Source organism: Sphingobium sp. SG1 (genome assembly GCF_057063145.1).
This window is the reverse complement of the sequence record NZ_JBVVOJ010000001.1, coordinates 489,174-584,925: the sequence shown is the minus strand read 5'-3', so window position 1 is coordinate 584,925 and position 95,752 is coordinate 489,174. Positions and strand designations below refer to the sequence as shown.

Here is a 95,752-nt window from a genome sequence, read left to right as displayed (position 1 = left end):
GGCAACAGCGGCGCTGGTGGCGCGTCAACCGGCGCTGAACCGGCTCCCCAGAGTGGTGATGAGGCCCCGGCTGCCGCATCTGCGCCAAAAGGGGAACAGGGGCAGGATCAGGACCAGTCGCTCCACGGCGTTCAGAGCCTGATGATCAATCACGCCAAATATGAGCAGGACCTGCGGCAGGCCGGTATCCATGACATCGATCGTGAGAACCTGCGTGAATTCATGACCAAGCATGGTGATCTCGACTCCGTGAAGGGCGGCACCGAATTGCACCAATCGAGCGTTCTGAAGACCGATCAGGCATATCGCATGCTGTTCGTGCTTCTGAAGATCATGAACAACCGGGGCAATCAGTGAAGCTGATTGGTGACCTTTGCGAGAGCGCGCTGTTTCCTACGCGCTTGCGGCTGTCGACGTTCACGGCCCGGCAACTGGCAGATTTGCTGCACCTCTATATCAGCGCGTTCGCAATTTTGCGGCGCTGTGACGTCTCTGAAAAATGGGCTGTGAAATACGCCAAGCATACGGCGCGTCATGGTGTGCCAACAAAATGGCGCAATGATGCGACCGATCTGGAACTGCTGGTCATTGCGCTCACCAGTGATGACATTGAATTGCGCGGGTCAGGGAGTGAGGTGCTCAGGAAAAAGATAACGCTGGATGAAAAGCTGCTCATCCAGTGGTTGCGCAGCGCCGGTTCATCGCACTTCGATAACAATTTGACCCGCCGCCTGTTCGCCAAGCTGGATATCGCTTTGAAGGTTGAGGATAGCAGCCTGCGTTCGATCCGCCGTTTGGCGCAAGATTGGGATCGCATTTCGGTGACCGAGGCGCAGTTGCTGGTGACCCGCATTCTCCAGAAACTGAGACATCTTGGACGTCGCGCTGAAATCCTGATCCCTTTGGAAACGCTTTCGGACCAATATGGCCTCGAACTGAGCGATGTCCGAAATAAGGAAGAAGAAGCAGTTGAAGAGAAGCCGAAGAGAAAAAGTATCCTTGCTTCGCTCACGGGTTTGGACATCAGCGAAACCAATCAGTATAATGATGCGGTAAATGAAGAGGCGACCGCTGGTGCTACTGCATCGACTGCGATCGCTCCGGTGGTCGGTTCGTTCCTGCCCATGCAGCGCAGGCCAGTCCCGTCCACCATTGTCAGTCAGAAATCGAAGAAGAAGCCTAAATAAGGCATATCTTCGGAGATTTTCTATGCGGTTAACTGACATTTTCGAGGGAACTGTTCCCGTGGCGACGATCTGGCGAAAGCGCGGAGATCGGCTGGAGCGCGGGCGCGTGTCAAAATTCCTGCCCAATCCGCAGGCGCTGACGACAATTGAAGTGACCGACAATGAGCAAGAAAAAGAAGAGAGTGAAGGCTCGTAATCCATTCGCCGACGCTATTCGCATGAACCCGATCTTTCGCGAGAAGAAGTGCAAGTCGGATGAGCAGAAAGCGGAGCATCGCGATGTTTGGAGCCGCAAGAGTAAATACAAAGGTGCAGTCATCGAAGTAGATGGCGATTGATTTTAGGAGCATATTTGATGGCTGATTACATGAACAACGACGGTTTCGATCTTGGTCGCCTGCGCAAGCTGGCTGGCTTCGGCGATGCGCCCGTCGACTCTGATCTGGCGCTGGATGCGCCGATGGTTGATTTTGATGAACCGACCGCTGACGCGTCGTTTGATGACGCGCCCGTCGCTGTTGATCCTGCGCTTGACGTCCACCACATGGATGGCGCGCTGGATGCCCCGGTCGCTGACCCTATCAGCATTGGTGAGCCGGAACTGGCTGGCCCGGTTGAGCAGGGCTCGCCGTGGGAAGATACGCTGCACCAGTTGGAGCAGCAGTTGAACGACATCCCGGTTGGTGATTTCAAGGCTGTGATCGACAGCCTGCGCCGTGTTGCCAATTATGCGGAAGATATCCGTCGTTCGCTGGTTACCGAGGGCAAGAAGAGCTTTCGCGACTATCTCAATGAAGTCGAGACCATCAAGCCGCAGGGTGCAAACGCTGGCTCGATGACGCTGGGTAACAACATGAATGACGCGGTCAAGGCGATTCATACTCGTATGGGCGGCAAGCCGCAGGATGCCCAGAAGGCACGTCAGACGTTCGATGCCCTTCGCAAGAATGGCGTCATCAAGCCCAAGGGCGCATCGTTCGAAATGGACGTGATGGATGATGATCAGTTCAATGACGAGATCAGCGCGCCGACCGTGCCCTGATCGTTGATTTGTGAGCAAAAACGAGAAGGCCCTTGGTAGTAATGCCGGGGGCCTTTAATTTTTCTAAGTAAGAAGAAAACAACCGATATAAATAACGGCGGGTAGATGAAATGAGATATTTTGAGATCAGCAGCGGCTTTCGTGTTCCGGTTTCGGAAGAAGAGCAAGGTCTTATCGACCTAGTTTCAGAAAATCCGGTGAACGCCTCAGATTTGGACCTCAGGGCGGGGCATATTGCCGAGCAGATGGTCAAGAAGGGGTTGTTCGTGAAAGTCGATCGCGATGGAGAAATCTATTTTGACGCCGATCGCATGGACCTTTGGAGATATTGATGAGCGTTTCGAGTAGTGACCACAATGCAATGAAGAATGTGCTTGAGACGCTTAACGGCATCTCTGGTATTGATCCGTTTGCGCTCGGTGCCGGGCAGGGTGGCGGAATGCCCATGGGCAATGACATGCCTTTGATGGGGAATTATGGTGGAAATGACATGTATGGCGGGTTCAACCCCGGCAGCTACGTCGATCCTACCACTGGTGAACCCATGATTATCGAAGCGGGGACCGAGGAGTTCTTCTCTTCCGGTGGCGGCTTTGGTGGCGGTGGCTTTGATGGTGGTTATAGCAGTGGCTACGGCGACACCCCTTATATGCCGCCAGTTACGGTCAGCGGAGAGTCTGCTGATGCCATGGCTGATATTCTGCGCAAATTCCGTTCAGCCGGTGGCACAGACGTGGTCAACGCTCTCACGAATGGCATGAACAATGTCGCTCATAGCCTCTACGATGACAGCCGGTCGATGCCGGAACTGCGCAATGCGATGCGGGTATCTCGCACACCGAATGGCACCCGGATGGGCAACTGGGAGATCACGGCTCTTTCGGAAGATGCCAAGCGGTTTGACATCAGCCATGTCCATAGCGGCGAGGTTATCGCCAAGGACCTGTACCTGTATGAGGCGGCAACGGCGATCGTTGAGCACCTCAATGAGGGACGCATGATCAATCACCCGGATGTTCAGCGCGTGCTGGCACTTGAAGTGGAATATGCCCGGAACGTCAACGACGCCGTTCACTTTAAGGCGGCGTGTGACAAGGCAATCATTCGGGGTGACGACTTCAAGCTCGACGTTGCCAAGGCTCGTTTCAGCGAGGCGAGAAATCGCGCTCTTTCGGCAAAGAAAACACTGAAGGAGCACCTCAGTCGTAACCGCTGAAATCTGTGCCAATCGTTTGGTCGCGCGTCATAAATAGTAAAAACTGCGCGGGACCAATGATGGAAACTCCAAAGGCAAATTATCTGAATAAAGCTCTCAAGGATCGGTTTGATCTTGAGTTGGATTTTACTTCGGATGTCGAGGCCCTGCGTGGGATCATGGAGCATTATGCCGACAAGCGTAATGCTCTTTTGGCTGAGGGTGGCGAGTGGGTCGTTCAGACCTGCCCGGAATACACCAAGGCCCTTCTCATCACAGAGGCGGTCCGCATGTTCCTTCGTGAAATTGCGCCCCGTCGGATGTCCAAACGGAAGAAAACCCAAGGGGAGAGCAAATGAAGAATATCAATGAAGGCGCGACCATCGAGGGTCTGGCCATGCTGATCGAATCCAGCATGGAGCGCGCAGAACTGGTGATGGCTTCGAAGTCCATCACTGACAAGCTTCAGGACATGGCGGAAACGCTGGCGAAGATCGAAGCATCAGATGTCATGCCGATGATGGATTCGATGAAGGAGAATTTCGGCCCGCAGGTTGCCCAGAATTTCGAAAGCGTCGTCACGCAGAAGCTGCGTGAACTGACGGAATCGCTGCGTCAGGCAAAGGATGCGATCGGCAACGAAATCCTGCGTATGGAAACGTCAGTGAATGGCGGTGATGCGTGCGATATGGGTATGGCTGACGTCATACCGCCTGCTGAACCTGCTGCGGATGCTCCGGCCGCCGATGCCGCTCCGGCTGATGCTGCTCCTGCGGCCAATGCCGGTGAAGCTGCTGACGATATTGAAGGCATGCCCACCGATGCCGAGATCGACGACATGTTTGCCGATGCTGATGGCCCGCCCGTTGGCCGTGTCCGCAAGGAAAGCGTTGAGCATGTAGGCTCGAATGCTCTGCGTGAAAGCGCCGATCCGGACCATCTGGTCCTTCGTTCGTTCGCTCGCGTTCTGCGCGAAGGTCATAGCGCCACCAAGGCCGCGAATGCGGTTGCGGCATTCTATGGCATTGACGTGGGTGACGTCGTCGACATCGTCCGCGACAGCCGCAAGGCTTGATAGGGAGGGTGAGAAATGTTGCTTTGTGAGCTTTTTGATAACAGCGGCGGATCGTTGATGCGAGACCTGCGCAAAACCGTTCTCGACTTTCTCACCCCCAAAGCGGCCCACAAGGTTGACTATGTGACGGTCTCATCGCTGTTGGATTACCTCAAGGACCAGAACTCGGGCGTGACCATGGACCGTGCCATGATCATGGACCTGTGTGACCCCAATCGTCTCCCGATGGTCAAGAAAATCGAGGGGAATCTGATCTATCTTACCGATCCGATTGCCGATGGCGAAGATCGCGCGGTCGATGCGGAAGAGGCCGAAGCTGATGCCGAACATGTTACCGGCATGGCATCAAAGCATGCAAAAGATGCTTTGAAGAAAAAGTAAATTGCTGTTCGTGGTCCGGTCTCATTATCTGAATGTCAGATTTGAGACCGGACATGATTTTAAACAAGAAATTTGAATATCCAGACGTCGAACAAGTGACGCTCGAAAGCGGCTTCCGTTACTATGTCTGTCCCGAGACGTCTGCGCATATGGCCAGCGTCACAACTATTCTCGATGCCACCGCCGACAAGACTGCGCTTCTGGAATGGAAGGAGCGGGTAGGGGAGGCACGCGCCAAGCGCGAAAGCGAATTCGCCACCGATCTGGGCTCCCTCATGCATACCCATGTCGAGTGTTTTATCGAGGGTTTGCCGCGCCCGACCGCCTTCACGCCACCACGCAAGACCGCAAAGGAAATGGCCGATCTCATCATCGAAAACGGACTGCCGTTCGTTGATGAAGTGTGGGGAATTGAGACGCGCCTCTTCGTCCCCGGTCTATTTGCCGGAACGACCGACCTTGTGGGTGTTTATAAAGGCAAGCCCGCCGTCATCGATCACAAAAGCTCCAAGAAGCCCAAGCCGAGGGCGCAGATCGTCGACTATCGCGATCAGCTTGCCGCCTACATTATCGCTCATAATGAACGCTATGGAACGGATATCCAGACCGGCGTCATTTTCATGGGTTGCCGCAATGGTGAGTTCAAGGCCTACGAGTTCGATGAAGAAGAAATTCGCATTGGTCGAAAATCATTTATTGATCGCGTTGAGCTATATTACGCAAAATGTGCCTGAAGAGTCTTTTGATACTTTAAGCTGAGCCTCGTTGGGGCATCTAAATACACGACAATTTCAGGCAGTAACATGGTCACCAATCAGTATAGCATCATCATCCTGCGGGATGACAATGAGGCCGATCTCCCCGGCGCTCCGATTACGCTTTCCCCCCTCACATATGAGCCCGGTCTCGATCCGGGCGAGCCTGTGTTCACCAAGGACACCGGGCGCATGTTTGTCGGGCATACCCCGACGGTGGGACAGAAGAATTTCCGGCGCACGTCGTTCCCCTTCCAGAATATTGAAGTGTTGACTGAAAACAGCACCGAGCTTCTGGGCGATATGGTGGGCGGCCTGCTGAAGGAAGCAGACGGCAAGTCCTTCTACAAGACCGTGCTCCCCTCGTCCTCGACCCTGACGCCGGTGACGGTCCCCATGCAGGATGACGCGGCCTATACCTATCGCCTGAACAATCCGCAGTCCCTGTGCGCGTTCGTCGACTATGCTGCGTTTGACTCGGCCCAGAAGCCGGTTCGTATGGGTCGTCTACGCATTTTGCAGGGGACGGGTAACGCGACGCCGGTGTGCGCCGATGATGGGACCAATCTGGGCGCTGCTCAGCTTTCCTTTTCCGCTACCGAAACCGGACCGACCGGCGGCCGATATGTCGTGATCAACTATCGCTACACCGGTGCTGGTGATCTGACGCTTCGTTTCCGCGTCACTAGGCCCACGGTATGAACCCGTTCCTGATGACGCCCGATGAGCGTCTGGCGGACTGGAAGGTCTTCCGCAATGGTCTCAAGGCCATGGATCGCCGTGAGCAGCTTCAGGCTGTTGCCACCTATTGGGCGCAGGCACCGCTCATGAAGATGGCATATGACGTGTTCGAACTCGATGACATCCCCGGACCATGGGAACTGGTTTCGGATGGTGACTGGTGCCGTGACACGGTGGCCGTGGGGATGGAGTTCACACTCCGTCTGGCCGGATGGCGCGCGGAGGACATGACGCTCATGTTCATTCGTGATTACGAGATTTCAGAACAAATGCTCGTATTGAAAATAGACACTGGAGAAGTGCTTAACTACAGTGTTGGTCAAGTAATCGACTTTCCTGAAACGCGACACGATGTGCTACTTCGGTGGCGGTATAATGGACGCACTTATAAGTCTGAAAACTGATTTAAATAGAACCCAATTTGAAAACTTTAGAGGTATTTGATGTCGCGAATTAGTGTTGTTAAACGTGATGGGAGAAAGGACGAATTCAAGCTAGAGAACATCCAGACGCAGATCGCTCGTGCATGCGAAGGCATTGCAGAGGTTTCTCCGTCGACGATCGAACTGGCTGCCCGTATTCAGTTCCACGATGGTATGACCACCGAGACGATCGATCGTCTCTTGCTTCGGGCAATGGTCGATCTGATTGACGTCGTTGGTAATCCCGACACCGGCAACACCAATTATCAGTATGTGGCTGGCAAGCAGCGCCTGCGCATGCTGCGCAAGGACGTTTATGGCTCCTATGCGCCGATGCGCCTGTATGATCTGGTCAAGCTCAATGTCGAGCGTCGCGCTTATACGACCGAACTGCTCGACTGGTACACCGAAGAGGAATGGGACGCGATCGACGCGTTTATCGACCATTCGAAGGATGAACTTTATTCCTATTCGGCACTGACCCAGCTTATCGAGAAGTATCTGGTGCAGAACCGCGCCACCGGTGCGATTTTCGAAACCCCGCAGGTTCGCTATGCGGTGGCGGCAGCGACGGCCTTCCACATGGAGAAGGAAAACCGTCTCCGCTACGTTCGCGAATATTATGAAGCAGCCAGTGATGGCATGTTCACGCTCGCCACGCCGGTGCTTGCAGGTCTGGGAACGCCCACGAAGCAGTTTTCCTCGTGCGTCCTCATTTCGGCCGACGACACACTGGAGAGCATTTTCGCGTCCGGTGAGATGATGGCCAACTATGCGGCCAAGCGCGCTGGTATCGGCTTTGAGTTCGGCCGCATGCGTGGTCTGGGCGCTGCCATCCGTGGCGGCGAGATCAAGCATACGGGCCTGCTGCCGTTCCTGAAGAAGTGGTTCGGCGATCTGCGTAGCTGCTCGCAAGGTGGTATCCGAAACGCATCGGCGACGATGAACCTGCCAATCTGGCATATCCAGTTCGATGACTTCATCGTCATGAAGAACAATCAGGGCACCGAAGAAACGCGCGTCCGTCATCTCGACTATTGCGTCATTCTCAATGCGCTGTTCTGGCGTCGTTTCAAGCAGAAGCGCGATATCACGTTCTTCGATCCTTCCGAGGTCCCGGAGATGCACAAGGCGTTCTACGAGGACACCAAGGAATTCATCCGCCTCTATGAGGAAAATGAGAAGCGCACCGATCTGACCAAGAAGGTGGTGCCTGCTGAAACGGTGATGAAGGAATGGCTGCTCAAGGAGCGTTCCGATACCGGCCGTATCTACATTCTCAACATCGACAATGTGATCAAGCAGACGCCGTTTGATGTCACGATCGACCCGATCGTCCAGACGAACCTGTGCTGCGAAATCCTGCTGCCGACGAAGCCTTTCCAGCGGATCGAAGACCCCAATGGTCGCATCGCACTCTGCACTCTGGGTTCGCTCAACTGGGGCAAGGCGCGCAAGCCGGAAGATATGCGCAAGGGTGCTCGCATTCTGGTCCGTGCGCTGTCGAACCTGCTGTCCTATCAGGATTTCCTGTCGATCCAGTCCAAGCTGGCGAACGAAGAATATGAGCCGCTCGGTATCGGTGTCACCAATCTGGCCTACTGGCACGCCAAGCGCAAGCTGCGCTACGGCACGCCGGAATCGCTGGCTGAGGTCAAGCGCTGGATGGAGCATCAGGCATTCTACCTGACCGAAGCCAGTGCCGATCTGGCGGCCGAGAAGGGAGCGTGCGGCAAGTCGCACCTGACCTCCTATGGCAAGGGCGTATTCCCGTGGGAGAAGCGTGCAGACGGCGTCAATGACCTTGTCGACTTCACCCCGGAACTCGATTGGGAAGGTCTGCGCGAGAAGGTCAAGACCACGGGCATCAAGAATGCCACCCTCATGGCTGTCGCGCCGGTTGAATCTTCGTCGGTGGTTATCGATTCCACCAATGGCATCGAAATGCCGATGGCTCTGGTTTCGACCAAGGAGTCCAAGGCCGGTTCGCTGACGCAGGTAGTCCCGGAATATGCAAAATATGGCAAGCACTACCAGTTGATGTGGGAGCAGCCCGACTGCATCGACTATCTGAAGGTGGCCAGCGTCATCAATGCATATTGCGATCAGTCGATCAGTGCGAATACATGGTATTCGCCGCGTTATTTCCCCGATGGCAAGATCGACGTCACTGTGGTGGCCAGCAACCTGATGATGGCCCACTATTGGGGCATGCAGACGCACTATTACAATCTGACTGAAAAGTCGGCCGCCAAGGCAGACGAGGAAGTGAGCAGCGAAGAAGGTGCGCCACTGGCAGCCATCGACTTCTTCGAGGACGATGAAGATTGCTTGGCCTGCAAGCTCTGATCGATTGAATTTGAGACATTTGATTTTTAGGTGATAATTTGAAAAGTTACGATTTCAGCAAGGTTCCCAATTATACGGAACGTCAGATGTTTCTCGATCCCGCTGGACCTGTCACGGTCCAGCGCTTCGAGGAATTGGCCTACCCCAAGCTCCAGAAGTTCGAGCGCATCGCGCGTGGCTTCTTCTGGGACCCGGAAGAGATCAGCCTCGTTGGCGACAAGGCCGACATGAAGAAGGCGGATGAGGCGACCGCATGGGCTTTCACCAAGACGATCCTTCGCCAGACGGCGCTGGACTCACTTCAAGGGCGCGCGCCCGCGCAGGTCTTCACCCCGGTATGCTCTGTTCCGGAAATGGAATTGATCGCGTCGAACTGGTCGTTCTATGAATCGAACATCCATTCGGCCAGCTACAGTCATATCATCCGCAACATTTACAACGTCCCCAAGGACCAGTTCAACTCGCTGCATGATATCCAGCCCATCATCGACATGGCGGCTGGCGTTGGTCGCTATTATGACGACCTGCACAATATCAATTGCCGCGTGGCGCTGATCGAGGCGGGTGAGAAGGGCATCCGGCCGGTAACCGAGAAGGAGCACATCAAGGCGATCTGGATGGCTCTCAACGCCTCCTATGCGCTGGAATGCATCCGCTTCCTGTCCTCGTTCCTCATCTCGCTGGGGATGAAGGAAAACCGCATTTTCATGGGCAACGGCAACATCATCGAACTGATCCTTCAGGACGAACTGCTGCACACCGACTGGACCGCCTACCTGATCAATCAGGTGGTCAAGGATGATCCGCGTTTCGCAGAGGCCAAGGTTGAGTGCGCGGCCGAGGTCTACCAGATGTATCTTGAAGTGATTCAGGAGGAAAAGGACTGGGCTCCTTATGTCTTCCAGAAGGGACCGGTTGTCGGCCTCAACACCAGCATCGCGCACCAGTTCATTGATTGGCGTGCAACGACCTGTCTGAAGGACATCGGCATCAAGTATGTCGAGAATCCGGTCAAGAGCAATCCGGCGACGTGGTTCAACAAATACCTCAACACGTCGTCGATTCAGGTCGCTCTTCAGGAAGCAGAAAACCGTGATTATGTCCTGAACGTTCTCACGACCGACGTTCGTCACGACGAACTGCCTGATATTTGATTTCACACTGGAGCCCCTGATATCAGGGGCTCCCATTTTAGAGAGACATTATGAAGATTGAAATTTACAGTAAGCCAGCGTGCGGCTTTTGCGTGCGAGCCAAGATGCTCGCGGAGAGCAAGGGCCTTGAATACACTGAAATCAACATCATGGGTGGTTCGGACGAAGAGAACGATGCAGCACGCACCGCTCTGATCGAGCGCGTGACCGCAGCCGGGGCAGAGGCGCGCACTATGCCGCAGATTTTCGTCGACGATGCCTATGTTGGCGGCTTCGTGCAGTTCGAAGCCTTTCTGAAGGCTTGAGGACGATGCCGCCGAAAGCAACCCCTCCGGTGATCCGGCGCATAATGCCGTCAAACATCGATCCGGATGTGCATTCGGCGGCTCTACCTGATAACCCCATGAGCCCGGCATGTTTGCGAATACGATTTTATGAGAGCAATTTGAAATGAGTTCCAATCGCTTTGTTCACTTTATCGATTTCGAGGCATCCAGCCTCTCACAGGATTCCTATCCCATCGAAGCTGGTTGGGCTCGCCTCGATCTCGATACCGGTGTGATCAAGAGCGGTGGCATGCTGATCAAACCGCATGTGTCGTGGACGGATTGGAACCCGGTTTCTGAGAGCATTCATGGCATTCCCCGCCGCACGGTAGAGGAAGACGGTCTTCGTCCTCAGGAGGTCGCTAAGCGCCTCAATGAGGAGCTTTCAGGGCAAGTCGTTCTGTGTGACGGCGGGGACTATGATGCTCACTGGAAATCGCGCCTTTATGAGGCGGCAGGGATGGAGGCGTCGTGGAGGCTGACATCCTATACCCAGACCCTGCTCGTTCGCCGTATCATGGATGAGGGCGGCCAAGGCGGGCAGAGTGGACTGTGGCAACGGGCAATGGAGCGGTTCAAGGCTCCGCGCCCGCATCGAGCGGAAGCCGATGTCATTGCGTTGGCCGAATTGTTCAGGGATGCTCCCGACCTTTAACGGCAGAGAGTGGTGTCCTTGAGTTCGCGCGAATAAGCGGTCGTGTTGTTGAGGTTGGTCGCATTGACGATCCCAACGATGCGACCGCTCAGGTCCACGATCGGGCCGCCGCTCATGCCGGGATAGACCGCACCCTGAAGCGTGCGCATACTGTGGAACGTCTTTCCCGTTTTGGTCTCCAATGTGTTGGTCGAAATAGGACCAGCCACCAGCAGATTGGCGATGAAGCGACCACCCGGATAGCCCACCGCGATATAGGGCTTGCCGATCCGGAACCCGTCACAATCCAACAGATAATAGTCGCTCTTGTAAGTGTCGGCGTGGAGCACGGCAAAGTCGAGGTCGCGATCGTAGGCGATCACGCGGGCCGGGCGTCCCTTTACCATGCAATTGGCCTTGGGCTGCTCGCGCTCATCCGCCACGACGTGGAATGCGGTGATCATCTTGCCATCCCCGACCACTTCAGCAGTGCCTGTCATGTTTCCGCAGATGACCTGTGATATCGATTTGAGGTTCAGAAGATAGAGGTTGGCCGTGGGGCCGTTCGCGACGTCATAAACCGGCGTTTCGGTAACAGGAGGGCGCATGGGTGTGATGCCAAACGCAATCAGCCCCAGAAGAGCGAAGAGAGCTACAATCTTTTTCCAAGCTTTCATCGGGAGACACCAAGTCGAATGACGTGGTATTTATTCGCCGACGGCGGGGATAAACTGTTGACAGAAACCTAAAAATGTTCGTAAAAGGTGGTATGGAACATCCTCGCCTGTTGAGCCGACAAGATTTCAAGGACGGCGTGTTCTTCAAGCGGTTGCCTGAAGAAATACCGGAGGGGGCACCAGATGCTCATCACATTATGGAGCAGCACGATGATAAATATCTCTTTGCGAGATATGAAATGGTCGCTGCTTCTAAAAAATTCTCATACGTTTACAAAGTTACCTGTAATCAAAGCGGGCAATATTATATTGGCTTGCGGTCTTGCGATGTTGATCCTCATCGAGACCCTTATATGGGTAGTGGTATTCTCATACGTAGATACATCCGTGTAAGAGGACGAGAGAATTTTACAAAAACCATAATCGAAATTTTTGACAGTCGCGAGAGCGCGTCGTTACTCGAATCTAAATTGGTGACTGTTGAAACGCTCGAAGACCCACTATGCCTAAATCTGATGGCCGGTGGAGAAATAACATACCCAAAAGCGTTCGCGGAGGTAGTTCGACAGCGAATTTCGGTTTCCGTTTCTGACGCGTATGCGAAAGACCCAACTTTCAGTAGTCGGGTGAGCGAAAGTCTCAAGAACCATTACCGCGATAATCCGCATCGTTCGCTTGAGATTAGCGAAATGCGAAAAGCTCTTCAGAATGATAGCGCACATAAAGCGCGCGAAGCCGAAGCGACGAAAGCACGGTGGGCGGCTCCGGGTCATGCCGAAAAAATGGAACTAGCATGTCAATCTCAAGCAGCAAGACAAAAAAGATCGAAATCAATGAAGGACTATTCACAAACCGCAATCGGTCAACAAAACCTTCAGCTTGCTACGAAAGGCACAATATACGTCAATAAAGATGATAGAACAAAGCGTATAAAACCGCATGATGTCGATTCATATTTGAAAGATGGATGGGTCTTGGGCTCAGCTTTAAGAACCGAAGATACCACCCGTATGAAGCTCAGTGCAGTGAGCAAAGGTAGAGTATGGATGAGTAATCCTGATATGAAAAAAAGATGTCGGGCGAACCCGGAAGATATTGATATTCTCTTATCAGATGGATGGGTAATCGGAAATTTGAAATGGGACACTTGATGCACGCGCTGGCTAACGTATTGCCTTTCCTTCTGCTCATCATCAAGGTCGCGAAGTAACTCTTGCAAACATAATAAAAAGTGGTATGGTCTCCTTCATAGTAAGGAGATCGACCATGCGTTCCAGCATTCCCGTCATCTATGATGCCAGCGACGAGCCGAAGGAACTCCCTTGGAAGTGGGCAATCTGCGGCCGTTGTGATGGTCATGGGCAGTCAAGTGAACATCTGGGCTGCGTTACGCGGGAGGATCGTGACGACGACCCGGAATTCTTTGAAGCCTATATGCGTGGCGATTTCGATCGCCCTTGCGAACATTGCGAGGACGGCAAGGTGCGTGTTGTCGACCGAGACCGGTGCAGCGCCGACGATCTGGCGGACTATGATCAGCAGGTTGCTGACGACCTCGCCGATCAGCGGACGCAGCGCATGGAAATGCTCATGGAAGGTGGCTGGCGCGAAATGGGGTATTACTCGTGATGAACCGCACCTTTCAGGCCTTCAAGAAAGCGCTCGACGGCTCAGGTGAGTGCTGGGATCATGTCGTGGACCTAACCCATGACGAAGCCCGCGACGAGCAGCGCTTCCCTCTCGGTCGCCTGACCGAAGCCAACGGCCGCAAATATCAGTGGACATATTCGATCATGCCTCGGTATGTCCCCTCCGCCGAAGCATCGCTCAAGGCGCTGGGACGGCCGTCAGCGCCTCTTCCGAGCGCGGCTGGTGTCATCCTGTCACATCTGTCCGGAAAGCGCTGATGCCCTATTTCCACGCCACCCATGAGCGCCATATGGAATCGATCCTCGCGCATGGATTGGGTGGCGTTGTTGTAGAGCGCAATTTCCCAGAATGTGTTCCCGGCGTCTATTTGGGGTCCGATCCCGTCATCGTGCTGGGTTTCATGTTCGAGCACATGATGCTCACGGCAGATGACCAAGACGATCCGCGCATCGCCATGGCCTCATGGCGCGTGATTGTGGTCGACGACAGTCGGCTGAATTCAGCAAAGTTAAAGGCCGATCCGCAGATCGACCTTGAAGAGTTCCGACTGTATCACGGGATCATTGACGTCACCGGGCTCCCTGTCCTTACCGTGGATCAGTTGTCGCCCGGTTGACGATCATTCTGCCGCAAACACTGGGAGGATGACTGCGGCCGGGTGCAGATAGTCGATGTCGTAGCGCTGGCAGCCCGGAACGACCTGATCGGTCATGTCGTCGATCAGGATACCGATATCGAGTTCCCGGCACACCTTGGCTTTCCATTCGCAGTAGGCGGTGACGTCCTCCGCGCGCGTCGACTGGCCGGTCATGGCCCGATGATAAGCCTCATACATCTCGTCGGCGATGTTCACCACGCTTTTGAAGTAGGAGCGATCAAGGTTGAGGTAGGCCATGTCCTCATCGATATCATCCTGCATCCCATGGGACCGGAAAGTCACGATGTGGAATTCCTGATTGAAGGGGTTCCGGCGGACAAAATCCGCAAAGCCTTCGGACTGGTCACTGTCGATGAGCGTCCCATCGAAGTCCCAGCCAATAGCGCGATATCGTTCAAGATTAGACATGGGGATCATTTACTACGTCATCATCGCTTTTTCAACTATTATGACGATGAGTGTTTAAATTGCGTTCCGAAGCTGAGTTCAGATAAGATAAATGATCTCAAAGGAGTTTGTAATTTTCAATGCTTATTAAGTCGTCAGTCAAGGTCAATGACGTTGTTACCATCCGCCTCACCACTGGCGAAGAAATTGTCGGCAGGCTCAACAGCGTGACCGATACGTCGATCATCTTGACGAAGCCCGCTCTGCTTCATGTGCAGCAGACCCCGGAAGGTTTGGACGTCCGGTTCGGTGCCATCCTGATTTCCGGCGAGACCGACGAAGTCGAGTTCTACAAGACGGCTATTCACTTTGCGCCTATCCTCACCCGTGATGAAATCCGCACTGGTTACCAGCAAGCGACCAGCAGCATCGTCACTCCGCCGTCGGGTATCATCAAGCCCTGATGTTCAATACCGCCCGTCTTACGGACCTTTGCACCCATGGTGCGAAAATCATCGAGGGTTCCTCGAAGCGGTACGCCAATGGTCTCCCGGTCGCTCGCTTGGGCGATCGGGTAGCCTGCCCACAGCATCCCGATCCGGAAAACAAGATCATTGAAGTGACTGGTGGGATGCCATTCACCGATGGTCTGCTGACCGCACATGGAACAGCCAAGGCCAAATGCGGCGCTGAAATCATCGTCGACATGTCATCCGGTGATGGCGGCGCGGCGCTGGAGCAGATGGCCATGGAAACCGAAGATATGTCTGAGGACGAGAAGCGCGCGTTTTTGGCTGAGAAATTCGGGGGAGGGGCTGCTGGGGCCGCGATCGCGGATGGCATGATGAGAGCATCGGGCGGCGGTAGTTCACAAAGTGTCGACTTCAACGATCCCAATGTGCAGTCGTCAAGCGTCGCATGCGGGCCATTCAACGATGGCACGCCCTATAGCACCAAGATTTCCCGCTATTACACGGTGGGAGAAATGGTGAAGACCTACCAGTTCACCCAGCATGATATCGGACATGGCCAATTGGGTCTCAGCCGGGGGCAGATCATCTGCAACCTGAAGCATCTGACTGTCAACAGCATCGATCGGTGCAACGATTTCCTCCAGAAGCGTGGTTATACAATGCGGATCGGCAGCGGCTTCCGCAATGGGAGTGGCGATAGCGACCACAACAAAGGGTCGGCCGCCGATATGCACATTTTCCAGCGCGGAATGCGTGTGACCAGCATCGAGACTATAACGCAATTGGCCAAGGACATGATCGAAAGCGGTATTCCCTACACACAGGTGCTCGCGGAAACGTCGAATGGCCGCCCTTGGATTCACTGGGCTAATCGTAGCAACGGGGTGAAGAGCAACCCACGTTTTGCCGTGAAGTATGTGTGAGGTGATCCATGGGTAAAGTGTTTCAAGACGTCACCAGCAGCGGTGGTGGTGATGCTCTCGCCATGACGATGGAGGATATGACCGAGGACGAGAAGCGCGCATATCTCACACAGGCGTTTGGGGGAGGCGCGTCAGGCGCATCGGCCGCCGACGCTTATATGCGGTCGCGGGGATCACCATCGGAAGAAAGCGTGGAGATCAACGATCCCAATGCAACCTCCAAGCAATATGGCTGCACCGGTATCGCAAATGGGGTGGCCGATAGCTTCAAGCTATCGCGTTATTTCACGGTCGGGCAGTTGAGCAGTGGCGTCTATCAGCCGTCGCTCCGGCATGCGATCCCATCGCCGACCGCGTTGGGTCTTCAGCGCGCGGACATCATCTGCAACCTGAAACATCTCGCGCTGAATAGCATCGACCGTTGTCAGGACTATCTGAGCACCAGAGGATACACGATGCAGATCGGCAGCGGCTTTCGGAACGAAACCGGGGGCAGCGATCATAACCGGGGTTCAGCGGTTGATATGCACATATTCAAGGGCGGGGTCCGTGTCACCGATATGGACACGATCATCGCTCTCGCCAAGGGAATGATCGAAAGTGGTATTCCCTACACGCAGGTCATTGCTGAGATAAGCGATGGTCGACCGTGGATTCACTGGGCCAATCGCAAAAATGGCGTGAAGAGCGGCAAGAAATTCTTCGTATTGAGGTTCTGAACAATAATGGATTTTGAAAAAATTGGTAGCGTTATGGAAGACGCACGAGAGGGCTCGCTGATCGATGACACGCTTGACGCGCAGGTCGGGAATCTTTCCGGTAATTTGACCGGCATGATTGGGCAATTGAACGCGTCGGGCATTGATGGGATTTCGGAAATAACGGCCTCGCTGAATAGTGGGGTGGCATCGGGTGGCTTGGATAGTCTCGCCGGGCACCTGAGCGACACCAAAGGGGAGTTCATGAACCGGCTGTCGACGCTTGGGAGCTTCACGTCGATGAAAGACGCGCTTGGTGGCCTGACAGGTAAGACCAAGGCGTCTCTACCGGAAATCCTGCCTGCCACGCTCCCGGAGGGGTTGTCGCCGATCGCACAGGCGGCCAGTGGTTCGGATGAGGGCGAGGGTAATACAAAGCCAGCGGTGTCGCCATTCCTCAAAGACGCGTTCGGAGCGGCGCTGACCGCTCGTAGCATGCTCACCAAGGTGAGTTCGCTGACGTCGAAGCTGGGTGCTCTTGGTGGCCTCTCTTCCGCGTTGCAGACCGCGAATGCCGCATTGGTGACGGCACAGAATGCATTTGGTGCAGGGCAGATCACCAAGGATCAACTCGACGCAGCAACGGCGGAAAAGGACGAGGCCGAGAAGGTGCTGAATTCGACCAAAACCAGCATCAAGACGATGGCTGGTGAGCTTTCGGAAAATGTCAGCGGGATCGCCGATACTATATCGAAGGAAAAGGATTTTCACGACAACGCGGCGAAGGAATTGGATGCATTCGCTTCGGCGATGAAAATCGTCTCTATGAAGGATGATCCGACTGCGCGCGCGGTGTTGGGCGCTATCGGTTCCTCGTCCCTACTGGGAAAATTGGCTTAATTGGGTTGCCATACCCGGATCATCTTTTCCGGTCCGGGTTCCAGACAGGTGATGATCGCATTGGGATTGCGATTGATATAGTCGTGTTCCCAGCGCGATACCTTCGCGGAGGCACCCACTATATCAAACAGTGTTCCACGGCCTTGCAGCTTTCGTATCCGCATACCGGTATCGATGAAACGCTGGCGCATAACGCGCATGCTGCTCACGATGCAATTTTCGATACCATTTGCCGACATATCGATCTTGTATTCGCCGAACGAAATCACACCTTCCTTGAGCATGTCGAGGAGATCGTGCGCGAATTGTTCAGTCCCAGCCGATGGCTGATCCGGGAAAGACGTGCGTAGTGAAATGCCGTCTCGGCCGGGGAGTAGAGCAATGGTGTCGCCGTCGCGGGTGCCGACCCAACGCCCTACGCTGAAGTTGAATACGCCATGCTCGAACGACGGCTCGGTGCCAGAGGCAATACGAAATGGTTCGAACATGCTATATCTCCGTTACGAACCGAAGCGTGGTGCCAGAGTTCCACGACCGCCACGTCCGGCGCTCTTCTGCTGGTAGTAGATGAAGTCCTCGTAGCATTCGCCGAGATCGACGAAATCCTGCGCGACCCACCGGAGATCATCGGACACGGTCCGTTCCCGACGAGTGGAGACCACCGTAACGCGACAGCCTTCGTTCTTGACGGCTTCGATAACGTCGGCGAGGTCGCCATCACCGCTGAATAGGATGATGTGATCCATCCCCTTGGTTGCCGCCCGATACATGTCGATCGTCAGTTGCGGGACGAAGGAGCCCTTGGTCTTGGAGCCGAGATCGTTCGACACGGTTCGACCTTGCTTCACGATTGTGGTGTAGCCGTTGTTGCCGATGAGATCGACCACCGGCTTTATCGGTGAGTAGCCGTCTTCGTCGGGCTTGATCACGGTGTAGTAGCGGATGTCCTGAAGCTTGCAGCCCTTCTTCAGCATGTCGCGGAGCGCCATGTAGTTGAAGTTGTTCTCGGACTCGAAGAGCTTGAACGTTCCATAGAGGCTTGGGCCATCAATGAAAGCCATGGTCATGTCATCTGCGTGCAGACCAAACGGGTTCTTTCTATCAATCGTCATTTTTCCCTCAAATCGCTCTATTTTAGGAAGATTAAAGTGTATGCGAAAACCGGTTAACTACAATTTGTAAAATTACCCAGAGACCCGCTTTTTTCTATCGTCTTTCATAAATGATGATCTGATAAGGTATGCTGTCACCATCCATACACCGGATAGAAGTGGCCGTCCAGACCTCTTGATCGATTTCGGGAAAGAAACGATCCCCCTCAATCTCGATGTCGAGTTCCGATACGATCAGCCGGTCCGCCTCCAATATCGCCGAGCGGTAAAGCTGTTCACCGCCGATGATAAAGGCCTCGTCCTCGTCCCGGACCACTTCCAGCGCCTCAGATAGCGAAGAGAAGCTTTCTGAAGCATTAACAAGATCAGGATTGGACGTAATTACAATGTTCCTACGTCCCGGTAGAGGCTTAAACGGCAAACTCTCCCAAGTAAGCCTGCCCATTATTACGGGTTTACCCCTAGTCGTTTCTTTGAAATGCTTGAGGTCAGAGGGCAGGTGCCAAGGCAGATCATTACCCCTGCCTATGACATTATTCTTCGATTTTGCGACGATCAAGGTGATCATTCAAACCGCCATCGGCGCTGGAATCGCCGCATGAGAGGAATAACCAATGAGTTCGAACGAACTCACCTTGAAGTCGAAAATGTTCGTAATACTCTCGTCCATGGCGAGCGTGGCAGCGGGAAGGGGTTCGCGCTCAAGCTGCGTGTCCACTGCATCGAGATGGTCGAGGTAGATATGGCTGTCGCCCTGCGAATGGATCAGATCACCCGGCATCAGATTTGTCACCTGAGCGAGCATCTTGGTCAACATCGCATAGGAGGCAATGTTGAAGGGTTCACCCAAGAATTTGTCAACGCTGCGCTGATACCACTGGAGCGACAATTCACCGTCCTGAACATGGCACTGGAAAAGGATATGGCACGGGGGAAGGGCCATCTGATCCAGTTCACCGGGGTTCCAAGCTGTGACGATATGGCGACGACCATAGGGATCGGTCTTCAGGCCATGAACGAGCTTCTCGATCTGGTCGACCGAGATCACTGTGCCATCACCGAAGCTGGGGGAGCGCCAATCGCGCCACTGTGCGCCATACACGCGACCAAGGTCGCCCGGTTCGGCAACCAGCCCACGGTTGGTCCAATATTCGGCTTCTGCATTCTTTGTCCAAATCGTCGTCTTATCGGTCAAATCGGCTCTATCACGATCAAAGCGAAGCTCAGCCAAGCGCCGCTCGTTCATGGAACCTTCGAGAAACCAGATAAGTTCCGAAGATACGGAAGGGAGAAGCATCTTTTTCGTGGTCAGCAGGGGAAAGCTGGTCCGGAGGTCATAGCGGGTCTGTGCACCAAAAATGCCGATGGTGCCCGTTCCCGTCCGGTCAATGCGCTTTTTGCCCTTGTTGCGGACGTGCCGCAAAAGGTCGAGGTACGCGACCTCGTTCGGATTAATAACCGTCATCAAATCAAATCTACCTAATATCCGGCGCGCCAGTTTTATCATTCCGAGCTTGTGCTTCGTGAATGGACGTCGCCGGGATGCGAAACCCGTTAACTGCTTTTGTAATAATTTAGGGGAGGGCCGTTAGGCCGCTCCCCCGTGGGTTGCAACGGAAAAAATCGAGGATTTCCTATTGCAATCCATTATCACTGGTCAGTTGCGGGACCGGTGGGCTGGTCAGTCAGCGTGGTATCGCCACCGAACATATTAAGCTCGAAACCGCCGTCCGCAGCCGTTTCCGGAGCCGAAACAATCGGCGCAACCTCAGGGGTGGGAGCCGCAATGGTCGACACCGGGGGGAGGGGACGCAGATCGGGGCAAGCCTTGTAGGCTTCCTCGCGCTTGAGGGCAGCTTCCTCGTCCAGAATGGCGGCCTGAGCCAACAAATTCTTTGCGATCGCGAGGCGGTTCTTTTCCAGATCGGCCTGCTGATTGTGCTCGTGAGGGTTGAAACGACGCTCAACCGGGGGCTCCGAATCGCTCACCTTGGGGACATGGTGACCAGTGCGCTCCAGAATTTCGCGCATCGGAAATGCCTCGCCCGCCGACGGGGTCAAAACGATGTTGTCGATCGGCATCGGCACCAGACGGCCTTCCTTATGCAGAAGCATCAGGAGGCTCATGTCGTATCCTTCGACCTTGCGGCGATCGAGGAACTGGCCGAAATCGAGCGAACTCTGGCCTTCGGGCGTCTGAACCAGACTGTTGAGGGTCGAACGCAGAGAATCCGGCAGGGTCTCGGGCTGAAGCACGAGCGCGCGATCGGCGCGGCCGGGAATCTGTGACGTCACGATGATGACACGCGAGCCAGTGCTCAGCGTCTGGCCGATATGGCGCATACGACTCATGTTGGACTCCTTATTCCGCTGCCGGTGCGACGTCGGTCGCTTCGGCGGTTTCAGCGGCCTCAGCGGAGGCCTGCTCGCTCAGAACGCCCTCAAAGGCGTTGACCAGTGCTTCGACCTGCGCGCGAACGCCCAGAACCTGCTGGATGGTATCCCAGCCCTTGAATGCACCCTGATCGGCGGCGTGATCGATAACGCGGATTACGTTCTCCATCACCTGCATAATATTGAACTGGCCTTCGCCAGTTGCTTCTTCACTCATCAAATACTCCCAGAAGTCAAATTCGATCTTCTTGGTAAAGATAGCGAACTCGACTTCCGGAAAGCAAAATTAAACTAATGACGAACGATAATATTTTCTTCCGGCCACCCCAAATACGTGTTCCAGCTATAGTGTGGAACGTATAGTGGGTATTCCTTTCTGATGCTCACCAGTTCGTAATAGCTTGGTTTGTAAGGCATCCGCAGCGGTTGAATGCGCTTGTGGCCTTTGCGGTTATTGCAAGGGTGGCACGCGGCGACGATATTGGTCCAGCCGTCCTTACCGCCATAATATTGCGGCACGACATGATCCTTGGTCAATTCTGACTGCGGGAACACCTTTGCACAATATTGGCAGGTGTAGCGGTCACGCAGGCACAACGTATCCTTGCGCCACGCCGCGCCATGACGGGGTCGGGCATAATCGCGCAGCATGATCACGGCGGGAACGCGCATGGTCACGCTTGGGCTGTGAATTTCCCAGTCGTCATATTCGTGCAGAATGATCGCTTCGTCCTTGTAGACGTTCGAAATCGCCTCTCGCCAACTCACCGAGGAAATGGGGAGCAGGCTGAGTGGGTTCATGTCAGCATTGAGGACGAGGGTATCTTTAGTGTCGGCCATGACGTATTTACTAAGGGGATTTTCCGGTGATGAGCCGGTCCCAATGATTTGGCCGACTGTGCGCTAGCTGGTGTGTTCAAGTCCTGCAAATGCGGACGGTGCGACAATATGGCCGCACAGATCATTGATCTGCGACGTCATCAGCGCATACGGGGCGCGCAAGGATGTGTGTGTACACATGGCTACCCCAATAGATGACGTTGACCGCAAAGGTCAATAATAAATAGGGTATGCGTGACTTCATCAACATCGTCGAACATGGCCTGATCAATATGCCTCGTGGAGGCACCCGCGTCGATGTGCGCAGCGAACCCGCCATCCTGTCCAATCCCGAATTCATGAAGTGGTTCGAGGGTTCGAAGGTGACGGATCGGGACGGAAACCCGCTTGTCTGCTATCATGGCTCCTACTTCGATTTCACCAAGTTCCAGAACAAGGATTTAGGCAAGGGGGGGGCAGGCAATGGCTTCAACAGCATCGGCTACTGGTTCGACGTCGACACCGGCGTCCCCAACTGGCTTGCTGGTTATGAGGAGGGCTATGAGGCATCGGACGGAGGGACGGTGTATCCCTGCTTCCTGTCGATCAAGAAGCCGTGGGTAATCGACAGCGAATGGCTGTGGGATGAAGATCGGGAAAAACTGATCAAGATGACGGAGGAACTCAAGGAATTGTTGCACCGCCAGAGAACGGAAGACGACCGGCTGGGGAATATAAGCAACGCCATCTATTTCCTGCGACAGAAGCGCGACAAACTCATGAATGAAATCGCGCATGACAGAGATGACGCCTTTTATCGCATGATGAAAATGCTCCCCAATGGTATCAAGTCGACCACGGCCGAGGTGATGCAGTTCAAGAACGAACTCATTGCAGAGGGATATGATGGTATCTGGCTCGGCGACACGATTGCCGATTTCAGTTCGCGTAACTATAAACTGTCCGACTGGTGGATCGCTTTCCACCCCAACCAGATCAAGTCGGTGTTCGCCAAGGAGTTCAACCCCGATAGCGATCATATCCATGAGCAGCGATTGACCGAGAGTTTGAGCCAGCCAGTTGAATGGGAGTGGAGCCATCGCTTGCGGCCTCATAGCGATACGGCCGTTGCCACCTTTGAAGTGGACGACCGAGATTATCGTGTGAGATTCACCAAGCCCGCGCGAAGCTGGCAATTTGCCTTTGATCAGCACGGAGATGAGAGTGTCACAGGTGATGGCGGAGCCTTCATAGTATTCGCCACGGTGATCGACATTCTCAAGGATTTCGTCGCCGAAATGGACCCCGATATCGTCAACTTTTCCAGCGACACGCCATCTCGTGCCCGTCTTTATCGCAGGTTCATCGATACCTTCATTCGCCCGCGTGGCTATAGCGTCGAAGAAAAATCTTTGGGTAACATCACCCAATATACAATCGAGAAGCAAAAAAGCGCTTGAAGAGATCATAAAAAGTAGTATGGTGGTCGGCAACAAGGGAGTTGTCGATGTTCACCATTTTGTCGAAAGTTGCAGGTCAGGCAGATCAGACCTTCACCATGTCGAAGGACGGTGCCGCCAACTTCATTGAGGGCTGGGCCTCGAAGTTTTCGGGGCGTGAGCCTACCGCCTATGGTTTCAAGAAGACCGTCGAATTCCTCAACGGTCTGGTTGCAGATGAAGTGCATGAAATGATGAACCGCGATCGTAGCGGTGCGCGTTTCAAGCTCATCGTCAGCCTCGCATAAGGATCAACCATGCAGATCGATTTCATGACCGCCACGCCCAAGGATGTGATCGAACGGTCGATCCTGATGCACGACAGTGTGTTGGCAGAAAATTTGCGCAGGTCGGCGATCGAGCATCGCGCCTATGCTGCAAACCCCACGCATTGTGACCAGACCGTGCCCGGTATCGCCATGGGCATGGCCAAGCAGTGCGAGCGCGCCGCCATTCTCGTCGAAGACGGGAACGTCAACGCCATCATGAGGGAAATGTCCCTCTGGATTCCCACGCTCAATCTCGCATGCCGCCTTCAGTGCGTGCCAATGAGCGTTCAGAAAGATATCGTGGAAAGGCCGTTCTGATGAGCCGTTATGTCACCCTCCCGGAATATAACATGCCCAAGGCGATCGCCATGATCGACACGGTCGGACCGACCCTGACCGGCATCGCCATTCCCACGCCCGAAACCTTTGTCAGCAGGCGCTGGGGCTATTCCCCGTTCTCCGAGCATCTGAAGCTGGTTCGCAGTCGGATCGTCGACGCCTTCATGGCGAAATATCCTCGTGGCAAGGGCACCAAGGACGATACGGCTCTGCGTGAATTCTACGCGGCCTGCTATCACTGGAAGCGCGCCCAGTCGGCCAAGCGCTACAGTCGTCTTGCCGACGATCGCCAGCGCAACGCCTTTGCCGCCGCGCAGGCCTTGCCCAAGACGCTCATGAACATGTTTCTTGCGCTCCCCGAAGACGGAAGCTCGGTCACCAATCCGACCGGCTCCACCAAGCATTGGCTCACGCTGTGGAAAGCCGGACTGACGACTGGCTTTTTCCATCCCGGCGATCGCGGCCGTGCCGCTGAAATGTGGCTGACCGATGCCGGTATGCCGGTCCGCAAAGCGTGGATCGAACGTCGGGAGCGCGAAGAGAAGGAAAAAGAGATCAGGAAGGCCACTTCTCGCTTGATGGAGATCGAGGCTCTGCTCGATCACATCGCGGTGCATGCTCCGCGTTGCGCCCTAATGAGCGATAACTTCGAGTTCGTCGATTTCATTGGTCACGAGGCCAAGCGCCTGATCGATTGTCGACCGAAGGCGAAAGCCAAATAAGAATATTGAGATCGGGGAGTAGGTCTCAATATGATGGGTGTCATTGGAGATATCAATGACACCCATCACTCTTTCTGCAAGCATGCGAGAGCGGCGCTTTTACCGCAGTCTCAACATCGAAGCGGCCGAAGCTCACTATAATGCCCGATATGTGGGCGAGTTTCCCGGCAAGACCAAGCACGGCTGGACGGGCGATAGCCCCGTAGCAGTGTTCTATGTCGCTGAGCCCAAGGCTCCCTACACGAACAATTACCTCTGCCTCTATCTCTGTCCCATTCGGCAGGCGACGTTCGTGTCCGATGCCGATTATGTCAAAGGGCAGGTATTCAGTGGCCTGCGGCAGTCCGACGGTGTGATCTACTCGACCTACCGCCATGATCATCGAAGCGGTGAGAAGGGTGTGTTCGTCGACGGAGGCTGGGACTATTTCCGTTGCGGATATCCAGATCGCGCGGTGGTAGAACAGGTTCGAATGACGATCGTCGACGGCCAGATCATGGAACTGGATGCTGATGAGCATCCTTGATGGCGTGCGACGCGTGAGTTTCACGCATGCGAAACGCCATTTCGAACGACTGGTTGATGAAGTGGCTGAAACCGGTGAACCAATCGTGGTCACATACCGGCGGAAGGATCATCTAGTGATCCTTCCGCTGGCAACGATGGCGGACATGGTCAGGCAGCAAACCCTGCTGTCAGTCGAGATAGTCGCCGATGAATAGCCCTGCATCAACCGGGATATCACGTTCGGACAACGGAACGGTCATGGGTTCGCCAGCACCGGTCCCCAGATCGACCAGCCACGCCTCGACTGCTTTGTCATAGACGGACTTCAGATCGATGACATTGTGCGCCAAGGCGGTCAATGTGTCGGGCTCGATTGGAACTGCGCACACGGGCCAATCCAGCGTTTCGTGGTCGGGCGCATATAGGCTGCCGCCTATGAACCTCCGACCACACTCACCACGAAGCAGCATGACCTGAGGGCCGTCGTAATAGACGACATCACGATCATATGTGAACTGCACGATCAGTTCACCCAATAGCGACGAACTTGGCAGATGTAGCCATAGGGCGTGCGGCTGGCACATTCCTGAAGCGCCCGGCGGCAGGCGTAATCAAGATTGTAATGGTTCCATACGCCTATGGCATAAGGGCTTGTCGCTTCGCAGGTAAAAGTACCCGCAAACGGTTGGGCTTTCGATGGAGCGGCGCTGATCATCATGCTCGATCCAATAAGAGCCATAATACTCGTCCACAATGCAATTTTCTTCACTTCAAATCTCCTCTATAGAATGCGAGAAGATTATCAGATCGAAGGTTCAAAACTCAATTTTGATGTCTGATGCATCAGAATGACACGATAATGCGCAATTCACGCAAAAATGTATATTGCGGCGCACAAAGGAACGCGTTAGACCAAAGCCTAACAGCCGCCGAACGGTCCATCACCGTTTTCCGTCGCGGGCGGCGGCTGGGTTGTGGTCAGGCTTCCCGCTCCCATAACCGACCCGATGAGACCGGTCTGGACTAACCCTTCGCTTCCGGTCTCATCGGGTCCTTTACCAGATAATGTGCTCCGGCCGCTCCTCTGCCTTTCAACCCGTCGGGTGGTTCCCACTGGATGGCACGCGCACCGGGCCTGTCACCTCAGGTCTAACCAATTTGAGGGCGCGCGTGACGGGGCGCTGGGATCGGCCAGCAGGCAGGGCGAAACACCTACGGGGATAAGGTCGCCACCGATCATTTTAATTTCGACATCGTGAGTATGGCTTCAGTAAAATGATGGCGGCCTTAGTGCCTTTATTATTTTATTAGGTGATTATTTGATGTTGTATGTTTCTATCGAGAAAATTGAGCCAGAAATTTGTCTTTATTCCAATGCAATGGGCGTTCGGCGTGACTTCATGTTTGGTGTAAAATGGCCGCACGCACTCAAAATTGATGGCTATAAATACGAATATAGCTGTGAAACCGTGGCAGGAAACGTGACTGAAACCGGCTGGAAAAAGCCAGCAGCAGGTGACGATATTGCAGATAAAGTATGGCTTTCGCATGTCGCAACTGATGATGGCATCAACGCCAAGGGTAAGTTGATTGTCCGGGCGTATCAGAAACTCCAAGGAGAAAATGGCGAAGCCATTTACCTGATGTCATCTCCCGCTGTCGTCGATTTCGATGACGACGATTTACCGAGCGCCGACGGATTTCGGAACGAATCCGACAATGAATTCGTCGACATTTCGTCCGAAGCCTCCCGAACCTACAATTTCGGTCAGAAGGGCTTCGTCAAGGTCAACAAGCCGCTCAAGCTAAGCGTGAGCGCCTCTGGTGGTCATCGCATTTTCACCGCTGACGGGAATTCTCATTATATCCCATCGGGCTGGATTCAACTGTCGTGGATCGCCAAGGATGGCGAACCCCATTTCGTGAAGTGATGACCATGCTGGAAATTTTCTTCTGGCTGCTGTTCGCTCATGCCTTGGCAGATTTCCCGCTTCAGGGGTCGTATATAGCTGCTGCCAAGAATGGCGCGCAGCCGGTCCCTGACACGCCATGGTGGTATATCATGGGCGTCCATAGCCTAATCCACGCCGGGATGGTCATGATGATCACCGGTATGTGGTTTTTGGCCGTGGCCGAGTTCGTCTGCCACTACATCATCGACGACATGAAGTGTCGGGGGCGCTTTGGTTACCTGACCGATCAGGTGCTTCATATCGAGTGCAAACTGGCGTGGGCCATCGTCGCGACGGTGATAGTATGAAAAAGCTCACTACCGAATGCCCGATTTGCGCGCATCTGCAAGAAGAGTTCGTGGATGAGAAAACCACCGTGGTTTGCGAAGAATGCCGTTGGCCGTTCGAGCTATACGAAGACGGTCGTATTGCACCATCGGCGCTCGCCCATGTGCGTGGGGACGTCTGGTATGTTGATCTCCAGCGCGTCGTGTTTGGTCAATATGGTGGTCGCCGAACCTGCAACACCTTATCGATGTTGACCAACAATCCTTATTCGGATTACGGGTCTGCCTGACGATCTGTGATAGCTAGGGGTCTATCCCCGAAAAGAAATTGGGTTCGACTCCCAACCGGGCGGGACCGGGAGCGGTGCTTTCCTGCAAATTGGAATATGCGGGTTCGAATCCCGTCAGTTCGTTCGGACGTGCCTTGGGGGCGACATGCTCCCAAGGCACCAGTCCATCAATTGTTTGGCGTTTTCACCAGATAGAGCGGCGGGTCCTGATCATTGTCCGCATGTGGCAGAGGTGGGACGGCCAAAACCGCCATCAACTCCCGTTCCAGTTCCTCAAATGTGACGCTGAAACGCAGCGACGAATCCCATACACGTTCAGCAGCTTGGCGTGCTCGTTTGTTAACAGTCATATCTGTTCTCCTTTCGTTCCCCTGAGCTAGAAAGGAGAATCCAACATTGCAACGGCAAAAATTGGACCTACCAACTCTGCGAGTTCCCTCCCCAAGGAATCGCCTAGCCCCACCGGCTGTGGACCTAAGCGGCGCGGGGCTATAGGGGCGTGATCTATGTCACGCCCATACGTATTTTTACCCATTCATCCGGAATGACCTTGGGACCAGATTTGCGACAAATTGGTCAGTCGCATTGTCCCATGTGAACTGGGTTCCCCGTCGGGCGACATCCATCCGATCGAGGAGGAGCGCCGCCTCGATCGCTTTACCCAGATCATCATCCATAGCCCCGCTTTCCGGCGTCAGGATATCGATTGGACCCTGCACGGGATAGGCGGCAACCGGCGTGCCGCAGGCCATAGCCTCGATGTTCACGAGACCAAATGTGTCAGTTTTCGATGGGAACACGAACACATGCGCCGAACGATAGAAATCGGCCAGTTCGCGGCCCTCCTTCTTACCCATGAACAGGGCGTTGGGGTATCGGCGTTCATATTCCCGGAGCATCGGACCATCGCCCACGATCACCTTGATGCCCGGAACATCCAGATCGAGAAATGCCTCGATGTTCTTTTCCTTCGACACCCGGCCGACATAGAGCATGTTGGGCTCGAAGTCGGGATCATATGGGGTAAGCTCAGGAGTGAAGTTGGACATATCGACGCCACGGCTCCAGCGCACGATCCGGTCAAAACCCTTATCACGTAAAAGTCCCTCGACCGTTGGCGTTGCCACCATGATGGCCGCAGAGGCGCTGTGGAAGCGTTTCAGCACCCGATAGGTGATCCACTCCGGAAGACCATAATGACGCTTCAGATAGCCGGGAAAATCGGTGTGGTAGGACGTGGTGAAAGCCCAGCCGAGCTTTCGGCATATTTTGCGTGCTGCCCAGCCTACGCGTCCCTCTGTGGCGATGTGGATATATTCAGGGTCGAATGCCAGCATTTGCTCGCGCAGCCCCTTGGTGCTCGTCGCAAGACGGATTTCATTGTAGCCCGGCGTAGGCGCGGATGGGAAACCATCCACCGTTATCATTTCGACTTTGAGGCCGCGCGCTCGGAGAGTTTCGACCGTGGTCGACAGCGTGCGGACCACGCCGTTGATCTGGCGAGCGCTGGTGTCGCTGATGATGAGGATACGGCTCAAGCGACGTTCCTCACATAGATGCGGCCGTCATGTTCCTCGACCAGCGCAGTGCAACTTTCGACGAAGTCACCGCAATTGAGGTAACGGACATTGCTGATGAATTTGTCGTCGGCCGAGTGGATGTGGCCACACACCACACCATCATATCCGCGCTCTGCGACACTCTTGGCCACGGCGGTTTCATAGTCACCAATGAAGTTGACCGCGCCCTTGACCTTCTTTTTGGCGAATGCCGACAGGGACCAGTAACCGAGGCCGAATTTGCGGCGAACCCAATTCACATAGGCGTTGGATTTGAGGAGAGCGTTGTAGCCAATGTCACCAAGCCACGCGAGCCAGCGAGCATATTTCATCACCTGATCGAACTCGTCGCCATGCGTGACGAAATAGGTCTTCCCGTTGACACCAGAGTGGACCGCGTCTCTAACCACTTCAATGTCGCCGACTGTGAAGGGGATAAAGTGGCGAATGGTCTCATCGTGGTTCCCCACCACGTAGATAACGCGCGTCTTCTTCGAAATCGCAATGACACGTTTGAGCAGGTTGAGGTGTGATTTAGGAAAGTAAATCTTGCGCTTCAACGCCCAAAGATCGATAATGTCGCCCACAAGGTAAAGCGTATCGGCAGTGTTTTCCTTCAAGAACCGGTCCAATGTTTCGGCTTGGCATCCGAAAGACCCGATGTGGGTGTCGGAAATCCATATCGTGCGATATTTGTTTGACATGAATTATTTAATATCGGATTGGTTTGCGCCAATGCGATATTAATGTTTGTGTCACATATCGACGTCGGTAGAATTTCGCCTTCGATAAATATGAACATGCGCCATTGGATAAAATTGATGGAGACCACACAAGGAACGCCCTTGGAAGCTCTTCCTGCCGCCGCGAAATCCGACATTCTCGATGTGATGATAGGACCCCACGGTCCTTCCGCATTTCGCGACTTCTGGGAGACCCGATATGGGAGTGCCTCCTTCACCGATGGCTATATCGCCGAGTTCCTGTTCGGTTCACCGAACCTCCACGAGGTCGTTCGTTTCGTCGAGACCATGTTGGCAATTCCATTGGTCGAAATCGACCTGTCCGAACTGGACGTGACCAATCGGGCCGCCAGCGATGCTGTGGTGCGTTCTTATAGCCAGCGAACGACGAAGGCACCGGAAATCATCATCCGACGCCACGAAGGAAAATGGGTGTTGGTGGAAGGCGGGCATCGCACGAAAGCAGCCATCATTCGCGGCGACCACACGATTAGAGCTTACGATGTAACTCAGCTATTTGATCTGACTGAAGAGGGTTGGTGTGATTTGGATGCGTGATTTCATCGACATGATTGTCGAAATGTCGACCCCGAACGATCCATCCACAATTGTCGCCGCGCTGCGCGATCAATGGGTTGCTGAACAGAACCTCACTCCCGCTGAAATCAACAACGGTCAGTGTTTCGATTTCGCAGATGCACTTGAGAGTGAGGCACCAAACGTCTTTCAGAGTCTCGAAATCGGCAATTTCTATCGCTATGACGGCGAATATAATGATGAGCCCGTCGGGTTTGATGAGGCCCTGATCGCCAAACATTGGCCGAACATGAAGCCGTGGCCCGGCCTGACGTGGGACCAGATGTTCAACGACGCCGAATTGAGTTGGCCGGGTATCCACGGTTGGGCCTATTGCAAGACCAACGGCAAAAGCTACGATATCGTCAACACAGATGGGGTTCTGAACCCGTTTGACCTAGCCTTCTTCAAACCATATCGTGATGACGTGCAGATCACTGAAATGGCTCAGCCGAGTGACGCCATGCGCAACCAGACATTTTATCACGGCACCAGAAGCAAAGAGGCTGCGGCATCGATCTGGAAGAACGGTCTCGACCCCCAGTATACGGACGTCAAATATGGTGATCGCAAACCCACGGCCCGGCCGGTCGATCAGCGCGTATATCTCTCCGCAGACGTTGCCTATGCCACGGTCTATGCGATCGGGGGCAGCTATCTCGGTCATGATATCGTCAAACCCGGCGATGATCCAAAAGCCAGCGGCTACGTCTTCGTGTTCGATGGCAACGATCTGGGCGATGTCCAGCCTGACGAGGACAGCGTCGGCGAAATGATCGCGGTCTATTGGAACCGCGCATCGTCCTATTACGCCAATGAACCGAAATATGCCGAGATCATCGCGTCTTCGGTCGTCGGAGGTCTGGCGTATCAGGCTGAGCGGATGATGGGGGAGACCACCATCCGCCGCGCCAAGGACGGCAACTATACCGACTGGATCAAAATCGGGAAGAAAATGCTCAAGCATATGTCCGATGCGCAGAAGCACGAGTTCATCCGCTTGGGTGCCCATGTCGCCAATCAGGGCAAGATCGTTCCTCGCCAGATGTGGGAAATCCCACTCAAGAAGGTCAAGCTGCTGGCCAAAGATGGAAGCAACTTCTTTGAAGTGGCGAGGTTGAGAAATGAACGCTGATCAGTCGCGACCGATCGTGTAATCGACCGGGCCGTAATCTGGTAGGGCATCACCCTCTTCCTCCATCGGTGCGGTCTTCAACCATTCCCCCAGATAATCGAAGAGCCAATGTGCGATGTGGCCGCTCTCATGCGGATCATAGCCTCTCTCCATAGCGGCGGTGATCAGCATATACCCGGAACGAGGGTCGCACATGAATTGATCCTCATACTCGTCGAACTCCTTAGAGACGATGAGCTTGATGCCGCGATGATACTCGGGGCTGGTTTTATCGACCGCCTCAAACCAAGCCTCTTCCTCTTCATCGGTCATCCCCACATGGGAGAGGGGGTAGGGGTCAGGGACCATTTGAAAGTCGGATCATTGGACCGGATGAGGCCCCATTCACCCTTCTTCCAATCATTCCCATCTCGGCGCGCACGCTTGAGATACCAGCCGGGGAGGGGTTCGCCGAAGCCAACGGCGTTGGTGGTGCATTGTTCACACATGAAATGGTCTCGCTAAATGATGACCAGCCCTATCGTTTTCGCCAGTGTCTGTCCATAATTGCGATCGGGACACCCCATCTGGTAAATATCATTGATGAAGAGCGCGAGACATGCAGGGAACGCCAACCTCAAAGGGCGAAAGACTATGGTGGCAAAGTGCCAGTGCTGCACATTCGTCAACTACCGAGAGGATGAATTGCGTCGAACGCACGAAAAAGAAATGCGAGATGGGTGAAAATAATTATGGACGGGCTTTTCGCGCCTACCGTATAAATAAAGAACATCACGGCTACGGTCGCGGGAAGGACAAGACGGTTCGTCACCGGGTTCATATCCCGGCAATCTGGTAGGTTCGAGCACTACTCCCGCAACCCTAGCCGTGATGTGAACTCTGGCTGCCGACATACGGGCAGCCAGCAGCGGGACCAAAAGAGTTTGAGAGCGCGACCTCTCGGGCTTTTCATGGCAACCTGTGTAGGACCGTTACGGCCATGGGCTTTCAGCCCTGTTGGTGTTAGGTGCAGTTACGTCGCAGGTCACTGTCATGATAGGTCCCGCTTAATGAACCCTACCCAAGGGGTGGCCGACAGGGTTGGAAGGATCGGCTCTTCGTTCAGCAGCGGACTTGATCCGCGTCCCGGACCGCAGGACAGGTACGCCTCTCCTGCGGCCATTTTCAGGAACTGGATTTGACGAATACATTCTACATCATGCTGGCCTATTTCGCGATCGGTGTGCCTTGGTGCATGTGGCGAGAGGCAGGCTGGCTCATTATGGTGACCGATAGCCGTAATGTCGGTAAGGCAACATTTATGGCTCTTCCGGGTCTTGTCTTGATGTGGCTGTTGTGGCCGATCTGCAATACCGTAACCTTCTGTTGGTTCATACTGGCTCAAATCGTTGGGGTAAAGCTTCACGACCGGGAAATGCGAGATCGCTGACGCTGCCTAAATAGGTCATGCGTAATTTCATCGACATGGTAGACCTCAACGAAGCAGTAATCGAGGGCATCCGCTTTTCCCGCCCGAACCCGACCGCCAGCACTCTCCTCCTTTTGGCACAACAGAGCCGGGATCAGCGGCTGAGAGGCATATTTGACAACAATGGCCTGCTCATCTGGTGGGACGCCTATGATGCCACCCACGATCAGGCTGCCGCTTTGCTGGGGATAGACTATGGATATAGCGGTTATCGCAAGCGCGCCTTCGCGACATTCCGGGAAGACGGTTATCTCCTCATCGATCACGATCATGAGGATTATACGCCGTTCCTTCGACCGCTGGCCGAGAGCGCCGCACGCTCACACGAATATGATTTCCTCTTCACGGCATGGCGCGGGACATGGTCGCCTACCGATTTCCTCGAACAGTTGGATGAACTGTAATGCGCGATATGATCAGCATGACTGATCGCGTAGGATAGCGTTATTGACTGTGCATAACCTGATGACGTAACGCTCCAGCAGATTTGATGGAGCGCTATATGAACCACACAGTTTACCAGATCAGCGAGCTATACCGTCTTCAACCGCGCTGGGCGATGTTGCATGGAAGCTTCCGCTCAGGTCTGTTCCGGTTCCAGCGTAAATGCAAGATCGACGCCGATCCTTTGAAGTGCAAATATGAATATGCAATCACTCTGCCCGGTCATGGTGAATTTGAACTGTGGAACGGGTTCCATGGCGTTGTTTTCGAAAATGCCACAGGGACGTGGAACTACGATGGCCCGTGGAATGACGCAGCAACAGCAGCGCTTAATGCTCTTTACGATCAGGCGCGCAATAGACCGATACGGTCGCACGACGAAAGCGTGGCGGCGCGCGATGAGCGCCAACGCGATTATATCGCGCTGAAGGCATACTTCGAGAAAGCCGTAGCTAGCGGTTGATCCTCAAATGGAATGAGCACATGGGTAGAAATCGTGACACCAAAATGCAAGCCACAAGAGGGAAGGGCTGGTGCATATGCGATCGGGCCGTCGTCTCTCACTATGAGAAATGCCCAAATTGCGGGCGCAGGAATGGCGTAAGACGCTACAAGCATCTTGCGCCCGATTACGATTTTGAAGAATAGTCTTCGGCCTATGCGCATTTATATTGAGGTGAACGATACGGCTTCGATACATTCCCCATATGAGCATTTTTGAAGCCCCGCAGTATATTCCTGCCGAAATCATTTCCGAGCTTGAAAGCAAATTTGGTAGCCTCGACTTCACCAACTATGGGACGATCGATGATGAGACGTCCAGTCGTAAGCTCGACTATCGTCTGGTCGAAGAACTCGATCCTTCCGTAAGCGGCATGATGGTGGCCATGAGCACAAACATACTGTCCGATACATGGAAAGAATTGACGAAGGCGCATAGCGGAGAGAAACTTAGGTTATGTGTGGTAAGGTTGCTGAATGAGGATTTCGACAAGCAGCATTCGTTTTCTGGCCAAATTCGTGATATCACAAATAGCTTCATTTCTTACATGAAGTTAAGGGATTACGTTCTCCTGACCCGTGACGGTGTAATTTCTACACCACTTGTATTCAATCAGGTGACGTCGGACTACGTCGTCGCAATGGTGTCGCGACTTCGGGCGATCATGCTCGATAGCAAGGAAACGTCATTTGGTAGGCTTGCTCTTTTGCTCAAAAAGAAAGCTCATCTTTTTACTAGAGAAGAGTATGTAACGATGCGCTCTGGTATGTTTGAGTGGCGATCAAGCGAAGTGGAATGGCGAAACGAATTTCGCGCTCATATAGAAAACGGGAACGACGAATGTTTCTGCACAGGCGCATGGGAATTCGCGAAAAGAGCCCATGAAGACTTCGATAAAATGATCGAGGATGCGGGTGGCATGCCTACAGGTAGTCGGGAGGAGTGCGTTCCTGATAAATTCTGGGCATCATTGCATAATGATATAGAAAGATATTTCAGAGATTTTGTTGTTATCGCAAATAACGAGTACGCTCATAAAACATTCGATTGGGTGATTGGTGAAAAAGGTGTTATCACATTCGAGTTAATAGAACGCTGCATTACCTCTCTGATTAAAGTGTATGTCCTGTTGGAAAACCTATTTTCGGAGAGAAATTCCGGTGTCGTAGCACTAAGGTGCTTAGTAAAGGATGTAGAGGATCATTTCGACATAAGTGACGAAATTAAAGCCACAATTGTTGCAAACGATCGGGCGAGGGTCGCGCGTATTCTGGGTGTCGCTAAATGAAATGCTCGACCTGCGGCCGAACCACCACCGCCACACCCGTCGAACCATACGATTATGGTCTCGACTGTGGCGGAGATTGCTTCGGATGCGCCGAGGTTATGGCGGGCAACGCTGTGTTCGCATGGTGCCCGGCCCATGATTCCGAATGTGTCGTGCCGATCGAGCACGGGCAGTGGACGCATTTGTGTTCGCCCCACCAGTGCATCGAGAAGCAGGATATCGGGTTGCTGATCCGGTGTCATGAAGTTGCACTCGCCGCTCTAAATCGCTGCCGGATACAGACATGTGGCACGAGCGATCTCCCGCACTTTCAGAGAATGCTTGGTATCGACGAAACTAATTGAATTCCGATCGGCTGCTCATTCAGGGTCTGCATATGAGACACGCAATCACCTATCACTCTCTCGACTCTACCGTCGTGACCCAGTTCCACGTCCATGACTGGATGAGCGAGGACGCCTTCGCGTTCACCGACGAGGAATGGACGCGCCTGAAAAACTCAGCACGACCGCTCCCAGAGGCAGGCGATCTACCCGGAGACGTTTTGCGGCGGCTCACCGCTGGACTGCAACCAGATTCCGAAGATCATTGGTCTCTGCATCCGTGGATACGGCCTCCCCGGTACCCGCATCATGTGGCGGTCCGGTGCCGCGACGATTTCCAGATCGCCCATTTTCGGCATCTCTATCTGCCCGGTGAACTGGAAACCATGGTGTTTCATATTGAACCCGAAACCGACTACGATATCGGAATGACATTCCGGTGTGGGGCTATCCACGAGAACCCTTTCAAACCCTATCCGACCCGGTTGGTATACCTGATCGACTTCATCGTCGGCTTTCCACATCGTGAAGTAGCGGACCGGTTCCGGGAGGCGATCGCAGACAATGGCAACTGATATCGTCGTCTGGGACTATGAGACCGGTACATGGCTGCCTCCTATGCGTCTCTCCCGTGGCCAGTTGCCCATGGTTGGTAGCTATGTGTATGAGCGATCGCTAGATGGCTTTGTGCGATCGTGGGACGTGCGCGCGGTCACTGGTCGCACCGTTCTCCATGTGACCAGATCGTTGTATTTCTATCGGCAACATATGCTCGACCCCGATCATGTCGCCGAGTGCGAGAAGGAGAGGGCGATCATTGACGCCCTTGGTGGCGATAGCTGCCCCATTCCTCTGGAATCGATCTATACGGATTTACATATTAAGATCGAAGCGCTACCAAAAGACTGATTTTATAGCTCAATTTGATGAGGACCAATATGACCGCTCACCTGCTGACCATCCCCAACCGTCACTCCACCGAATGTGGTGACCCTGCGATCGACATCGAGGGGAAGTTCGTCAGCTATTTCACGAGCCGCAATCGTGACCAGTGGGTCTTCGTCGGTGATTATGGGACGATGCAGGTCAAACTCTATGGCGGTGACGTGGGCTGGGATCAAGTCGTGGAACTCTCCGCAGATCAGATGATCTCACCCTATATGCATTCCGAGGATGAGCTTTTCTGGCTCATGTCGTGCTGGATGTCCTTCCGCCGGATCACGTCGGAAGAATTTTACCGCGACTTCGACGTTCACCACGCAGCGTGGCAACGTGGCATGGAAGCCAGAATGAAAGCCATCTGGGAAAGCACTGCAATCTGAGGGGAGGCACCAATGAGCATTTTGACGGCAATCGATCGCGCGTTCCGTGTCTCGGTGGAGCGCAATGAGCCTCTGATTTTTTGGGCGGTAGACCTCCATGGAGTGGTCTTTCGCTCGAACTATCAGCAGGGCGGCTACATGTTCACGGATGGCAGCGCCATTGAGGCGTTGCGGAAAATCTCGTCACTGCCTGATCATCGGCTGATCCTGTGGTCGTCCTGTCACCCTGAGGAATATCAGGCGATCATCGATTTTCTCGCCGAGTATGATATCGCGGTTGATTACTTCAACGAGAACCCAGAGATCGCCAACACCGCGTCGGGGAATTTCGAGAAGAAATTCTATTTCAGCATTCTGCTCGACGACAAAGCGGGTTTCGATCCGGAGAAGGACTGGCAATCGATCATCGACTATATCAATGGTTCGATGGCTAGGACGAGAGGCGCGCTTGCCTGAGTGCGCCTTTCGATCGGAGCGCTATAGACTTGCGCTCCGATCGGGCGACTAGCCGATGCTGCGCTGTCCGCCCTTGGTATAATCGCCGTTGCGGACGGCCTCCCACCAATCGATCCCGCCGTTGATCATGTCCATTTCGCGGCCGGGGTGATACCACCAACCGGTCTCGATATCGGGGTCCCCGGCACGAGTGGCGGCGCGAATTTCGTCGAGAAAATCCCACGTCCATAGTTCGATAGCCGCGCCGGGATTGCTTCTCTGCTCAAGCTGCGGATTGTAGAACAGATAGTTCCCGTTGATGTCGCGGGTGATGAAGGCGTCGGTCTCGAACCAGTCGTGGTGGAGTGTGCCATTGGGGTGGCGATCGAGATACTGGCGAGCTTGTTCCGGGGTCATTTCGTCGGCGTGGTCGCCCTCGATATACTGACCCTCTGGTTTGTCGGTGCGATCGAAAAGCGTCGGACCAGACGCCCGATAATCGGCGGGAGTCATCGGGCGAGGCCGGTCTGCTTCGGTGATCAACGTGGGGTAGAATTCCCGCATAAAGGCGATGACTTCCGATCCTCTCAAATTTGCCACCACTTCTAGGTCGGAAGCCGAAATCCATTCATTGCGTTCGATTCCAAACGGTTCGATTGAAGATTGTGTGTCATCATCAAAGGCATAGAGATTGGTCTCATAAAATTTATGAGCTTTCCCGCGAACGTCCCATACCGTGGAGTAGGGGCCGTTGTTGAGCCCATCTTCGCCAACGTAAAAAATTTCGTCCGCATAATCATCGGCGTTGACGAGAGCGAGATGGGCGTGTTCCAACACAGTCTGTTGTGACGCCACTCCTACGGAGTTTCCAGAAGAACGCTGAGATTTGATGTTAACCCACGTCGGCTCATCTGATAACCAGACGATAGGGACAGCTTTCTCTAAATGCTGCTCAACGTCGACGTCATTATCAAATGCACTATTTGCAACTTCGCGGACCCATGGACCATCGTTCGAGGGGATTAGTCCGTAGCGACCGATGTCCTCTGCATCACTGGATAGACCACTGTGAAACAACACTTTGTGCCCGGAACGCATTATTGCGCGAGCTTTGGTCAGTTCATCGTGGGTGGTTTCCATGATGGGGGCCTTACAGGCGTCGATCCAATTTCGCATCTGCTATTTATACCGTTGACGCCTTCTCATCATTGGTAGTATGGAGCGGTCGTTCGATAGAGAGATTTCAGATGCAGATTGAGCATGACCTTCAGCAGCTTCGCGGCGACCTCGCCATCGCGCTCATGGCTATGATGAATGCGATGCCGCTTCATGCCGTGCCCACGCAGAAAGAGCGGGAACAGTCGATCGTGCAGGTTCCGGGCGATGTGTTGCAGCGCATTCTCTTCTATGCCGGTGACAAGCTCACGCAAGACGGAGTCTTTTGATGTTCAGCATCCTTGGTATCATGACGCTCCTCGTGGTCGGCGCGATCATCGGAATGATCCGTTTCCGCAACCAGACCTATTTCGATCATCCGGTTCCGCAGCCCGTTGAGGCGCGGGAGGATAATGTGATTTACCTCAATCGCCCCCACAGCGAGGAACGCGCATGAGCAATCCGTTGAGCCCCACGGCGGCCGATCGCGCCGTCTATATCAAGCTTGGCCTTAACAAGGTGGCGTCCAATCAGGATGTCATTGATGGTCATTTGGATCATCACCAAGAAATGCGGCTCCTCGCGTTGCACCGCGTCACGGCAATGTCGGAAGCCCAACAGTCGCTCAACGGCGACGTGGAGGTTGCGGAACTGTGGGATGAACTCGACCAAGCCTGTCGCATGGTGGAAACATCCCTTCCCTCGACCCTTTCCGAACGCGTCGCCCGTCTGAGTGAAGTGCGGCAGCGCATGGGCACTCTTATCAACCTTCGACTGACGGGACGTTCCTGATGACCACTACCATCCACAGCCGCGCACGCATCGTTCTCAATGGGGTCCTTGGTCGCCTGCTCATGGCGAAGCTCGATGATCCGGTTGCTGTCACCGACGCCATGGTGGCGTTTGCCGAGAATGAGACTGAACAGATGCGCGAGGCCCTGAACAAGGTCTATCGTCGCAGCACGCCTCATATCGAGGACACCGATCAGGATCGGGTGCGTGATCTCTATCATATCCACAGTGCCGCCGCCGCTGCGTTGGGGCTGGAAAAGAAGCCTTTCCAGAAGGGCACGTCTCAGCCGGTGGCCGAGGACACCGATGATATGGAGGCCGCTGCTGATGCGATCATCGAGCAGATGGCGCGCATCATTAGCCCCATCGACTGGGGAGCCAAGGATGAAGGGGCGGATATGGCCCTGATCGGCCTGTCGGTAGAGCCATCGTTGGAGAAGGCTCGCACGATCTTCGGCATGAAAGTGTTGAAGTGACAATCGAACCCGGTCGTCGTCATCGCGCATTCTGGCTCTATCGTCCGCTGCTGAACTGGCAGGACGTCTACCGTTGGGCTATCGAGGCCGGGGCGATCTATATGGTCAAACCGGAGGAACTCCACGCGACTCTCGTAACAGTCCGGACGTGCGCCGACTGGTCGCTGCTGGAGCGTCTTCATGACGATGTGGTCGAAGTCGACGCCGGTGAAAAGCCCATGGCGCATCTGGGCAAGCGTGCGCATGGTATGACATTCGACCACGATGCGCTTCACGCGCGTTGGATGAGCATCGCGGCTTTGATGCCCGTCGATCATCCCGAGGGGTTCACCGGTCATGTCACGTTGGCGCGTGGACGCTATTTTCGCCAGCCTTCCCGACCCTATGATGGCAAGCTGATTTTTGGCCCAGAAGTCATCGCGCCATTAAACTGGAACTTCACTCCTCCTGATGGCGGGCCAATCAATCGCCGGGCCATTCGAGAGGCGATTGGGCTGCCACCCGGCGATATCCGCTCTATCCTTCAGCACGAGCTTGACACCCATCCAGTGGCCAATTCGCGTGATCGGAGAAGGCAGGCCAGCTTGATGAAGCAGATTGAAAATCTGGACCGTCGCGCAATGGCGGCTTGAATTGGTCATAAAAAGTGGTATAGTCGCATTCGAATTGAAAGGGACGATCATGGCTACCCCGAAAATGCTTCACAATATGCGCGTCAGCAGATTCAGCTATGATGTCGAAATGGGCATGCTCTCGCTGGTGACGAAGCTGATCGAAGATCATGACGCCCTGACGGCGGTAGGCTGGAGCAATCTGCACTTTGATCTCGGTGAAGAGGATCAGTATTCCGATTATCGTTCCGTCCTTCTTCTGGGCTCCCGTATGGAGACCATTGAAGAGGCTGAAAGACGCGAACGCGTCGAGCGCGAAAGGTTGGCTGAACGTGAAAAGCGCGATCGCGCCGAATATGAGCGTCTGAACGCCCTGTTCGGCCAATCATCGTGATCACCCGCGACGAGAAGACCGGTTGGGTGGAGAGCGACGGCGAACCACGCTGGCGTGCCACCACAGCGGCCTTCGATCGGGTTAGCGGTGCAGACATATACTGGACCAACGGCACTCGCGCACGCCCGGTCTACGTCGCGCATCTTGCCAATGGCACCGCGATCGCGGTTCTGCGCAAATATCTCTCCCATGGGCACTGGAGCGTCAACATGGAGGGTTTCGAGTTCTGGCAGGACATCCGCGTCATGAACCGCGAAATGTGGGCCGGGCCGATGGGCTTCGACACGCTGCTCGATGCCCGGCGCTTCACGCTCAATATGCTGAAGCAGTTGGGCGCAACCGTTCACAATAAAAGACCGAAAGGGTAGGCCATGCCGATCTATCATGAGATGCTGACTTCGCAAATCGAAGCCATCGGTATGATCAACTACATGGCAAAAAGCTGGACGCGCATCAATCGCGTGACCGACGCTATGTTTGTTGGTTTCATTCCGATCACCGGCACGTTTAACAATTGGGGGACCGAGATCGGCGGGGTTCCTTGCGCGGCCGTGCATGTGATGAAATGCACTGATCTCTTCGGGGATGACGAAAACGAAACAGCAGAATTGGTGGCGGATAAGCCGTGGATGCTGCTGTTCTACGGATCGGACAACGCGTCCTACTTCATGCGTTTCACCAGCCGTGATAATGCGTTTGAGTTCCTGAATGAGAATGCCTCGGTTCAGTGGGACGCAGATGGCATGATGTATTACAATAGCTGACGGATAATATTGCCTCCGACGGTTCGGCTGATCCATGGTTGTCCTCCATTTGAAGGAACCATGCGATGAACAAATTCAGAACCCCACAGCTTCAGGAAACAATTGACGGGCTGCGCATGCGCGCACGAGCCGTTCATCTGGCCTGTGACGAAACGGTGGCAGCGGACCTCGCCGCCGCGCTTACCGATGCGGCCGACAGCCTTGAAGATGCACAGCGCTATTACTATGCAGTAGAGGGTGCGCTCATCTGATGTCCGGGACCGAAACAGCATTGGAGCGGCTGGCGAGGATCGTCCCCAACGAAGACGGCTATGCTGCTTCGGTCATGGAGGTCTACCAGTTCGAGCCCAAGGGTCAGTTTTGGGACGATCTCGCGTCGATCACTGGCGGGCAAACTCATTACGAGGTGAGTGGTGCCAAAAATGGCCACACCTTTGAACCGCTCCGTTTCTCGCCAAGGGACCGGAACAGGGCGATCGAGTTTGCGCAGAACGCCCGGTTCGTCGTGACCGAGCATATCAAGCGCGTCATCGGGGATTTCTCCGCATGAAGAGTTCATCACTCATCTAAACGGCTATTGAATGTGAACACGCGGATACCAGTGCCACGATGCCTGCCAACAATTTTATACGCTATCCGTCCGCCGCGCTTCTTATCACCATGACAGATGTGTTCGACCTCATATCCATAAAACGCTTGGATATGCATCACCATAGGTTGAACTGGGCTCTTCCGGTTGGTTTCCCTGCAATATTCCTGCGCGGTGACGCCCTGTGATCTAATCATCAGCAACATAGCATCCCGCATGGCCGATCCCTTTTTTGGTCGCTTACGCGGTGGTCTAACTGAGCTAGCCATTACGCCGTCGCCCAGCGTCACTTTTTGCTTTTCGATCCGAGGGGTTGGGGATGAATTGAACGTAAAAGCGCGATATCGGCCACCACGGTATTTTCCGACTATTTTATAGGCCACAATGCCCCGGCGACTAGCAGATGAGTTGGCCAGATGATGGATTTCATAGCCATGAATATTCCGAAATATCTCCATCATCGCGTTGAGATCAGTATGGCGAGAGCCTGCACCTATAGCAGCGGCAGCCTCGAATGAGGTAAGGCCTTCTGGTCGTAGCAACAGGCTTAGGACCATTCTGAGCCGACTGCCTTTTCGGGGAAGTTTCTTTTTTCGGGTGATCCCGATCAATGGTTTACGGTTCGACATTATCAAATGGCTTTCATAAAATCCGGTTGGCTATGTCGCCTAACAACACAGAAATCAAGGCGTTATGGAGATCGGAAATTTATCTCAAGCAGAGAGAAGTCGGTTGCTGGCAGGCCGCATCGATTGGCGTGATGCCGACTGGCAGGATCATTGCGGCGATCCCGACTGTGAGTTCTGTCACGGCGAAATACCCATGGGCAATCCAAATTTAATGACAGCAGAAGATCGCAACATCCGGGCGGAATTAATTCGACTTGATTAAGAGCAGGCTCGTATCGTGCGCGTGTAATTTGAGAGCACGATATGAGCGAAGTTATTCATTATGTAGCCGGAATGCTGTTCAACCGTTCCGGGACTTTTACCGCGATCATCCGGAAGCAAAAGCCTGCATGGCAGGCTGGTCGTCTCAACGCAATCGGCGGTAAGATTGAGCCGGGCGAAGACCCGGTGACCGCAATGCATCGGGAGTTTCTGGAGGAGACCGGCGTCGATATACCTGCTGAGCAGTGGGAGCATGTCGCCATTCTCACCGGCGAAAATTTCGTCTGTCACTTCTTCGGCGCGACGTCAGACGCGCTCTGGGGGGTCCGCACGATGGAGGAGGAGGAAGTGGGGGTGATGCGTATCGACCGACTGCTGCTCAGTGAGTTCGCAATCCCCAATCTGCGCTTCCTCATCCCACTCGCACTGGATCGATCCGGTATCACCAAACCGGTGATGCTCTACGATGGTATTCCGAACCCCTGAGGGTTGAATTGTCACTCAAGTACCCCTAATGCAACGGGGTATTTGAGAAAGGCATTTGACGATGGAAAATAGTAACGCCCGTGTCCCGAAATCATTTCGTTACTGGTTCCGCCTCGCGCGGATCAAGCAATGGCGGGAATTCGGTCTCCATCGTCGTGAGATGACCAAATATCATCATCTCGTAGGTTATTCACGCGCTCCTCGTTTTGCCGCAGGAACGGTCGATGGTCGGCGACACTTTCGCGTCCTGCCCCATTGTGATCTGATGGAAATCTGCGACGGCAATTTCGATCGTTGGGCCAATTCGGTAGGGGCAGAAGTCCCCATGCCGAAGACCGAAGCTGAATTCCACGTTGCGATCGAAACACTTCTCCGCGAAAGTGCAGCCAAGGTAGCTGAACAAAAGCGCAGCGCCGACCTCCGCGCACAGGGCTGACGAAGAAAAATATAGCTCTGAGATGACCCGTGCTGTTACGGCTTATCTCAGAGCCGATCTTCCGGCTCGATTTGATCAAGATATTTGAGCAGGAGAATTGATATGGCTGCGTGGGATGGCTTTTTGCCGGAAACCTCTGCGGTGCGACAGCGAACCGCTCCGGCTGGGCCGCCAGTTTCCGATCGCATCGAGAAAGTGACGTTCTCTGACTGTCACGAGGGCAACCAAGAACGTAATATCTATCTGGCTTCGATAGCAATTTCGCTCAAGCGGATCGCCGATAGTCTCGAACGCAAATGAGCGACGCTGAAATTGATTTCGCAGAAGACGCATTGTTCGACGCAATAGCCGACGATGCCGAAGACGCTGCATTTCACGCATGGGGCGCGCCCGGTCGACCGATCCACCGCCCCAACCCGCATCCAGATGGCTCGGAACATGCTGCGGCATGGGAGCGGGCCTTCTGGCAGGCTTACGCCCGCCATAATCACTGAGGACCGCATGAGCGACAATATTTCCGAAGCGGTAGCCCGCATGTTCAAAATCTACGACGAAATCCCCGGCGTGGCCATCGGATGGCGCGCGGTAATGGACAACCGGTTGGCCTACTCTGAGATCGGCGAAGAGGCGATGGCCATCCTCGACCAGTTCCGCTCGTCTGTGACCACCGGCGTGGCGGCTGCGGCGGGTCCAAAGATGACCGAAATAGGCGGCAACGGGCCTCTAACGGTCGACGAAGCCTATATGCTGACCGGATGCACCTATATCCCAGTCGCAGATCGTCGGCGGTTGGCTGACTACATCAGTCTCGTCCCAAAACTGGCTCAAGCCGTTGTCGAATTGAGCCGGGCGGTCAACGATCGAGATGGGCTGAGCGATCATTCGGAAATTATGGTGGATCGTGCCGAAGAAATCTTGGCTCAGTCGGTTACGCGCTTCACATGAGTGAATTGACCTTCACTGAGCGCGAATACGATTTCCCCCAGCCAACGTTGGACCCATGTCCATTCTGCGCCGGGCCTGCCTATCTCGCGACATATCATGATGGCTTGTGGTTCGTTGAATGCAATGCCTGTGGTGCATCTGGCCTATCAGTTGACGATAAGGATGAGGCGATCGCGCGCTGGCAGAAGCGACAGCACAAGGTATGCGATCATGCCATGCGACTGAAGCTCGACCAGCGCATTCATAACCAGCGGGTGGCACTGCGGGAAAACTGGATGATCACCGAGCAGCGGAGCCATTTCCGGAACCGCAGCAACCGACAGGTGAGCCGTGATCTCGTGCGTCTCATGGACGAAGTGGGGATCGAGCGCGATTCCGGATCGGGAGGCCAATGGTCGTTCTGGTATCGCTTCAAAATGTTCAAAGAAAAGTGCCTTGCGGCGCTGGCGGGTGTAAATGAGCAATCGTAACGTCCCCCGCGATGAACGCGAATATCTCCGCCATCTTCGCGACGTCCACGCACGCAATCAAGGCGGCCTTTGCTATTTCTGCGACGTGGTAATGACACCGGCTGACGTGCCTGATCCCAAGCCGGGCACTACGGTGACGATCGAGCATCTGAAACCGCGCAAGAAGGGTGGGGGCAGCAGTTACCTCAACACGGCCGCGAGTTGCCTCGACTGCAACAGTAAGCGCTCCCGCATGGCTTATGCCAAGGGACGGGACGTGCCCAAAATGAAAGTCATGGCCGCCAAACCGATGGTCACCGCAGCCTACGTGGCCACGAGCGAGCCAGACGTCCTCGTGCTGATGAACATCCAGCGCATGCGGAATGATGAAATGATGATGACGATCCGCCACGCGGCTGGTGGTTCGTTCGACCTGAAGGGACTTTGTGATGTCAAGTGAACTGGCCGTATGCGCCTGCGGGCGGCTGGCAGTATGGGAATATGTCCCGGCCGACGGTCTGGGTGAGTATTGCGACGAGTGCGTCCCTCGTGGCTGCTCATGTAATGTAATCGACTATGAAGATGAAAGCCCGGACGCAGAGCAGCATCGCGACGAGCATGGTCGCTTAGTTCCGTGCGTTGAATATGAATTCTGGGAGGACGGCTTTAAGCCGACCGATCCAGAGGATATCCGGGCTTATGCGCGGCGATCGCACCAGCGTCTGTTCGAAACTGGTTACTTCAAGGATCAGTCGTTCGAGGAAAGCCTTGAGCGCATGCTGAAGAGGGCATTCGCTCCACGGGCATAAATAAGCCATGCGCATGTCCGACATCCTTGCTGAAAAGGCCGCCAACACCATCACGCTTTATCGCGGCGACACGACCAAAATCGATCAGTTCGATATCTCGAAAACCGATCGGGACGCACTTTTTGGGCAGGGCATCTATCTGACCAGCGATGCCACGGTAGCGCGCGATTATTCTTTTGCGCGCACCTATGGCATGCAGTCACACAACGCGGACGAACCACATGAGAGTCAGAAGGGTGCGATCGCTGATTATCTCCAGCATATCATCCGGAAAGAATTGGGCTGGGTCGGCGAGAAAGAGGACATTGTTTCTGACTTTCGCAGCCGGGCATGGCAGATCGACCGTGGTGATAACTATGATCGGGACATAGCTGCGCTCAAGCAGGAAATGATGGATGCTCTGCTCGCGGCTTACAAAGAAAAGCTGAAACAGGCGAAAGCGATCTACAAAACCAACGCCAAGGATTTCGTCTTTGTCAAATCGACGCTTGGCCAGTGGAAAATACTCAAGCGAAGCGAATGGAAGGGGGCGATAACCCACTTCGATGTTCCGGTCGCTTATGTGAAGCGCTGCCTAAATGGTGAAGCGCCTCTGTCCAATGCCGCGATCAAAATGCTTACGCAGGTGATCAACGATATGACTGGGGAGGGGACGCGCTATCAACTACCGGGGTGGATCGACTTTCGTGACAATGACAACAAAGGAACGTCGTTCAAGGACTGGTTGTCCCTCTATCGGAAGGAAGGGGTCCGTTATAGCTGGCAGGGCAACACCGTCGGAGGTGACGGGACCAACCCCACACTCGATCATATCATGAACGGAACCCTGAGCGGCTATCATATCCGCAAGGACGCATCCGATGCTCTTATCGCAGGCTTCCAGCGGTTGGGCTATGTCGGTGTCGAATATGCCGGTGGTGCTCGCGTTGGTGGTCATAACCGTGGCGGTGGCGGATGGGCGCATCGTGCATTTGTATTTTGGGATGGTGACTTCATCAACCAGTGCATGGTCAAGGCCGAAGATGCCAGCGTGGATGATGTCGAGCCCACACCGTTCAAAGGGTTGACCCCGCAGAAAATGATGAAGAATTTCAGAGATAAACCGTAAGGAATTTACGTTGAGCAACGAAGACAACCATCATGGCCGCATGCGAGAGATCATCAGCGAGGTGAATGAATTCATTGCCGCCCGTGATTTCGATGGGCTTGATGAATTGGTCGCCTCGCATGACGTGGCCGAGAGCAATCATTACGAACTCCTCGCCATGGCACGCTCAACCTATCCGGTGCATATCAAGCTGCCGTCGTGGCGAGAGTTTGTCGAGCGGGCTCGTGAGCAACTTGATATGCGCGGGTTGAACGCAAATCTGCTGCTCAAAGGCCTCATCTAAATATTGCTATCCCCGTCGCCGCTTCGTTAGCTCGAAGAAGATTTGATTGGAGATCATATGACCATCGCTATTGTAAAGGCCGTGCGCAACAGTGACGGCAGCCTGAAGCCATTGGTGGAAGGTGAAGTCGTTGATGCCTATTCGTTCAATGGCTCGCTCTTTGGGAGCAAAGAAGAAGCGATGGAAGAAGAGCTTCTCAGTGTCGCACTAGGAGGGATCGAAGAAGACCTCCCAAAAGTGCTCGACGCTGGCGGTCTCAATCTTAGCGCCTTCAACGAAGGCATTCAGGCTTATAGCGATTGGGAATTCCAAGACCGGATCGTCACCGACATCGTCGATAGTGTGAAACATGCACTCACATACCGCAATTACGATACTTCCGCTCTTGATCGTCTGATTAACGCCCTGACGGTTATTCGCGATGTACACAAGCAGCGGAGTCGCCGGAACCGCACCAGCACACCCTACGTATAATTCTTCGATAGCTGAAGTCGACTACCTGCGTTATGATCGACGCCAAACAGGCAGGAAAGGTAATAAACTGAATGCTCAACGCCCGGCTTTTTGCCATTTTCTGTGTCACGATGCTTGCTGCGTGCAACGACGCCCCGGCCACGTCCACAACTCCGAAGGTCACCATCAGGGATGCGACTAAAGAGAAAATCGTCTTTCCGGGAGAGGGACCGAAGGCTGCGCCCGTCCGGTTCACGCAACCTGCTGAGCAGGCCACGCCCGTAGACGAGAAACAGCCCGGTCTCGAAATCCAGCCCATTACAATGAGCGATAAAGACTGGGCTCAGGGCGGCTATAACTGCATCGTCATCGATCCGGCAATCAACAAGGTCATCCTCTACACTGAGGGGAGGGCGGTCATGCGGATAAACGGCAGAGCAGTGATGCTGGAGCAGGGGTCGGGCGATAGTGCATACTCGTTCATGGGCGAACACGGAACGCCACTGGTCGTCCTCGACGATGTGGGTAAGCCCGCCCGGACGGTCGAGTATGAAACGACTGAACAGCCACGCCATCTCACCCTTATCTCGGAGGGTGTGCGGACCGGCGTGGATGTCATCCTGCGTTGTGAGACCTAGCGCACGCGGCGGATAATCTGGATGTGGGCAGGGTCATCAATCACAACGCTGATCCATGCTCCATCCGGATTGCTATCGGTGAAGCGGATGCTGTGATAGCCCCATGAGAACACCTCGCCGAGGATGTCATCCTGAAGGCGGCCGTTCATGTCATATTCGTAGACCTTGCCATCGGTGAACAGGTGTAGCGCATACTGACGGGCTACCTGTTCGCGCACCCGAATGAACTCTGCATCCTCGTCGACGTACCACATAGCCTCATCCAAGGTCATGTCAGGATCGCTTGATGCATCTAGGATGCGCTGCGCAGCCGCATGCTTGGCATCCATGAGCGTCTCATCGCTCTCGATCGCGTCATAGAAGCGATCTGCGAACACTTCTGCCAGACGCGCATTCAGCTTCCAGCCTTCGTCAGCAGTGATATCGGCCTGCGGTCCCATCGCGCGGCACTCATAAACGATCGGGCCATAATAGGCGGCCGTGTCGAAGTCAGGCGACGTGTATATGTGCTGGGCAGTTCGAGCCTTGGATAGATCAAACGCGTCAAATTCCTCCCGCGTCCCGTGGTAGAGAATTTCGTCGACGAGTTCGCTTTCGAACAATTTGATCCAGTTGCGCATGTGCTTATTTATTGAGAACCAAGAATGGTGTTGCCTAGATTGCTGTATGATTATTGAACCTGAACATATGGATTGGGTGGTCGAAAAAGTCGCCCGTGCGATCTGCGCATCCAATGGAGTTGACCCCGATACCGACGTAAAACCGGGCGATCTATATCAGCCGGAATGGCAATTCTATACCGAAGATGCCACGGCGGCGATCAATGCGTATCTTTCATGCGCCGCCAAGCTGATGGATTGGGGATTGGCAGGCTGATGATCGATCCGACCATACTTGCGACATTCGAGGGCTATATCGATGACTATCCGGAACCCGAAGGTGATGAGATATTCTTCGATGCGGTGCTGAAGCAGACCAGCGGCCTGACCGAATGGGATGACGACCAAATCTACATGTCGGCTCCCCTGACGTTGTTCAACGAGGAAGACCGTAGACGGCTGGATAATGCGACCCGGCGCGGAGCGCTATTCACCATGACGGTGGCCGCCGAGAGTGTCGTGTGCAAACTCCACCCTCCCATGACTGAAGCGGAAATCGTCGAATCGAGAGCGGCTAGTCAGCGTTTGGTCGAACTGATTGAGGAACTCAAAGAATAGGCTTGCGCTATCATAAAAAGTGGTATAGATGCTTTTGTCAGATGGAGAAAAGCCATGTTTCATGAAGGCCAAACAGTTTCGATCAAAGGTATGCGGTCGGCCAATAACGGTCGACGCCGTGCAAGTGGTCAGATCATTCACATCAAGGCTGATGGTAAATCTGCGGTCGTTCGCGCCCATGTCATGGACATCGGTATGACAGACGTTCACGTCCACTTTTGCGACCTTGTCGCGTAATAAGGAAACGTTCATGCAACTCCACACCAGCGCCCTCTATTATGGCTCGGTTCGCTCGCCCTTCGAACTGCCTGCGGAATGGAACAGCTTCCCCGATCGCGCGGATATCGATCTCGACGCTCTGTGCGCCGCGATGGAGCGTGCCACCGGAGCGCTGTCGGCTCGTGAATTTCGCAAGCGCGCCTCTTTGAAGCACGTAGACGCGATCGACGTTCGCAGCGCAGGCAAGCATATCCACATCGCTGCCCGCACCGTGGTCATGGGTAGTGGCTTCACCGTAAGCTGGTTCAACGACGGCGACGTCGACTTCATCAAGGATATCGTCGAAGCCTGATGCGCTATTACGTCGAACAGTTCGACCAGTTCTGGTCGCTCGATCGCGATGAAATGCACGGCGTGCTTCTCATTGGCGTGCGAACGGGAGGACATGATCTGCGACCCTATAGGAAGCTCAAAGATCGACCTTCGAGCGTTCGCAAGGAGCGCGGCAAACAGGGTTTCTACGTCACTCGCAATGATGTGTTCCTAATCAGTCCGCTCGACTATGACCGGGAGGACTATGCCGAGGCTCTGGAGCGCTTCTTGGTGCATAAATAACCGGTCCCCAAGCTAGGTGCCTGCATGTTCCGCGATCTCATTGCCCTCATCGAAAACGCCGCAGGCAAAACCTACACTCTCTACCACGGGACCTGCTCAGATATCCTGTGTCAGACCGGCTGGGAACCCCATGGCGCGGCGAGCGGAGCAAACCAAGGCCAGAGCCGCTATCTCTATCTGACCAGCCACCCTGAAGACGCGCGCTGGTTCGCTGAGGAGAAGGGCTGCTCCACCGTTCTGGCGGTCCGCAACGTCCCGGCCGCATATCTCCGGGTCGACCCAGAGGATGGCATGGCCGACACTGTTGAAGAGGAATTGAACAGCCCACATGGGCTTCCGGGAAAGGTCGTGCTGACCCGACCGCTTGGGCCGGAGCATTTCTCCGTTTTCGACGATTGACCATCCTCTATGTTGGCTATATCGAGTATATAGCACAACGTGGAGGATAATCACATGATTCGCGAATTCAAGGACGTTCCTGCTTATCTCGCGGCCTCAAAGACGAGTTCCACACTCGGCGTTATCGGCATCACCGATGTGGCCAAGCACTGGGGCGTCAGCCGGGCGGCAATCGAGCAGCGTATGGCACGCGGAACCCTTGATGGCATTCGCATCGAAAAATCCCTCTACGTAGCGCTGGAATCATTCCGCACACAGGTGGAGGAATATGAGGCCAAGCTCGACATGATCGAGGAGCATCTCGCCGATTGCGCGGCCAAACGCACGCTGATCCCATATGGCAAGCTCATGGACTATGTCGGCCTCAATCATGTCCTCTCATCCGATCGGAACAAAATGGGCGTGATGCTGGGCGTGATCTCCAGTCGATCCTACGAAAAGCACGGCATCCTGCTTTCCGTGCTGGTGGTAAAGAAGGGCACCGACTATCCGTCGGAAGGCTTCTACAATCTGGTGGAATCGCTCGGTATCGAAATGGATGACGAGGACACGTATCACCTCGAAGAGACCGAACGCGTGTTCGCCCATTATGCCGATGCTAAGTAAGCCATGCGTGAAATCATCAACATCGTGATCGAAGCCGACAATATCATAACCATGTGGCACGGAGGCCGGAACCTCGAAAGCGACTATCTGGAGGTCAAGGCTCATAAGAAGGGGCGCTGGGAGCATGGTCCCGGCCTCTATCTGACAAGCCATTTCGATCGCGCTGTCCAATATGCCAAGGGTGGCGGTAAGCTCTATCGCGTCTCATTCCGACCCGGCCGCCTGCTCGATGAAGTGGTTGTCCCGATCGACGATATGATCGATTTCGTGACCCGCAATGTTCCGGCACGGTATCGCCGGGATATCATCGCAGACCTTCGCAACAACATGGCACGCAGGGGCGGGGAGGGTGTGATTGCCGAAGTGTTGGTCAATCTGTGCCTCAACTATGAGGCTCTGCCCAACAGCCGCACCGATCGCCTTCGCCAGTTCCTCATCGATCATGGGGTCGACATGATGAAGACCCGTTACGGCGGCCGGGATGAAACTGTCGTAGCGATCATCAATCCACGGATCATCACCCATGTGGAAGCGGTCAAAGTGGGGGACGTTCCAACAGACGAATATGTCTTCCCGATGGATCGGCTAACCCCTTCCTGAAATCGTCCAGTCGTGATATCTCGATGAAATGCTTGGACCCGGCCTTGATCTCGCGAAACTGAAAGTGGGTGATCCCATCCGCCGCTCCAAATTAGAGCGCGGTGAGTGGATTGGACATGTTGGTATCGTCACAGAGGTCAAGCATTGGTGGGTACGTATAGAATATGGTCGCTTTCACGAGCGGTGGGATAAACGAACGGACTTCATTCACCCCCTGCCGCCTACAGACGAATATAAAAGCAGATACAAATTGGAGTTATTATCAGTCGATTAGCGGGTCGGTGATCACGATCACATTTTGACGACGCATGATGTTGCCGGGGGACATATCAAGATCATACCGACCTAGCGCGACCAAGTCTGATATTACGTTGGCCAGTGACGCATGGTGCTTCTCAAATTCGGCTGCAATCTGTAAGTCGGTGTCCACAGGCTCGGCCTGTTCTACAATACTCGCATAGTTGAGCAAGCCTTCCAAGCCGTAGAATTCGTCGTGAGATAGTGCGGTAAGGCGCTCCATGATGACAATCCCGCCACCGCTCGCGAAAGCGCGCCGGTCTTCGATCTGCGGTAGATGCGCGTTGCCAGTGTGAGCCTGACAATAATTCAAGAAAGCATCATATGCTGCATCAGGTTTATAGACCTTAACTACCGCGTCTGTACCGTGGGCGTAGACACGCGCTTGTGAGCCGCCACCAAGGGGGACGACGCCACCATCGCGCAATGCGATGAGAAGTTGCTCAGCGCTTTCCCACGTTTGCCCACTGATGAGGTCGAAAACGTCTTGGCTGCTTTCACTGAGAACAATGTCGATGAAATTTCTCATCCGCTATTTAGGTCTGAAAATTGACGCAGAGGGCGGCGATGCATATCCTGTCGTCACTTGATGAAATGATTTCCCTGAGCAGGATTTGATCGATGAATTTGAAGCCCATTCGTGATGCTGTGCGCGCTAAGATTTCCGCGCTCTACAAAGAGAGGTTTCCTGTGAAGGGCCAGCCGCCGGTTGATATCCCCGGCTTCGATGAGACAGTCGCGCGCTGGAGGCGCTTCATTGCCAATACGAATAACTTCGAAGCGCATCTGGAGAAGACTCGACATCGCGAGGCTCGCCGTATCAAGCTGAAGGAACGCGCGCGCGACATCATGGAAGATATCGCGGCGTTCAATTTCTGCGCCATCGATATCATACCAACGCCCGATGACACCCAGATCATGAGCATCGGAATCACCACCATGGTCGATGCGGTGATGGAAAGCATGCACATCGACATCGCAGGGACGAGCGATGAACCGCATGATTTCGAGCATGGTGACCGGATCACCATGCAGTTGGACAGCGCCCTCGAAATTCTTGAGGCACGCCTGTATGACTGCGACTTCGTTGTCGGTCAGTCTCTCGTGAATGACTTCGCCTATCTGCGCGATCTGGCTGGGATCACGTTTGAGAAGCGGAGCATGCTCGACACAGCGCAGTTCCATGCTTTCCTCAAGGGTGGCTATGGCCGCTCGAACACGCCCGCGCTGGTTGATATCATGCCCCTCTATGGACTGATCCCCATGCCGAAGGGCGTGGCAGGCAATCAGGCACTCGCGGCGATGCAGACCATGCTCGTCATGCTGTCGGAGGCCGCTGCATGAAGTTGTATCACTGGAGCGAAATGACGCTCAAACAGAAGGAAGCCAGCGTCCGTTCAGACTTTGATGTCGGAGACGATACCGACCTGATCAACCGGCTGTTTTTCGCAGCGAAAAACGGCGCGATCGTTGCAATCTGTCGTGACGTCGAACATTATTTCGCCGATCGTGGGCTGCGTATTCTGGCTGAGTGGTCCGAGAGCAGCTATGGCAATTTGACCAGCCTGAACACGACGCTCAAGGACAAGGCGGATCACCGGCGGATACACTTCATCACGCGGGAAAAATTGTGGCCGATCACCGGTGCGCCCAGCGACATGATCTACAGTCTGAAGTCGGTCCAGACTGGCGAACATTATAGCCGGGTGAAACCCAAGAAGGCGATTGATTATGACGCCATCTTGGGTTCCGACGATTTTCGAAAGTTCCTCGAAAACCAAATCCTGCGCGCCAATTATCCGTTCGGATATTCAAGCCACTCATCGTTCTGATCCGTGAGAGCCCGCCGTTCCTGAATGGTGGGCTCACCAAACCAATAGCGCGGATTACCGCAGCAATGGGCACTGCAAGGGTGGGGTGTAGTGGCGGTCTTACGATCGCGGTTATGCGCAACAGGAAGACCACGAGCGGTCATCCAGTTACGAGTGTGCTCAATGATGCGACTGCGCTGTGCGCGACGCCATGCACGATTACGTTCCATGTGTTCACCTCCACACATCTAGGCCCCGGCCAATCCGGGGTCAGAGTGTGAAGGTCATTCGTTCCTGTCTCATTCGCTTTACTTATCGCATAAATAGACCATGCGCAATTTCATCAATATCATCGCCGAAGCTTTTCAGGGTCTCAACGAATTGAAAATGGTCGATGGCTATTGGAGTAATCCCTCGGCGAAAGAATTGGTCGATCTGGTCGCGAAGGGCGATCTTCGGGGAGTTGCCACTTTCCATGACGTATACCTAGACCTAGCCTACAACGACACCCACTACGGTATGCGCCACCAGCTTGGAATCGAGGAGCCGCAGTTCAATTTCTATATTGCGCCATCACACGTCCGCTTCGATGATTATGATGCCGCCGATGATAATGACAATTACCTCAACGGTAGAGGTGATTGGGTATATCATGGAAGTCCGACGGTAGCGTTCTCTGGTATCGAAATTTTCACCGATTGTGATCTCGATGCTGCTATGCAGAACCGGGCTTTCGCGCGCATGACTAAGCATGATAAAGGCGTAGCCATGACAGACGCCGAACCCTTGGTCGAGTTTCTCGACAGCACCGTGGCGCTCACTCCGCATAGCGATGGTGATCTTCATGGTTATGACTTCACCATGGATGGGCGGCAGTTCTTCGTCGGCTTTCAGGACGAAGGCGATGGAGAATATTATTCCTCGTTTACCGGGGAGGACGAACGCGGCCGTCAGAGCGCCAACCTATTGAAGCACAATAAACCCTTCAGGGTGTTCACCGGCGTGATTGCGGCGTTTCGCAAATTCATCGAAGATCACGATCCCAACCTCATTCGGTTCGAAGTCGACGATGGCGAAGAGCGCCGGGTCACCACCTACGATCGCATGCTGGAAATGCTGGACCGCCAGAACGCTCTTCCGGAAGGTTACGTCTGGGACCGTGACGGCAACAACCGGTATTACATATTCAAGGACGGCTGGCGCTGATCAGCGATCGGGTGTTCGGGTCATCATGGAGCTACCGGCGATCTCGAAACCGTAGCGCATATACCAGTCTACCAGTTCTTCGAACGTCAGGCCGCCATCCTCGCCATCGGCGTCGCTGGCCGGGCTGAGGACCAGTGTGATGCCCATATGGTCGGCAATGCGGGTCATCAGCGCAAGCGCTGACGATCCCACGCCCTGACCCTTGCTATGGCGGTTCAGGATAGAAATGATCTCAACCTTGTGATCATCGATCGCGACCAACGAGACTTCCAGTGGCGGCGTCATACCGCCAGCTTCCAGACCATCATACACACGATCGACGTAGACGTCGGCAGCAGTCTCTTCGGTCGTCTCGGTCACAATATTGATCAATTCTCTCATCCGCTATTTAGGCTATGCCTTGACCCGATAGGTTGGTGCTTCCGCGCCTGTTTCATCCCGACGCATGTGTGACGACCAAAAGAACAGACCGGTTTTGCGCAGCTTGAAATGACCGCGAACCAGATGCGGTCGCAGATCGGCGCGAGAACCACCGCCACCGGTTCCCATCCGCATATGCTGGGCTCTACTGAGATGAAGGGTTACCGGTCGATGCGACAGGAGAGGGGGCTTTTTCGCTTTCACCCGCTTCTTGTTCAGTTTGTCAAATGAAACCTCATCCCCATAGGATACGACATTCCGCGAGTTCATCACCATCAGGAACGCGAGGAGAAACTTCCACTCACCGGCGAGATCATAGTTGGCGGAATTGCGAAGGTTGCGCGCTTCCTCCAGCCCCATGGTCGCAGCGGTATATTCGAATACAGGCTTCATATGTTCGGGGGTGCGCATCGTGAGACGACGTTCAAGGTCGACGGCCGCTTTCTCCTCCAAGAGGTTATCGTGCCAAGACAGAGCCCAGCTATTCTGTCCCCGCTGGCTTTGCTGTTTGGCCAACTCGGCATCGGTCGGCTGATAGGGCTCGCGCTGCTCCAGATCGATGACGAGCGATTGAGAGCAGAAATTGAGAAGATCATGGCCATTGAAGTTCCAGACGAATTTCGCCTCGATCTTGTATCCGTCATCCTTCTCGATTTCCTCCAGAAGTATGCCGAGACGCTGAGGGGCATTGGGTTGATCATCTCCCCAATCACTCTGGCTGTAGCGCCCTTCGGCTGTGGCAATGCTGACCCAGTCGCTTCGATCCTTGAAGACGAATTCAACCCACATGACGGGGAAGGGCAGGCGGCACAGCCCGAGTGCGTCGACGATACGGGATGGCATCACGGTTCGACTGAGGTTCTCAATCAGGAAAATGGCATCTCGCTGAAGATCGAACCGGGGCGCGAGAGCAATCTGATCCGACAGACGGCGATATGCCTGCTGAGCCTGAAAGCCGAAAATCTGGCCCTCGGGGCGATCTGGATAAGCGCGAATTGCATCAGCGAGCACAACAAATTCCTTTCATCCCACCGGATATCAAAATTAGTAGTAGAGATAAAGCGCTTTTGACGGTTGCCTGAACCGCATCGGTGTCGTAAATCCCCGGCATGCTACGGCTCTACATCCTTGAGGGCACCCAGCCCGTCCCCATCGAAGACTTGATGGAATGGGGCGTGTGGTATGAGAAGGCGGAACGGCGTGTTGCCTTCTCCCGTCATTCCAGCGGCGTGGAAGTCTCCACCGTGTTTCTTGGTATCGACCACGGTTTTATGGGTGATGTTCAGCTTTTCGAAACCGCAGTTTTCGACGATTATGGCTGCGAGATCGTCAATCGCTATGCGACATGGGACGAAGCATATCTGGGGCATGTCGAGATTGTGAACCAGAAAACGATTGTCCTCAAAGACCTTCTCGAAAGCTGGAAGCATGAGAGAGTGAGCGAAAAACTTTCATAAAAAATGCGGGAACGCTTTTTGTGCTTGTCGCCTCATAAAAAGTAGTATAGGCCGTCTTCAACAGAGATTGAAATCCAGTTGGAGGCTTTTATGAACCGAGTCGACATCGCCAGCTTTGATGAACTTCTCAGCGCCTCGCGGCGCTCGCTGCTCGACGGTTTCATTGCCGGTCAGCCGATCGCGAATGTCATTGGTGGCATTCTCTCCGTGGCGTCGGCTTTCGGTGGGGACGAGGCCGATCGTGGCGCGCATCCCATCGCGACCACTCCGATCGAGACGTTCGATGAACTGAAGCGCGAAGCCGTCGCGGAGGCGGTCGACAATCTGTTCGCGGGTTCGAAGCTGGACAGCATCGTTCGCAATGCCTGTGTGCTCGGCATGGCCTTCGGGTTCAAGAACGTCCGCGCCAAGCAGAACGCTGCATAACCGGGAGAGATCAAATGAGCACCCAGACCATCGCCCGCGCCGAAGCGCACAACGCACAGCAGTTGCTCGACTTCCTGCTGGAATTGCAGGCTCTCAACCTCGATCTCTCGATCATCAACATCGAGGCGCGCCAGATGTCCAATGGCATGGGGCATATGGCGGCGCTTCGTGAAGAGCGCCTGACCGATCATTCGGTCGTTCACGATCTCCACATTTTCTGAAAGGGCCGGGCATGGAACAGTGTGTTCAGGCCGAAGAAGTGCTTAGCCCGTATGAGGCGGCTTTCCTCGACGGGTTCATGGATTGCAGTGCGCTCAGCGCCCGCCGAAACCCTCATCCCACTGGCACGATCGAGGCCGATGGCTATGATCACGGTTACAACCGTTCGCTGGAAGAAACCGGCATCTGAAAGGACGTCACATGACAATTCGCCGCAACGTCGACCTCGCCGCAATCAACCGCGCCTTCATGGCCTTTGAAGAGGGGTGCGCCAGTGCCCCGGACGGTGTGTTCGAGCAGGCCAAGAATATCCGCGATCGCGTTCTTGGATATTCGGCTGACGAATTCCTTCGCGTCGCCAAGAGCAACGAGATGGTGACGTGCAACTGCGATGGCATCCGAGAAATCGAGATCATGATGTTCGACATGATCCGCCGTGAAAACCCCGGCAGCGAGATCGAAGGCGCGATTGGGTTGGGACGAACGCTCATCGACCACCCGGAAACCCGCGATCGTGTTCTGGCCGGTCTTCAGCGCGATCGTGACTTCGTCGCAGGCGTGACCACCGACGCGGCGGTCGACGATCTGCTCGATGACGTTTTGGGGGCGCGCCGATGCTGACCGTCGAAGATCAGGCGCATCTGCGCTACCTCCAGAACCTCGACCAGTTCTCCCCGCAGCCCATCTATGTCTGGCCCTCTCAGGGGCTTTGGTGGGCTGAGCGGGGAGGCCTCGATCCCTCTGAGACCTATTGCTCGATCGATCGGTATGACGTGCTGGAGCAGGTCGAATATGACGAAAACCGTCATACCATGTTCGATTTCGCGCCGCTCAAACTCGACGGACTGGAACTGATCTGACCCCGATAAATAGCAGTGGCGGGACAATTCCGTAACGTCACTGCGGAGATGGGTATGATCGATTTCAGCGACGCGGCCGGGGCCTTCATGTCAGAGGCAGAACTTCTTCTCGACCACCTGCGATCCGAGCGGCTTCATGCGATTGATATGCTCGACACCGGTCCAGAGGACGTGTTCGACGAAATCACCAAACTTGCCGCTCTTATCACCGATATTCCATCATCGGCCCTCGTGATGGTCGAAGGCAATCGTTCTTTCGTCAAATCGACGTTTAACGGCCCCTACACGGGCAATCATCCCCGATGCTACTCATTCTGCGCCGTGGCTATCAAGACGCCTGCTGAGCCTCTATGGATACCGAATTCGACCGATGATGATCGCTTCCGCGACAATCCCTACGTGACGTCTGGCGGAGTGCTATTCTATCTCGGCGTTCCTGTGCTTGACAGTGACGGGATCGCGCTTGGAACGCTCTGTGTGTTCGACAGTCGCCCCCATGATCTTGAACTCCGAACGGTCCTGCTACTCCAGCAGTTGGGGCGAGTAATCGAACGAATCCTGATCGAGCGACTGGACGCCTCAACTGTCCGCTGAATAGTCCAGACAAGCCTGTATAAGCCCCATGAGGCTCAGCAGATCGGTGTTGCGCAGTTTCCCACCCCGTTGCAGGTCTTCGGCCCAGCGCCACGCTCTGGCGGCTGCTGGATGGTCTGCGCAGAAGATCGGCATGTCATAGATTTCGTCCCATAGCTCGTCGCGGCGATAGGCCATTTCATATCTCCTCTACCCTTGTAGGTAGGCGAGATAGAGAAAGGTAACGCCCGGCCGAGATTATCCTGTTGATCCATTTCATAAAAAGTAGTATACCGATCCTGTAACGAGGGATGCGATATGAAACTGTATCTGGTCAAAGGTAAGGTCACGAAGACCGAATATATGGGAACACCCAAACAGGGCTACGAGGACAGGATCGTTTGGGCGCACTCCGACAAAGAGGCGCGGGACAAATTCGTGCATCACTTCGACGAAAAATCGGAGCCCTATTCGGTCTCCTATTACGCCGAGGTCGTCAGCGTCAACGAGGCAATCGCATGAGCCGGAACAGCACCCGCACCAAAGCTCGCACCACGCGCATGGTCTATGGCTTGCTGGCCAAGATCGGCCGCCGGGCGATCCAGTTGGAGCGCGACAGCCTCTCGCGCCTTTATGAGGTCAACCGCCACAACGTGTTCATCCATGGATCGAGGCGTAAACTCGCCGACATTCGTGGGGAGTTCATCCAGACGCTGATTGGTGAAGGGTGGGAGCGCGAGAACAAGACCGACGCGGTGTGGCTTCACCGCAATGGCATCCTAATCGCCGTCGATGGTATCGCCATGTGGAGTTCGATGGTGGTGCGTGACCATGATACCTTCAAGGTTGGCGTGCATTGAAGTAACTTCATCAGCGATCATGATTTTAGGAAAGGCCCGTATTTCCGGGCCTTTCGCTTAAATAGGACGCGGATATAGACTCCGGTTCGGGGTCTTTCATATCCTCCCTTTACACATCAATGGGTCCGATCATTTGATCGCGTCTATAAGGGCCACCCTGCCCGAAAACTGCTGCTGTGGGCTTTGATACGGGCATCTTTCAGGTGCTCAGCCTCAGACAGGACGGTGGATTGATGCACCGACGGTCAGGGCCATGCCGTTAAAAACTCAGTGGCGACCAAAAGATAGAGGGATCAAGGCGCACCCGCCTCCCTCTTCCATGTGGGTTGTGAAGACGATCAGGCTTCTCGCATGGGCTTCTGCTACGGCAGATAACCGGAGGTGTCTCTAACGGGGCACGAGGAACGCAATCACATGCGGGGTTAGGGCTCCCACCCGCTGCCAGTTAAAGTGGCTCGTTGCGCGATCGAACGCGATCTCAATTGCATATTCTCCCCTGTCAGGTGAAGGTTGCACAATTCTTCGGATAGGAGAGTTGTGTCTAAATCCCTCACCTGACAGGGGGATTAAAGGACTTCCGCTCAACTCATTGCAGACATCAAAGTTGAACAATTTTAGATTGTTCGCTTCTGACGAACGTAAGTGAGGAAGAGTGGACAATCTCCCTTGGCGATCCGCAGGATCGTCGAGGCGCACCATCATAAATAAATACTCATGTCCCAACAGGACTTTTCAAGGAACTGATATGAACAATAACATCGCTCCCGCGACGGAGAAGCGAGCGCGTCGCATGTTTGAGGATAGCCGCAGAGGTGCCCAGTTATTCACCAACTGGAATTCCATCACGGAAGGTCAGCGTCAGGAATGGCGCGGCAAGGCAGAGGCGATCGAGATGGTCATCTGCGCCAAACTGGCAGAAGGTGAGGGGGCGGCCTGAGGGTCGCCCTTTTCATTTAATCTCTATCTACGATCCTCAACGAGGACTTGTCGAAAATGACGTAATTGATAGCGTCGTGACCCGTGTCATCGTGGTAGCGGTTTCCTTTGATCCCCATTCTATGCAAATCTTCTGAAGCGGCCTTGTTGCCCCCGTTGCGCGCCAAAATGGTGTAGATTCTGCGCCCAGTTAAATTGGCTAGGAAATTATCAGCGTCCTCGCGTGTGGGGAATTTTCCTAAAACCCCGAACTTCCACAGAGGGGTGTCAATTTGGACAATGAATTTGTCTCTGTCCCACAGACTCGCAAACTCATTGGGTGCGGTGAACACTTTCAAGGTTTTCTTGATGAAATCGTTTTGGTCGCCGTAGGTCGCGTCGAGGTCCAAAAGTTCGTCATCATCGGGGATATTAACCGAGTAAACTGCGCCAGTTCTACCGTGACCCTTGTTGGTATAGTCATCAGCGAACTCTCGCGCTGTGGTCAAATACACCCCATACCCGAAACGCTGTTCGTCTGTTGAGTGTTGTGGTGTCAAATACTCCAGATCGCTTTTGGGGCTACCGTGGAAGGCGATTTGTTCACCAAGCGTTGTTTCGACGAGAGATATCCATTTCCGCATAACCTATTTATGTGCCACGATCGGATAGCTACGTGGGCTGCTATGAGTGTGCGGTCTTTATAAATAGGCTATGCGCAATTTCATGAACCTCCACGGAGCCACATTCTATCACACAACCGAAGCCGAATATGCCGATGACATTCTGGCCAATGGCTTCAAGGGTGGATGGGGCGACGTTGGCTTCGGCGTATACTTTTATGACAATTTCTATGACGCGAAGTCATATGCAGCCAAGGGCGGCTGGGATGGTGGTCTTGAAAACCCCGTTATCATTGCCGTTCGAGATGACGAGATGGAACGCGTCGAAGTCATGAGCGACGAATGGGATGCCAGCCTCTACGCCAACATGTGGTGGCACGATATGGAAGATCAGGACGAAGACGATTACTGGAAGCCCCAGCATATGGAAATCATTCCGGTCTGATTTTTTGTTGTTGACAATCAAACTACCACCTTTGTATAAATACCTCGCTATGAACACGAACTACACCCTTCTCGAACGCGAACGTATCGGCTGATACGGGTGTTTTGACGCGCCCGTATCGGGTGCTGGTGTTGACGTTCTACAATCCCACATCATTAGCCGCTTACCCACAGAACGCTCTTCGGGGCGTGGTAGACTGTTGGATCGGTCAGTGGACTTTCACTCCGCCGCGCAAGTTACGGGTTCGATTCCCGCACGCCCTACCAGTGACTATTGATGATCGCCCCGTCGCCTAGTGGTCGAGGGCACCTGTTTCTCAGGCAGGAGAGGGCAACCTCCAGCGTCGGTTCAAATCCGTCCGGGGCGGCCATCAATAGTTTCGGCGCATACGGCTAACGGGTTGGGTCACTGGAACTTCACTCCAGAATAAAGAGGGTTCGAGCCCCTCATGCGCCACCAGAACATCGCCCAATCGACTAGCGGTTGGGTCACGCCCCTTTCAAGGGTGCACGGATTCGAATTCCGTTTGGGCGACCAGTTTCAATTGAAGTAAAAGGTGAATTATGAATTACGATCTCAAGGAAAACATCAAGGGCATGGCGGAATTCCAGTATTTCCGCGATGGTGCATTCTGGTATCAGACCGCCACCGGCATGCTCTTTCCCATCCCGATCGAGGACGTCCATGGTGATGATCGGGTGACGCTCAACCGAACGGAGAAGGCGATGCTCTTGATGAAGTGGATCAGGAAATACATCGCAACGACCCAGTCGGTTGATGCATGAAGTAAAGGCGGCCATGAGCCGCCTTTACCTTTTGGGCTCCGATTAGGAATAGAAGCCGATTGCGATGTCCAGCAGGGCGGTAAGCGAACCGATGCTGTCGGTAACCTTCGAGGCATCGAGGCCCAGAAGGGTAGCCAGACCAGCGGCGATCGCATAGCGAACCGGGTAGGACTTGAGGTGGAGGGCGATCGTCTTGAGCGTCGCCATGGAGAACAGTTTCTTCATCGTCTATTTAAGGGTGATTGCGACCCAATTCAGGTGGGAGGTTACTCGAAAAGATATGGACGGGGATCGCTCGTTGGTATTATCCGGGTCCGGATTTGATAACGAGATTTGAGACCTAGATATGAAGATCGAGAAGACCACATCCTTGTTCAGTATTGAGAAGAGCGACGACGGTCAGTTCTTTGCCGTGCGCGACAGCAATCCAAGGTTCTGTCTCATTGGGGATACCCCAGAAGACGCGGCGGCGCGGGCGCAGGAGCTTTTGGAAAGCTACGAGGATATGCGCCCCGAAACCGGTCCGGTTCTGTCTCAGGAAGAGATCGATGGAATCGCGCGAAAGCGTGATGAGTTCACCAATCTGTTGATCAAGCTCGTGTCGACCAAGGATGCGTTATTCATGGAAGCGCCTCTGGAATGGGTGAAGCCGCCGCAGAACCGAGGCGGCGAGCGCGAAGAGGCCGAAGACCCGAATGGCATTCGCTATTGGGGTTGGCGTTTCCACGACATGGGTAGCGTATATTTCCTGAACAGGAACATGAAAGCAAACAGCTTTGAACTTCGGCGGTACCCCGACTTCCCCAAACAGGATGAAGACCCAACTGTGATCTTCACTGTTTATCCGCCTGAAACTGGCAAGTTTGAGACTGCTCATCCTTGGTGCAAGCTGAAACGGCGTCATCAGATATCGATTGCCGCTGAGCGTAACCAAGCCCACCTTCGTTCCCTCCAGCTTTGCAGGGAGGCCGAAAATCTTCGCCACAGTCTCTCGGTCAAGTTCAAGGACAAGAAATGATTACCCGTATCGCAAAGGACGAATATCACATCGAGACGATCGGCCGTGAGATCGACATGATCCTTTCGTGGGACGATCTCGTGGCACGGTTGCGCCCTACTGGCGTTTGGACGGAGGATCATCTCAACGACCTTCGTGGCCTGATGGTGGGTGAGCAGACGGCGCGGCCGGTAGGCCGTTATGTTTGATCCTCCCAAATGCCTTTTCTCCGAGAACCCCTGAATGGGATCGTCAGCCAATCCTCAAACAAGCCAAGTTCTTTCGCTTGCTTTATGGTGTCTTTTAGGAATATCCAAGCGTTATATGGCATGTCTCGTTTTATCATGTTACATTGGTAACATGCAGGATGAACATTAGATCGTATATGCCCGACCTTATTGTCTATTCGATCAATAGTCATTCGTAATGAAGTGTCACCACAGTAAGCGCAGCCATTTGCTATCAGGCTTTCTACGAATTTAACGTCCATATCATTTTCTCGTGAAAATCGGGCATCGGACGCTCTCGATGCCTTCACTATGTGAGATGCGGGTTTGTGCTTACGCTCCCATTTTTCTCGTTGCGATCGGGCCTTTTCAGCATCGATATATCGTATGCGCTTCGGCTTTCGATGGGATGAAAAGCAGGCGTTACAACGTGTTTTTGGATAATATATTCCGCTACTGGACTTCGATCGTGGGTAGTCATGTAGTGGTTTGTCCTCTTTGCATTCTGTGCATATTTTAAGTTTATCAAGGTTTTCGCCGCGATGATACTCCATCGCGGCCTTTCTTTTCTCATCTAGACAATCGCGACAACGTTGGATTTTAGGAAGTCTGCCGTAAGCATCTTTGAAGTCGCGGTCTGGTTTCAAGCAATCGCACGAAATACACAAAATTTCATTCATGAATATATTTATTCATTCCGGGTCACCACAAGTGTTAGATAATTTGTATGGATAAAGTTCAAACCGTAACACGTTACGTCGATCTGACCGCCGAGCAGGACGCTGTCATCCGCGACATTGCCTTTTCTACCGGAAAGAGCCGGAACGCGGTGATCGCCGATATCATCGCCAGTGGGCTTCTGTCCTACGAAGCGTCGGGCGAACGGATGATCAAGAACCGGATGGATGAGCGCAACCGTCTCCACGTCCAGTATCGCACGGAGCGTATCGATGAACTGGTGGCTGAATTCGATGCGGCGTTCGATGAACGCTGGGAGAAGATGAAAAGCGCGATTGCGCGCGTATATGAGGAAACGAAGATTTGAAGTGGTATTTGATGATGCTCCCGATGCTGCTTGCGGGCTGTGACACGGGCCAAACTCCGCAGCAGCGGGCGGCAGATGCCGCTGAAGAAGCGCACCGCGACGCGCAACATCTGCTGCAAAAATCGAGCGTAGAATGTTCGGACGGTAATCAGGTTCGGTTCGTCATTTATTACGTGGGTGGGAATGCATCTGCTTTTACAGCATGGCCGGTCCTCAACGATGATGGAACTCCCAAGAAATGTGTGAAGAGGGCCAGAGCCACGCAACCAGAGTATGAGGAGGTTCCGCAATGAAGCGCTTTGCTATTGTCGTGCTTGCACTTCTCGCGTCGGGTTGCCGGTCTGAAGCCGAGCGGAAGGCATCGTTCGATGACGATCTGGGCGTTATGATGCGCCGGTCATCGGTATGGTGCGTTGACGGCAATATGGTCCGGTTTGTCGGCCGCAGTATCGCTACGGATTCTGGATTGGTGTCTGGGTGGACCATTCTCGACGCCGAAGGGAAGCCGAAACGTTGCCCCGAACATCACAATCCCGCCCCGGTGGAACTTGAAAGGAGTGATCCCTATGTCGTCTATTGATGAAGCAGCCGTTCAGCGCTGCCGTGACGCCGGTTTCGTCGATCCGTTTTTCATCGGCACCAAGGGATATCCGAACTGGCACGATTTCACCGACGAGGCGATCGCGCAGACTCGTAAGTTTGTCGAAGATACGAAGGCGATATTCGAACCGCGTGAACCGATCGCGCAGATGGGGACGCCGGATTTGGCTGACCTGCGCCGGAAGTATCTTGGCGAATCCGCGTGCGATGCTGCCGGGTTGGACGATGAATTCTTCTCCGGAGTTCGCTGGCGCGCAGAGGCCGACCAAACGTTTCGGGAAGAACTCAAGGCTTCGATGGAAGCCTATTGGGACAATGGATCGGAGTGCCGCATCATCAACGGGAAGACCCATGTTTTCGACAAGGACGGTAAGCTGGTGATCGTTCAAGGGTAGCATAAATACGGCATGCGTATTTGGATCAATATGGTGGATGGACTTCTGGGCGAAGACCGAGATGTCATGCCGGTGAGTAACATCGACGAGATAACTGATTTTGTAGGTAATCTGGCGACTGATGAGGTTGGCGATGAGATCATCGGGTCATACCGTGTTGCGTTCGAAGGCTTCACTGACGAGTGTTGGGCCGATTATGAAGAGGGGCTGACGACCGGTCGTTATGATGGGATCGACAGCCTCGAAGAGGAAATGATTTCCGATTGGTCCGCGAAATATGGCGCACGGCCGCTGATGACGGATTGGACTTACGGGTCCGATCCGTGGACTGACACGACTTTCTACGCGGTGTTTCTCGCGAGATAAATAATAGCGGCCAAGCAGCATTATAGGAGAAGGTGCGTCACTCCACAAAGCATCCGGGCAGGGGAAGCAGGAGTGAAGGGTAGCGAGGTTCGAAGCCTCGTCGGGCCGCCAAGGAGAAAGATGCGATACAGGGATATCATTGCAGAAGGTAAGGCGATTTCACTAGGGCCTCGTTATCGAAGTGATGGCGAGGATATGATCGTTATCAGCAATCCCAGTTCTTCCCAGATCACAACTTTGATCGAGCGTGCTACTAGAGAAGACGGCCGCTGGTATCTTCGAGGCCTTGCCTATCGGACGTCTACTGTGCTCGTATGGGACGGTTGGGATGCTACCCACGATGATGTCATTCATCATCTCTACCCGGACCTCGACGGTTATGACATCACCACTTTCGAGATGGACAGCAGTGGGCTCAAACTGCTGCGACCGAGTGATTACGACGTGCGGATAGTCCCAGCATATCTTCGGTTGCTCAAGGCCGTTGGGTAAGAGCCACATCGCTAACAGATAAATACTCACATGCGTGAGTTCATCGACATTGTAGCAGAACCGTTGCTCGAAGCACGGGTTGAAGTAGTTGACGTTCGTGGCGTCGAGGTTTGGGTCCGTCGTGATCCGACGAAAAACGAGGTCACACAGTTCGTCTCTCAGGCACCGCTCAACATCATGCGCGGCATGGTGATGAATGACGGTCATTTCTATCTGTGGGATTCGATCGACGGCGGACACGCCGACGTTTGCCGCGCGCTTGGCGGCCGGGATTACAATCCGTTTATCGTGTGCGATGATTTTAACAGGCTGCGAAATGAGAGCGACTGGGAACGGGAATCGTTCTACCAGTCGGGCTCTCTCTATCTGATGATGGACGACGCGCTTGCCTTCAATGAGGTTTTTACGCGTCGTTTCCCCGGCCTTGAGCCTGTGCCCGTCAATTCAAGCGTCGACGCTTAAAATCGCGGATACAGATCGACGAAGGCGTTATAATCGGCAAGTGACTGCTCTGCCGCGAGGGTGAAAACGGCTTCGTATCCCCACTTCCCGTCACGGAAAATCCGACCATCGCCTTCCCACCGTGCGATCGCATGTCGAACGTCGGCAGAGATTTCCCTATCGATGTCGGATGACACTTCAAACGTGTCGATACCATGCTCAGCGAAGCTTTTCCCACCATTGATCCGGCACTGTTGCATGAGGTGCGCCAGCCGCAGATATTTGTCCGAGCCAACGATCGCATTGAGCACTTCATCATCGCTGGCGTCATAGTCGAGGCCGTATCGCACGCGCATAGTCGCAAGGAAGTGCATTTGCGCCTGTTCCCTATCGGCCAGTTTCTTAGCAGCGATCTGCTGATCCAGTTCGTGATGTTTGGTTCGCGCCCATTCGTCGAGAGTGCGGCGGACGTTGTTGATCTGCGCGACTACGGCAGAAAATCCGTCGATCGTCTTGATGTGCCGTGCAATGTCCTGTGTGTATCCGGCTGAGTGCTTTTGCGCTACCGCCTTGCCGCGCTTATACTCGGTAGTCGAGTAGGTTGGCGAAATTCCCATAGCGGTCATGAGATCGGTAATCTTGGCTACCACAGTCTTGTTGTGCTCGATCACGATTTGGTTTCGCGCGGAGATTTCATCAGCTTTCGCCTTTTCATAGTCGAGGAGGCGGATGATGGCCTCGCGGCGCGTTCGCAGTTTCTCATGGGTATCGATCCGCGCATGAACGTCTTGGAAACGTTCGGATGTAATGCCATTATTTTCGATATAATGGAGCTTCTGCTGGAAGATGGCGCTGCCGAGGATGGCCTTATAATCCTCGATCGGCTTGGGACGCGGTAATTCGCCTTCCAGTCGTTCCTTTAACCGATCATTTTCTTCGGCGATAAACTGGATGGCGGTTTCAATTGAAGTGACAAATACCATGGAATTTCTCTCTCAAATTACTCGATGAACATGCCGCAGCTTGCGTTCACATCCTTGCCTACCCGTGGGACAATTCGGCTTCCCGGATGATCTAGCGCATCGGCGATGAACCGGAAATTGCGCTCGATGATTTCCTCAGATGGTTCTTTCCCCTGACGTTCGCTGTAGGGGTTGTAGCGGACGAGATTGAATTTGGCTCGGAGGTCTACCGCGCGCACCGCAGCCACGATTTCTTCAAGGGTTTCCTCGTCATCATTCTCGCCCTCGATGAAGGCCCAGTGCAGCGCGACGTCCTGTCCGCTCGCCTGTTGCCAGTCAGCTAGTTTCCGCAGCGCTAGGCGGGGATCGATGGCTTTTGGTAGCCAACGCTTCCTGAAGCGCTCTTTGAGGCTGTAGAGGCTGTAATAGGGCACAACCAGTTCACTGCGGCCGAAAACGTCCACGAGATCGAAATCGATCGTCTCCTTGGGCATGATTGTGCTCACGTTGAACTTGGTCTGTTTGACCCCCCAGAACCACGCCAGCCCACATAATTGCTGTTCCAGCCGTGCCCATTGGGTGGTGAGATGGCGGTTCGTCAGAGGCTCACCCCGCGCCATGAAGTTGAAATTGACCCGCTCGGCTGGCGCATTGAGGCTGTAATAGTGGGCTATGACCTTCCGGGCCTGCTCTGCATACTCAGCGATCGTCGCCTCGCGCATCATGGTCTGACCAGTGGCGGTGAGATGACAAAAACGACAAGCCTTGTTGCAACCGGTATGGCTGCTCAGATAGGCAATGAAGTAATCATCGGAACGCCGAACATATCTGGCTTCGAACGCGCCATCGTCCATGGTTCGCTCAACGAAATTCACACTGGCATCAATATTGGACCTGAAAATTTCCACTAATGTCTCCATCGAATATGGAGACGCTAGTGAAGCGACCTTCAAAATTGCAATATTGGCAATGGGGTGCTAGTTGATTGTCATACACCGCATTAGATGGAGACCATTTTGCTGAACCACTCGTTGCACCGTAAGATCATCCGACGGGTGGCGCTCATTCTTCATGAAAATGCGACGCGCGTAAAAACCGCATCAACGGTGCGCTACCAACAGCAAAGTGACGGGTATCAGGTCGAGCTTTCAAACTGTCTGCGGCAGGCGGCCCGCGTGTGTGAGAGCGCCAAGGATCATTCTGTTGCAGAGGTGAAGCGAGCGCTGCGTGCCATGCGCGTGCAAAACCCCACTGACTCCATGCGCGACGCAGTCAATGGGGCTTACAGCATATTGAATGTTCAGGCGTTCAGTGAAGGCTTGGTCGACGTCGACATCCGGTCGTAGGCCTCACGCATACGTTCGATGATGACGATGGCGCAGTCCATCACCATAGCGGCATCATTGCCCGCAATATGTGCGCGACGGGCCGGAACGACGCAGGACTGGGCCATAGCGGATAGGCGGTGTGCGGGCGCGTCAGGGAAGGCGAGCTTCGACCACTTCACCGTGTCGAAATAATGCTTGTGGCCGATGTCGGCACCGATCCGTTTCATCTGCCGGAAATCTTCCGATAGGTTATGACCGAGCAAGATCGCGGTTTCACCCCACAGTTCAGCGAGATACGCTGCGATTTCGTCGTCGGTCATCACAGTGCTGCCGCCGGGGAAGCGATCCTTGCGCAACACTTTGCCGTGGCGCTTCAGAATGATGTTCTGGATGGTGATGCCAGACGGTCGCCAAATGGCAAGACCTACTTCATGGACCAGACGCGGGTCGCCATGATATGGCCATTCCGCATCAAATGCGACAATGGTCTTCCCGGCGGACATCGCATCCGCCAGATGAGTGATCTGCGCGAATGCTGCATTGGATTTGAGCGAGGATGGTGAATTAGCCGACCGTGACATCGTAGCTTTGCGAGCACGCCGCCCGCGCTTACTTAGCAGACGACTTATGCGCCGGGCGACCTTGAGTGCCCGGACGTCGCCGGTCTGTTCATAGCGTTCACGGAGGGTGTGTTCGATGCGTTGATAATCCATAGATTGCGTCTACTACCATTTGTGAAGTTGGACAAACGCTTTTTCGCATAAATATGGAATGCGCGCAGAAGATATTTTTGGGAAACAGATCGACGAGGACCTCGCTTCGATCAAGAAAACGATGACCAACTATGCAGCCGGGGCTGGCCTCATGGCCGCTGCTGCCACGGGTGGGTATCAAGCTCTCGATAACTATGGGAAGAACCCCAACGACCCGGTCCAATTCCAGATCGATCTGGAGAAGACGGCGAATGAGCTTGGATATGAACTAGAGGTCCAGCGCGATGGCATGGAAACTGGCCAATCACAGGCCGCGCGCCCTCAAGTGCAGGTCGATCCTGACACGGGTGAGAAAACCGCTCAGGTTGCCACCCATATCCGAGATAGCAATCAGGCGATCAAAGCCAGTCGCAAGGATATCCTCATCCTCGCAATGACAATCTGGGGTGAGGCGCGTAGCCATGGCAAGGCCGGTATGAATGCGGTAGGTCATGTGATCAAGAACCGCGCGCTGGCGGAGCGTCCAAAGTCATTCGGGACTGGTATTCAGGGTGTGGCGCTCAAGCGCAAGCAATTTTCCTGCTGGAACCCCGGCGACCCCAACCGCGCGAAGCTCGCAAACATGCAGGGACTGAAGGATCAGTATATCAAATTCAAAAGCGAATATGATGACCTTCATTCCAAGGCGTCGATGATCCGCCCAGCCGATCTGAAGAAAATGACGCCGCAGGCGCGTGATGAAGTGGCGGCGATCCCGGCACGTCTCAAGCAGTTGAAGTCAGCTATGCTGGAATATCAGCGCTGGACCGAAGCGAAGAAAATCGCGGCTGACATCGTCGAGGGACGTTCCACCGACCCCACGGGCGGAGCACTCTACTACCACACCACTGGCGTCCAGCCGGTATGGTCCAAAGGCCTGAAGGCGATTAAGCAGATCGCCAATCATATGTTTTTCAAGCGCTCACTCTGACGTCGATTAATATTGCGCGGCATTGGGGTTGGTGGGTAGAACAAAGGGGTAGAGACTGTCAGCGTCCTTTAGGTTCCATTGCGATCTAGGCACCGATTGTCCTTCCTGCCTGTTATCAATTCGGACAGATGGTATAAGATCATAGGTTGATAACGGGTCAACGTGCTGCTGGCAGTCTCGTCGTCCGGTGACAGTGCGAAGGTAGGAAACGATCGAAGGGCGGAGTAGCACTCCGCCCTTTTTTCTTTCATTCATCGTCGAAGCGGCATCGGCGGTTGCTGATTGAATCTCGATCATGCCGATTGCTGATGCGGTCGCAGTAAAATTCAGCGAAGGGGCTCTCTCCCTCGATGATCAACTCATCGAGAAAGAAATAGCATGGAGAGCCTGCCCTGTCGCGAACTACCCAGACGATCCCTCCGCAAGGCTCCTGAAAAGCGACCGTGCCCTCGGCTCCCGCAGAGAAACCCGCCGTTTTCTTGATTTTGACACGAGTTCCCGCCGGAACCTTATAATCGGGTTGATGGCGTCGGCGAAACGCTTGGAAGGAACGCTGATCGCGTAGCTCGATGTCGCGCTCTGTCGCGTTGCGCCACGGAAGGAAAGGGGTGTCCCTGACCTGCAATATCAAGCGAGGGCGAAACCACCCTCGCTTGACATGCCGTTCGGTGGCTAGAGAGCCGTTGAACGTCATTACTTCCGGCCTGCAACCCAGCGCATACCCCAGTTGTGCGCCTTGTCCAGCGCGCCCTGATCCGAATAATATTGGACCTCACGACGGACGGCAATCTTGCCGTTGTCATTGGTCAGCGTGACGATGCCACACAGGGGGCGATCGTTCCGACCGCCGGTCATGCGCACTTCGATGGGCGCGGCATCCGTGGTCGTGATGGTGACGACGCCATCGGTGTGGTCCCAGTTCGGCGCGCCTTCGTAGATGAACGCATAAACGGCGATGCGCTTGATCTTGCTCCAGTTTGCGCCGTTGATGCGGATCGTCTCGCCGTCGGCGCTTTCGCCGGTGCGGTCGTCGCCATCGAGTTCGATATAGGGCGCGCTCTTGTAGCTGCCGAAGCTGTTGCCCAGCGCCTGAACGACGCCCTTGGAGCCGTCCTTGAGTTCGTAGAGGACGCCCAGATCGAGATCGATGTCCGACGAAGATACGGGGGTGTTGCCGCCGAACAACTTGCCGAAGAAGCCCTTCTTCTCCGGAGTGGCCACAGCGCGGTTCCAGTTCAGGTTGATGACGACGGCGTCGAAATCGCCTTCGGGCTTTTCCAGATTGAAAGCCTGACCCGGCTTGGTCAGTTCGACTTTTTCGAGATTGAATGGGTGCATAATCACTTCCTCAAATATGTGAAATCAAATGAGGAGGTCGGGCTATCATGGAATTCGTGTGGGGGACAAGGAATAATGCCGATGAGATCGAAAAAACTGAATTTTAATTGTTGACACGCGAAATGGCGTCCCAGTATAAATACCTCACTATGAACACGCAGGTCCATCATTCCTATCACTATACCATCGTCATCTGACGGGGCGTAGTGTTGCGTCCCGCTGAGGTGGGACGAAAAGGATGATCGGAAGGCCCAGAGACGGGTTCATCTCCCAAAATCTAGATTCTCCCAGCTTCGCAAGGACGATGGTCTTTTGTGTTTGTTGTTATGTCCGTTGGTGGCCGAGAGGTTGATGGCGTCGGGCTGTAGACCCGAATGGTGCCCGCACCACACGTAGGTTCGAATCCTACCCAACGGACCAAATATTGATGACATATCAGGCTTAAAGCCGAATTGCAGATGATATGTCAGTTACTGCGATGATGTTGATGCAACGGTGGGTGAGTGGTTGAAACCGCCTGACTGTAAATCAGGTCTGAAAGGCACGCTGGTTCAAATCCAGCCCGTTGCACCATCATCATCGCAAAAAGGCAGTTTTGCTGCCTTAACATGTGGCGGCTGTAGCTCAGTGGTAGAGCGGGAGGTTGTGGTCCTCTGTCAGCCGTGGGTTCGATCCCCATCAGTCGCCCCAAGTTTTCTGCTTCGAGTAACAGCAGTTACCCCAAATGATAAATAGATCATGTTCAGCATGATCGAATGCAAGATTTGTGGATTGTCTTGTAAAAATCAAATCCCCGGTATTCATCTAAAGAAACATGGCCATACTGTAGCTTCATATGAGGAAGAATATGGATCATCTCGTGATCCATTGTTTTTGCAACATCTAAAAAATGTCGGAAAGAAAGGCGGTGGTAGCCCAGCAGCAGTAGCGGCGTGCAATGCCATATCCGCAAGAAATAGAGAGGTTTACGCGATAAATCCTCGACTGTGTCCGGAATGCACTTCAGTAATTCCATATGAACAAGACAGGCGAAAAAAATTTTGCTCTTCCTCGTGTTCTGCGGCGTTCAATAATCGCAAGAGATCGACAGCCATTTACGAGGCCGCGAAATATAGATGCTCAGGCTGTGACATGGTGCTGGCTCGCGCAGGGAAATTTTGCTCAAAAGAGTGCCAGCAGGACAGTTCTAGGCGTAAACTTCTCGCCGAGTGGCGTGACGGCAAAGTGCGTGGTGGATGTGATCTCCATGTTAGTCACGCGCTTCGGGCCGCGCTTATTCATGAAGCTGGAAACAAATGCACATTGTGTGGTTGGGGTGCTATTCATCCCACAACTGGGAAATGCCCGTTACACATTGATCATATCAATGGTGACTGTATTGATCATTCACCCGGTAATCTCAGGGTGATATGCCCGAACTGTCATTCACTTACAGAGAATTTCGGATCGCTAAATCGTAATAATAAGGGACGTGCGGTTCGCCGAAAGGAGCGATTGGCAGGTAAAATAAGTTGACCGCCCGGAGACAAATTCCGGCCGCTATAGCCCGATCGTATTCCACTCAATCTCATACCGCTCATAAATTTCGCGCAGTATCGGGTCGTTTAGATCGACGGAATTCGTTGAAGTGTCGGGACCAACCTCAAACCAATAATCGATCTGACGGCAGAGAAGCTTGCGTGCCGTCGCCTTGGAAGGCGACGCCAGCAATTTTGCCAGATCATCCTGATCGACATAGCCGCCCGTCATATCATGGGCGGGACCATAGGTGGTCCACAGATAGCTGTGGTCGGCATAGGCCTGCTCATAGGTGATCCGAGCCATCACTCTTCGCTCGCCCGCAGTTCATCCCGGCGGTCCTTGTAGCGGTTCACCCCACCGGCGTCCTTGACCACCCGTTTCACGCTCCCTTCCAGCTTGCTGTCGCGCTGGCGGATCGTCTGGGTGGTCGGGGCACGCCCTACCCATTCATCGGGTATCTGGATGATCTTTCCGCGCCGCTTGCGATAGAATTTACCGTCCATTTCGATGCGCTTGCCCATCAGGCGTCTCCCGTGGTGATGAACAGGCCAAGGCGGATGATCGAGGCGAGAATGTCCTCGGGCTCCACGGCTTCCAGCACAGGATGACAGGTGGCCATATCCCGTGCTAATTCCTCCGCATTGGAGAACGAATATTCGTTATCCCTAGCGTTGGCAAAGCCATCCCTCACATGCTCATCTATTTCGGCGTCAGTCATTATGCATCGCCTGCGTTGTTCGCGGCTCGGAGATAAGCCGACACGACCGATTGCACCGCAGCTTTGCGGGTCTCCTGAAAGGAGCGATAGCCGTTGCGAATATGAGGGCTATGTGGTGCCCAGCGTGCCCGCTTCGATTTCCAGCGCTTGCTGACGATGCGCGAGCCTTCAGGGCTGCGCTCGAAGGTCGGGAAGAACTGTTCGATCTCGCCGATCTTCTCGCCCCTGTAGGTGACATCATAGGCCTTGAGTTTTTCGTTGCCCGGAATGTTGCGCAACGTGTGCTCGACCAGCGTCAGGGTGATTTCGGTTTCGATGTCGATGGTGATCATGCGATAAAATCCTTTGCGAGACGGCGGTTTCGTTCGTCGAAATCCACGATATCCCCGCTTGGAACCATGCGGAATGTGCCGTCACCGACTGGATCAGCGCCGTGGTCGCCCACGCGATTGACATCGATGGTTCGGGTATAGGTATCGCTAGGCAATCCCATGGATTCGGCCATCATTCGCTTTTGCCCTTGGGCGGTGCTGTAGCTCATGGCAGCATGTCCTTGATAGGGCCGCGCGCCCAGATTTCGATCGTGCTATTGAGATAGTTCACGGGAACGGGACGGAAGGGCAGGTTGCGGAAACGGCGTGCTGCCAATTCCTTCGCCTGCTCTTTGTCGATGCGATGATGCTTGAGCAGGTGATAGATCGCGCAGGTCCGCAAATAGACCCGGTCAAGCGTTCCATCGATCATTCTGAAGCAGTTTCGCATTACGTTCTCCAATACCGTATTACTACCTTTTATGATTTGTTGGGTCAAATACAAAATTGCAGAAATATGGTTCAAAAGGGTAGGGTCACCATATGGCAAAATATTGGTATAGGGCCGTTTGCGATCAGCATCGTGAGATGGCCGACGTTATGGTCAACAATCCACTCACTACGGCTGCTTATCTCGGTGATTACAACCGGGATATCAGCGAATGGCTATCCGCGCATTATGGATGCGAACTCAGATTGGTCTGGCGGGATGACCAACTCGACGATCTGTGGGATACGCACATCGATATGAGTAAGCTTTACGTCAAAGATGAACCGCCCTCTTGACTGATGCCATTCCCCGGTTCGGAAAATTTGGGTCGATCATATGGCTGCAAAATAATATTGAGTTGGTGAAGACCAACCTGTCAGATCGCTGCACTTGAAACAGCGATTTGATGGAGGTGAAGCCGGTGGCCAAATTCACGAAATGTCGGGAGAGCGAGGCGCTCATCCGTGATCTGCAAAATCATGAATTTCTTTCAAAGGTGACGGATTTATTCCCATTTGTGCAGTTACATTTGCATTACGGGTGCGCCAAAATTTCAGTCAGTATCGTGGCTGAGGATGTGGCCTATCCGATCTGGGACGGCTGTGGGGTGCGCGATGAAGAGCCATGGCGCTCCAATTTCCCGTCATTCCTACGGAAAATGATAGCCGCATTGGATGATTTCCAACAGAAAGCTAGGGATCAGGCCATCCTTCTGATGATGGGCGAGCAACCGGAACGCCCGACGGGCGCACATGGCGATGGCTTCAACGCGAGTTTCTACGCGTTCAAACCGTCGGGTAAATGGGGCTATGAGGGGCGTGGTATTCTTACCGATGCCGTCTTCGAGGTCTTTTCGGACACATTGCAACGCGCGCAGATCATCGCAGACAATGAAGGCAAATTCCCCGGCATGTCAGGTCCTGCGGCCGACTACATTTGGGTGATCATCCCCGACGAGGATGCTCCGCAGAACCTGTGCATTCCTCTCCTGCTGCGCCCGACGGGCGGTCTCGTCAGGATGGGTTGATCTGAACGCCTAGCATTTTGCGGAACCGTGGGTGATCGAAGTATGCGTCCTCCCCATATTGGGGGTCGACGTGGATGCGGAGATCACCCACGATAAACTCCGGCTCACGGCCATGATTGGCATCGGCCTCCATGTCATTTGACATGTAGAAAGCCATAGGATCGGGTTCACAGCAGGCTCTGGCAACGGCGTAAGGATCATGGCCTCCTTTACAGGCATATACCTCCGTGCCGCCGATGAAGCCGCTAAGATCGCCTGACGTGGCCATGTATTCCAAGTCCATCATCTGAGGGTTGCGCACTGCGTCCAACGCAAGCGTCATATCCCACCCGAAATGGCGCTCTGGTCGGTAGGCATTGTCCGCGATGTTTTGGCTGTATAAGTCAGCCGAGGGTGATGGCTGATATACTATCCCACCTGCCATGCGTGGCGCGAGCGGAGGAAAAATGTTGAACATCAGTCCTCCGGCGTTCGTGACATATTGGTAAATTCACCATCGTCTTCGGTTTCCTCGAAACCCAACCCGGCATAGTAGCGGATCAGGTCATTGTGGTCCCGCCGTTCCTCCTGATCGTAGTCCGGCACTTCATGTTCGTCCTCGCCATCCTCATCATCGAAGTCGCTTTCATCATCGTCCTCCTCGTGCTGGACGCCCAGATTGATCCAGATCGATAGTTCGTCGGCGCGCTGACAGAGGGCTTCAAGGAAAGCATAGGCGACGCCACGCTCGGCCGTCTCGCGCTCGATCCATTGGATGCCAATCGTGTCTTCATCCAATACGATCGCCTCGAAGTTGATACCATGTGGGACATTCGCCTTGGCCCATACCAGCAGGTGTTCGGCGTTGTTCGTCGCGATATCCTCGCACATGTTAATCCAGCCGCGCATGATCACCCTACGTAAAGAGCGCCAGTAGCTTCATCAGCGCTGACATACACTTCACCAAATGCATGAGCGGCATTGGTCAGGCGTTTGCCCAAATCGTCAGGCAGATTGGGGCGGTCCCAAAAACCTGCGCCATGGCGGTTGCGGGTCAGCCAGAAATCATGCCCAGCCTGAGAGGGACCGCCATAACCGTGGTCATAAGCCTCTTCCAGCAGATTGGCGTTTTCGATCTGGAACTGGTGGCAGTCCTCTATGCTCTGTTGGAAGGCGGAGGCGTGGATGCTGGAGAGATAGCAGTTCCAGCCCTCACTCTGGACGGAATCTTCCTCTGTCCACAGCATGGCTTCGAAATAGGCCGCTGTGAAATCATCGGGCGCACTCAGCCCGCCATTGTCATATGTGGGGTCACGCGGTTCTCCGCCACCGCCACCCTCACCATCATCGTCCCACGGATCGTCATCGTCTTCGGGTGGGACAGGGGGTTTACCGCCACCGCCGGTGCTGAGCATTTTTTCGACATCCTGTGCCTGAAATTCATTGATGAGATCGATGTAGTTACGCATTGGATATTTATACGAATTAAATTGAACGCCACCGATCGCGAGAGCTACCATGCTGGCATGGAAAAACTTACACATTTTCTCAAAGCGATTGACTACAAAATTACCGAAGGAAGCGAATTTTGTTGGTCATGCTATGGCCCCAATGCCCGCTATCTCGATAGCCATAAACCCAATGTGGCGACTGCGTCGTGTATTTTTGATGCAGTTACCCAAGAAGTGTATGAAGTGTCCGTCACACAGGAGAGTGGGGAGTACAAGGGCTATCGTTGGTGTAACCCGGCATACGCAGCCAAGTATAAGGCTGAAGCTATCGAACGAGGTTTCGGGGAAGATGCCGATTATTACGTCACCGATAGCTTAGATGACATTTTCGATAAGACGGTGGCTATGCTCAACGGGCTTCATTATGATCCGCGCGTCGTGATGGAGTTCTCCGACTTCGATGACGATCTGTTCCTCGCTGTCGCGAAGCGCGCGCATGCGCGCGACATCACATTCAACCAAATGATCGAGGAAGCGCTTCGTGCGGTAATGAAGGCCGATGGCGTTGCGATAGGTGATGAATGATTTCGGTTGACCTTAATCAATTGCAGATGATCCAGCACGCGATCAGCGACATCGTCGAGTATGAAACCGATAATAGCTGCGGCGATCCGGAGTGCTGCGGTGGACCATGGGGCAGTAAGGAGGCATCCGATGAAGGTATCGACCTGCTTCGCAAATACGGGATCGTCTACACACCGGAAACTTGATCGACCGATCGCTAATCTCTATCTAAGGGTATGGCTAAAACTGGTGCTCAAAAGAGGAGGCGGCTTCGACGCCTTGGATCATTTCAAGGCGATCTATGTTTTTTCTGCGATCTTCCTCTCGTCTACATGGACGAAGATTTGGATGGTAGTGAAGACCTTAACACGCCTGATCAAGCAAGTTTCGGCCACTACCTCAGCCGAAAGGCGGGTGGGTCCAAAAAGCAGTTCAACTGCGTTGTGGCCCACCGCCAGTGCAACAGCCAACTGGGACATGAACCCACTCCCGAGTTCGATGAGAAATTCCGACGGCTGAATGTCCTTCGTGGATATGATGTCGAGGGTCCAGCCGATCCCCGGCTACTGCGCAGAATGCAACCTGACGCATTTGGAAAGCCATTTCCGGCTCTGGAGTATCTGTGCGATTCCGCTAACGCGATTGAAGGTCAGGATGGCGTTCGATTGCGGCGACGTATTGTGCGGCGGCTGGAGGGGTTCATCAACATGATCAAAGGTCTCCGGGGCATCGAAGACAAGGTGTTGCGAACAAAGGCGCTGCGGGCTCTCCACGCGACGCGAGCGCCAATAGAGGATATGCCACATCAAGTCCGCACCCTGCTGGAAAACGTTCTGGTGACGTTGATGAAGAAAGAAGAGGCCGGAAAAAATAATATTTGACCGTCGTTTCGATCTTCATGTATAAATAATCTCATGAAGAACACTCGCATCATTTTTGGCGGAGGTACCGGGGGTCACTGACCACGGGCGTGTTTGCGCGCCCGGTGGGTTCGGGCGCATTTGGAGCTAAGGCTCTCTTTCCCTGAACTCTACGGAACACCACACCAGAGACGAGGTGTGTTCATTGTTGCTGGTATGCGGTTGTAGCTCAGAGGTAGAGCGCAACTTTGCCGAAGTTGAGGTCGTGGGTTCGAGGCCCACCTGCCGCTCCAGCAATAAGCAGGTATAGCTCAGTTGGTAGAGCACCGGTCTTCCAAACCGGAGGCGAAAGTTTACACGGGTTCGAGCCCCGTTGCCTGCTCCAATAGATTAGTGGTTGGTAGTGACCTGCATCGCCATCGACCACCGGCAAAGCACTAAGTATCCAGCCGGTGGATGGTCCCTTTGGGACGGTGACAGGAAGTTGGACGTGCCACTCTCGCCCTTTGCCGCATATCGAAAAGCGGGAACGTTCGAAGGGCCGACCTCAGCAAGTCGGAAAAAGGCCTTTTCACAGGAGTATGACATGAAAATTGAAATCCGAGCCGCCGAGGGCGGTGCCGATGCCAAGCTGTTTGTCCGCGATCTCGCCGACGCCTACACGCGTTACCTCGACGCCCGTCATTGACTGCATACCGTCGAGGTGATGGACGGAAGCATCACCATCTCGACGAAGGACATCCCCGAATTCATCAATGAGGCTGGGGGTCACAGAATTCAGAGGGTACCACCCACGGAACGGCGCGGTCGGGTTCACACGTCCACTGTCACGGTAAGCGTTCTTCTCGATCGCGACCAGAAGACCGACAGCCCCTATGCGCGCAGATCGGACGCCGATTATCATATCCGGTTCTTCAGTGGCACAGGTTGCGGCGGCCAACATCGGAATAAACACCAGAACAGCGTGGTGATGACCCATCTCCCCACTGGCCTTCAGCAGGTCGCGGTAAGCCGTTCCAAAGCCTCTAACATACAGGACGCCCGCGAACGTCTGGATGCTCTCCTCGATCAGGGAATGGCGGGTCAGGCGCACGCGCAGGAGAATGGCGTCCGTGCCGGTCAGATCGGGAGCGGAATGCGCGGAGATAAGCGCCGCACCTATCGGTTTCAGAATGATCAGGTCGTCGACCATGAAACGGGAAAGAAAGCGGCGTGTAAGGTAGTCATGAAGGGGCAAATCGACCGCTTATGGTAATAATGCAGAAGTCAGGTTGACTGAATCATAAAAAGTAGTATGGTGTCCACATGAATCAGGTCTACCGGCATGAGCGCGATTTCGACGCAATCGAGAAGTTCTCTCAAACCCAGCGCTCGCTGGAAGAGCAACTTCGGGACTTGCGTGAGGTCGCAAACCGTCTTGGTCTGTATGACGCTGCTGATTACCTGCGGTTGACGTTGGAGAGGTAGTAACATGGCTTCGAAACTTGCAGCACGAAAAGCGGCTCAGATGTTCAGCCGTGGATACTACCGCCAACTGCGCGCGCGTGGTTATGGCGTCTAGGCGGCGGTCCTTGCCGTGCGTCGCCATGATTATTTCGTCAAGGATCAGTCCGCGCGCATCAAAATGGACAAGAAGCGGGCCGCTGCTGCAAAGAAGGGTTGGAAGACCCGTCGGGCCAATCAAGGATTTTAAACAATGAGCGTGATCGATCTGGCGATGGCCATTGTCAATGGCACGGTGACCGAGAAGGATATCCCGCCGTTTTCCACTACGTCGCAATTGACCGAGTGGAAGGTCTATAATCGAGGCTTGCTGCGTACCCTGTTGGATGGCAGCAACATGTATTGGGTGCGCTCAGAACATCTCAACAAGGTGGCGGATGAACGGCAGCATATGATGCTCTCTGCGGCCGAAGCGCGCAAGGATACGGTGCCGCCGCGAAACCTCGATCTGGTGGTCCATCCCAAGACCGGCACACGAGATTACGGTATGGTGGGTATGAGCACTGCCGACGTCGCACGCCATCTCGACTGTTTCGATGAAGCAGGTCAGATGACCAGCTACGAAATGGATGCCTATGAAACCATGGGTGAAGAGGCACTGAACGAGCAAGGGGTTGAGACCCTTCACGATCTGTTCGGTACAGAGTTCGCCAACGCTTTCTATCAGCGGAAGAACAAGCTTCTTGCAAAAGAGAAGCTCTCCAAGCTGTATACGGAACGTGCTCGCCTCGATCGGGATATCGACCGTTTGGAGCGGCAGTGTGAAACGGGAGTGGTGGAATGACCGTCTGGTATACACAGGTCTGGCGCTGCGACGATGGCATTGAGTTCGATACCGGCTGGTCAACCCGCCGCCCCGATGTCGCGACAATGAAGTCATTTAGGAATGCCACTCTTGTCATGATCGTCAGCGCAGTCGAAAAGTCGGGTGACTGATTAATAAAAATTGGTATCGACGGGAAATCAATGACGGGTTTGATCGAAAGCGCGATTTAATTTCGTCTCGCTTCCATTTTGCTCTAGCGTAGCCGCTCATTTGAGAGAGCCATATGATGGAGTATGAAAATGTCTGAGGGACCAAGAGCGAATGATCGGGGGGACGTCTGGTTCCTGTCGAAAATGCTGATGGCAGAGAGGTCGTCAGAGCAGGTGGCTAACATTGCTGCTGCGATCAAGGCGGAGGGTCTGATGCTGATCCCAAGAGGTGCTTTCTGGTTGACCCCACTGGTCTGGCTGGTGAAGTGGCGTCGCGGATGGGACGATTATCGGGTATGGCTCGAAATCTGCACGAAACGACCGCAGATCGCGCGAGACCTTATCAACGATACGATCGAGCATATGCGGAATGGCCTCGATACTGAGGATGAAGATTCGGTGGGTGGTTTCTCCCAAAGAGAGATCGATATCCTGATGTCCATCCTCTCGAAGACTTGGATGTCTTGGACATCCGACCGAATGCGGCGGTGCCGCGCAGCTTATTCAGATATGACGTGAGGCGAATATGACTGACATGATCCGCGCCCTCTACAGCCCTTCGCGCAAGGAAGTCGCGTGCGTGCTCCTTCAAGCGGCAATGGGCGGGGATCGTCGGGCCTGCAATCTGGTACATGACTGGTGCGTCGACATGGTGGATGATTTCATCATGCTCACTGCACCGGTGGAGCAGTGGCGGATGATCGGCGATATGCCGAAAGAGAGCCGCCCCGGTCCGGAGAAATTTGATAAGAATTTCCTGTAGAGAACCTATTTTAGAAGGGGTTATTTTATGAAGCTGGGTAAGCGCCCCAAGCGGGCAGTCAATCGCGCCACTGCGCTGCGCCTCGCCGAAGAAGGCAAATTACGGTTCGCCGCGATCGCCGACGCAAACCGTAAGGACTGGGGGCGCACCACGCTCAACGCTGACAAGGGCAAGAAGGATGGTTCGTGTAATCGCACGGCCTGTCAGGCTCCACTCGCCGGTCGTCGCCAATATTATATGCGCGACCATATGACGACCGATGGTCGCCTCTATTATTGCGAGCCTTGTGCGATCGATTTCACGCACTGGGATCGCATCGATAGCCCGAACCAGCCCTATCGCTGCACGTTCGACGAGACGACTGGTGAGCGGTCGATGATCGGCGAATACGTCCCACTGGAGGATTGACGATGGCGAAGAACGCTATCCCGGCCGATTGCAAACCGTGCCCCAGCCTCCACACGGGCGGGATCAAGCAGGGCGGATATGACCGCTGGTGCTGTCGCTTCAGTGGCACTGCGCCCCGTATGATCGGCCATTGCAAGACGACCGGCTATCATGGCAGCGCTGAGCATCGTCAGCGGATCGAGCAGTCCGGGGAAAACAAGATGCGGCTGGCTCGTCTCAAGTTCAAGAATCGCTGACATGAAGCGCGCCAATCCTTCCACGCCCGGCCGCCGTTGCGCTTTTTGTAAGCAGATCGGCGGCACTGGGTTCGTCATGCGCATCGTCGAGGAATTGGGTGGTGAACCGGGCAACCGATACGCACACGCCGATTGCATGTCGAAGGCGCAGCAAAAACTCAAGGAGGCCAACCGTCGTGGCTAGAATGCGCTGGCGGCAGCATAAACCTCGTGTCAGCAGGCTTCGGTCCAAGAACCTTCTGCTGCGCTATTTCCCGCGCCTTACCGTCCGCTGGTTGTGGAGGCATGTGGAGCGAACGGTCGATATGAACATTAGCAAGCGAGCGCTCCGCCGTCAGATCGGGCGTCTCAAGGTAGAACGGCCATGAAGGCACACTTCGAGCGCGACCGACCCATCGTTGATGGTGAGCATGTCGTCTACACGGGATCGCAACCCATTCTCCAACGTGGTGCTGTCGGGATTGCGTCCGTGATTCCGGGCTTCTCCACGATCGGTCACGTCGCCGGTAGCTCGATGGTGCGCCTCCGTCCTTCCGACCTTCGGCCATTGCTCGAAGGCGATCGTGTCGCGGTCGACGATGACTGGCAGCCGATGAGCACCGCGCCATTCGATCGCTTGGTGCTGGTCTATTGCGATCGGTTCGAAGTGGTCGCAGAGGCAATCCAATATCGCGACACCGACTGGCATACTTTCTCAGCGAACGGGGCGATGAAATGCCGACCGGTCGTGTGGAAGAATAAGCCGGATCGGCCTTCTGACGACATCATCAAACGGATCGGAACGTCCTATGAACGGGTATGAATGTCCCTGCTGCACCAGTCTGGTGACCACCACGCGCGCGCACGAGCGCCGGGAATGCCCGACCTGTGACGCTACCCCACAGACCCAGATGATCGCCGCGCGCGTGCGGCGGGAGAAAGCGAACAACCATGTCGAAGCGTAAGCCGATATTCGATCTCCGGGACAACATCCGCGAGCAACGCATTCTGACCATCGGTATCGGCTTAGGCCTGCTGCTGGCATCGCCGCCGCATGGATGGATCGGGACACTTATTTGCGCGTCAATCGGCGCGGGGCTGGTTGCTCTTCGGGTCGCAGCGCAGATGTATTGGCCCGACAGGATGGCTGACGACAATCCGATCGACCGCGAATAGCGATCAGCAATCACGAAACGGGGGTTTTATGACTGGGATGCAGACAATAGTGATCGCCGCGCTGGTGGCGATCAATCCAACCGGCGTGTCTACGGTGACGGCCGCAGAGTGCAAGGCGAGGGGAGGGCAGTGGCTGTTCGTCCCGGAGGCGCGCGTGTGCTTGACGGTCACCAAAGGGAGGCTCATGTCCGCTGATGATGCCTTTGGTATAAATTGACCGATGGTATCGAGGTTGGGTAATATATTCTTTCAGGCGACACCTGCCTTGGCTTTCCTGTTCCGGACAGGGACGAGTGGTGTGGAGGCGACATCATATGCATGACCCATGTATGTGATGATCTGGAAGCGGGAGCCGGTATAGTTTACCCCGCATTTTAATATGGATCGCGATCAGGCGCACATTCTACGCTCCACCAATGAGCGAAATTATCAAGATTGCGAAGAAGTCGAACGGATACGCCTATGCTATTCGTCGCAAGTCGGACGGATTGTTCAGCCGTGGCGGCCATGGGCCTTCTTGGGGCAAGTTACCAAAGATTTGGACCAAGGGTGCATTCAAGAACCATCTTCATCTGTTCGGCCCTAAACTTTACGACATGGCACGCTCGCTAGAAATCAGCGAACAGTATATTTGGAACCACAAGACTTACACCCGGCGTGATTTTGCAGTTGGTTTGATCGATAAACGGTCGTTCCCATATTTGGATTGTGAAGTGCTTATTCTCGATACTTCGAGCGAAGCCCATAATATGATCACGATCGCTACACATCCCGCGCCTCAATGGATATGGGAGAAGGTATACCGGCCGCATATTCTCGGTGAGAGCTATTATATCGAGCGTATCAGAGGTTTTTGCGAGAAGCATGGCATCGATTTTGATGCCCCCGATACAATCGAGGATGACGTTCGGCCAATGGCACCGGAAGGCGACTGGTATCATTTCGAGATCGGCCTCAGAATGGATGGAGCCAAACACTTCCCCGACGAGGCAGCGATCTTGAAAGCCTTTAAGGAGATGACAGGGGCGGAAACGATTTCCGGCCACGGAATGATCCTTAGAAAGAAATAGTTATTGACCGCGACGATGCCACCGGACTAAATAGGGGCATGGACACGAAAACATCTTTCTCCTGTCTCTGTCGCGTTAACTAACGCTGGGTGCCTTCATGCGCCCAGATGGCGCATATCCCCATGATCTGCTCCATCGCAATGTATCCGGGTCTAGCGGATTTATAGTGGACGTCGGGCACGACGTTAAAGTGCACCAATGACGGTGTGGCCGAGTGGTTGAAGGCACGAGATTGCAAATCTCGCAGGAAACTCATCGCGGGTTCGAATCCCGCTGCCGTCTCCAATAACTCACGGGTCGGTGGGTTGAAAAAACGTCACCTTGCAAGGGTGGAGAATGTGGGTGAAAGTCCCACCCGGCCCTCCAGTTAATTTTGATCTTTCGATCTTCCATGCGGTATCATGCCGCATGACAGAATTATCCAGTGCAGCCGATGAAGTGCTGCTCCAGCTTTTCCTCCATGGCCCTACCTTCGACGGTGATGTCTGCTCCAAGACCGGCCGTGACGAACTCGTCGATGCCGATCTGGCTGAACGTTATGAAGGTTATCAATGGCTCACGCTCGATGGCATCAAGCTGTCGATTGAACGCGGACACGATACCGAAAAGGACCGCCGCCGTCAGGCGAAGCCGGAACCCAAGGACATCGATGCGCTGATCGAGGAGTTCCGAGTTTGGGTCAATACTCCGATGAAGTTGGGACGCACTTGAAGTAATAATAAAACGTGGTATATTGATCCCCGCATTTGATGGAGATCGCTATGAGCACGCACCTGATCAAGAATGGGTCTGACGCACGCCATATTGTCGTCGGCGGGAATTCGCGCTTCACTGTCGTATCGGCAAAGACCGGTCGGCGGATTACCTATCGGGTGCGCAAGCCTCGCAAGTCCGACAATCCCAATCTCTATTATGTGTCGGTTCGGTCCGGCCCGCGCGCGGGTGGCGATGGATATGAATTCATCGGGTCGATCACTCCCACCACTGCTTTCTCCTATAGCCATCGCAGTTTCTTCGGGCGCGATGATGACCGCATTGCGGTGTTCAATTGGTTGTGGGACCGTATCCGCGCCAATCGTATCCCCGACACAATCGAATTCTGGCATGAAGGCCGCTGCGCTCGCTGTCAGCGCCCCCTCACCGATCCGGAAAGTATTTTGTCCGGTTTTGGACCTGAATGCCGCCAGAAGCGTTTGGCAGCCTAGAACCCCTCTGCATAATGGTGTAGCGGGGGCATTGGCAGAAGAAATTCGACAGGAACGATTTGATGATCCTCTACCATGGTAGCGTCCACGATCTCGACTGGCCCGACTACGCCGCGATCGCGGAGCACGCGGATTCCGCACAGCATCCCCGTGGTCTGCATGTTCTTCCCACGGCTGAAGCCGCTGCCGTTTACGGTCAGGTCTATTGTCTGTCCGTAGCCGACGAGGATGTGACGCACGATCATACCGGGTGCCTTCAATATCGTCCGCGTCATCTGCTCTTTCGGCTGGGAATCAAAGCGATTGCCAACCCCGACGGTTCGGGGGTGATCATCGACCTCGACGCGGTGACGCATTTTGCGCCCGTCGTGGGGATTGAGCCCACCGTGACGACCCGCATTCCCGTGATGCAATAATATATCAATCACTTCATGTGGTTGCCTAATGGGCATCCGAAATGCTGGATTAGCCAACCGCGTGTCGGTATAGGGCCGCGCAATGTGGGATTTCCTCAAATATACCGATCAGGACGCAATGGATGCGGCTGATCATTTCGGCGTGGTTAGCGGGCTCAGTCACCTCATATGGGGGCATTCCGTTCCCGATATCGTCGGTGGATTGGCTTTCATTTCCCTCTCGGTGGCAGTGTTTCGAGCCACGCGTGACCAGCGCGCCATTCGTCATAGCTGGTTGTTCAGAGTTTTTGTCGGTCTCGTCCTGATCTGCGGTTTCTCGCGGGTGCTGGCCATCTATACGCTGTGGGTCGAGAATGACACGATCGAAGTGGCGCGGAAATGGGCTTGGAACCTCGCTATGGTGGGGATCGCCATGTTGTTCTGGCCTCTCATACAGAAAATGATCGGCCAGATCGACCGCACGGTGAGCCACCTCCAATCCGAATTGGAGATCAGCAACAAAGAACGCGAGATCGCAGAACGCGCCCTGCGCCAATCCCAGAAAATGGAAGCAATCGGGCGGCTTACGGGCGGTATCTCACACGACTTCAATAATCTCCTTCAGGGTATTTCCGGTCATCTGGAAATGATCCAACTCCACCCGGAAAGCCCAAACGTTCGTGAATGGGCCGATGGTGGTCTGCGCGGGGTCGAGAAAGGCGCGGGGTTGGTGAAGCAGCTTTTGGCGTTCTCGCGCGTAAAACCACAAGAAGTTCAGGAAGTTCGGTTAGGCCTGTTGGTGCGTAACCTCTGCCCTCTTCTAAAGAGCTACATCGGCTCGATCTACATCACGGTCGAAGATAGCTCTCGTGGGTTTGCGCTGGTCGATCCAGTGCAACTGGAGATGGTCATCCTCAATCTCGTGCTCAATGCGTGTGACGCTATGCCAAATGGTGGCAGCATCAATATCGTCGTGCATGAAGTCGATGTCGAATGCTCGCTTGTACCAACTGGGCGCTATCTTGAGATCAAGGTGATCGATACCGGGACGGGTATTGCTGACGAGCATCGCGACCGCGTGTTCGATCCATTCTTCACCACCAAGGATCAGGGGAAGGGCACCGGCCTTGGTCTATCAATGGTCTATGGGGTCGCGCGGCAGATGAACGGATATGCCCATATCCCCGAAACCGGTCCGAATGGAACAACCGTCGTTGTCGGTTTCCCGCTCATCGAGGATACCGGGTCGCAAATGCCGTCAGCGCAGAAGGAATTCTTCCTCCCCGAATATGGCGATAAACGCACGGTGCTGGTCGTCGATGATAACCCAGCCGTCCGCATGTCCGTGGAAGCTCATCTGATATCCTTGGGTTATGAAGTGGAAACGGCCGAGGATGGCGTGCAAGCGCTCACCCTGCTCAAAGAACATCCCAAGCCCGATCTCGTTCTTCTCGATTACGTCATGCCATATATGACCGGCGCAGACGTGGTGAAGGCGATCAAGCAAATGCACCCCGGTATCTGCTTCGGCATCATGACCGGTTTTGCTGACGAAAATGCCATCGCCGACTATCCTGTGTTGCCTAAGCCATTTCGGACGAATGAACTCGCCGAATTTGTCGAACGCACCATTGGCAACCGCAATTGCGACACCAGTTACGCGATTTGATGCGTTTTTTTCGTTATTGACTTCTGAAAAACACATTCGGTATAAATAAAAGCATGAGAAACAACCGCAACAACCGCCGAAATAATCGGGTCATCTGACCGGGGTGTTGCTGTGCGCCCTTGGGTTAGGGCGCAAAAATCGGGACATGCGATGTCCCCACATTGTTACCCAAAATCCCACAAGCATAGCACCATCGGAGCAATCCTTTGGTTTTTGACGATTTGCGCGAGCGTTGCTCGCTTCACTGATCGGTTTGAGTCCCCTCGGGCGACGACGGCGATCGGTGGGCTCTTTGACATTGTGAGATCGATGAATTGGATTGGGTGCAGTCCACTTGAGCAATAGGGCTCAGGGAAAACTGCGCCCAATCGAATAATATTGCACTCTTCTGATCAGCATCCGTAAGGTTGGGTTCTGATTTGAGGAATGCAATTTCATGAAAGCACTTGTATATATTGGCGAAGATGACGACGGCGAGCAGGTCTACGTCAATCCTATCCATGTTCTAGGCATCGTAGGTGACGAGAAGAACATGCGGACGTATGTTCGTCTACCAGACGATGTTTGTTTTTCGATCGACCGAGCGCCCTTCGATGTCAAGCGGTCGATTAACGAAGAAATTTGAGAGAGGGAACATGACGAAGGAACAAGACGAACGCATGTATTGGGCCATTCATAAAGCGGTCCACGCCGCGATTGCTGCCGTGGGTGGCATCGAAGGTCTGAGGAAGTGCTCCTTCTTTCCTTCGTCGGGCAAGCGATGAGTAATTACGACAAGTGGCAGCGGGCGGCCGATCGCGACGCTCTGGGCGATCATCTTTTCCTCATGGCTCCCCTTGGCTTGCTCGCATGGGGCTGCGACGGTTGGCTGCGATATGCCGCTATCGGTATGATGGTCATTGTGGCTGGAATGGCTACTGTGAAGCTGCATCGCCTGCTCAAGAACAAGGCGGGCTGAGACATGATGGATTTCAACGAGTGGCGGAACTGGCAGAGCCTTCGCCTGAAGATTCCGACCAGCGATATCGATGGTGCTGAAGAACATATCGCGCCGCACGTTCGAGGATATGTCGACAGCATTGTCTTTCGGCCTCGTGGCAGTAACGATCTGTTCGAATGCGAAAACCGGGTCGCCGATAGCATCGCAGAGATTGGCGAAGCCTTCGCAAAGCTCGATGGCGATATCTATGTTCACCGGCTCGTATCGCGAGAAGCGATACGAGTGGATGGTGCCCCGGAGAACCGGTTCGTTGTGACTTTCGCCGTGGTGCGAAATGACACGGTCAGCAAGTGGGTCAATGCAGGCGAACTTTCGGAACGGCTGGGAAAGGCTGAAAAGCAGTCGAAATGAAATGGCCGAAAGATTGGGGAGCCGAAACGGGACTTGTAATCATGCTGATCGGTCAAGGCCTGATATTCTTGGGTCATGTGCTGAAAGCGAACGGATACTGATGAGTGAGGAAATTTTGGAGCCCCTGAACAAGGTCCACCCGGATTATCGCTGGGAACTGCTTCGCACAGATACGGTAACGGTCGCCGGACGGACCTATCCAGTGGAAGCACTGGAAACAGTGCGGAGATCGTTAGAGGCGCAGATTAACCATATGGTCCAGTTGGGAGCGCCTGCGTTCGACGTTTGGGGGACCGGTATGTCAGCCAACCGTATGTGCGCCACGATCTATGATCCGCAAATCTCCGATGGTGTGCTGACTGTGAAGGTCAGACCATTGGATACCCCGATGGGTCGGCAATTGAAGTTTCTGCTCGATGCGGATTACCCAATAAGGTTGTATGCATCTGGAACGGGTAACGTCGATCACGAGCTTAGAGTGACGGATTATCGGTTTGATGGTGGTTTCTTCGAGTCGGTGGCAAATGTGAGCCACAATAATATTGGGGATGATCTGAAATAAATGTTGACTAATCATTAGTCAGTTCGATTAGGATTAGTCATCGGGTAAGGAAAGACGCAAAGGCGAGTGGTTAGGCCTTGGTTGGAAGGAGCCTCAGTCGACAAAGCTCATGAACCGGTCATGGGTGGCGACGATCGAGGCAGACCGGGGAAGAGACCACAAACGGAGAATGGGGAGCACGGGGTCTGAAGCCCACGGCTGGATACCTCACCGGCCCGATACGAGATATTGACCTGAGATGTCGGTAAAAGCTCCGTAGGCGCACGTTAAGCGCAAGGCGGTGGGTGATGAACCCGCAAACAAATAGGTGGGATGCACCGGGCGTAGCTCAAAAGTAGAGCGGCTCACCAGATGGTGCTGACGGTTGCAAGGGATGGACGCAGAATTGCCTCGAACCTTGTCGTCCGGTGTGTCTCACCGAGTTCACATGTTCGCTCTGATGTGGGGGAATTGGCAGACCCAGTCGGTTGTTACCCGACCGCGAAAGCATGCAGGTTCGAGTCCTGCCATCAGAGCCAACATGTGATCTACCCTTAGTGTTCTGATGTGGGGGAATTGGTAGACCCGCCAAGCTGTTACCTTGGTGCGAAAGCGTGCAGGTTCGAGTCCTGCCATCAGAGCCAACTAAACTATTTTCAAGGAGATCGGCATGCCTGACAAAAAACACAAGACCCGTGGAGACGATCCACGCCATTCCCAACCTAAACTGCGCGGCGACGCCCGGCCGTTCCACATTGGGGATCAGGTCTGGCAATGGAAGACCAACGGTGTCGACGTGACGATCTACGACCCACAGGGCGGACGTCATAGCACGTCCTATCGAGTGGTGGAGCGTCTCACCGAAGAGGAATATCAGGCAATGCTCGACAGCGAAGATCGCTACGAGTTTCCCATGCCGGGAATTGAGCCCGGCGCGGTGAAGGCCTTTATCGAGAGCAATCTCATCAACGCATAACGCAGGCCGCGATACGCAACGGCGCTACGAACGCCGATTAAGCTAACTGGAGTGAGGGATAACACCCAAATGCAGGTTCGAGTCCTGTTCGCGGCTCCATAAATAAGAATGTCCCTGACCGATCGCGAGCGGAACGGGAAAGAGCCGGAAGGAGGCGGCAATCTCCCCGGTGCATCAGGTGGAAACCCTGACCAGATTTGACCCTGCTTACGCCTCAGGGTCATGAAATATGAAGCAGGTTGGACCCCGTGTCCCATCCGACCCTGTATCAGCCTCAGGGTCGTAAAATATGGGGCAGGGGCGACAATCCCTGTAGGCCCGCGCGAGCACCGTTGTCCGAGGTCGCACTCATAAGGAGGGAATATCGGATGCCATGTAGCGGATGGCATTTTTCGCTTGCGGGGAGGGTAGGGCGCTGCTAGTGGCCCTGCACCGCAGAGATGCGGCGAGAAAAAGTGTGCTGCTGTAGCTCAGTTGGATAGAGCAACGGACTACGAATCCGTAGGTCGGGCGTTCGAATCGCTCCAGCAGCACCATTTTTCATTTCGGTAATAGCCCAGTTTGATTGTGCTAAATACCGGGTGAAAGAAACTATTATTGCAATGGCGCTGGAAGGCCATACGATTGCTTCCATCTCTACTGCGGTTGGTAAATCCAAAACTACAGTCAAGCACCACATAAACCGCGCAGGAATTTCCACCTTGGAAATTCGTAGGACCCGGAAACAATCTGAGGTAACTTGTCCTCGCTGTGGCCATTGTAAACCGCGCGCAGAATTTTACGAACGTAGGCATAAATCTGCACCGTCTCCATACTGCAAACCCTGCACGGCGGACGAGTCAAGAGAACGTCGTGCGTCTCTGAAACAGCAATGCGTCGATTATAAAGGCGGGGAGTGTAAACGCTGTTCCTACTCGTCCTGCAATGATGCGCTTGATTTTCATCATATGGACCCCACTCAGAAAGACTTTGGTATAGGTCAATCCAGAGGATTGGTTTTCGATGACAAAATCAAAGCTGAATTAGACAAATGTATTCTGTTGTGCTGTCGGTGCCATCGTGAATTGCATGCAGGACAATGGAATATTTCGGGCCTGTAGCTCAAAGCGATCAGAGCAGACATTGCCCCACGGGACCGCTCGTGGAATTGGCCGTCACGGATATGGGTAACGCAGCCCATCGGGTCCACCATCTACCACCAATTATAGGTTTCAACCTCGAACCCCTCACCGTAGATTTCCGACAGGGCTCGATTGCGGTGGAAGATCGCCAGCCATTTTTCGTCCGTAAAAGGTTCGGGCTCTTCGTCCCCTCCTTTCACTGCAACACAGGCATCGAACCTACCCGGCTTGTGCAGCATTAGGGTGAGGAAATCTCCGGGGCGCTGGGTGACCGGGTTTTCATAGACGTCCCGATGATACATGTCATTCTGGTGCCAGACGATGAGCGTGCCATCTTCGTAAATGAGCGCGCGGGCATCAAAGCCGCCGATACACTTCAATATGGTTCCGGCCGAGGGTCGAACGAACACGTCGGCTTCTCCACCGTCTTCATCATACGTGATCCGGGCGGAGGCTTTTGGGAAGCGCGTTCCGATGTCAGCTTCAGTGATGATGTTGATGAAATTGCGCATCTGATATTTATTGAAACCGAAGATTGCGCCTCCCTAGCGTCGAGGCATGATAGACATATTTGATGACCTCGAATTCGAGCCCCATACCCTTTATCATGTGTCGCCGAAGCAGTTCGACTTTCCTTGTCGCCAGAAGATTTTCGAGGCGCGGGAATGGAGCCGGTGGCACGACAATGGTGTGTTGGGACTGTGGTGTTCGACGCGTCCGGCGACATGTGCTGGCTTCGGCGCTCATGTTTATGAAGTAGCGCTACATCCTGAAGCTAAAATCATCGGCTTGAGTTTGTGTCAGTTTCAGAGACTCACTTCCGATATGGAAGATTTCACCGATCTTATCGCCTATCTTTGCGCTAAAGGTGATGTCGCATATATCGTGGACGGATGGGATAAGGTTGGCGAAGTCATAATTCTGAATTTCGACTGTATCGATGCTTTCAGAGAAGTTTCGAAAGAGGGTCTAAAAGATATCGAGGTTGCTCTTTATTCTAGTGACATTCGGTCTCGATTTCGTTAGTTCATCGATTTCACGCCGGTCTCGTAGCTCAACTGAACAGAGCGCAGCCCTCCGAAGGCTGAGGCTCCGGGTTTGACTCCCGGCGAGACCACCAATGCGCGCCCGTAGCTCAACTGGAAAGTAGCACGGACCTTCTAAGTCTGGGGTTGGGGGTTCGAGTCCCTCCGGGCGCGCCAAACTTTAATAAATATCCGATGAGAGAGTTCATCACCATCGTCGAGGCCGCAGCGCCGTCCCCCACTACCCCGGCCGAAGAGCGTGCCCGCTTCTATGATAGCGAAGACACTTTCATCCGATCTCTCGACAGCGCATATCTCGACATCCTCTATCGCGGTCACTTCGATGGCGCTGTGGGGAACGACGTGTTCATGACCGATTATATCGGCCACGCCCTGTCTTACGCCGATGATGAGATCGCGAATGTCGACGCCTTTGAATATGATCCCGGCACGGTGATGCACTTTAGCGATGCTCGCTTCGAGCAGTTTCGCCGTCATTATGCCCGCATGGATGAGGATGAGTTTGCTGAGGTCTATCGTCAGGCCGTGCATGGCCACCGCTTTTTCAATGACAGCATGATTTCTGCTGTGTCCGCGCTCATCACCGGGGACGAGCCATTCGATGAAGTGAGTATGGATCATGAGCGGATGGACCCGCTGGTGCCCTTGCTTCAGCAATATGCGCGTAGTGCCGGGGCGAACATCATCGCATTTTTGGGCGGTGATTATAACGGCGACGGTCAGATGGAATATGTCGTCCACGACATTTCGCAGCTTCGTGATCTACGACAAGTTTACCGGGCGGCTCACTCGCAGAATTAAATTGCATCGATCTCTATCCCTCAAATATATCCAAGGCATATTTGAGGGACACATTATGAAGAAGCTGATTTTGCTCGCGCCGATGGCGCTGCTCGCCGGTTGCAATGCTCCAGTCGCTGAATTTGCGACACCGATGTGCCTCAAGGGCGTCCGTTACGTCATCACTGGTCGGATTTATAAAGGGGTCGACGGTCGGGCCTATCTGGGGAGTGACAGCGCGCGCGTCGTCGAGGTCGGCAAATGCGATGACAAGGCCAACAAGCCCGATGAAGTCGTTGTTTGGGAGGATCAGGGCTGAT

At 54.2% G+C, this 95,752-nt stretch carries 171 protein-coding genes, 16 tRNA genes and 1 pseudogene (1 of these 188 running past the window's edge); 149 read left to right on the top strand and 39 right to left on the bottom strand.

The window, feature by feature from the left end:
* From AC0KVN_RS03845 to AC0KVN_RS03765, 17 genes are all read left to right on the top strand, one after another.
* Positions 1–357, top strand: partial view of a hypothetical protein gene (locus AC0KVN_RS03845; RefSeq protein WP_483655810.1) — the final stretch only. The gene continues 924 nt to the left of window position 1, outside the view; only the last 357 of its 1,281 coding nucleotides appear in the window; the start codon falls outside the window, past its left edge; its stop codon occupies positions 355–357.
* Positions 354–1,187 (top strand): hypothetical protein, encoded by an 834-nt coding sequence (locus tag AC0KVN_RS03840; RefSeq protein ID WP_483655809.1) that lies wholly within the window; start codon positions 354–356, stop codon positions 1,185–1,187. The genes AC0KVN_RS03845 and AC0KVN_RS03840 overlap by 4 nt, the downstream gene beginning before the upstream one ends.
* Positions 1,188–1,245: 58 nt before the next feature.
* A complete protein-coding gene (locus AC0KVN_RS03835; protein WP_483655808.1) occupies positions 1,246–1,383 on the top strand; it encodes a hypothetical protein in 138 nt (45 codons plus the stop codon).
* A complete protein-coding gene (locus AC0KVN_RS03830) occupies positions 1,349–1,525 on the top strand; it encodes a hypothetical protein (RefSeq protein ID WP_483655807.1) in 177 nt (58 codons plus the stop codon). Before AC0KVN_RS03835 ends, AC0KVN_RS03830 begins: the two co-directional genes overlap by 35 nt.
* A 17-nt stretch (positions 1,526–1,542) precedes the next feature.
* On the top strand, positions 1,543–2,229 hold the full coding sequence (locus tag AC0KVN_RS03825) for a hypothetical protein (protein WP_483655806.1): 687 nt from the start codon (positions 1,543–1,545) through the stop codon (positions 2,227–2,229).
* Between the two features lie 110 nt (positions 2,230–2,339).
* Positions 2,340–2,561 (top strand): hypothetical protein, encoded by a 222-nt coding sequence (locus tag AC0KVN_RS03820; RefSeq protein WP_483655805.1) that lies wholly within the window; start codon positions 2,340–2,342, stop codon positions 2,559–2,561.
* Positions 2,561–3,445: a hypothetical protein gene (locus AC0KVN_RS03815; RefSeq protein WP_483655804.1), complete on the top strand. Its 885-nt coding sequence runs from the start codon at positions 2,561–2,563 to the stop codon at positions 3,443–3,445. Before AC0KVN_RS03820 ends, AC0KVN_RS03815 begins: the two co-directional genes overlap by 1 nt.
* Before the next feature lie 56 nt (positions 3,446–3,501).
* The gene (locus tag AC0KVN_RS03810; protein ID WP_483655803.1) at positions 3,502–3,783 is read left to right on the top strand and encodes a hypothetical protein; all 282 of its coding nucleotides are present in this window, start codon (positions 3,502–3,504) and stop codon (positions 3,781–3,783) included.
* On the top strand, positions 3,780–4,499 hold the full coding sequence (locus AC0KVN_RS03805) for a hypothetical protein (protein ID WP_483655802.1): 720 nt from the start codon (positions 3,780–3,782) through the stop codon (positions 4,497–4,499). The genes AC0KVN_RS03810 and AC0KVN_RS03805 overlap by 4 nt, the downstream gene beginning before the upstream one ends.
* Positions 4,500–4,514: 15 nt before the next feature.
* Entirely contained in the window at positions 4,515–4,880 is a 366-nt protein-coding gene (locus AC0KVN_RS03800; RefSeq protein ID WP_483655801.1) for a hypothetical protein, read from the top strand.
* Positions 4,881–4,933: 53 nt separating this feature from the next.
* Positions 4,934–5,614: a hypothetical protein gene (locus AC0KVN_RS03795; RefSeq protein ID WP_483655800.1), complete on the top strand. Its 681-nt coding sequence runs from the start codon at positions 4,934–4,936 to the stop codon at positions 5,612–5,614.
* A 69-nt stretch (positions 5,615–5,683) separates the two neighbouring features.
* Positions 5,684–6,337, top strand: a complete 654-nt coding sequence (locus AC0KVN_RS03790; RefSeq protein ID WP_483655799.1) for a hypothetical protein — start codon at positions 5,684–5,686, stop codon at positions 6,335–6,337.
* A complete protein-coding gene (locus AC0KVN_RS03785; protein ID WP_483655798.1) occupies positions 6,334–6,780 on the top strand; it encodes a hypothetical protein in 447 nt (148 codons plus the stop codon). The genes AC0KVN_RS03790 and AC0KVN_RS03785 overlap by 4 nt, the downstream gene beginning before the upstream one ends.
* 39 nt (positions 6,781–6,819) lie before the next feature.
* Positions 6,820–9,147: a ribonucleoside-diphosphate reductase subunit alpha gene (locus AC0KVN_RS03780; protein WP_483655797.1), complete on the top strand. Its 2,328-nt coding sequence runs from the start codon at positions 6,820–6,822 to the stop codon at positions 9,145–9,147.
* Between the two features lie 86 nt (positions 9,148–9,233).
* The gene (locus AC0KVN_RS03775) at positions 9,234–10,301 is read left to right on the top strand and encodes a ribonucleotide-diphosphate reductase subunit beta (protein WP_483655796.1); all 1,068 of its coding nucleotides are present in this window, start codon (positions 9,234–9,236) and stop codon (positions 10,299–10,301) included.
* 50 nt (positions 10,302–10,351) lie between these two features.
* Positions 10,352–10,606: a glutaredoxin domain-containing protein gene (locus AC0KVN_RS03770; RefSeq protein ID WP_483655795.1), complete on the top strand. Its 255-nt coding sequence runs from the start codon at positions 10,352–10,354 to the stop codon at positions 10,604–10,606.
* Between the two features lie 145 nt (positions 10,607–10,751).
* A complete protein-coding gene (locus AC0KVN_RS03765) occupies positions 10,752–11,282 on the top strand; it encodes a 3'-5' exonuclease (protein ID WP_483655794.1) in 531 nt (176 codons plus the stop codon).
* Here the strand turns inward: AC0KVN_RS03765 and AC0KVN_RS03760 are convergent.
* Positions 11,279–11,938, bottom strand: a complete 660-nt coding sequence (locus AC0KVN_RS03760; protein ID WP_483655793.1) for a S1 family peptidase — start codon at positions 11,936–11,938, stop codon at positions 11,279–11,281. The genes AC0KVN_RS03765 and AC0KVN_RS03760 overlap by 4 nt on opposite strands.
* A 74-nt stretch (positions 11,939–12,012) precedes the next feature.
* Here AC0KVN_RS03760 and AC0KVN_RS03755 point away from each other — a divergent pair, with 74 nt between their 5' ends.
* From AC0KVN_RS03755 to AC0KVN_RS03740, 4 genes are all read left to right on the top strand, one after another.
* Positions 12,013–13,089: a GIY-YIG nuclease family protein gene (locus AC0KVN_RS03755; protein ID WP_483655792.1), complete on the top strand. Its 1,077-nt coding sequence runs from the start codon at positions 12,013–12,015 to the stop codon at positions 13,087–13,089.
* 115 nt (positions 13,090–13,204) lie between these two features.
* Positions 13,205–13,567 carry a hypothetical protein gene (locus AC0KVN_RS03750; RefSeq protein WP_483655791.1) on the top strand — a complete coding sequence of 121 codons (363 nt, stop codon included), beginning with the start codon at positions 13,205–13,207 and terminating at the stop codon, positions 13,565–13,567.
* Positions 13,567–13,845, top strand: coding sequence for a hypothetical protein (locus AC0KVN_RS03745; RefSeq protein WP_483655790.1), 279 nt, complete (start codon positions 13,567–13,569; stop codon positions 13,843–13,845). The genes AC0KVN_RS03750 and AC0KVN_RS03745 overlap by 1 nt, the downstream gene beginning before the upstream one ends.
* Positions 13,845–14,204 carry a hypothetical protein gene (locus AC0KVN_RS03740; protein WP_483655789.1) on the top strand — a complete coding sequence of 120 codons (360 nt, stop codon included), beginning with the start codon at positions 13,845–13,847 and terminating at the stop codon, positions 14,202–14,204. The genes AC0KVN_RS03745 and AC0KVN_RS03740 overlap by 1 nt, the downstream gene beginning before the upstream one ends.
* Positions 14,205–14,207: 3 nt before the next feature.
* On the opposite strand, the gene AC0KVN_RS03735 is transcribed toward AC0KVN_RS03740, so the two are convergent.
* Positions 14,208–14,654 (bottom strand): hypothetical protein, encoded by a 447-nt coding sequence (locus AC0KVN_RS03735; RefSeq protein ID WP_483655788.1) that lies wholly within the window; start codon positions 14,652–14,654, stop codon positions 14,208–14,210.
* A gap of 119 nt (positions 14,655–14,773) precedes the next feature.
* On the opposite strand from AC0KVN_RS03735, the gene AC0KVN_RS03730 reads away from it, so the two are divergent.
* From AC0KVN_RS03730 to AC0KVN_RS03715, 4 genes are read left to right on the top strand one after another with little or no spacing between them, the layout of a single operon-like run.
* Positions 14,774–15,097 carry a hypothetical protein gene (locus tag AC0KVN_RS03730; RefSeq protein ID WP_483655787.1) on the top strand — a complete coding sequence of 108 codons (324 nt, stop codon included), beginning with the start codon at positions 14,774–14,776 and terminating at the stop codon, positions 15,095–15,097.
* A complete protein-coding gene (locus AC0KVN_RS03725) occupies positions 15,097–16,029 on the top strand; it encodes a PAAR domain-containing protein (RefSeq protein WP_483655786.1) in 933 nt (310 codons plus the stop codon). The genes AC0KVN_RS03730 and AC0KVN_RS03725 overlap by 1 nt, the downstream gene beginning before the upstream one ends.
* 8 nt (positions 16,030–16,037) lie before the next feature.
* Positions 16,038–16,748, top strand: coding sequence for a hypothetical protein (locus tag AC0KVN_RS03720; protein WP_483655785.1), 711 nt, complete (start codon positions 16,038–16,040; stop codon positions 16,746–16,748).
* A gap of 6 nt (positions 16,749–16,754) precedes the next feature.
* Positions 16,755–17,627, top strand: coding sequence for a hypothetical protein (locus AC0KVN_RS03715; RefSeq protein ID WP_483655784.1), 873 nt, complete (start codon positions 16,755–16,757; stop codon positions 17,625–17,627).
* Here the strand turns inward: AC0KVN_RS03715 and AC0KVN_RS03710 are convergent.
* The 7 genes from AC0KVN_RS03710 to AC0KVN_RS03680 form a co-directional block, all read right to left on the bottom strand.
* Positions 17,624–18,115 carry a hypothetical protein gene (locus AC0KVN_RS03710; protein WP_483655783.1) on the bottom strand — a complete coding sequence of 164 codons (492 nt, stop codon included), beginning with the start codon at positions 18,113–18,115 and terminating at the stop codon, positions 17,624–17,626. The two genes, AC0KVN_RS03715 and AC0KVN_RS03710, sit on opposite strands and share 4 nt — an antisense overlap.
* Positions 18,116–18,127: 12 nt before the next feature.
* Positions 18,128–18,739 carry a LabA-like NYN domain-containing protein gene (locus tag AC0KVN_RS03705; protein WP_483655782.1) on the bottom strand — a complete coding sequence of 204 codons (612 nt, stop codon included), beginning with the start codon at positions 18,737–18,739 and terminating at the stop codon, positions 18,128–18,130.
* Between the two features lie 94 nt (positions 18,740–18,833).
* Positions 18,834–19,307 carry a dihydrofolate reductase gene (locus AC0KVN_RS03700; protein WP_483655781.1) on the bottom strand — a complete coding sequence of 158 codons (474 nt, stop codon included), beginning with the start codon at positions 19,305–19,307 and terminating at the stop codon, positions 18,834–18,836.
* Positions 19,308–20,246 carry a thymidylate synthase gene (locus AC0KVN_RS03695; protein ID WP_483655780.1) on the bottom strand — a complete coding sequence of 313 codons (939 nt, stop codon included), beginning with the start codon at positions 20,244–20,246 and terminating at the stop codon, positions 19,308–19,310.
* 143 nt (positions 20,247–20,389) lie between these two features.
* Entirely contained in the window at positions 20,390–21,091 is a 702-nt protein-coding gene (locus AC0KVN_RS03690; RefSeq protein WP_483655779.1) for a hypothetical protein, read from the bottom strand.
* Between the two features lie 10 nt (positions 21,092–21,101).
* Positions 21,102–21,350: a hypothetical protein gene (locus tag AC0KVN_RS03685; RefSeq protein WP_483655778.1), complete on the bottom strand. Its 249-nt coding sequence runs from the start codon at positions 21,348–21,350 to the stop codon at positions 21,102–21,104.
* Positions 21,351–21,424: 74 nt separating this feature from the next.
* Positions 21,425–21,973, bottom strand: a complete 549-nt coding sequence (locus AC0KVN_RS03680; RefSeq protein WP_483655777.1) for an HNH endonuclease — start codon at positions 21,971–21,973, stop codon at positions 21,425–21,427.
* Between the two features lie 230 nt (positions 21,974–22,203).
* Here AC0KVN_RS03680 and AC0KVN_RS03675 point away from each other — a divergent pair, with 230 nt between their 5' ends.
* From AC0KVN_RS03675 to AC0KVN_RS03650, 6 genes are read left to right on the top strand one after another with little or no spacing between them, the layout of a single operon-like run.
* A complete protein-coding gene (locus tag AC0KVN_RS03675) occupies positions 22,204–23,412 on the top strand; it encodes a DUF6934 family protein (protein WP_483655776.1) in 1,209 nt (402 codons plus the stop codon).
* Positions 23,413–23,459: 47 nt separating this feature from the next.
* Positions 23,460–23,699, top strand: coding sequence for a hypothetical protein (locus AC0KVN_RS03670; RefSeq protein WP_483655775.1), 240 nt, complete (start codon positions 23,460–23,462; stop codon positions 23,697–23,699).
* Positions 23,700–23,708: 9 nt separating this feature from the next.
* On the top strand, positions 23,709–24,038 hold the full coding sequence (locus AC0KVN_RS03665) for a hypothetical protein (RefSeq protein WP_483655774.1): 330 nt from the start codon (positions 23,709–23,711) through the stop codon (positions 24,036–24,038).
* Positions 24,038–24,781, top strand: a complete 744-nt coding sequence (locus AC0KVN_RS03660) for a hypothetical protein (protein ID WP_483655773.1) — start codon at positions 24,038–24,040, stop codon at positions 24,779–24,781. Before AC0KVN_RS03665 ends, AC0KVN_RS03660 begins: the two co-directional genes overlap by 1 nt.
* 55 nt (positions 24,782–24,836) lie before the next feature.
* Complete coding sequence (locus AC0KVN_RS03655) at positions 24,837–25,307, top strand: hypothetical protein (protein WP_483655772.1); 471 nt, start codon at positions 24,837–24,839, stop codon at positions 25,305–25,307.
* Complete coding sequence (locus tag AC0KVN_RS03650) at positions 25,294–25,503, top strand: type II toxin-antitoxin system prevent-host-death family antitoxin (RefSeq protein WP_483655771.1); 210 nt, start codon at positions 25,294–25,296, stop codon at positions 25,501–25,503. Before AC0KVN_RS03655 ends, AC0KVN_RS03650 begins: the two co-directional genes overlap by 14 nt.
* Here the strand turns inward: AC0KVN_RS03650 and AC0KVN_RS03645 are convergent.
* Together AC0KVN_RS03645 and AC0KVN_RS03640 are read right to left on the bottom strand one after the other, a co-directional pair.
* Entirely contained in the window at positions 25,477–25,824 is a 348-nt protein-coding gene (locus tag AC0KVN_RS03645) for a hypothetical protein (RefSeq protein ID WP_483655770.1), read from the bottom strand. The genes AC0KVN_RS03650 and AC0KVN_RS03645 overlap by 27 nt on opposite strands.
* Positions 25,812–26,057, bottom strand: coding sequence for a hypothetical protein (locus AC0KVN_RS03640; RefSeq protein WP_483655769.1), 246 nt, complete (start codon positions 26,055–26,057; stop codon positions 25,812–25,814). Before AC0KVN_RS03640 ends, AC0KVN_RS03645 begins: the two co-directional genes overlap by 13 nt.
* 553 nt (positions 26,058–26,610) lie before the next feature.
* Here AC0KVN_RS03640 and AC0KVN_RS03635 point away from each other — a divergent pair.
* From AC0KVN_RS03635 to AC0KVN_RS03625, 3 genes are read left to right on the top strand one after another with little or no spacing between them, the layout of a single operon-like run.
* Positions 26,611–27,219: a hypothetical protein gene (locus AC0KVN_RS03635; protein WP_483655768.1), complete on the top strand. Its 609-nt coding sequence runs from the start codon at positions 26,611–26,613 to the stop codon at positions 27,217–27,219.
* Positions 27,219–27,548 (top strand): DUF3307 domain-containing protein, encoded by a 330-nt coding sequence (locus tag AC0KVN_RS03630; RefSeq protein WP_483655767.1) that lies wholly within the window; start codon positions 27,219–27,221, stop codon positions 27,546–27,548. The genes AC0KVN_RS03635 and AC0KVN_RS03630 overlap by 1 nt, the downstream gene beginning before the upstream one ends.
* Positions 27,545–27,817: a hypothetical protein gene (locus tag AC0KVN_RS03625; protein ID WP_483655766.1), complete on the top strand. Its 273-nt coding sequence runs from the start codon at positions 27,545–27,547 to the stop codon at positions 27,815–27,817. The genes AC0KVN_RS03630 and AC0KVN_RS03625 overlap by 4 nt, the downstream gene beginning before the upstream one ends.
* Positions 27,818–27,984: 167 nt before the next feature.
* Here AC0KVN_RS03625 and AC0KVN_RS03620 read toward each other — a convergent pair whose 3' ends face one another.
* The 3 genes from AC0KVN_RS03620 to AC0KVN_RS03610 form a co-directional block, all read right to left on the bottom strand.
* Positions 27,985–28,167, bottom strand: a complete 183-nt coding sequence (locus AC0KVN_RS03620) for a hypothetical protein (protein ID WP_483655765.1) — start codon at positions 28,165–28,167, stop codon at positions 27,985–27,987.
* A 177-nt stretch (positions 28,168–28,344) separates the two neighbouring features.
* On the bottom strand, positions 28,345–29,355 hold the full coding sequence (locus tag AC0KVN_RS03615; RefSeq protein ID WP_483655764.1) for a glycosyltransferase family 4 protein: 1,011 nt from the start codon (positions 29,353–29,355) through the stop codon (positions 28,345–28,347).
* Entirely contained in the window at positions 29,352–30,080 is a 729-nt protein-coding gene (locus AC0KVN_RS03610; RefSeq protein WP_483655763.1) for a UDP-2,3-diacylglucosamine diphosphatase, read from the bottom strand. The genes AC0KVN_RS03615 and AC0KVN_RS03610 overlap by 4 nt, the downstream gene beginning before the upstream one ends.
* 117 nt (positions 30,081–30,197) lie before the next feature.
* Here AC0KVN_RS03610 and AC0KVN_RS03605 point away from each other — a divergent pair, with 117 nt between their 5' ends.
* Together AC0KVN_RS03605 and AC0KVN_RS03600 are read left to right on the top strand one after the other, a co-directional pair.
* The gene (locus AC0KVN_RS03605; RefSeq protein WP_483655762.1) at positions 30,198–30,677 is read left to right on the top strand and encodes a hypothetical protein; all 480 of its coding nucleotides are present in this window, start codon (positions 30,198–30,200) and stop codon (positions 30,675–30,677) included.
* The gene (locus AC0KVN_RS03600) at positions 30,670–31,830 is read left to right on the top strand and encodes a hypothetical protein (protein ID WP_483655761.1); all 1,161 of its coding nucleotides are present in this window, start codon (positions 30,670–30,672) and stop codon (positions 31,828–31,830) included. Before AC0KVN_RS03605 ends, AC0KVN_RS03600 begins: the two co-directional genes overlap by 8 nt.
* On the opposite strand, the gene AC0KVN_RS03595 is transcribed toward AC0KVN_RS03600, so the two are convergent.
* Complete coding sequence (locus AC0KVN_RS03595; RefSeq protein ID WP_483655760.1) at positions 31,831–32,178, bottom strand: hypothetical protein; 348 nt, start codon at positions 32,176–32,178, stop codon at positions 31,831–31,833. It lies immediately after the preceding gene.
* Between the two features lie 829 nt (positions 32,179–33,007).
* Between AC0KVN_RS03595 and AC0KVN_RS03590 the strand changes: the two genes are divergently transcribed.
* From AC0KVN_RS03590 to AC0KVN_RS03555, 8 genes are all read left to right on the top strand, one after another.
* Positions 33,008–33,259: a hypothetical protein gene (locus tag AC0KVN_RS03590; protein ID WP_483655759.1), complete on the top strand. Its 252-nt coding sequence runs from the start codon at positions 33,008–33,010 to the stop codon at positions 33,257–33,259.
* A 17-nt stretch (positions 33,260–33,276) separates the two neighbouring features.
* Positions 33,277–33,702, top strand: coding sequence for a hypothetical protein (locus AC0KVN_RS03585; protein ID WP_483655758.1), 426 nt, complete (start codon positions 33,277–33,279; stop codon positions 33,700–33,702).
* Positions 33,703–33,800: 98 nt separating this feature from the next.
* Positions 33,801–34,205: a hypothetical protein gene (locus AC0KVN_RS03580; RefSeq protein WP_483655757.1), complete on the top strand. Its 405-nt coding sequence runs from the start codon at positions 33,801–33,803 to the stop codon at positions 34,203–34,205.
* A 244-nt stretch (positions 34,206–34,449) separates the two neighbouring features.
* Positions 34,450–35,532: a hypothetical protein gene (locus AC0KVN_RS03575; RefSeq protein WP_483655756.1), complete on the top strand. Its 1,083-nt coding sequence runs from the start codon at positions 34,450–34,452 to the stop codon at positions 35,530–35,532.
* A 376-nt stretch (positions 35,533–35,908) separates the two neighbouring features.
* Positions 35,909–36,430 carry a hypothetical protein gene (locus AC0KVN_RS03570; RefSeq protein WP_483655755.1) on the top strand — a complete coding sequence of 174 codons (522 nt, stop codon included), beginning with the start codon at positions 35,909–35,911 and terminating at the stop codon, positions 36,428–36,430.
* Entirely contained in the window at positions 36,420–36,764 is a 345-nt protein-coding gene (locus AC0KVN_RS03565) for a hypothetical protein (RefSeq protein WP_483655754.1), read from the top strand. The genes AC0KVN_RS03570 and AC0KVN_RS03565 overlap by 11 nt, the downstream gene beginning before the upstream one ends.
* A 29-nt stretch (positions 36,765–36,793) precedes the next feature.
* Entirely contained in the window at positions 36,794–37,177 is a 384-nt protein-coding gene (locus AC0KVN_RS03560; RefSeq protein ID WP_483655753.1) for a hypothetical protein, read from the top strand.
* Positions 37,178–37,189: 12 nt separating this feature from the next.
* Positions 37,190–37,633: a hypothetical protein gene (locus AC0KVN_RS03555; RefSeq protein ID WP_483655752.1), complete on the top strand. Its 444-nt coding sequence runs from the start codon at positions 37,190–37,192 to the stop codon at positions 37,631–37,633.
* Positions 37,634–37,681: 48 nt separating this feature from the next.
* Here the strand turns inward: AC0KVN_RS03555 and AC0KVN_RS03550 are convergent, their stop codons facing one another.
* Positions 37,682–38,752: a hypothetical protein gene (locus AC0KVN_RS03550; protein ID WP_483655751.1), complete on the bottom strand. Its 1,071-nt coding sequence runs from the start codon at positions 38,750–38,752 to the stop codon at positions 37,682–37,684.
* A gap of 107 nt (positions 38,753–38,859) precedes the next feature.
* Between AC0KVN_RS03550 and AC0KVN_RS03545 the strand changes: the two genes are divergently transcribed.
* The 10 genes from AC0KVN_RS03545 to AC0KVN_RS03500 all read left to right on the top strand — a co-directional run bounded on the left by AC0KVN_RS03545 (position 38,860) and on the right by AC0KVN_RS03500 (position 42,354).
* On the top strand, positions 38,860–39,057 hold the full coding sequence (locus tag AC0KVN_RS03545; RefSeq protein ID WP_483655750.1) for a hypothetical protein: 198 nt from the start codon (positions 38,860–38,862) through the stop codon (positions 39,055–39,057).
* Positions 39,057–39,224: a hypothetical protein gene (locus AC0KVN_RS03540; protein ID WP_483655749.1), complete on the top strand. Its 168-nt coding sequence runs from the start codon at positions 39,057–39,059 to the stop codon at positions 39,222–39,224. The genes AC0KVN_RS03545 and AC0KVN_RS03540 overlap by 1 nt, the downstream gene beginning before the upstream one ends.
* Positions 39,221–39,559: a hypothetical protein gene (locus AC0KVN_RS03535; protein ID WP_483655748.1), complete on the top strand. Its 339-nt coding sequence runs from the start codon at positions 39,221–39,223 to the stop codon at positions 39,557–39,559. Before AC0KVN_RS03540 ends, AC0KVN_RS03535 begins: the two co-directional genes overlap by 4 nt.
* Positions 39,559–40,035 carry a hypothetical protein gene (locus tag AC0KVN_RS03530; protein ID WP_483655747.1) on the top strand — a complete coding sequence of 159 codons (477 nt, stop codon included), beginning with the start codon at positions 39,559–39,561 and terminating at the stop codon, positions 40,033–40,035. Before AC0KVN_RS03535 ends, AC0KVN_RS03530 begins: the two co-directional genes overlap by 1 nt.
* Positions 40,032–40,667 (top strand): hypothetical protein, encoded by a 636-nt coding sequence (locus tag AC0KVN_RS03525; RefSeq protein ID WP_483655746.1) that lies wholly within the window; start codon positions 40,032–40,034, stop codon positions 40,665–40,667. Before AC0KVN_RS03530 ends, AC0KVN_RS03525 begins: the two co-directional genes overlap by 4 nt.
* Positions 40,668–40,716: 49 nt before the next feature.
* Positions 40,717–41,040, top strand: a complete 324-nt coding sequence (locus AC0KVN_RS03520; RefSeq protein WP_483655745.1) for a hypothetical protein — start codon at positions 40,717–40,719, stop codon at positions 41,038–41,040.
* Positions 41,037–41,408 (top strand): hypothetical protein, encoded by a 372-nt coding sequence (locus AC0KVN_RS03515; RefSeq protein ID WP_483655744.1) that lies wholly within the window; start codon positions 41,037–41,039, stop codon positions 41,406–41,408. Before AC0KVN_RS03520 ends, AC0KVN_RS03515 begins: the two co-directional genes overlap by 4 nt.
* A 3-nt stretch (positions 41,409–41,411) precedes the next feature.
* Positions 41,412–41,804 (top strand): hypothetical protein, encoded by a 393-nt coding sequence (locus AC0KVN_RS03510; protein ID WP_483655743.1) that lies wholly within the window; start codon positions 41,412–41,414, stop codon positions 41,802–41,804.
* A gap of 65 nt (positions 41,805–41,869) precedes the next feature.
* The gene (locus AC0KVN_RS03505; RefSeq protein WP_483655742.1) at positions 41,870–42,055 is read left to right on the top strand and encodes a hypothetical protein; all 186 of its coding nucleotides are present in this window, start codon (positions 41,870–41,872) and stop codon (positions 42,053–42,055) included.
* Positions 42,055–42,354 (top strand): hypothetical protein, encoded by a 300-nt coding sequence (locus AC0KVN_RS03500; RefSeq protein ID WP_483655741.1) that lies wholly within the window; start codon positions 42,055–42,057, stop codon positions 42,352–42,354. The genes AC0KVN_RS03505 and AC0KVN_RS03500 overlap by 1 nt, the downstream gene beginning before the upstream one ends.
* 8 nt (positions 42,355–42,362) lie before the next feature.
* On the opposite strand, the gene AC0KVN_RS03495 is transcribed toward AC0KVN_RS03500, so the two are convergent.
* Entirely contained in the window at positions 42,363–43,022 is a 660-nt protein-coding gene (locus AC0KVN_RS03495) for a hypothetical protein (RefSeq protein ID WP_483655740.1), read from the bottom strand.
* A gap of 64 nt (positions 43,023–43,086) precedes the next feature.
* On the opposite strand from AC0KVN_RS03495, the gene AC0KVN_RS03490 reads away from it, so the two are divergent.
* The 13 genes from AC0KVN_RS03490 (at position 43,087) to AC0KVN_RS03430 (ending at position 48,890) form a co-directional block, all read left to right on the top strand.
* Complete coding sequence (locus AC0KVN_RS03490) at positions 43,087–43,284, top strand: hypothetical protein (RefSeq protein ID WP_483655739.1); 198 nt, start codon at positions 43,087–43,089, stop codon at positions 43,282–43,284.
* Between the two features lie 41 nt (positions 43,285–43,325).
* Positions 43,326–43,769: an NUDIX hydrolase gene (locus tag AC0KVN_RS03485; protein ID WP_483655738.1), complete on the top strand. Its 444-nt coding sequence runs from the start codon at positions 43,326–43,328 to the stop codon at positions 43,767–43,769.
* A 61-nt stretch (positions 43,770–43,830) separates the two neighbouring features.
* Positions 43,831–44,205 (top strand): hypothetical protein, encoded by a 375-nt coding sequence (locus tag AC0KVN_RS03480; protein ID WP_483655737.1) that lies wholly within the window; start codon positions 43,831–43,833, stop codon positions 44,203–44,205.
* A 102-nt stretch (positions 44,206–44,307) separates the two neighbouring features.
* The gene (locus AC0KVN_RS03475; protein WP_483655736.1) at positions 44,308–44,505 is read left to right on the top strand and encodes a hypothetical protein; all 198 of its coding nucleotides are present in this window, start codon (positions 44,308–44,310) and stop codon (positions 44,503–44,505) included.
* Complete coding sequence (locus AC0KVN_RS03470; protein ID WP_483655735.1) at positions 44,502–44,699, top strand: hypothetical protein; 198 nt, start codon at positions 44,502–44,504, stop codon at positions 44,697–44,699. The genes AC0KVN_RS03475 and AC0KVN_RS03470 overlap by 4 nt, the downstream gene beginning before the upstream one ends.
* A gap of 7 nt (positions 44,700–44,706) precedes the next feature.
* Positions 44,707–45,150, top strand: coding sequence for a hypothetical protein (locus AC0KVN_RS03465; RefSeq protein ID WP_483655734.1), 444 nt, complete (start codon positions 44,707–44,709; stop codon positions 45,148–45,150).
* Positions 45,147–45,620, top strand: a complete 474-nt coding sequence (locus AC0KVN_RS03460) for a Lar family restriction alleviation protein (RefSeq protein ID WP_483655733.1) — start codon at positions 45,147–45,149, stop codon at positions 45,618–45,620. The genes AC0KVN_RS03465 and AC0KVN_RS03460 overlap by 4 nt, the downstream gene beginning before the upstream one ends.
* On the top strand, positions 45,607–46,059 hold the full coding sequence (locus tag AC0KVN_RS03455; RefSeq protein ID WP_483655732.1) for an HNH endonuclease: 453 nt from the start codon (positions 45,607–45,609) through the stop codon (positions 46,057–46,059). The genes AC0KVN_RS03460 and AC0KVN_RS03455 overlap by 14 nt, the downstream gene beginning before the upstream one ends.
* Entirely contained in the window at positions 46,049–46,408 is a 360-nt protein-coding gene (locus tag AC0KVN_RS03450; RefSeq protein ID WP_483655731.1) for a hypothetical protein, read from the top strand. Before AC0KVN_RS03455 ends, AC0KVN_RS03450 begins: the two co-directional genes overlap by 11 nt.
* A 13-nt stretch (positions 46,409–46,421) precedes the next feature.
* Positions 46,422–47,516 (top strand): hypothetical protein, encoded by a 1,095-nt coding sequence (locus AC0KVN_RS03445; RefSeq protein ID WP_483655730.1) that lies wholly within the window; start codon positions 46,422–46,424, stop codon positions 47,514–47,516.
* Between the two features lie 10 nt (positions 47,517–47,526).
* Positions 47,527–47,799 (top strand): hypothetical protein, encoded by a 273-nt coding sequence (locus tag AC0KVN_RS03440; protein ID WP_483655729.1) that lies wholly within the window; start codon positions 47,527–47,529, stop codon positions 47,797–47,799.
* 57 nt (positions 47,800–47,856) lie between these two features.
* Entirely contained in the window at positions 47,857–48,273 is a 417-nt protein-coding gene (locus tag AC0KVN_RS03435) for a hypothetical protein (RefSeq protein ID WP_483655728.1), read from the top strand.
* 71 nt (positions 48,274–48,344) lie between these two features.
* On the top strand, positions 48,345–48,890 hold the full coding sequence (locus tag AC0KVN_RS03430) for a hypothetical protein (RefSeq protein ID WP_483655727.1): 546 nt from the start codon (positions 48,345–48,347) through the stop codon (positions 48,888–48,890).
* On the opposite strand, the gene AC0KVN_RS03425 is transcribed toward AC0KVN_RS03430, so the two are convergent.
* Positions 48,887–49,510 carry a hypothetical protein gene (locus AC0KVN_RS03425; RefSeq protein ID WP_483655726.1) on the bottom strand — a complete coding sequence of 208 codons (624 nt, stop codon included), beginning with the start codon at positions 49,508–49,510 and terminating at the stop codon, positions 48,887–48,889. The genes AC0KVN_RS03430 and AC0KVN_RS03425 overlap by 4 nt on opposite strands.
* A 46-nt stretch (positions 49,511–49,556) precedes the next feature.
* Between AC0KVN_RS03425 and AC0KVN_RS03420 the strand changes: the two genes are divergently transcribed.
* From AC0KVN_RS03420 to AC0KVN_RS03385, 8 genes are read left to right on the top strand one after another with little or no spacing between them, the layout of a single operon-like run.
* A complete protein-coding gene (locus AC0KVN_RS03420; protein ID WP_483655725.1) occupies positions 49,557–49,766 on the top strand; it encodes a hypothetical protein in 210 nt (69 codons plus the stop codon).
* Positions 49,766–50,107, top strand: a complete 342-nt coding sequence (locus tag AC0KVN_RS03415) for a hypothetical protein (protein ID WP_483655724.1) — start codon at positions 49,766–49,768, stop codon at positions 50,105–50,107. Before AC0KVN_RS03420 ends, AC0KVN_RS03415 begins: the two co-directional genes overlap by 1 nt.
* Positions 50,108–50,161: 54 nt before the next feature.
* On the top strand, positions 50,162–50,344 hold the full coding sequence (locus AC0KVN_RS03410) for a hypothetical protein (protein ID WP_483655723.1): 183 nt from the start codon (positions 50,162–50,164) through the stop codon (positions 50,342–50,344).
* Between the two features lie 13 nt (positions 50,345–50,357).
* Complete coding sequence (locus AC0KVN_RS03405; protein ID WP_483655722.1) at positions 50,358–50,678, top strand: hypothetical protein; 321 nt, start codon at positions 50,358–50,360, stop codon at positions 50,676–50,678.
* Positions 50,678–50,941 (top strand): hypothetical protein, encoded by a 264-nt coding sequence (locus AC0KVN_RS03400; protein ID WP_483655721.1) that lies wholly within the window; start codon positions 50,678–50,680, stop codon positions 50,939–50,941. Before AC0KVN_RS03405 ends, AC0KVN_RS03400 begins: the two co-directional genes overlap by 1 nt.
* Positions 50,942–50,965: 24 nt before the next feature.
* Positions 50,966–51,340, top strand: coding sequence for a hypothetical protein (locus tag AC0KVN_RS03395; protein WP_483655720.1), 375 nt, complete (start codon positions 50,966–50,968; stop codon positions 51,338–51,340).
* 54 nt (positions 51,341–51,394) lie between these two features.
* Positions 51,395–51,946 (top strand): hypothetical protein, encoded by a 552-nt coding sequence (locus tag AC0KVN_RS03390; RefSeq protein WP_483655719.1) that lies wholly within the window; start codon positions 51,395–51,397, stop codon positions 51,944–51,946.
* Positions 51,947–51,949: 3 nt separating this feature from the next.
* Entirely contained in the window at positions 51,950–52,546 is a 597-nt protein-coding gene (locus tag AC0KVN_RS03385) for a hypothetical protein (protein ID WP_483655718.1), read from the top strand.
* Between the two features lie 262 nt (positions 52,547–52,808).
* On the opposite strand, the gene AC0KVN_RS03380 is transcribed toward AC0KVN_RS03385, so the two are convergent.
* The gene (locus tag AC0KVN_RS03380) at positions 52,809–53,372 is read right to left on the bottom strand and encodes a hypothetical protein (protein ID WP_483655717.1); all 564 of its coding nucleotides are present in this window, start codon (positions 53,370–53,372) and stop codon (positions 52,809–52,811) included.
* Positions 53,373–53,464: 92 nt separating this feature from the next.
* Here AC0KVN_RS03380 and AC0KVN_RS03375 point away from each other — a divergent pair, with 92 nt between their 5' ends.
* From AC0KVN_RS03375 to AC0KVN_RS03365, 3 genes are all read left to right on the top strand, one after another.
* Entirely contained in the window at positions 53,465–54,187 is a 723-nt protein-coding gene (locus AC0KVN_RS03375) for a hypothetical protein (RefSeq protein ID WP_483655716.1), read from the top strand.
* 20 nt (positions 54,188–54,207) lie between these two features.
* Positions 54,208–54,675 carry a hypothetical protein gene (locus AC0KVN_RS03370; protein WP_483655715.1) on the top strand — a complete coding sequence of 156 codons (468 nt, stop codon included), beginning with the start codon at positions 54,208–54,210 and terminating at the stop codon, positions 54,673–54,675.
* A 309-nt stretch (positions 54,676–54,984) separates the two neighbouring features.
* Positions 54,985–55,860, top strand: a complete 876-nt coding sequence (locus tag AC0KVN_RS03365) for a hypothetical protein (protein WP_483655714.1) — start codon at positions 54,985–54,987, stop codon at positions 55,858–55,860.
* Here AC0KVN_RS03365 and AC0KVN_RS03360 read toward each other — a convergent pair whose 3' ends face one another.
* Entirely contained in the window at positions 55,861–56,220 is a 360-nt protein-coding gene (locus AC0KVN_RS03360; RefSeq protein ID WP_483655713.1) for a hypothetical protein, read from the bottom strand.
* A 33-nt stretch (positions 56,221–56,253) separates the two neighbouring features.
* On the bottom strand, positions 56,254–57,291 hold the full coding sequence (locus AC0KVN_RS03355; RefSeq protein ID WP_483655712.1) for a hypothetical protein: 1,038 nt from the start codon (positions 57,289–57,291) through the stop codon (positions 56,254–56,256).
* Between the two features lie 98 nt (positions 57,292–57,389).
* Here AC0KVN_RS03355 and AC0KVN_RS03350 point away from each other — a divergent pair, with 98 nt between their 5' ends.
* From AC0KVN_RS03350 to AC0KVN_RS03320, 7 genes are all read left to right on the top strand, one after another.
* Positions 57,390–57,737, top strand: a complete 348-nt coding sequence (locus tag AC0KVN_RS03350; RefSeq protein ID WP_483655711.1) for a hypothetical protein — start codon at positions 57,390–57,392, stop codon at positions 57,735–57,737.
* Between the two features lie 90 nt (positions 57,738–57,827).
* The gene (locus AC0KVN_RS03345) at positions 57,828–58,163 is read left to right on the top strand and encodes a hypothetical protein (RefSeq protein WP_483655710.1); all 336 of its coding nucleotides are present in this window, start codon (positions 57,828–57,830) and stop codon (positions 58,161–58,163) included.
* Between the two features lie 14 nt (positions 58,164–58,177).
* Complete coding sequence (locus tag AC0KVN_RS03340; RefSeq protein WP_483655709.1) at positions 58,178–58,384, top strand: hypothetical protein; 207 nt, start codon at positions 58,178–58,180, stop codon at positions 58,382–58,384.
* An 11-nt stretch (positions 58,385–58,395) separates the two neighbouring features.
* Positions 58,396–58,572, top strand: a complete 177-nt coding sequence (locus AC0KVN_RS03335; RefSeq protein WP_483655708.1) for a hypothetical protein — start codon at positions 58,396–58,398, stop codon at positions 58,570–58,572.
* Positions 58,573–58,583: 11 nt separating this feature from the next.
* The gene (locus tag AC0KVN_RS03330) at positions 58,584–59,003 is read left to right on the top strand and encodes a hypothetical protein (protein WP_483655707.1); all 420 of its coding nucleotides are present in this window, start codon (positions 58,584–58,586) and stop codon (positions 59,001–59,003) included.
* On the top strand, positions 58,997–59,242 hold the full coding sequence (locus AC0KVN_RS03325; RefSeq protein WP_483655706.1) for a hypothetical protein: 246 nt from the start codon (positions 58,997–58,999) through the stop codon (positions 59,240–59,242). Before AC0KVN_RS03330 ends, AC0KVN_RS03325 begins: the two co-directional genes overlap by 7 nt.
* A 54-nt stretch (positions 59,243–59,296) precedes the next feature.
* Positions 59,297–59,836 (top strand): GAF domain-containing protein, encoded by a 540-nt coding sequence (locus AC0KVN_RS03320; protein WP_483655705.1) that lies wholly within the window; start codon positions 59,297–59,299, stop codon positions 59,834–59,836.
* Here the strand turns inward: AC0KVN_RS03320 and AC0KVN_RS03315 are convergent.
* The gene (locus AC0KVN_RS03315) at positions 59,822–60,013 is read right to left on the bottom strand and encodes a hypothetical protein (RefSeq protein WP_483655704.1); all 192 of its coding nucleotides are present in this window, start codon (positions 60,011–60,013) and stop codon (positions 59,822–59,824) included. The two genes, AC0KVN_RS03320 and AC0KVN_RS03315, sit on opposite strands and share 15 nt — an antisense overlap.
* Positions 60,014–60,133: 120 nt before the next feature.
* On the opposite strand from AC0KVN_RS03315, the gene AC0KVN_RS03310 reads away from it, so the two are divergent.
* From AC0KVN_RS03310 to AC0KVN_RS03300, 3 genes are all read left to right on the top strand, one after another.
* Positions 60,134–60,337 (top strand): hypothetical protein, encoded by a 204-nt coding sequence (locus AC0KVN_RS03310; protein WP_483655703.1) that lies wholly within the window; start codon positions 60,134–60,136, stop codon positions 60,335–60,337.
* Positions 60,334–60,675 (top strand): hypothetical protein, encoded by a 342-nt coding sequence (locus AC0KVN_RS03305; protein WP_483655702.1) that lies wholly within the window; start codon positions 60,334–60,336, stop codon positions 60,673–60,675. Before AC0KVN_RS03310 ends, AC0KVN_RS03305 begins: the two co-directional genes overlap by 4 nt.
* 745 nt (positions 60,676–61,420) lie before the next feature.
* Positions 61,421–61,612: a hypothetical protein gene (locus AC0KVN_RS03300; protein ID WP_483655701.1), complete on the top strand. Its 192-nt coding sequence runs from the start codon at positions 61,421–61,423 to the stop codon at positions 61,610–61,612.
* A 16-nt stretch (positions 61,613–61,628) separates the two neighbouring features.
* On the opposite strand, the gene AC0KVN_RS03295 is transcribed toward AC0KVN_RS03300, so the two are convergent.
* A complete protein-coding gene (locus AC0KVN_RS03295) occupies positions 61,629–62,234 on the bottom strand; it encodes a hypothetical protein (RefSeq protein ID WP_483655700.1) in 606 nt (201 codons plus the stop codon).
* Positions 62,235–62,304: 70 nt separating this feature from the next.
* Between AC0KVN_RS03295 and AC0KVN_RS03290 the strand changes: the two genes are divergently transcribed.
* The 5 genes from AC0KVN_RS03290 to AC0KVN_RS03270 all read left to right on the top strand — a co-directional run bounded on the left by AC0KVN_RS03290 (position 62,305) and on the right by AC0KVN_RS03270 (position 63,443).
* The gene (locus tag AC0KVN_RS03290; RefSeq protein ID WP_483655699.1) at positions 62,305–62,658 is read left to right on the top strand and encodes a hypothetical protein; all 354 of its coding nucleotides are present in this window, start codon (positions 62,305–62,307) and stop codon (positions 62,656–62,658) included.
* A 281-nt stretch (positions 62,659–62,939) separates the two neighbouring features.
* A tRNA-Glu gene (locus AC0KVN_RS03285) sits at positions 62,940–63,028 on the top strand.
* Between the two features lie 11 nt (positions 63,029–63,039).
* Positions 63,040–63,117: transfer RNA gene (locus AC0KVN_RS03280), tRNA-Glu, on the top strand.
* A 6-nt stretch (positions 63,118–63,123) separates the two neighbouring features.
* Positions 63,124–63,195 (top strand) — tRNA-Glu (locus tag AC0KVN_RS03275).
* A 26-nt stretch (positions 63,196–63,221) separates the two neighbouring features.
* A complete protein-coding gene (locus tag AC0KVN_RS03270) occupies positions 63,222–63,443 on the top strand; it encodes a hypothetical protein (protein WP_483655698.1) in 222 nt (73 codons plus the stop codon).
* A 42-nt stretch (positions 63,444–63,485) separates the two neighbouring features.
* Here the strand turns inward: AC0KVN_RS03270 and AC0KVN_RS03265 are convergent, their stop codons facing one another.
* Positions 63,486–63,668 (bottom strand): hypothetical protein, encoded by a 183-nt coding sequence (locus tag AC0KVN_RS03265; RefSeq protein ID WP_483655697.1) that lies wholly within the window; start codon positions 63,666–63,668, stop codon positions 63,486–63,488.
* 121 nt (positions 63,669–63,789) lie between these two features.
* Here AC0KVN_RS03265 and AC0KVN_RS03260 point away from each other — a divergent pair, with 121 nt between their 5' ends.
* The 9 genes from AC0KVN_RS03260 to AC0KVN_RS03220 all read left to right on the top strand — a co-directional run bounded on the left by AC0KVN_RS03260 (position 63,790) and on the right by AC0KVN_RS03220 (position 68,027).
* Positions 63,790–64,461, top strand: coding sequence for a hypothetical protein (locus AC0KVN_RS03260; protein WP_483655696.1), 672 nt, complete (start codon positions 63,790–63,792; stop codon positions 64,459–64,461).
* Positions 64,458–64,649 (top strand): hypothetical protein, encoded by a 192-nt coding sequence (locus AC0KVN_RS03255; RefSeq protein WP_483655695.1) that lies wholly within the window; start codon positions 64,458–64,460, stop codon positions 64,647–64,649. Before AC0KVN_RS03260 ends, AC0KVN_RS03255 begins: the two co-directional genes overlap by 4 nt.
* A gap of 745 nt (positions 64,650–65,394) precedes the next feature.
* Positions 65,395–65,712 carry a hypothetical protein gene (locus AC0KVN_RS03250; protein WP_483655694.1) on the top strand — a complete coding sequence of 106 codons (318 nt, stop codon included), beginning with the start codon at positions 65,395–65,397 and terminating at the stop codon, positions 65,710–65,712.
* Positions 65,709–66,005: a hypothetical protein gene (locus tag AC0KVN_RS03245; protein WP_483655693.1), complete on the top strand. Its 297-nt coding sequence runs from the start codon at positions 65,709–65,711 to the stop codon at positions 66,003–66,005. The genes AC0KVN_RS03250 and AC0KVN_RS03245 overlap by 4 nt, the downstream gene beginning before the upstream one ends.
* A complete protein-coding gene (locus tag AC0KVN_RS03240) occupies positions 66,002–66,292 on the top strand; it encodes a hypothetical protein (RefSeq protein WP_483655692.1) in 291 nt (96 codons plus the stop codon). The genes AC0KVN_RS03245 and AC0KVN_RS03240 overlap by 4 nt, the downstream gene beginning before the upstream one ends.
* Positions 66,279–66,707 carry a hypothetical protein gene (locus AC0KVN_RS03235; protein ID WP_483655691.1) on the top strand — a complete coding sequence of 143 codons (429 nt, stop codon included), beginning with the start codon at positions 66,279–66,281 and terminating at the stop codon, positions 66,705–66,707. The genes AC0KVN_RS03240 and AC0KVN_RS03235 overlap by 14 nt, the downstream gene beginning before the upstream one ends.
* Before the next feature lie 12 nt (positions 66,708–66,719).
* Positions 66,720–67,073: a hypothetical protein gene (locus AC0KVN_RS03230; protein WP_483655690.1), complete on the top strand. Its 354-nt coding sequence runs from the start codon at positions 66,720–66,722 to the stop codon at positions 67,071–67,073.
* Positions 67,074–67,193: 120 nt separating this feature from the next.
* The gene (locus AC0KVN_RS03225; RefSeq protein ID WP_483655689.1) at positions 67,194–67,565 is read left to right on the top strand and encodes a hypothetical protein; all 372 of its coding nucleotides are present in this window, start codon (positions 67,194–67,196) and stop codon (positions 67,563–67,565) included.
* 30 nt (positions 67,566–67,595) lie between these two features.
* Positions 67,596–68,027, top strand: coding sequence for a hypothetical protein (locus AC0KVN_RS03220; RefSeq protein ID WP_483655688.1), 432 nt, complete (start codon positions 67,596–67,598; stop codon positions 68,025–68,027).
* Here AC0KVN_RS03220 and AC0KVN_RS03215 read toward each other — a convergent pair.
* Both AC0KVN_RS03215 and AC0KVN_RS03210 read right to left on the bottom strand, forming a co-directional pair.
* Positions 68,024–68,989, bottom strand: a complete 966-nt coding sequence (locus AC0KVN_RS03215) for a hypothetical protein (RefSeq protein ID WP_483655687.1) — start codon at positions 68,987–68,989, stop codon at positions 68,024–68,026. The two genes, AC0KVN_RS03220 and AC0KVN_RS03215, sit on opposite strands and share 4 nt — an antisense overlap.
* A gap of 17 nt (positions 68,990–69,006) precedes the next feature.
* Entirely contained in the window at positions 69,007–69,876 is an 870-nt protein-coding gene (locus AC0KVN_RS03210; protein ID WP_483655686.1) for a radical SAM protein, read from the bottom strand.
* A gap of 96 nt (positions 69,877–69,972) precedes the next feature.
* Here AC0KVN_RS03210 and AC0KVN_RS03205 point away from each other — a divergent pair, with 96 nt between their 5' ends.
* Positions 69,973–70,314, top strand: a complete 342-nt coding sequence (locus AC0KVN_RS03205) for a hypothetical protein (RefSeq protein ID WP_483655685.1) — start codon at positions 69,973–69,975, stop codon at positions 70,312–70,314.
* On the opposite strand, the gene AC0KVN_RS03200 is transcribed toward AC0KVN_RS03205, so the two are convergent.
* Complete coding sequence (locus AC0KVN_RS03200; RefSeq protein WP_483655684.1) at positions 70,269–71,009, bottom strand: PolC-type DNA polymerase III domain-containing protein; 741 nt, start codon at positions 71,007–71,009, stop codon at positions 70,269–70,271. The two genes, AC0KVN_RS03205 and AC0KVN_RS03200, sit on opposite strands and share 46 nt — an antisense overlap.
* Positions 71,010–71,067: 58 nt before the next feature.
* On the opposite strand from AC0KVN_RS03200, the gene AC0KVN_RS03195 reads away from it, so the two are divergent.
* Positions 71,068–71,979, top strand: coding sequence for a cell wall hydrolase (locus tag AC0KVN_RS03195; RefSeq protein WP_483655683.1), 912 nt, complete (start codon positions 71,068–71,070; stop codon positions 71,977–71,979).
* A gap of 247 nt (positions 71,980–72,226) precedes the next feature.
* Here the strand turns inward: AC0KVN_RS03195 and AC0KVN_RS03190 are convergent, their stop codons facing one another.
* Together AC0KVN_RS03190 and AC0KVN_RS03185 are read right to left on the bottom strand one after the other, a co-directional pair.
* The gene (locus AC0KVN_RS03190) at positions 72,227–72,673 is read right to left on the bottom strand and encodes a hypothetical protein (protein WP_483655682.1); all 447 of its coding nucleotides are present in this window, start codon (positions 72,671–72,673) and stop codon (positions 72,227–72,229) included.
* Positions 72,673–73,317, bottom strand: coding sequence for a TerD family protein (locus AC0KVN_RS03185; protein ID WP_483655681.1), 645 nt, complete (start codon positions 73,315–73,317; stop codon positions 72,673–72,675). The genes AC0KVN_RS03190 and AC0KVN_RS03185 overlap by 1 nt, the downstream gene beginning before the upstream one ends.
* A gap of 330 nt (positions 73,318–73,647) precedes the next feature.
* Here AC0KVN_RS03185 and AC0KVN_RS03180 point away from each other — a divergent pair.
* The 4 genes from AC0KVN_RS03180 to AC0KVN_RS03165 all read left to right on the top strand — a co-directional run bounded on the left by AC0KVN_RS03180 (position 73,648) and on the right by AC0KVN_RS03165 (position 74,832).
* Positions 73,648–73,737: transfer RNA gene (locus tag AC0KVN_RS03180), tRNA-Tyr, on the top strand.
* Between the two features lie 69 nt (positions 73,738–73,806).
* Positions 73,807–73,890, top strand: a tRNA-Tyr gene (locus AC0KVN_RS03175).
* A gap of 40 nt (positions 73,891–73,930) precedes the next feature.
* Positions 73,931–74,007: transfer RNA gene (locus AC0KVN_RS03170), tRNA-His, on the top strand.
* A 48-nt stretch (positions 74,008–74,055) separates the two neighbouring features.
* Positions 74,056–74,832 (top strand): hypothetical protein, encoded by a 777-nt coding sequence (locus tag AC0KVN_RS03165; RefSeq protein ID WP_483655680.1) that lies wholly within the window; start codon positions 74,056–74,058, stop codon positions 74,830–74,832.
* Between the two features lie 24 nt (positions 74,833–74,856).
* Here the strand turns inward: AC0KVN_RS03165 and AC0KVN_RS03160 are convergent, their stop codons facing one another.
* From AC0KVN_RS03160 to AC0KVN_RS03135, 6 genes are read right to left on the bottom strand one after another with little or no spacing between them, the layout of a single operon-like run.
* Positions 74,857–75,141 (bottom strand): hypothetical protein, encoded by a 285-nt coding sequence (locus AC0KVN_RS03160; protein WP_483655679.1) that lies wholly within the window; start codon positions 75,139–75,141, stop codon positions 74,857–74,859.
* The gene (locus AC0KVN_RS03155; RefSeq protein WP_483655678.1) at positions 75,141–75,359 is read right to left on the bottom strand and encodes a hypothetical protein; all 219 of its coding nucleotides are present in this window, start codon (positions 75,357–75,359) and stop codon (positions 75,141–75,143) included. Before AC0KVN_RS03155 ends, AC0KVN_RS03160 begins: the two co-directional genes overlap by 1 nt.
* Positions 75,359–75,556 carry a hypothetical protein gene (locus AC0KVN_RS03150; RefSeq protein ID WP_483655677.1) on the bottom strand — a complete coding sequence of 66 codons (198 nt, stop codon included), beginning with the start codon at positions 75,554–75,556 and terminating at the stop codon, positions 75,359–75,361. Before AC0KVN_RS03150 ends, AC0KVN_RS03155 begins: the two co-directional genes overlap by 1 nt.
* The gene (locus AC0KVN_RS03145; protein ID WP_483655676.1) at positions 75,556–75,888 is read right to left on the bottom strand and encodes a hypothetical protein; all 333 of its coding nucleotides are present in this window, start codon (positions 75,886–75,888) and stop codon (positions 75,556–75,558) included. Before AC0KVN_RS03145 ends, AC0KVN_RS03150 begins: the two co-directional genes overlap by 1 nt.
* Entirely contained in the window at positions 75,885–76,097 is a 213-nt protein-coding gene (locus AC0KVN_RS03140; RefSeq protein ID WP_483655675.1) for a hypothetical protein, read from the bottom strand. The genes AC0KVN_RS03145 and AC0KVN_RS03140 overlap by 4 nt, the downstream gene beginning before the upstream one ends.
* Complete coding sequence (locus AC0KVN_RS03135; protein ID WP_483655674.1) at positions 76,094–76,300, bottom strand: hypothetical protein; 207 nt, start codon at positions 76,298–76,300, stop codon at positions 76,094–76,096. The genes AC0KVN_RS03140 and AC0KVN_RS03135 overlap by 4 nt, the downstream gene beginning before the upstream one ends.
* 110 nt (positions 76,301–76,410) lie before the next feature.
* Between AC0KVN_RS03135 and AC0KVN_RS03130 the strand changes: the two genes are divergently transcribed.
* Complete coding sequence (locus AC0KVN_RS03130; protein WP_483655673.1) at positions 76,411–76,653, top strand: hypothetical protein; 243 nt, start codon at positions 76,411–76,413, stop codon at positions 76,651–76,653.
* Between the two features lie 125 nt (positions 76,654–76,778).
* Positions 76,779–77,384 (top strand): hypothetical protein, encoded by a 606-nt coding sequence (locus tag AC0KVN_RS03125; RefSeq protein ID WP_483655672.1) that lies wholly within the window; start codon positions 76,779–76,781, stop codon positions 77,382–77,384.
* Here the strand turns inward: AC0KVN_RS03125 and AC0KVN_RS03120 are convergent.
* The 3 genes from AC0KVN_RS03120 to AC0KVN_RS03110 are packed head-to-tail and all read right to left on the bottom strand — an operon-like array spanning position 77,371 to position 78,832.
* The gene (locus AC0KVN_RS03120; RefSeq protein ID WP_483655671.1) at positions 77,371–77,841 is read right to left on the bottom strand and encodes a hypothetical protein; all 471 of its coding nucleotides are present in this window, start codon (positions 77,839–77,841) and stop codon (positions 77,371–77,373) included. The two genes, AC0KVN_RS03125 and AC0KVN_RS03120, sit on opposite strands and share 14 nt — an antisense overlap.
* Complete coding sequence (locus tag AC0KVN_RS03115) at positions 77,841–78,272, bottom strand: hypothetical protein (RefSeq protein WP_483655670.1); 432 nt, start codon at positions 78,270–78,272, stop codon at positions 77,841–77,843. The genes AC0KVN_RS03120 and AC0KVN_RS03115 overlap by 1 nt, the downstream gene beginning before the upstream one ends.
* Before the next feature lie 2 nt (positions 78,273–78,274).
* Positions 78,275–78,832: a hypothetical protein gene (locus AC0KVN_RS03110; protein ID WP_483655669.1), complete on the bottom strand. Its 558-nt coding sequence runs from the start codon at positions 78,830–78,832 to the stop codon at positions 78,275–78,277.
* A gap of 21 nt (positions 78,833–78,853) precedes the next feature.
* On the opposite strand from AC0KVN_RS03110, the gene AC0KVN_RS03105 reads away from it, so the two are divergent.
* The 34 genes and pseudogenes from AC0KVN_RS03105 (at position 78,854) to AC0KVN_RS02940 (ending at position 93,021) form a co-directional block, all read left to right on the top strand.
* Positions 78,854–79,399, top strand: coding sequence for a hypothetical protein (locus AC0KVN_RS03105; RefSeq protein ID WP_483655668.1), 546 nt, complete (start codon positions 78,854–78,856; stop codon positions 79,397–79,399).
* A complete protein-coding gene (locus AC0KVN_RS03100) occupies positions 79,396–79,584 on the top strand; it encodes a hypothetical protein (protein WP_483655667.1) in 189 nt (62 codons plus the stop codon). The genes AC0KVN_RS03105 and AC0KVN_RS03100 overlap by 4 nt, the downstream gene beginning before the upstream one ends.
* 30 nt (positions 79,585–79,614) lie before the next feature.
* Positions 79,615–80,259: a hypothetical protein gene (locus tag AC0KVN_RS03095; protein WP_483655666.1), complete on the top strand. Its 645-nt coding sequence runs from the start codon at positions 79,615–79,617 to the stop codon at positions 80,257–80,259.
* A gap of 197 nt (positions 80,260–80,456) precedes the next feature.
* Positions 80,457–80,531: transfer RNA gene (locus tag AC0KVN_RS03090), tRNA-Gly, on the top strand.
* A 7-nt stretch (positions 80,532–80,538) separates the two neighbouring features.
* Positions 80,539–80,623 (top strand) — tRNA-Gly (locus tag AC0KVN_RS03085).
* Positions 80,624–80,824: 201 nt separating this feature from the next.
* Positions 80,825–81,013: pseudogene (locus tag AC0KVN_RS03080) on the top strand (PCRF domain-containing protein); the annotation flags it as partial.
* Positions 80,990–81,493, top strand: coding sequence for a peptide chain release factor-like protein (locus AC0KVN_RS03075; RefSeq protein ID WP_483655971.1), 504 nt, complete (start codon positions 80,990–80,992; stop codon positions 81,491–81,493). The pseudogene AC0KVN_RS03080 and the gene AC0KVN_RS03075, both read left to right, overlap by 24 nt.
* Positions 81,494–81,543: 50 nt before the next feature.
* The gene (locus AC0KVN_RS03070) at positions 81,544–81,705 is read left to right on the top strand and encodes a hypothetical protein (protein WP_483655665.1); all 162 of its coding nucleotides are present in this window, start codon (positions 81,544–81,546) and stop codon (positions 81,703–81,705) included.
* Positions 81,706–81,934: 229 nt separating this feature from the next.
* Positions 81,935–82,525: a hypothetical protein gene (locus tag AC0KVN_RS03065; protein ID WP_483655664.1), complete on the top strand. Its 591-nt coding sequence runs from the start codon at positions 81,935–81,937 to the stop codon at positions 82,523–82,525.
* Positions 82,522–82,677, top strand: coding sequence for a hypothetical protein (locus AC0KVN_RS03060; RefSeq protein ID WP_483655663.1), 156 nt, complete (start codon positions 82,522–82,524; stop codon positions 82,675–82,677). The genes AC0KVN_RS03065 and AC0KVN_RS03060 overlap by 4 nt, the downstream gene beginning before the upstream one ends.
* A 129-nt stretch (positions 82,678–82,806) precedes the next feature.
* Positions 82,807–83,235 (top strand): hypothetical protein, encoded by a 429-nt coding sequence (locus AC0KVN_RS03055; protein ID WP_483655662.1) that lies wholly within the window; start codon positions 82,807–82,809, stop codon positions 83,233–83,235.
* A gap of 7 nt (positions 83,236–83,242) precedes the next feature.
* Complete coding sequence (locus tag AC0KVN_RS03050) at positions 83,243–83,479, top strand: hypothetical protein (RefSeq protein WP_483655661.1); 237 nt, start codon at positions 83,243–83,245, stop codon at positions 83,477–83,479.
* Positions 83,480–83,506: 27 nt separating this feature from the next.
* Complete coding sequence (locus AC0KVN_RS03045) at positions 83,507–83,887, top strand: hypothetical protein (RefSeq protein ID WP_483655660.1); 381 nt, start codon at positions 83,507–83,509, stop codon at positions 83,885–83,887.
* Positions 83,888–83,889: 2 nt separating this feature from the next.
* Positions 83,890–84,123 carry a hypothetical protein gene (locus AC0KVN_RS03040; protein ID WP_483655659.1) on the top strand — a complete coding sequence of 78 codons (234 nt, stop codon included), beginning with the start codon at positions 83,890–83,892 and terminating at the stop codon, positions 84,121–84,123.
* 1 nt (position 84,124) lies between these two features.
* Positions 84,125–84,307 carry a hypothetical protein gene (locus tag AC0KVN_RS03035; protein ID WP_483655658.1) on the top strand — a complete coding sequence of 61 codons (183 nt, stop codon included), beginning with the start codon at positions 84,125–84,127 and terminating at the stop codon, positions 84,305–84,307.
* Positions 84,308–84,487: 180 nt separating this feature from the next.
* Positions 84,488–84,925 carry a hypothetical protein gene (locus AC0KVN_RS03030; protein ID WP_483655657.1) on the top strand — a complete coding sequence of 146 codons (438 nt, stop codon included), beginning with the start codon at positions 84,488–84,490 and terminating at the stop codon, positions 84,923–84,925.
* A 128-nt stretch (positions 84,926–85,053) separates the two neighbouring features.
* Entirely contained in the window at positions 85,054–85,278 is a 225-nt protein-coding gene (locus AC0KVN_RS03025; protein WP_483655656.1) for a hypothetical protein, read from the top strand.
* A gap of 416 nt (positions 85,279–85,694) precedes the next feature.
* Positions 85,695–86,348, top strand: a complete 654-nt coding sequence (locus tag AC0KVN_RS03020; protein ID WP_483655655.1) for a hypothetical protein — start codon at positions 85,695–85,697, stop codon at positions 86,346–86,348.
* 200 nt (positions 86,349–86,548) lie between these two features.
* A tRNA-Cys gene (locus tag AC0KVN_RS03015) sits at positions 86,549–86,633 on the top strand.
* A 9-nt stretch (positions 86,634–86,642) separates the two neighbouring features.
* Positions 86,643–86,714, top strand: a tRNA-Cys gene (locus AC0KVN_RS03010).
* Positions 86,691–87,059 carry a hypothetical protein gene (locus AC0KVN_RS03005; protein ID WP_483655654.1) on the top strand — a complete coding sequence of 123 codons (369 nt, stop codon included), beginning with the start codon at positions 86,691–86,693 and terminating at the stop codon, positions 87,057–87,059. Before AC0KVN_RS03010 ends, AC0KVN_RS03005 begins: the two co-directional genes overlap by 24 nt.
* 50 nt (positions 87,060–87,109) lie before the next feature.
* Positions 87,110–87,553: a DUF6011 domain-containing protein gene (locus tag AC0KVN_RS03000; RefSeq protein ID WP_483655653.1), complete on the top strand. Its 444-nt coding sequence runs from the start codon at positions 87,110–87,112 to the stop codon at positions 87,551–87,553.
* 62 nt (positions 87,554–87,615) lie between these two features.
* Positions 87,616–87,969 carry a hypothetical protein gene (locus AC0KVN_RS02995; RefSeq protein WP_483655652.1) on the top strand — a complete coding sequence of 118 codons (354 nt, stop codon included), beginning with the start codon at positions 87,616–87,618 and terminating at the stop codon, positions 87,967–87,969.
* An 82-nt stretch (positions 87,970–88,051) separates the two neighbouring features.
* On the top strand, positions 88,052–89,617 hold the full coding sequence (locus AC0KVN_RS02990) for an ATP-binding protein (protein ID WP_483655651.1): 1,566 nt from the start codon (positions 88,052–88,054) through the stop codon (positions 89,615–89,617).
* A gap of 436 nt (positions 89,618–90,053) precedes the next feature.
* Positions 90,054–90,242 (top strand): hypothetical protein, encoded by a 189-nt coding sequence (locus tag AC0KVN_RS02985; protein ID WP_483655650.1) that lies wholly within the window; start codon positions 90,054–90,056, stop codon positions 90,240–90,242.
* Between the two features lie 10 nt (positions 90,243–90,252).
* Positions 90,253–90,381: a hypothetical protein gene (locus tag AC0KVN_RS02980; RefSeq protein WP_483655649.1), complete on the top strand. Its 129-nt coding sequence runs from the start codon at positions 90,253–90,255 to the stop codon at positions 90,379–90,381.
* Entirely contained in the window at positions 90,378–90,575 is a 198-nt protein-coding gene (locus AC0KVN_RS02975) for a hypothetical protein (protein WP_483655648.1), read from the top strand. The genes AC0KVN_RS02980 and AC0KVN_RS02975 overlap by 4 nt, the downstream gene beginning before the upstream one ends.
* A 3-nt stretch (positions 90,576–90,578) precedes the next feature.
* Entirely contained in the window at positions 90,579–90,968 is a 390-nt protein-coding gene (locus tag AC0KVN_RS02970) for a hypothetical protein (protein ID WP_483655647.1), read from the top strand.
* Positions 90,969–91,068: 100 nt separating this feature from the next.
* Entirely contained in the window at positions 91,069–91,530 is a 462-nt protein-coding gene (locus tag AC0KVN_RS02965; RefSeq protein ID WP_483655646.1) for a hypothetical protein, read from the top strand.
* Positions 91,531–91,965: 435 nt separating this feature from the next.
* Positions 91,966–92,048: transfer RNA gene (locus AC0KVN_RS02960), tRNA-Asn, on the top strand.
* Positions 92,049–92,070: 22 nt separating this feature from the next.
* A tRNA-Asn gene (locus tag AC0KVN_RS02955) sits at positions 92,071–92,153 on the top strand.
* 26 nt (positions 92,154–92,179) lie between these two features.
* Entirely contained in the window at positions 92,180–92,485 is a 306-nt protein-coding gene (locus AC0KVN_RS02950; protein WP_483655645.1) for a hypothetical protein, read from the top strand.
* 5 nt (positions 92,486–92,490) lie between these two features.
* Positions 92,491–92,584 (top strand) — tRNA-Asn (locus tag AC0KVN_RS02945).
* Positions 92,585–92,944: 360 nt separating this feature from the next.
* Positions 92,945–93,021, top strand: a tRNA-Arg gene (locus tag AC0KVN_RS02940).
* A gap of 656 nt (positions 93,022–93,677) precedes the next feature.
* Here the strand turns inward: AC0KVN_RS02940 and AC0KVN_RS02935 are convergent.
* Complete coding sequence (locus tag AC0KVN_RS02935; RefSeq protein WP_483655644.1) at positions 93,678–94,118, bottom strand: hypothetical protein; 441 nt, start codon at positions 94,116–94,118, stop codon at positions 93,678–93,680.
* A gap of 46 nt (positions 94,119–94,164) precedes the next feature.
* On the opposite strand from AC0KVN_RS02935, the gene AC0KVN_RS02930 reads away from it, so the two are divergent.
* The 5 genes from AC0KVN_RS02930 (at position 94,165) to AC0KVN_RS02910 (ending at position 95,751) form a co-directional block, all read left to right on the top strand.
* Positions 94,165–94,632, top strand: a complete 468-nt coding sequence (locus AC0KVN_RS02930) for a hypothetical protein (RefSeq protein WP_483655643.1) — start codon at positions 94,165–94,167, stop codon at positions 94,630–94,632.
* Positions 94,633–94,649: 17 nt separating this feature from the next.
* A tRNA-Arg gene (locus AC0KVN_RS02925) sits at positions 94,650–94,726 on the top strand.
* Between the two features lie 4 nt (positions 94,727–94,730).
* A tRNA-Arg gene (locus AC0KVN_RS02920) sits at positions 94,731–94,808 on the top strand.
* Positions 94,809–94,826: 18 nt separating this feature from the next.
* Entirely contained in the window at positions 94,827–95,453 is a 627-nt protein-coding gene (locus tag AC0KVN_RS02915; protein ID WP_483655642.1) for a hypothetical protein, read from the top strand.
* Positions 95,454–95,508: 55 nt separating this feature from the next.
* Positions 95,509–95,751 carry a hypothetical protein gene (locus AC0KVN_RS02910; RefSeq protein WP_483655641.1) on the top strand — a complete coding sequence of 81 codons (243 nt, stop codon included), beginning with the start codon at positions 95,509–95,511 and terminating at the stop codon, positions 95,749–95,751.
* Position 95,752: the final 1 nt, after the last annotated feature.

Coding starts and splice junctions, on each gene's coding strand:
- AC0KVN_RS03830 (WP_483655807.1), top strand. CDS start 1,349: ATGAGCAAGAAAAAGAAGAGAGTGAAGGCTCGTAATCCATTCGCCGAC.
- AC0KVN_RS03825 (WP_483655806.1), top strand. CDS start 1,543: ATGGCTGATTACATGAACAACGACGGTTTCGATCTTGGTCGCCTGCGC.
- AC0KVN_RS03820 (WP_483655805.1), top strand. CDS start 2,340: ATGAGATATTTTGAGATCAGCAGCGGCTTTCGTGTTCCGGTTTCGGAA.
- AC0KVN_RS03815 (WP_483655804.1), top strand. CDS start 2,561: ATGAGCGTTTCGAGTAGTGACCACAATGCAATGAAGAATGTGCTTGAG.
- AC0KVN_RS03810 (WP_483655803.1), top strand. CDS start 3,502: ATGATGGAAACTCCAAAGGCAAATTATCTGAATAAAGCTCTCAAGGAT.
- AC0KVN_RS03805 (WP_483655802.1), top strand. CDS start 3,780: ATGAAGAATATCAATGAAGGCGCGACCATCGAGGGTCTGGCCATGCTG.
- AC0KVN_RS03800 (WP_483655801.1), top strand. CDS start 4,515: ATGTTGCTTTGTGAGCTTTTTGATAACAGCGGCGGATCGTTGATGCGA.
- AC0KVN_RS03795 (WP_483655800.1), top strand. CDS start 4,934: ATGATTTTAAACAAGAAATTTGAATATCCAGACGTCGAACAAGTGACG.
- AC0KVN_RS03790 (WP_483655799.1), top strand. CDS start 5,684: ATGGTCACCAATCAGTATAGCATCATCATCCTGCGGGATGACAATGAG.
- AC0KVN_RS03785 (WP_483655798.1), top strand. CDS start 6,334: ATGAACCCGTTCCTGATGACGCCCGATGAGCGTCTGGCGGACTGGAAG.
- AC0KVN_RS03780 (WP_483655797.1), top strand. CDS start 6,820: ATGTCGCGAATTAGTGTTGTTAAACGTGATGGGAGAAAGGACGAATTC.
- AC0KVN_RS03775 (WP_483655796.1), top strand. CDS start 9,234: ATGTTTCTCGATCCCGCTGGACCTGTCACGGTCCAGCGCTTCGAGGAA.
- AC0KVN_RS03770 (WP_483655795.1), top strand. CDS start 10,352: ATGAAGATTGAAATTTACAGTAAGCCAGCGTGCGGCTTTTGCGTGCGA.
- AC0KVN_RS03765 (WP_483655794.1), top strand. CDS start 10,752: ATGAGTTCCAATCGCTTTGTTCACTTTATCGATTTCGAGGCATCCAGC.
- AC0KVN_RS03760 (WP_483655793.1), bottom strand. CDS start 11,938: ATGAAAGCTTGGAAAAAGATTGTAGCTCTCTTCGCTCTTCTGGGGCTG.
- AC0KVN_RS03755 (WP_483655792.1), top strand. CDS start 12,013: ATGTTCGTAAAAGGTGGTATGGAACATCCTCGCCTGTTGAGCCGACAA.
- AC0KVN_RS03750 (WP_483655791.1), top strand. CDS start 13,205: ATGCGTTCCAGCATTCCCGTCATCTATGATGCCAGCGACGAGCCGAAG.
- AC0KVN_RS03745 (WP_483655790.1), top strand. CDS start 13,567: ATGAACCGCACCTTTCAGGCCTTCAAGAAAGCGCTCGACGGCTCAGGT.
- AC0KVN_RS03740 (WP_483655789.1), top strand. CDS start 13,845: ATGCCCTATTTCCACGCCACCCATGAGCGCCATATGGAATCGATCCTC.
- AC0KVN_RS03735 (WP_483655788.1), bottom strand. CDS start 14,654: ATGTCTAATCTTGAACGATATCGCGCTATTGGCTGGGACTTCGATGGG.
- AC0KVN_RS03730 (WP_483655787.1), top strand. CDS start 14,774: ATGCTTATTAAGTCGTCAGTCAAGGTCAATGACGTTGTTACCATCCGC.
- AC0KVN_RS03725 (WP_483655786.1), top strand. CDS start 15,097: ATGTTCAATACCGCCCGTCTTACGGACCTTTGCACCCATGGTGCGAAA.
- AC0KVN_RS03720 (WP_483655785.1), top strand. CDS start 16,038: ATGGGTAAAGTGTTTCAAGACGTCACCAGCAGCGGTGGTGGTGATGCT.
- AC0KVN_RS03715 (WP_483655784.1), top strand. CDS start 16,755: ATGGATTTTGAAAAAATTGGTAGCGTTATGGAAGACGCACGAGAGGGC.
- AC0KVN_RS03710 (WP_483655783.1), bottom strand. CDS start 18,115: ATGTTCGAACCATTTCGTATTGCCTCTGGCACCGAGCCGTCGTTCGAG.
- AC0KVN_RS03705 (WP_483655782.1), bottom strand. CDS start 18,739: ATGACGATTGATAGAAAGAACCCGTTTGGTCTGCACGCAGATGACATG.
- AC0KVN_RS03700 (WP_483655781.1), bottom strand. CDS start 19,307: ATGATCACCTTGATCGTCGCAAAATCGAAGAATAATGTCATAGGCAGG.
- AC0KVN_RS03695 (WP_483655780.1), bottom strand. CDS start 20,246: ATGATAAAACTGGCGCGCCGGATATTAGGTAGATTTGATTTGATGACG.
- AC0KVN_RS03690 (WP_483655779.1), bottom strand. CDS start 21,091: ATGAGTCGTATGCGCCATATCGGCCAGACGCTGAGCACTGGCTCGCGT.
- AC0KVN_RS03685 (WP_483655778.1), bottom strand. CDS start 21,350: ATGAGTGAAGAAGCAACTGGCGAAGGCCAGTTCAATATTATGCAGGTG.
- AC0KVN_RS03680 (WP_483655777.1), bottom strand. CDS start 21,973: ATGGCCGACACTAAAGATACCCTCGTCCTCAATGCTGACATGAACCCA.
- AC0KVN_RS03675 (WP_483655776.1), top strand. CDS start 22,204: ATGCGTGACTTCATCAACATCGTCGAACATGGCCTGATCAATATGCCT.
- AC0KVN_RS03670 (WP_483655775.1), top strand. CDS start 23,460: ATGTTCACCATTTTGTCGAAAGTTGCAGGTCAGGCAGATCAGACCTTC.
- AC0KVN_RS03665 (WP_483655774.1), top strand. CDS start 23,709: ATGCAGATCGATTTCATGACCGCCACGCCCAAGGATGTGATCGAACGG.
- AC0KVN_RS03660 (WP_483655773.1), top strand. CDS start 24,038: ATGAGCCGTTATGTCACCCTCCCGGAATATAACATGCCCAAGGCGATC.
- AC0KVN_RS03655 (WP_483655772.1), top strand. CDS start 24,837: ATGACACCCATCACTCTTTCTGCAAGCATGCGAGAGCGGCGCTTTTAC.
- AC0KVN_RS03650 (WP_483655771.1), top strand. CDS start 25,294: ATGAGCATCCTTGATGGCGTGCGACGCGTGAGTTTCACGCATGCGAAA.
- AC0KVN_RS03635 (WP_483655768.1), top strand. CDS start 26,611: ATGTTGTATGTTTCTATCGAGAAAATTGAGCCAGAAATTTGTCTTTAT.
- AC0KVN_RS03630 (WP_483655767.1), top strand. CDS start 27,219: ATGACCATGCTGGAAATTTTCTTCTGGCTGCTGTTCGCTCATGCCTTG.
- AC0KVN_RS03625 (WP_483655766.1), top strand. CDS start 27,545: ATGAAAAAGCTCACTACCGAATGCCCGATTTGCGCGCATCTGCAAGAA.
- AC0KVN_RS03620 (WP_483655765.1), bottom strand. CDS start 28,167: ATGACTGTTAACAAACGAGCACGCCAAGCTGCTGAACGTGTATGGGAT.
- AC0KVN_RS03610 (WP_483655763.1), bottom strand. CDS start 30,080: ATGTCAAACAAATATCGCACGATATGGATTTCCGACACCCACATCGGG.
- AC0KVN_RS03605 (WP_483655762.1), top strand. CDS start 30,198: ATGGAGACCACACAAGGAACGCCCTTGGAAGCTCTTCCTGCCGCCGCG.
- AC0KVN_RS03600 (WP_483655761.1), top strand. CDS start 30,670: ATGCGTGATTTCATCGACATGATTGTCGAAATGTCGACCCCGAACGAT.
- AC0KVN_RS03595 (WP_483655760.1), bottom strand. CDS start 32,178: ATGGTCCCTGACCCCTACCCCCTCTCCCATGTGGGGATGACCGATGAA.
- AC0KVN_RS03585 (WP_483655758.1), top strand. CDS start 33,277: ATGCGTAATTTCATCGACATGGTAGACCTCAACGAAGCAGTAATCGAG.
- AC0KVN_RS03580 (WP_483655757.1), top strand. CDS start 33,801: ATGAACCACACAGTTTACCAGATCAGCGAGCTATACCGTCTTCAACCG.
- AC0KVN_RS03575 (WP_483655756.1), top strand. CDS start 34,450: ATGAGCATTTTTGAAGCCCCGCAGTATATTCCTGCCGAAATCATTTCC.
- AC0KVN_RS03570 (WP_483655755.1), top strand. CDS start 35,909: ATGAGACACGCAATCACCTATCACTCTCTCGACTCTACCGTCGTGACC.
- AC0KVN_RS03565 (WP_483655754.1), top strand. CDS start 36,420: ATGGCAACTGATATCGTCGTCTGGGACTATGAGACCGGTACATGGCTG.
- AC0KVN_RS03560 (WP_483655753.1), top strand. CDS start 36,794: ATGACCGCTCACCTGCTGACCATCCCCAACCGTCACTCCACCGAATGT.
- AC0KVN_RS03555 (WP_483655752.1), top strand. CDS start 37,190: ATGAGCATTTTGACGGCAATCGATCGCGCGTTCCGTGTCTCGGTGGAG.
- AC0KVN_RS03550 (WP_483655751.1), bottom strand. CDS start 38,752: ATGGAAACCACCCACGATGAACTGACCAAAGCTCGCGCAATAATGCGT.
- AC0KVN_RS03545 (WP_483655750.1), top strand. CDS start 38,860: ATGCAGATTGAGCATGACCTTCAGCAGCTTCGCGGCGACCTCGCCATC.
- AC0KVN_RS03540 (WP_483655749.1), top strand. CDS start 39,057: ATGTTCAGCATCCTTGGTATCATGACGCTCCTCGTGGTCGGCGCGATC.
- AC0KVN_RS03535 (WP_483655748.1), top strand. CDS start 39,221: ATGAGCAATCCGTTGAGCCCCACGGCGGCCGATCGCGCCGTCTATATC.
- AC0KVN_RS03530 (WP_483655747.1), top strand. CDS start 39,559: ATGACCACTACCATCCACAGCCGCGCACGCATCGTTCTCAATGGGGTC.
- AC0KVN_RS03520 (WP_483655745.1), top strand. CDS start 40,717: ATGGCTACCCCGAAAATGCTTCACAATATGCGCGTCAGCAGATTCAGC.
- AC0KVN_RS03510 (WP_483655743.1), top strand. CDS start 41,412: ATGCCGATCTATCATGAGATGCTGACTTCGCAAATCGAAGCCATCGGT.
- AC0KVN_RS03505 (WP_483655742.1), top strand. CDS start 41,870: ATGAACAAATTCAGAACCCCACAGCTTCAGGAAACAATTGACGGGCTG.
- AC0KVN_RS03500 (WP_483655741.1), top strand. CDS start 42,055: ATGTCCGGGACCGAAACAGCATTGGAGCGGCTGGCGAGGATCGTCCCC.
- AC0KVN_RS03495 (WP_483655740.1), bottom strand. CDS start 43,022: ATGTCGAACCGTAAACCATTGATCGGGATCACCCGAAAAAAGAAACTT.
- AC0KVN_RS03490 (WP_483655739.1), top strand. CDS start 43,087: ATGGAGATCGGAAATTTATCTCAAGCAGAGAGAAGTCGGTTGCTGGCA.
- AC0KVN_RS03485 (WP_483655738.1), top strand. CDS start 43,326: ATGAGCGAAGTTATTCATTATGTAGCCGGAATGCTGTTCAACCGTTCC.
- AC0KVN_RS03480 (WP_483655737.1), top strand. CDS start 43,831: ATGGAAAATAGTAACGCCCGTGTCCCGAAATCATTTCGTTACTGGTTC.
- AC0KVN_RS03475 (WP_483655736.1), top strand. CDS start 44,308: ATGGCTGCGTGGGATGGCTTTTTGCCGGAAACCTCTGCGGTGCGACAG.
- AC0KVN_RS03470 (WP_483655735.1), top strand. CDS start 44,502: ATGAGCGACGCTGAAATTGATTTCGCAGAAGACGCATTGTTCGACGCA.
- AC0KVN_RS03465 (WP_483655734.1), top strand. CDS start 44,707: ATGAGCGACAATATTTCCGAAGCGGTAGCCCGCATGTTCAAAATCTAC.
- AC0KVN_RS03460 (WP_483655733.1), top strand. CDS start 45,147: ATGAGTGAATTGACCTTCACTGAGCGCGAATACGATTTCCCCCAGCCA.
- AC0KVN_RS03455 (WP_483655732.1), top strand. CDS start 45,607: ATGAGCAATCGTAACGTCCCCCGCGATGAACGCGAATATCTCCGCCAT.
- AC0KVN_RS03450 (WP_483655731.1), top strand. CDS start 46,049: ATGTCAAGTGAACTGGCCGTATGCGCCTGCGGGCGGCTGGCAGTATGG.
- AC0KVN_RS03445 (WP_483655730.1), top strand. CDS start 46,422: ATGTCCGACATCCTTGCTGAAAAGGCCGCCAACACCATCACGCTTTAT.
- AC0KVN_RS03435 (WP_483655728.1), top strand. CDS start 47,857: ATGACCATCGCTATTGTAAAGGCCGTGCGCAACAGTGACGGCAGCCTG.
- AC0KVN_RS03430 (WP_483655727.1), top strand. CDS start 48,345: ATGCTCAACGCCCGGCTTTTTGCCATTTTCTGTGTCACGATGCTTGCT.
- AC0KVN_RS03425 (WP_483655726.1), bottom strand. CDS start 49,510: ATGCGCAACTGGATCAAATTGTTCGAAAGCGAACTCGTCGACGAAATT.
- AC0KVN_RS03420 (WP_483655725.1), top strand. CDS start 49,557: ATGATTATTGAACCTGAACATATGGATTGGGTGGTCGAAAAAGTCGCC.
- AC0KVN_RS03415 (WP_483655724.1), top strand. CDS start 49,766: ATGATCGATCCGACCATACTTGCGACATTCGAGGGCTATATCGATGAC.
- AC0KVN_RS03410 (WP_483655723.1), top strand. CDS start 50,162: ATGTTTCATGAAGGCCAAACAGTTTCGATCAAAGGTATGCGGTCGGCC.
- AC0KVN_RS03405 (WP_483655722.1), top strand. CDS start 50,358: ATGCAACTCCACACCAGCGCCCTCTATTATGGCTCGGTTCGCTCGCCC.
- AC0KVN_RS03400 (WP_483655721.1), top strand. CDS start 50,678: ATGCGCTATTACGTCGAACAGTTCGACCAGTTCTGGTCGCTCGATCGC.
- AC0KVN_RS03395 (WP_483655720.1), top strand. CDS start 50,966: ATGTTCCGCGATCTCATTGCCCTCATCGAAAACGCCGCAGGCAAAACC.
- AC0KVN_RS03390 (WP_483655719.1), top strand. CDS start 51,395: ATGATTCGCGAATTCAAGGACGTTCCTGCTTATCTCGCGGCCTCAAAG.
- AC0KVN_RS03385 (WP_483655718.1), top strand. CDS start 51,950: ATGCGTGAAATCATCAACATCGTGATCGAAGCCGACAATATCATAACC.
- AC0KVN_RS03380 (WP_483655717.1), bottom strand. CDS start 53,372: ATGAGAAATTTCATCGACATTGTTCTCAGTGAAAGCAGCCAAGACGTT.
- AC0KVN_RS03375 (WP_483655716.1), top strand. CDS start 53,465: ATGAATTTGAAGCCCATTCGTGATGCTGTGCGCGCTAAGATTTCCGCG.
- AC0KVN_RS03370 (WP_483655715.1), top strand. CDS start 54,208: ATGACGCTCAAACAGAAGGAAGCCAGCGTCCGTTCAGACTTTGATGTC.
- AC0KVN_RS03365 (WP_483655714.1), top strand. CDS start 54,985: ATGCGCAATTTCATCAATATCATCGCCGAAGCTTTTCAGGGTCTCAAC.
- AC0KVN_RS03350 (WP_483655711.1), top strand. CDS start 57,390: ATGCTACGGCTCTACATCCTTGAGGGCACCCAGCCCGTCCCCATCGAA.
- AC0KVN_RS03345 (WP_483655710.1), top strand. CDS start 57,828: ATGAACCGAGTCGACATCGCCAGCTTTGATGAACTTCTCAGCGCCTCG.
- AC0KVN_RS03340 (WP_483655709.1), top strand. CDS start 58,178: ATGAGCACCCAGACCATCGCCCGCGCCGAAGCGCACAACGCACAGCAG.
- AC0KVN_RS03335 (WP_483655708.1), top strand. CDS start 58,396: ATGGAACAGTGTGTTCAGGCCGAAGAAGTGCTTAGCCCGTATGAGGCG.
- AC0KVN_RS03330 (WP_483655707.1), top strand. CDS start 58,584: ATGACAATTCGCCGCAACGTCGACCTCGCCGCAATCAACCGCGCCTTC.
- AC0KVN_RS03325 (WP_483655706.1), top strand. CDS start 58,997: ATGCTGACCGTCGAAGATCAGGCGCATCTGCGCTACCTCCAGAACCTC.
- AC0KVN_RS03320 (WP_483655705.1), top strand. CDS start 59,297: ATGATCGATTTCAGCGACGCGGCCGGGGCCTTCATGTCAGAGGCAGAA.
- AC0KVN_RS03315 (WP_483655704.1), bottom strand. CDS start 60,013: ATGGCCTATCGCCGCGACGAGCTATGGGACGAAATCTATGACATGCCG.
- AC0KVN_RS03310 (WP_483655703.1), top strand. CDS start 60,134: ATGAAACTGTATCTGGTCAAAGGTAAGGTCACGAAGACCGAATATATG.
- AC0KVN_RS03305 (WP_483655702.1), top strand. CDS start 60,334: ATGAGCCGGAACAGCACCCGCACCAAAGCTCGCACCACGCGCATGGTC.
- AC0KVN_RS03300 (WP_483655701.1), top strand. CDS start 61,421: ATGAACAATAACATCGCTCCCGCGACGGAGAAGCGAGCGCGTCGCATG.
- AC0KVN_RS03295 (WP_483655700.1), bottom strand. CDS start 62,234: ATGCGGAAATGGATATCTCTCGTCGAAACAACGCTTGGTGAACAAATC.
- AC0KVN_RS03290 (WP_483655699.1), top strand. CDS start 62,305: ATGCGCAATTTCATGAACCTCCACGGAGCCACATTCTATCACACAACC.
- AC0KVN_RS03270 (WP_483655698.1), top strand. CDS start 63,222: ATGAATTACGATCTCAAGGAAAACATCAAGGGCATGGCGGAATTCCAG.
- AC0KVN_RS03265 (WP_483655697.1), bottom strand. CDS start 63,668: ATGAAGAAACTGTTCTCCATGGCGACGCTCAAGACGATCGCCCTCCAC.
- AC0KVN_RS03260 (WP_483655696.1), top strand. CDS start 63,790: ATGAAGATCGAGAAGACCACATCCTTGTTCAGTATTGAGAAGAGCGAC.
- AC0KVN_RS03255 (WP_483655695.1), top strand. CDS start 64,458: ATGATTACCCGTATCGCAAAGGACGAATATCACATCGAGACGATCGGC.
- AC0KVN_RS03250 (WP_483655694.1), top strand. CDS start 65,395: ATGGATAAAGTTCAAACCGTAACACGTTACGTCGATCTGACCGCCGAG.
- AC0KVN_RS03240 (WP_483655692.1), top strand. CDS start 66,002: ATGAAGCGCTTTGCTATTGTCGTGCTTGCACTTCTCGCGTCGGGTTGC.
- AC0KVN_RS03235 (WP_483655691.1), top strand. CDS start 66,279: ATGTCGTCTATTGATGAAGCAGCCGTTCAGCGCTGCCGTGACGCCGGT.
- AC0KVN_RS03230 (WP_483655690.1), top strand. CDS start 66,720: ATGCGTATTTGGATCAATATGGTGGATGGACTTCTGGGCGAAGACCGA.
- AC0KVN_RS03225 (WP_483655689.1), top strand. CDS start 67,194: ATGCGATACAGGGATATCATTGCAGAAGGTAAGGCGATTTCACTAGGG.
- AC0KVN_RS03220 (WP_483655688.1), top strand. CDS start 67,596: ATGCGTGAGTTCATCGACATTGTAGCAGAACCGTTGCTCGAAGCACGG.
- AC0KVN_RS03215 (WP_483655687.1), bottom strand. CDS start 68,989: ATGGTATTTGTCACTTCAATTGAAACCGCCATCCAGTTTATCGCCGAA.
- AC0KVN_RS03205 (WP_483655685.1), top strand. CDS start 69,973: ATGGAGACCATTTTGCTGAACCACTCGTTGCACCGTAAGATCATCCGA.
- AC0KVN_RS03200 (WP_483655684.1), bottom strand. CDS start 71,009: ATGGATTATCAACGCATCGAACACACCCTCCGTGAACGCTATGAACAG.
- AC0KVN_RS03195 (WP_483655683.1), top strand. CDS start 71,068: ATGCGCGCAGAAGATATTTTTGGGAAACAGATCGACGAGGACCTCGCT.
- AC0KVN_RS03190 (WP_483655682.1), bottom strand. CDS start 72,673: ATGACGTTCAACGGCTCTCTAGCCACCGAACGGCATGTCAAGCGAGGG.
- AC0KVN_RS03185 (WP_483655681.1), bottom strand. CDS start 73,317: ATGCACCCATTCAATCTCGAAAAAGTCGAACTGACCAAGCCGGGTCAG.
- AC0KVN_RS03165 (WP_483655680.1), top strand. CDS start 74,056: ATGTTCAGCATGATCGAATGCAAGATTTGTGGATTGTCTTGTAAAAAT.
- AC0KVN_RS03160 (WP_483655679.1), bottom strand. CDS start 75,141: ATGGCTCGGATCACCTATGAGCAGGCCTATGCCGACCACAGCTATCTG.
- AC0KVN_RS03155 (WP_483655678.1), bottom strand. CDS start 75,359: ATGGGCAAGCGCATCGAAATGGACGGTAAATTCTATCGCAAGCGGCGC.
- AC0KVN_RS03150 (WP_483655677.1), bottom strand. CDS start 75,556: ATGACTGACGCCGAAATAGATGAGCATGTGAGGGATGGCTTTGCCAAC.
- AC0KVN_RS03145 (WP_483655676.1), bottom strand. CDS start 75,888: ATGATCACCATCGACATCGAAACCGAAATCACCCTGACGCTGGTCGAG.
- AC0KVN_RS03140 (WP_483655675.1), bottom strand. CDS start 76,097: ATGAGCTACAGCACCGCCCAAGGGCAAAAGCGAATGATGGCCGAATCC.
- AC0KVN_RS03135 (WP_483655674.1), bottom strand. CDS start 76,300: ATGATCGATGGAACGCTTGACCGGGTCTATTTGCGGACCTGCGCGATC.
- AC0KVN_RS03130 (WP_483655673.1), top strand. CDS start 76,411: ATGGCAAAATATTGGTATAGGGCCGTTTGCGATCAGCATCGTGAGATG.
- AC0KVN_RS03120 (WP_483655671.1), bottom strand. CDS start 77,841: ATGTTCAACATTTTTCCTCCGCTCGCGCCACGCATGGCAGGTGGGATA.
- AC0KVN_RS03115 (WP_483655670.1), bottom strand. CDS start 78,272: ATGCGCGGCTGGATTAACATGTGCGAGGATATCGCGACGAACAACGCC.
- AC0KVN_RS03110 (WP_483655669.1), bottom strand. CDS start 78,832: ATGCGTAACTACATCGATCTCATCAATGAATTTCAGGCACAGGATGTC.
- AC0KVN_RS03100 (WP_483655667.1), top strand. CDS start 79,396: ATGATTTCGGTTGACCTTAATCAATTGCAGATGATCCAGCACGCGATC.
- AC0KVN_RS03095 (WP_483655666.1), top strand. CDS start 79,615: ATGGCTAAAACTGGTGCTCAAAAGAGGAGGCGGCTTCGACGCCTTGGA.
- AC0KVN_RS03070 (WP_483655665.1), top strand. CDS start 81,544: ATGAATCAGGTCTACCGGCATGAGCGCGATTTCGACGCAATCGAGAAG.
- AC0KVN_RS03065 (WP_483655664.1), top strand. CDS start 81,935: ATGAGCGTGATCGATCTGGCGATGGCCATTGTCAATGGCACGGTGACC.
- AC0KVN_RS03060 (WP_483655663.1), top strand. CDS start 82,522: ATGACCGTCTGGTATACACAGGTCTGGCGCTGCGACGATGGCATTGAG.
- AC0KVN_RS03055 (WP_483655662.1), top strand. CDS start 82,807: ATGTCTGAGGGACCAAGAGCGAATGATCGGGGGGACGTCTGGTTCCTG.
- AC0KVN_RS03050 (WP_483655661.1), top strand. CDS start 83,243: ATGACTGACATGATCCGCGCCCTCTACAGCCCTTCGCGCAAGGAAGTC.
- AC0KVN_RS03045 (WP_483655660.1), top strand. CDS start 83,507: ATGAAGCTGGGTAAGCGCCCCAAGCGGGCAGTCAATCGCGCCACTGCG.
- AC0KVN_RS03040 (WP_483655659.1), top strand. CDS start 83,890: ATGGCGAAGAACGCTATCCCGGCCGATTGCAAACCGTGCCCCAGCCTC.
- AC0KVN_RS03035 (WP_483655658.1), top strand. CDS start 84,125: ATGAAGCGCGCCAATCCTTCCACGCCCGGCCGCCGTTGCGCTTTTTGT.
- AC0KVN_RS03030 (WP_483655657.1), top strand. CDS start 84,488: ATGAAGGCACACTTCGAGCGCGACCGACCCATCGTTGATGGTGAGCAT.
- AC0KVN_RS03025 (WP_483655656.1), top strand. CDS start 85,054: ATGTCGAAGCGTAAGCCGATATTCGATCTCCGGGACAACATCCGCGAG.
- AC0KVN_RS03020 (WP_483655655.1), top strand. CDS start 85,695: ATGAGCGAAATTATCAAGATTGCGAAGAAGTCGAACGGATACGCCTAT.
- AC0KVN_RS03000 (WP_483655653.1), top strand. CDS start 87,110: ATGAGCACGCACCTGATCAAGAATGGGTCTGACGCACGCCATATTGTC.
- AC0KVN_RS02995 (WP_483655652.1), top strand. CDS start 87,616: ATGATCCTCTACCATGGTAGCGTCCACGATCTCGACTGGCCCGACTAC.
- AC0KVN_RS02990 (WP_483655651.1), top strand. CDS start 88,052: ATGTGGGATTTCCTCAAATATACCGATCAGGACGCAATGGATGCGGCT.
- AC0KVN_RS02985 (WP_483655650.1), top strand. CDS start 90,054: ATGAAAGCACTTGTATATATTGGCGAAGATGACGACGGCGAGCAGGTC.
- AC0KVN_RS02980 (WP_483655649.1), top strand. CDS start 90,253: ATGACGAAGGAACAAGACGAACGCATGTATTGGGCCATTCATAAAGCG.
- AC0KVN_RS02975 (WP_483655648.1), top strand. CDS start 90,378: ATGAGTAATTACGACAAGTGGCAGCGGGCGGCCGATCGCGACGCTCTG.
- AC0KVN_RS02970 (WP_483655647.1), top strand. CDS start 90,579: ATGATGGATTTCAACGAGTGGCGGAACTGGCAGAGCCTTCGCCTGAAG.
- AC0KVN_RS02965 (WP_483655646.1), top strand. CDS start 91,069: ATGAGTGAGGAAATTTTGGAGCCCCTGAACAAGGTCCACCCGGATTAT.
- AC0KVN_RS02950 (WP_483655645.1), top strand. CDS start 92,180: ATGCCTGACAAAAAACACAAGACCCGTGGAGACGATCCACGCCATTCC.
- AC0KVN_RS02935 (WP_483655644.1), bottom strand. CDS start 94,118: ATGCGCAATTTCATCAACATCATCACTGAAGCTGACATCGGAACGCGC.
- AC0KVN_RS02930 (WP_483655643.1), top strand. CDS start 94,165: ATGATAGACATATTTGATGACCTCGAATTCGAGCCCCATACCCTTTAT.
- AC0KVN_RS02915 (WP_483655642.1), top strand. CDS start 94,827: ATGAGAGAGTTCATCACCATCGTCGAGGCCGCAGCGCCGTCCCCCACT.
- AC0KVN_RS02910 (WP_483655641.1), top strand. CDS start 95,509: ATGAAGAAGCTGATTTTGCTCGCGCCGATGGCGCTGCTCGCCGGTTGC.